The following is a 112,472-nucleotide window of genomic DNA, read 5'->3' on the forward strand; positions in this document are numbered from 1 at the left end:
CGGCGGGTCGCATTCGTGGTTCGCCGGCTACCGCGGCGACATGGCCTTCGCGGCGCTGATCGTCGGCGGCGGGAGCTCGGAGTACGCGGTGCGGATGACCAAGGTGATGTTCGACTCGCTGCCGGACAACTTCCTGCTCTGACCGCACTCTGACGCACGCGCCGGCCCGCGGCGGTAAATTGAGAAGCCATGACCGATCTCGATGACGTGGCCTTGCGTATTTCCGATGCGGACCGCAACGGCACGCTGCGTCGCCTGCACAACGCCGTCTCCCTCGGGCTGATCGACATCGGCGAATTCGAGGAGCGTGCCGCCCAGGTGTCGCAGGCGCGGATGCGCTCGGAACTCGACACCCTGATCGGAGACCTGCCGGGGCCGCGGGCGATCGTCAGCTCGGCGGCCGACCGGGTCGAACTGCGCGGCTGGGCCGGCTCGCTCAAGCGGCACGGGGAGTGGATCGTGCCGACTCGGCTGGCCCTGGTGCGGCGCTTGGGCTCGGTGGACCTCGATCTCACCAAGGCGCGGTTCGCCGGGCCGGTGGTCGTCATCGAACTCGACATGCGGTGCGGCTCGGTCGCCATCCGGTTGCCCGACGGCGCCAGCGCCTCCATCGACGACGTCGAGGTCTACTTCGGCAGCGCCAAGGACCATCGCAGGGACGCCCCCGCCGAGGGCACTCCGCATGTGGTGCTGGCCGGACGCGTGGTGTGCGGGTCAGTGGACATCAAGGGCCCCCAGCGCAAGCTGCGCTGGCGGCGCTGAACAGCTCCGCGGTGTCGATGGCGGTGACCCTCCCCCGCAAGCGGGAGGTGTCCCCATTCGCCCGGCTCCGCCGGCCTTGCGATCACCGCTAGGCTGGCGTGATGGCCGTCCGTACCCCGCTTTCCCCCGGTGTGGTGTCTCCGACGCTGCCGGTGCCCAAGTCGATCCCGCGGCCGGAATACGTCGGCAGATCCACCGCCGCCGAGGGCAGCGAGCCGTGGGTGCAGACACCCGAGGTGATCGAGAAGATGCGGGTGGCGGGCCGGATCGCCGCGGGCGCGCTGGCCGCGGCGGGCAGCGCCGTCGCCCCCGGGGTGACCACCGACGCGCTGGACCGCATCGCCCACGACTACATGGTCGACCACGGCGCCTACCCCTCCACGCTGGGCTACAAGGGCTTTCCCAAGTCGTGCTGCACCTCGCTCAACGAGGTCATCTGCCACGGCATCCCGGACTCGACGGTGATCGCCGACGGGGACATCGTCAACATCGACGTCACCGCTTATATCGACGGTGTGCACGGCGATACCAACGCCACCTTTCTGGCCGGGGAGGTCTCCGAGGAGCACCGCCTGCTGGTCGAGCGCACCCGGGAGGCCACGATGCGCGCGATCAAGGCGGTCAAACCGGGCCGGGCGCTGTCGGTGATCGGCCGGGTCATCGAGGCGTACGCGAATCGGTTCGGTTACAACGTGGTCCGCGACTTCACCGGCCATGGGATCGGCACCACCTTCCACAACGGACTGGTGGTGCTGCATTACGACCAGCCCGAGGTGGACACCGTCATCGAGCCGGGCATGACGTTCACCATCGAACCGATGATCAATCTCGGGACGTTGGACTACGAGATCTGGGATGACGACTGGACGGTCGTCACCAGCGACGGGCAGTGGACTGCGCAGTTCGAGCACACCTTGGTGGTCACCGATGACGGGGCCGAGATCCTGACACTTCCGTGACGTCACCGCCGTTTCTGTTGAGCTGCTGAGGGCCTGTCAAAACCGCCCAATGCGGCCCCGCTGGCGGTAGCGTTGCGAAAATGCCGGGCACGATGATGACCATCGACGGGTTTCCGATCCCGATCGATGTCGCCGGCCCGCACAACGGGCCGGTCGTGGTCATGCTCGCGGCGGCCCAACACCCGCTGACCGCCTACGAGGCGGTCTGTCAACGGCTGCACACTGCGTCGTTGCGAACCATCGTGATCGGCGCCGACTCGCGACTGACACCCAAGGCCGTGGTGGGCATCCTGGATTCGCTGGGAGTCCAATGCGGGGTACTGGTGGGCGACCGCAGCGGTGGTGACAACGCCTGGGAGCTCGCGGCCACCCGCCCGGACCGGTTCACCGGCCTGGTGGTACTCGACCGCGGACATCCGCGGGCACCGGATCTGGGCGGGGCGATCCGCGACGAACGCTGCCCGCCGGTGGAGATCAACACCACCGTGCTGGTCAGTTCCCGCGCCGCCGCTTCGGTGGCCGAAGCCAGCCAGCGGTTCGTCTACGGCGAACACCGGCTGGTGATGCTTCCCGGGCGCCGCAGCGCGAGTGAGTTCACCGCGCAACTCGCGATGGAGATCGTGTTGCGGGCCAGTACCTGGTAGAGGCTGGCGTCAAGAGTAAGTTCGGCATCGCCGTGCGGCATCGGGGGCCGCCGCGTTCGGAAAAATCGAATAGCACAAATCTGGGGGTAAGAAGTGTTGTCGTGGGGGCATTCGATACCGGCACTGCTGCGTGAACGGGCTCAGCAATGGCCGGACCGGCCGGCGTTCACCTTCATCGACTACGACGTCGATCAAGCGGGCTACGCAGAGACCCTGACGTGGCCGCAGATCCTGCGGCGCACGGAGTCGGTCGCCGTCGAGGTGGCCGCGGTGGCTTCGCCGGGCGACCGCGTCGCGTTACTGGCGCCGCAGGGCCTGGAATACATCGCCGCCTTCTTCGGCGCGATGGAGGCCGGCTGCATCGTGGTCCCGCTACCGGTGCCGGCGTTCGGCAGCCGCGACGAACGCGTCACCGCGGCGCTGAAGGACTGCGCCCCAGCCGCGGTGCTGACCACATCGGCCGTGGCCGGTGACATCAACGCCTGCGTGAGCGCCGTCGGGGGCAACCCGCCGGCGATCATCGAGGTGGATCTGCTCGACCTCGACTCGCCCGCCGGCTGGAACGGTGCCGGCGCGCTCACCACCAAGACCGCGCTGCTGCAGTACACCTCGGGCTCGACCGGTTCGCCGCGAGGCGTGGTGGTCTCGCACCGGAACGTGTTCGCCAACATCGAGCAGGTCCTGGCCGACTACTTCGGCGACGACGGGGGAGTGGCACCGGCCGACACCACCCTGGTGTCGTGGCTGCCGTTCTACCACGACATGGGGCTGCTGCTCGGCGTCATGGGCGCCGTCACGCTGGGCCGCCACTCGGTGATCATGAGTCCGATCGCCTTCCTGCAGAAGCCGGCCCGGTGGATGCAGCAGCTCGCCGGCAACCCCTGTTCGTTCACCGCCGGGCCGAACTTCGCGTTCGAGCTGGCCTCGCGACGCACGACCGACGACGACATGGCCGGACTCGACCTCGGCGGGGTGCACACCATCTTGAGCGGCAGCGAGCGCATCCACGCGGCGACGATCCGCCGCTTCACCGAGCGATTCGCCCGCTTCAACCTGCCGGCCAACGCCCTGGCACCCTCCTACGGGCTGGCCGAGGCGATGGTCTACGTGGCATCGGCGCCGCGCACGCATCGGCCGGTGACGGTCCGGCTCGACTACGAGAAACTGGTGGTCGGCACCGCCGAGGTCAGCCCCGCGGGCGCCGACCTGGTCAGCATCGGTGCCCCGCGCGCCTGCACGGTGCGGATCGTCGACCCCGACAGCCGTACCGAGAACCCCGCGGGCAAGGTGGGCGAGATCTGGATCCACGGGCCCAACGTCGCCAGCGGCTACTGGCACAACCCGGAGGCGACCGAACGCACCTTCGGGGGGCGGCTCGACGTTCCGACCCCGGGCACCCCTACGGGACCCTGGTTGCGCACCGGGGATCTGGGCGTCATCCACGACGGTGAGCTGTTGGTCGTCGGCCGTATCAAGGATCTGTTGATCGTTGATGGCCGCAACCACTACCCCGACGACATCGAGGCCACGGTGCAGGAGCTCACCGGCGGCCGGGTGGCTGCCGTCCCGGTCAGCCGGGACGGCCGCGAGCAGCTGGTCGTCATCGCCGAAGTCAAGAGCCGGGGCAATCCCGACGAGGAATCTCAGCGGATGCAGACCCTGAAACGGGAAGTGGCGGCGGAGGTTTCGCGATTGCACGGGGTCCGGGTGGCCGATCTGGTGCTGGTGGCGCCCGGCTCGTTACCGATCACCACCAGCGGCAAGATCCGCCGGTCGACCTGTGCCGACTGCTACCGGTCCCAGCAATTCCGTCGGCTGGAGGCCATCGGCTGACGGCGGGCGGGTAGCCTGACAGCACTCAACTGTCAGGGGGACCGTCGTCGGCGAAGGAGCACTATGACCCGGCCAACGATGCTGTCCCAGATCGAACTGCAGCAACTGGTCGGGTCCGGCGATATCGACACCGTCGTGGTGGCATTCACCGACATGCAGGGCCGGCTGGTCGGGAAGCGGGTCGCGGCGCAGCACTTCCTCGACGAGGTCGCCGGCCACGGCGTGGAATGCTGCAGCTACCTGCTCGCCGTCGACGTCGAGATGAACACCGTCCCCGGCTACCCGATCGCCGACTGGGGAACCGGCTACGGCGATCTGGTGCTGCGACCCGACTTCGCCACGCTGCGACGCATCCCGTGGCTGCCCGGCACCGCCCACGTTCTCGCCGATGCCCGCTGGCCCGATGGCAGCCAGGTCGCGGTGTCGCCCCGCCAGATCCTGACCGCTCAGCTCGCACGGTTGGCCGAACGCGGGCTGGTCGCCTACGCCGCAACGGAACTGGAGTTCCTGGTCTTCGACGACAGCTACCGGCAGGCATGGGCCGCAGGTTATCGCGGCTTGACAGCGGCGACCGACTACAACGCGGACTACGGTCTGGTCGCCGGTGCCCGGCTGGAACCGCTGCTGCGTGACATCCGGTTGGGCATGGCCGGCGCCGGCATGCGTTGCGAGGGCGTCAAGGGGGAGTGCCACACCGGCCAGCAGGAGATCACCTTCCGCTACGAGGAGGCGCTGGTCGCCTGCGACAACCACAGCGTCTACAAGAGCGGCGCCAAGGAGATCGCCGACCAACACGGCAAGAGCCTGACGTTCATGGCCAAATTCGACGAACGCGAAGGCAACAGCTGCCATGTGCACCTGTCGCTGCGCAGCGCCGACGGCGAGGCGGTGTTCGCCGACCCGGCGGCACCGCACGGCATGTCGGGGTTGTTTCGCAGCTTCCTGGCCGGCCAGCTCGCCACCCTGGCTGAGCTGACGCTGTGTTACGCGCCGAACATCAATTCCTACAAACGGTTCGTCGGCGGCAGCTTCGCGCCGACCGTGATCGGGTGGGGCCTGGACAATCGCACCTGCGCCCTGCGGGTCATCGGCGGCGGTGACTCGCTGCGGGTGGAGTGCCGGGTGCCCGGCGGTGACGTCAACCCCTACCTGGCGGTGGCGGCGCTGATCGCGGCCGGCCTGCACGGGATCGACAACGATCTGGAACTTCCGGACCCGGTCGATGGTGACGCCTATCGCGCCGGACTGCCACAGTTGCCCACCACGCTCGCCGAGGCAGCCGCGGCGTTCGCCGAATCGGCGGTGGCGCGCAAGGCGTTCGGTGACGACGTGGTCGAGCATTACCTGCACGGCGCCCGGGTGGAGATGGACGCCTTCAACACCGCGGTGACCGACTGGGAAAGGGTTCGGGGCTTTGAGAGGTTCTGAACCGCGTGAACCGGTCGGCCCGGTGATCGGACTGACCAGCTACCTGGACCGGGCGCGGTTCGGGGTGTGGGATGCGCGGGCGGGGCTGTTGCCCGCCGCCTACCTCGAGGGCGTCACCGCCGCCGGTGGTATCGCGGTGCTGCTGCCGCCGCAGCCGGTGACACCCCAGATCGCCGCTCGGGTGCTCGACGGCATCTGCGGTCTGGTGATCACCGGGGGCCGAGACCTCGACCCGGCCGGCTACGGCCAGCCGCCGCACGCCGAGACCGATCAGCCCGACGCCACGCGTGACGCCTGGGAGTTCGCGCTGCTCGCCGAGGCGCTTCGGCGCCGGCTGCCGGTGCTGGGCATCTGCCGCGGCGCCCAGGTGCTCAATGTCGCACTCGGCGGGACGTTGCATCAGCATCTACCCGACGTGCTCGGCAGTGGCGGCCACCGGGCCGGCAACGGCGTGTTCACCCCGATGCCGGCGCGCACCGTGGCGGGCACCCGACTGGCCGACTTGCTGGGCGAGACCTGCCAGGTGCAGTGCTACCACCACCAGGCGATCGCCGAGCTGGGGGACAAGCTGGTGGTCAGTGCGCGCGATGACGACGGTGTCATCGAGGCGATCGAGCTTCCCGGAGAGGACTTCGTGCTCGCGGTCCAGTGGCATCCGGAGGCGTCGCTGGACGATCTGCGGCTGTTCACCGCGATCGTGGACGCGGCGCGCGACTATGTGGCGGCGCGGGTGAACCGATGACGACACACGACCTCATCAACCCGGCCACCGGGGCGGCGTTCGGCTCCGTCGAGCACGTCGACGCCGCCGCGGTCGACGATGCGGTGGGCCGCGCGCAGGCCGCGCAGCGGCGGTGGGTGCGGTCGGCGCCGGCCGCGCGGGCGTCGGCGTTGCGGGACTTCGCCGCGGCAGTCGACGCCCACGTCGACGAGCTGGCCGCCCTCGAGGTGAGCAACGCCGGTCATCCGGTGTCGGCCGCCGAATGGGAGGCCGGGCATGTCCGCGACGTGCTGCAGTTCTACGCGGCCAGCCCGGAACGGTTGTCCGGTCAGCAGATACCGGTGGCCGGCGGGCTGGACGTCACCTTCCACGAGCCGCTCGGCGTGGTCGGCATCATCACCCCGTGGAACTTTCCGATGCCGATCGCAGCGTGGGGGTTCGCCCCGGCGCTGGCCGCCGGCAACGCGGTGCTGATCAAGCCGGCCGAGTGGACCCCGCTGACCACGATCAGGTTGGCGGAGTTGGCCGTTCACGCCGGCTTGGACCCTGATCTGCTGCAGGTGCTACCGGGACCCGGCGCCGAGGTGGGGGAGCGCCTGGTCACCCACCCGGGTGTGGCCAAGGTCGTGTTCACCGGTTCCACCGTCACCGGCACCCGGGTGCTGGCGGCCGCGGCGCCCGGCGTCAAACGGGTCACGCTGGAGTTGGGCGGCAAGAGCGCCAACATCGTGTTCGCCGACTGCGACCTGGAGCAGGCGGCGGCCACCGCACCCTACGGGGTGTTCGACAACGCCGGGCAGGACTGCTGCGCCCGCAGCCGGATCCTGGTGCAGGCAAGTGTTTACGACCGTTTCATGGAGCTGCTCGAGCCCGCGGTCGCCGGTGTCGTGGTTGGCGACCCCGCCTCGCGTGACACCGAGATGGGCCCGCTGGTCTCACGACCGCACTGGGAGAAGGTGGCCTCCTACGTTCCCGACGACGCGCCGGTCGCCTTCCGCGGCCGGGCGCCCGACGGCCCGGGATTCTGGTTCCCGCCGACGGTGCTGACCCCGGCACGTGATGACCGCTGCGTCACCGAGGAGATCTTCGGCCCGGTGGTGACGGTACTGCCGTTCGAGGATGAGGCCGACGCGGTGGCGCTGGCCAACGACACCGTCTACGGGCTGTCGGGTTCGATCTGGACCGACGACCTGTCGAGGGCGCTGCGGATGTCGCGCGCGGTGGAAGCCGGCAATCTGTCGGTGAATTCGCACTCGTCGGTGCGCTTCAACACACCGTTCGGCGGCTTCAAACAATCGGGGCTGGGCCGTGAGCTGGGGCCGGATGCCCCGCTGGCCTTCACCGACACCAAGAACGTGTTCATCGCAGTGAAGGAGAAGTGAGTGACCGACCTGACCCAACGCCTGGCCGGGCGCGTCGCCGTGGTGACCGGTGCCGGTGGCGGAATCGGCCTCGCGGCCGCCCGGCGCATGCGCTCCGAGGGTGCCCGCATCGTGGTCGGTGACCTCGACCCCTCGGCGGGCGCCGCGGTCGCCGAAGAACTGGACGGTCTGTTCCTCCCGGTCGACGTCTCCGACCAGGAGCAGGTCGACGCGCTGTTCGACACCGCGGCGCAGACCTTCGGCGCGGTCGACATCGCCTTCAACAACGCCGGCATCTCGCCGCCCGACGACGACCTGATCGAAACCACCGAATTGCCGGCCTGGCAACGTGTTCAGGACGTCAACCTGAAGTCGGTCTACCTGTGCTGCCGGGCTGCGCTGCGACACATGGCGCCGGCCGGACGCGGCTCGATCATCAATACCGCATCGTTCGTGGCGGTGATGGGTTCGGCCACCTCACAGATCTCCTACACGGCTTCCAAGGGCGGCGTGCTGGCCATGTCGCGCGAGCTCGGCGTGCAGTACGCCCGCCAGGGCATCCGGGTCAACGCCCTGTGCCCCGGACCGGTGAACACTCCACTGCTGCAGGAGTTGTTCGCCGCCGACCCGGAGCGCGCGGCGCGCCGGCTGGTGCACGTACCGGTGGGCCGGTTCGCCGAGCCGGAGGAGATCGCGGCCGCGGTGGCGTTCCTGGCCAGCGACGACGCCTCGTTCATCACCGGCTCGACGTTTCTGGTCGACGGCGGGATCAGCTCGGCGTATGTGACGCCGCTGTAATCCGCTGATTAGGGGCCATCGTCGTCGTTGGCGCTGTCGCGTAGCAGTTTCTCGGGGTGGTGGTAGCTGTTGGTGCGGGGTTGGCCGCGGTCGAGGTGGGCGGGGGGCAGCGTCTCGGTTACCCCGTCGGCGCGTTTGCGGGTGCGCCAGCCGTTGGACAGCAGTCGGTGGTGGGGGCCGCAGCGCAGGGTGAGGTCGTCGATGTCGGTGCGGGGGTGCTGGGCGTAGTCGTGGTTGTGGTGGACCTCGGTGAGTTGGGCGGGCACGGTGCAGCCGGGGTGGGTGCAGCCGCGTTCGGTGTCGTAGAGCACCAAGCGTTGCCCGGGGGTGGCGAGTCGTTTGGTGTGAAACAGCGCGATCTGTTTGGCGCCGTCGTAGATGCGGAGGTAGTGGTGCGCGTGGGAGGCCAGTGCGATCACGTCGTGCAGGGGCAGCCAGGTGCCGCCGGCGGTGGTGGCTTTGCCGGCGGCGGCTTCGAGTTCGGCCAGGCTCAGCGACACGACGATGGTGGCGGGCAGCCCGTGGTGGCTGCCCAGTTCAGCGGAGGCCAGCAGGTTGGTGGCCATGGCTGCCAGGGCGTCGTGGTTGCGTTGCGCCGCTGAGCGGCGGTCGTTGTCGATATGGGCTTGTGAGGGGGTGCCGGATCGGCACGGGGTCTCATCGGCGGGGTTGCACCTGCCCGGGGCGGCCCAGTGGGCCAGCACGGCATCGAGGGCGGCGCGGGCGTGGGGGTCGAGGTGGCCTTTGATGGCGGTCATGCCGTCGCGGTCTTGGGGGCCCAGGGTGATGCCGCGTCGTTTGGCGCGTTGCTCGTTGTCGGTGTGGTTGCCGTCGGGGCGCAGGTAGTCGGCGACGCGTTGGGCGAGTTTGGCAAGTTCGTCGGGCCGATGGTGGGCGGCCAGATCGGCGAGATGTTGTTCGGCTTGGGCCAGTGTGCCCGCATCGATGCTGTCGGGCAGGTAGTCGAACAGGGCGCGGATCACCGCGATGTGCTCGGCCCCGAGTCGCCCTTTGCGTTGGGCGGTGGCCACCGCGGGCAGCACCGCAGCCAGGGGTTGTCCGGTCAGGGTGCGTCGCGGTCCCAGGTCGGCGGCCTCGTCGATGCGGCGCCCGGCCTCCCCGCGGGTGATGCCGAGTTCGTCGGCGAGCACCCAGCGAGGTTTGCCGCCCAGTTCCTCGGGGTCGGTGGCGGCGACGTGGTTGACCATCGGATGCTCCACCGCCGGTAGCCGGCGGCGCAGTGTCTCGCAGCGCTGTAGCAGTGCCAGGCATTCGCGTGGGGTCAGTGCCGAGAAGTCCAGCTCCAGGGCCTTATCCAGATCGGCCGAAAGAGCGTCGAACGCCTCGACGATTTCTTCCCGATCACTCGAACGCATGTGCTAATTCTAGCGATCCGCACCGACACTCCGCAGAAACCATCCACAACCAAAACCACAGTGGCACAAGTGAACACAGTGACACACGAGGCCGACGGCGGTTAGGTCAGTCGGCTGGCGACCACCGACCACATCGGCAGGTGGACGCGGTGGTTGTCCAGTGGCGGTTCCAACGCCCCCAACTGATCCGGCAGCCCCTTCATCTGCGGTGCGACACCATCGTCGGAGTCCAGCCGCGAAAGGAATGCCAACGCTCGCGGGCCGAAAGCGCCGACGTAGGTGGAGGTCCCGAGGTAATCGAGACGCCAACCGTTCTCGCCGAGCAGCCGGCCGAAGTTATTCGCCGGCAGGCCGTCGAACTGCAAGCCGTTGAGGTTGTGTCGTCCGAGTTCGAACATGAACAACCGCGCGCCGGGAGCGGTAGCGAAGTGCAGCGCCCGGATGTAGCGCGCCTGCAACTCCTCGTCGTGCGCGAACACGTGATAGAACGCGCTGTCGACGACGGTGTCGAACCGGCCTTCGAAGTCGGCCAGCCGGGTCGCGTCGGCGACCCGGAAGTCCACGGTCACTCCCGCGCGCTCGGCATTGCGCCGGGCGTGCTCGACCGCTGCCGGCGAGGCGTCGACACCGGTGGCTGTGTATCCCCGCGCGGCGAAATGGATTGCGTGATGGCCGGGGCCGGTGCCCGGATCCAGCACTTCGCCGCGCAACGCGCCGTGGGCTACGAGTTCCTGCACCGCCGGCTGAGGGCCGCCGATATCCCAGGGAACCGTTCCGGCGTCGGTCTGCTCATCGCGGTACATGGCATCAAAGGTCGGGTCGGCCGGCACGGACCTCTCCTCTCTATCGCTGACCAAGAAATACAACTCCCTTGTATACTTGGTCAGTGACCAAGAATCAAGGTGTCGTCCGGGCGCGGGCCGGCCTCGGTGTTCACGATGTGGTGCGGGCGGCGTTCGTCGTCCTGGACGGACAGGGAATCGCGAAGCTCTCGACGCGCGCGATAGCAACGGAACTCGACGTCAGCATGAACACCGTGATGTGGCACATCGGCACCAAAGGGCGGCTGCTCGAACTGATGGCCGACGCAATCGTGGGGGAGGCGGAGGCGGACCAGTTACACGGCGACTGGCGCAGGCGGGCGGCTCAGTTGCTGGGTCGGCTCCGCCAGGCGATGCTGCGACACCGTGACGGTGCGGTTGTCGTTGCCGGGACCTTCCCGGCCCTACCGGCGACGTTGGCCTTCGGCGACCGGTTGGTCGCGGTGCTGCGGAGCGGTGGAGTCGCGGCCAAGCCGGCGGCCTGGACCGCGTGGAGCCTCTTCTACTTCACCCTGGGCCTGGTCCAGGAGGAGCAGCGGGCGCCCGATGCCTTGCCGAGCGGTCTACCGGATGTCGTGACCGAGAAGGATTTCCCCAATCTGCATGCGGTACTGGATGATTTCCTCTCAGCAGACTACGAGGCCCGGTTTCGATTCGGCATCGGCCAGATCCTCGCGTCTCTCGGCTAGCGCGTCAGAACCACTCTGGGCGCATCTGCAAGGTGGTGCGGTCCAGGCTCTCCAGCAGGTCGAGCTGGGGTCCGGTCTTGGGCAGTTCGTAGCGGAAGAAATACCGGGCCGCCTGGCGTTTGCCCTCGAAGAAGTCCCCGGCGCGGCCCGCAGCGGCCCGCAGCTGCTCCAGCCACATCCAGGCGATCGCCACATGGCCGAAGGCCTCCAGGTAGATCGCGCTGTTGGCCAGTGCGGCATCGAGGTCGCCGGCGGCGAACATGCTCCCGGTGACCGCGACCAGCCGCTGAACGACGGCGTCGAGCTGCGCTGCGAGATGGGCTGATTCGCCACCGGCCTGCCGAGCGGCGGTGATGGTGTCGGTCATGGCCCGGTGCAGGGCGGACAGGCTGGCACCGTTGTGCTGTACCACCTTGCGTCCCAACAGGTCCAGGCTCTGGATGCCGTGGGTGCCCTCGTGGATCGGGTTGAGCCGGTTGTCCCGGTAGTGCTGTTCGACGTCGTACTCGCGGGTGTAGCCGTAGCCGCCGTGCACCTGGATGGCCAGGTCATTGGCGGCCAGACACCACTGCGACGGCCAGCTCTTGGCGATCGGGGTGAGGATGTCCAGCAGCGCGGTGGCGTGCTCGAGCTCCTGATCGGATTCTGCGGTGTGGGAGATGTCGACCAGCCGTGCGCAGTACAGCGCCAACGCCAACGCGCCCTCGACATAGGACTTCTGCGCCAGCAGCATCCGCTTGACATCGGCGTGCTCGACGATCGGAATCTGCGGCGCCGCCGGATCTTTCGCCGTCACCGGACGTCCCTGCGGTCGGCTGCGGGCGTAGTCGAGCGACTTCAGGTAGCCGGTGTAGCCGAGCGCGATCGCGCCCATACCCACCCCCAGCCTGGCCTCGTTCATCATGTGGAACATGTAGCTCAACCCGCGGTGCTCGGACCCGACCAGGTAGCCGACCGCGCCCGGCTCGCCACCGGGCCGATGGCCGCCCTCCCCGAAGTTGAGCACGGTGTTGGTGATTCCGCGATAACCCATCTTGTGGTTGAGCCCGGCCAGGACGACGTCGTTGCGCTCACCCAGTGCGCCGTCGCGCTCCACCAGATACTTCGGCACGATGAACAGCGAGATCCCCTTGGTGCCGGCCGGACCGCCCGGGATCTTGGCCAACACCAGGTGGACGATGTTTTCGCTCAGTTCGTGTTCTCCACCGGAGATCCACATCTTCGACCCGAACAGCCGAAATGTGCCATCGGCGCGCGGTTCCGCGCGGGTGGTGATGTCGGCCAGCGATGATCCGGCTTGGGTCTCCGACAAGCACATGGTCCCGAAGAAGCGGCCGGCGAGCATGGGTTTGACGAAGGCGGCGATCTGTTCTTCGCTGCCGAACCTGGCGAGCAGGTTTGCGTTCGCCATGGTCAGCATCGGATAGCCCGCGGTGCTGACGTTGGCGGCGAATAACCAGGCGAACCCGGCCTGGGCCACTGTTGCCGGCAGTTGCGCACCGCCGAGGTCATAATCCATGGCCATGCCGATCAACTCAGCGTCGGCGCAGGCCGCCAGTGCCTCCTTGACCTCGCCGATGATGGTGACTTTCGTCCCGTCGAAGGTGGGTTCGTGGGCGTCGCTCTGCTTGTTGTGCGGGGCGAAATAGCGTGTCGCCAACTGTTCGCACAGATCCAGCGTGTCGGAGAACGTCTCTCGGGAGTGCTCGGCGAACCGGCCACGGCGGGTCAGCTCATCGATCCGCAGCCAGTCGAAGAGCAGAAAATCCAGGTCGCGCCGGGACAGCAGGGTGGACTTCATCGCTCTCTCCTATCGGCACACCGGCCTCATTCCAGGCCGAGCAGCGCGTTCTCGACGACCTCCGGCAGTGCCGGGTGGATCCAGTATTGGCCGCGGGCCATATCTGCCGCGGTCAGCCCGAAGCTCATGGCCTGGATCAACGGCTGGACGATCGACGACGCCTGATAACCCATGATGTGCGCACCGAGTAGCCGCCCGGTGCCGCGTTCGGCGATCAGTTTGACGAACCCGGTGGTGTCCTCCATGGCCCAGCCGTAGGCGACGTCGCCGTAGTCCTGGATCTTCACCGAGATGTCGAGTCCCTTTGCCCGCGCCTGGTTCTCGGTCAATCCGACCGCGGCGATCTGTGGGTCGGTGAACACCGCGAACGGCACGTAACGGTGATCGGTGATCCGCATCGCGTCGACGTCATCCCAGTCGCACAGCAGGTTGTGCTGTACCACCCGGGCCTCGTGGTTGGCGACGTGTTTGAGCTCATAGGGGGAGGAGACATCGCCGAGCGCGAAAACACCGCGCGCCGTGGTTCGTTGATACTTGTCAACCACCACCCGGCCGCCGGCGATGTCGATGCCGGCCTGCCCGGCCTCCAACAGATCGCCGTTGGGAACCCGGCCGGTTGCCACCAGCAACGCATCGGCCCGCAGGATCGACCCGTCGTCGAGTTCCAGAATGACGCCGGTGTGGGCGGGTGTTTCCTGGCGGGCGGCGACCACGTTGCGCTGCGAGCGCAACTCCCACTTGCCCGCGGCGATCCGGGTGAACCGCTCGGCGACGGTCTCATCGCAGTGTCGCAGCAATGTCGAGCCGCGGATCACCACCGTGACCCGGACACCCAAGGCGGAGAAGACGTGCGCGAATTCGGCGGCGATGAAACCACCGCCGATGATCACCAGATGCTCGGGCAACTCGGCCATCCGCATCACGTCATCGCTGGTGTAGTAGTGCACCCCGCTGTCGGCGATCACCGGCGGAATCCAGGACCGCGCTCCGGCGGCGATCACCACCTGCGCGGCGCTGAACTGCTCGCCGCCGGCGGTGCGCAGCACGTATCCGCCATCGGAACCGACCGGGGCGAACCTGGTGTGCTGGTCGTAGACGTCGACGTTCGGCAGGCTGCGGCGATACTCCTCGCCGCCGGTGGCGATCGGGTCGATGCGGCCGAAGACGCGCGAGACGATGTCGTTCCAGCGGACCTTCTCGATGCGGGCGTCCACCCCGTAGCGCGCCGCTCGGGTCACCGTCGCGGCCACCTCGGCGGCGTAGACGAACATCTTCGTCGGGATGCACCCCACGTTCAGGCAGGTGCCGCCGAAGGTGCCCTGCTCGCAGATCGCCACCCGCTTGTCGGCGTAACGCTCGTCGAGAATGCTGTTGCCCGAACCGGTTCCGATGATCGCCAGATCGTAGCTTTCCATGGCGTCAGCCTAAACGGTGGGCGAGCCGAGCCGGGCGCAAGTGCGCCCGCAACCGGGCGCCGCGGTTCACCGCCATCGTGGCTAGGCTGCCTAACGTGTCCAAACCGCTTCAGACGGATATGGCGCTGATCGGTGCGGGCATCATGAGTGCCACGCTGGGGGCGATACTGCGCCGGCTGGAGCCGGGCGCCTCGATCACCGTGATCGAGCGGCTGGACACCGCCGCTGCCGAGAGCAGCGACCCCTGGAACAACGCCGGCACCGGCCATGCGGGCCTGTGCGAGCTGTTCTACGCGCCGGAGAAGGCGATCCGTGTCAACGAGCAATTTCAGGTGACCCGCCAGTTCTGGGCCTACGCGGTGCAACATGGGCTGCTCGGCCGGCCGCGTGACTTCGTGCACCCGGTCCCGCACGTCAGCTTCGCCCACGGCGCCGACGGTGTCGATCAGCTGCGTCGCCGCCACCGCGCGCTGGCCGGAAACCCGTTGTTTGCCGGAGCCGAGTTCATCACCGACTTCGATGAGTTCGCGGCGCGGCTGCCGCTGATGGCGGCCGGCCGGAGTCCCGGCGAGCCGGTGGCGCTGGACTGGTCGCCCGACGGCACCGACGTCGATTTCGGCGCGCTGGCACGGCAACTGATCGGCTACGGCGTGCGCCACGGCACCGAGACGCTGTTCGGCCACGAGGTGCGCACAATCCGCCGAGAGTCCGACGGTGGCTGGACGCTGGGCCTCACCGACCGCCACACCGGCGAAAGACACAGGCTGCGAGCCAAATTCGTCTTCGCCGGGGCGGGCGGAGCCACGCTGGGACTGCTTCAGCGCTCGGGCATCTCCGAGATCCGTGGCTTCGGCGGATTCCCGATCGGCGGGGTGTTCCTGCGCAGCGAGGTCCCGGAGCTGGTCGCCGCCCACCGCGCCAAGGTGTACGGCGCCCCGGCGGCCGGCGCCCCCGCGACGACGGCCCCGCACCTGGACGCCAGGGTGGTCGACGGTGCCCCGTGGCTGCTGTTCGGGCCGTTCGCGGGCTGGTCGCCGAGATTCCTCAAGCACGGCCGGGCCACGGAGCTGCCCCGATCGCTGCGCTTCGACAACGCTGCGTCACTGCTGGGTGCGGGGATCCGGGAGCGGAAACTGGTCGGCTACCTCCTCGGTCAACTGCGGCGAGGCCCCGCCGCGCGGCCGGCTGCGCTGCGCGACTTCGTGCCGGATGCGCTCGACGGGGACTGGTCACCGATCCGGGCCGGCCAGCGGGTGCAGGTGATCCGCCGTGGCCGCCTGGAGTTCGACACCACGATCGTGCATGCCGCCGACGGCAGCATCGCGGGCCTGCTGGGCGCCTCGCCGGGAGCGTCGACCGCGGTGCCGGCCATGCTGGACGTGTTGGCGCGCTGCTTCCCGAGCCGGTTCGCGGGCTGGCTGCCGACGCTGAAGGAGATGGTCCCGTCGCTGGGTGTGCGGCTCGCCGAGGAGCCCGCCCTCTTCGAGCAGGTGTGGGAGTGGGGGACCCGACAGCTTGCGCTGCGTCCGGCGTCCGACGGCCAGCCTTAGAGTTATCGCGTGACCGAGAACCCATATCTGGTCGGGCTGCGGCTGGCCGGACGCAAGGTCGTGGTGGTGGGCGCGGGAGGCGTCGCACAGCGGCGGCTGCCGTTGTTGGTGGACAGCGGCGCCCAGGTGGTGGTGATCGCGCCCGGCGCGACCCCGTCGGTCGAGGCGTTGGGGGAGCGCAAGCCCGGCATCACGCTGGTGTCGCGCGCGTACCGGGATGGAGATCTCACCGATGCCTGGTACGCGATTGCGGCCACCGATGACCCGGATGTCAACGCCGCCGTGGTCGCCGAGGCCGACCGTCGCCGAATCTTCTGTGTGCGCGCTGATCTCGCCGTCGAGGGATCGGCGGTCACCCCGGCCAGCTTCAGTTACGCCGGCCTGTCGGTGGGGGTGCTGGCCGGCGGCGAGCACAGTCGGTCGGCGGCGATCCGTTCGGCGATCCGGGAGGCGTTGCAGTCCGGTCTGATCGCTATGGACGTCGAGGCGACCTCCGACGTGGTCCGCGGGGGCGTGGCCCTGGTCGGCGGTGGCCCCGGCGATCCGGAACTGATCACGGTGCGCGGCCGGCGCATGCTGTCGCACGCCGACGTCGTGGTGGCCGACCGGCTCGCGCCGCCCGAACTGCTCGCCGAACTGCCGCCGCACGTCGAAGTCATCGACGCTGCCAAGATCCCCTACGGCCGGGCGATGGCCCAAGACGCCATCAACGCGCTGATGATCGAACGTGCCGCGGCTGGCAAGTTCGTGGTGCGACTCAAGGGCGGCGACCCGTTCGTGTTCGCGCGCGGGTACGAAGAAGTCCTGGCCTGCACCGACGCCGGGATTCCGGTGACGGTGGTACCGGGTGTGACCAGTGCCATAGCGGTGCCGGCGCAGGCCGGCGTCCCGGTCACGCACCGGGCGGTGAACCACGAATTCGTGGTGGTCAGCGGCCATATCGCCCCCGATGACCCGGAATCGTTAGTGAATTGGGATGCACTGGCCGCGATGCGTGGCACCATCGTGTTGCTGATGGCCGTCGAACGTATCGAGCAGTTCAGCGCGGTACTGCAAAAAGGCGGCCGACCTGCCGATACTCCGGTGCTGGTGGTTCAGCACGGGACCACCCCCGCGCAGCACACGCTCCGAGCCACGCTGGCCGACGCGCCCGAAAAGATCCGCGCGGAGGGCATCCGACCTCCTGCGATCGTCGTTATCGGGGCAGTCGCGGGCTTCGGGGTTTAAACATCTCTTAATATTACTGTAGGGTAGCCCGTTATGACTGCTCTCGACGATGCAGGACGGGCGACCACGCAGTGGCCGGCAGACGCCGCCGGGGCCGCTTCCCCGACTCGTCAGGAATCGGACATCGTTAGCCGCACGAGCAGGTATATCTCATCCATGCTGCCCTCTCGTCGTTTCATCTACGCCGTGATTGCCATCGGGGGCATGCAACTGCTGGCCACGATGGACAGCACCATTGCGATCGTCGCGCTTCCCAAGATCCAGAACGACCTCGGTCTGTCCGATGCCGGCCGCGGCTGGGTGATCAGTGCCTACGTGCTGACCTTCGGCGGGCTGATGCTGCTCGGTGGTCGCCTCGGCGACACCATCGGCCGCAAACGCACCTTCATCAGCGGCGTCGCGCTGTTCACCATCGCCTCGGTGCTGTGCGCGGCCGCCTGGGATGCCCCCACGCTGGTGATCGCCCGGCTGCTGCAGGGCGTCGGTTCGGCCATCGCCTCGCCCACCGCGCTGGCGCTGATCGCCACCACGTTCCCGAAGGGGCCGGCCCGCAACGCTGCCACCGCGGTGTTCGGCGCCATGACCGCCGTCGGCTCGGTGATGGGTCTGGTGGCCGGCGGTGCACTGACCGAGGTGTCGTGGCGGCTGGCGTTCGGGATCAACGTGCCGATCGGCGTGCTGATGATCTACCTGGCCCGGACCGCGCTGACCGAGACCCAGCGCGAGCGCATGAAGCTGGATGCCGCCGGGGCGCTGCTGGCGACGCTGGGCTGCACCGCCGCGGTGTTCGCGTTCACGATCGGTCCCGAGAAGGGCTGGATCTCGGTGATCACCATCGGCTCGGGGGTGGTGGCGGTAGTCGCGCTGTTGGCCTTTGCGCTGGTGGAACGTACCGCGGAGAACCCGGTGGTGCCGTTCAGCCTGTTCCGGGACCGCAACCGGTTGCTCACCTTCGCGGCCATTTTCCTGGCGGGCGGGGTGTTGTTCACCTTGACCGTGACCATCGGGCTGTACGTGCAGGATCTGATGGGCTATTCGGCGTTGCGCGCCGGCGTCGGGTTCATCCCGTTCGTCATCGGGCTGGGCGTCGGTCTCGGGGTGTCGTCGCAGCTGGTCCGGTTGTTCCCGCCCCGGGTGCTGGTGATCTCCGGTGGCGTCGTGTTGCTGGGCGCGATGATCTACGGATCGACGATCGACCGGGACATTGCGTACTTCCCGAACTTCGTGACGTTGATCGTGCTCGGTGGACTCGGGATCGGTGTCATCGTGGTGCCGTTGACCCTGTCGGCGATCGCCGGCGTGGGCTTCGACCAGATCGGGCCGACCTCGGCGATCGCGCTGATGCTGCAGAACCTCGGCGGCCCGATCGTGCTGGCGGTCGTCCAGGCCGTCATCACCTCGCGCACGCTGTATCTGGGCGGCACCAACATGCCGGTCAAGACCATGAGCCCCACCCAGATCGCCGCGTTGGACGCTGGCTACACTTACGGGCTGCTGTGGGTGGCCGGGGTGGCGGTGCTGGTCGGTGCCATCTCGCTGCTGATCGGCTACTCGGCCAAGCAGGTCGCGCATGCCCAGGAGGCCCAGGACGCGTTCGGCGCCGGCAACCTCTGACTGCCGACGGGCCGCCGCGAACAGGGTGGCTTCCCGGAGCGCCCGCAACGGAGAAGTTAGGCTCTCGGCCTGTGATCACCCGGATGTCCGAACTGTTCCTGCGCACGCTGCGCGACGACCCCGCCGATGCCGAAGTCCCCAGCCACAAGCTGCTGATCCGGGCCGGCTACATCCGGCCGATCGCACCGGGTCTCTACAGCTGGCTGCCGCTGGGGTTGCGGGTACTGCGCAACATCGAGAAGGTGGTGCGCGAGGAGATGAACGCCATCGGCGGTCAAGAGATCCTGTTCCCGGCGCTGTTGCCGCGCGCACCGTATGAGACCACCAACCGCTGGACCGAGTACGGCGAGGGCCTGTTCCGGCTGAAGGACCGCCGCGACAACGACTACCTGCTCGGCCCCACCCACGAGGAACTGTTCACCCTGACGGTCAAGGGGGAGTACAGCTCCTACAAGGATTTCCCGGTGGTGCTCTACCAGATCCAGACCAAGTACCGCGACGAGGCGCGGCCGCGGGCGGGCATCCTGCGCGGCCGCGAGTTCGTGATGAAGGACTCCTACTCCTTCGACGTGGACGACGCCGGACTGCAGGCCGCCTATGGCGCGCACCGGGTCGCCTACCAGCGCATCTTCGACCGGCTGGGCGTGCGCTACGTGATCGTCTCGGCGGTCTCGGGCGCGATGGGCGGATCGGCCTCCGAGGAGTTCCTGGCCGAAAGCGAAGTCGGCGAGGACACCTTCGTTCGCTGCCCGGAGTCCGGCTACGCCGCCAACGTCGAGGCGGTGATCACCGCCCGCCCGCAGCCGCAGCCGATCGAGGGCCTGCCGGAGCCGAAAGTGCACGACACCGGCAACACCCCGACCATCGCCACCCTGGTGGACTGGGCCAACGGCGCCGGCCTGGGCCGCAGCGTCACGGCCGCCGACACCCTCAAGAACGTGCTGCTCAAGGTGCGGCTACCGGGCGGGGAGTGGCATCTGCTGGGCATCGGACTGCCCGGCGACCGCGAGGTCGATGAGAAACGACTGGGCGCGGCGCTCGACCCCGCCGAATACGCCCTGCTGTCCGACGACGACTTCGCCGAGCACCCGTTCCTGGTGAAGGGCTACATCGGCCCGAAAGCTCTGCAAGACAACGGTATCCGCTATCTGGTCGACCCCCGCGTGGTGGACGGCACCAGCTGGATCACCGGTGCCGACGCTCCCGGGAAGCACGTCGTCGGGTTGGTCGCCGGGCGTGACTTCACCGCCGACGGCACCATCGAAGCCGCCGAGGTCCGCGACGGTGACCCGTCTCCGGACGGGGCGGGCACGCTGGTCAGTGCCCGCGGCATCGAGATCGCCCACATCTTTCAGCTCGGCCGCAAATACACCGACGCGTTCGCCGCCGACGTGCTCGGCGAGGACGGCCGGCCGGTGCGGCTGACGATGGGCTCCTACGGGGTCGGGGTGTCGCGGCTGGTCGCCGTCATCGCCGAACAACAGCACGATGAGCTGGGCCTGCGCTGGCCGGCGCAGGTCGCGCCGTTCGACGTGCACCTGGTGATCGCCAACAAGGACGACGCCGCCCGCGCCGGCGCCACCGAGCTGGCCGCCGAGCTGGACCGGCTCGGTCTGGAGGTGCTCTTCGATGACCGGCAGGCCTCGCCGGGGGTGAAGTTCAAGGACGCCGAACTGCTCGGTGTGCCGTGGATCGTGGTGCTGGGACGCGGCTGGGCCGACGGGGTCGTCGAACTGCGGGACCGCTTCTCCGGGCAGACCCGCGAGCTGTCGATCGACGCCGACCTGGCCGGACAGGTCCTCGCGGCCGTCCGCGCCGAGGCCGGCTGACCCGGCGGTCGCCATCGGAAAGGTCGCGCTCAGTCCTGGCCGCCGGGGAACGCCCGGGTGATCGGCCAGTTCCCCAAGGCCCGGTTCCAGTGCGCGGCCAATACCGCACTTTGGCCGAGCGCGGTCGCGGCGAACTCGCGATCCGCGGGTTCGCGGGCCTGCTCGACGACCGCGCGCCAGGCGGTCGCGGTGTCGTTCTCCATCCGGACTGCCAGCCGCAGCGCGTCGTCAGACGTGGTCAGCGGCATGGGCAACTGGTAGCCGGCGGCGGGTTGCGGGACCGGAACGGAGCGAGCGGTCAGCATGGCGATGGTGCGATCCCGGCGCTCGCGGTGCTGACGGATCGTGGGAACCACCAGGTCGTTGAGCTCCGGCAGGGAGTACGCCGACACCATCCCGTAGCCGTAGACGACGCCGTACTCGGTGGCCAGCGCATCGCACAGGGCGGCGTCGGGCGCGCTGAGCGGACTGGGTTCGGCCGAGGTCATGACTGCACCACCAATGCGACAGCGTAGGAGGCCGTGCAGGCCGCCGCGACCGAGGCAAGCAGCCCGGCTCGGTATCCCGTGGCGGTGGTGGCCAAGCGGCCGGCACTGTCGGCCGCCGCACGCAGTGCGCTGACCACCTCGGATACCGTCGGAGCCGGCCCGTCCGGCACGTCGGCCGGTGTGCTGCTCGCGGTGGCTTCCGGCGCCGGCCGCCGCGCGGCCCGGGCGATCTCGGCGGCCAGCGCACGGGCGTGTTCGGCCCGCTCGAGCGACACCTGGTCCAGCGCCGCGGCCAGCGCCTTGGCGTCGGGGTCGGGTGCTCGGGTCAGTGCCGCCGCCGCCGCGGTGGCCAGCTCACTGTCGTGCTGCGCCAGTTGCCGTTGCGCCTCCAGATCATCGACAGCCGGCGGGGCCGGAGCCGAGCCGCACGCCGGCGCCGCCAAGGCGATCAGCGCGACCATCCCGGCTCCGCTCAGCAGGCGCCGCCGGTCGATGGCGGTCAGTGGGCCGGACACCTGAGACATCCTGCCACCCCGGTGCCGCCGGACGGACGCGACGTGGCCGGTGGCGGGGCGACAGGGCACGGCCGGTGCTTTTGCCGGTTTGCTGTGGGTGTGCACACCACGGCGTATCGTTGGTGGCTGGTTCCCGGTGCGCCTGGCGCGCGGGAACGCGACGACCGGACAACTCAAGATGAGGAGCTCGCCGTGGCCACCGGGCTACCATCGCAAACACAGGTGATCGAGCTGCTCGATGCTGAGTTCAGCCGTGCCGGATACGAGATCGAAGACGTCGTGGTCGACGACCGTGCCCCGCTGCCGCGGATCACCGTGGTCGCCGATGGCGACACCCCACTGGACCTTGACACTGCCGCGGCGTTGTCGCGCTCGGCGTCGGATTTGCTCGACGGCCTGTCCTTCGACGGCCGATACGTGCTCGAGGTCAGCTCACCCGGCGTGCAGCGGCCGCTCACCGCCCCCAAGCATTTCCGGCGTGCGCACGGCCGCAAGGTCGAGGTGACCTTGTCCGATGAGACCGGCGTGACCGGCCGGGTGGCCGACGTCGACGACGACGTCGTGACCCTGGTGGTGCGGGGCGGGCGGGACTGGGAGCGGCGCCGGCTGCCGCTCAGCGACATCAAGCGCGCGGTGGTGCAGGTCGAGTTCGCCGCGCCGAGTGCACGTGAGTTGGAGTTGACGGGCCGGCAGGCCCCCGATGCGGGAACGGAGGCCGACCGATGAATATCGATATGGCGGCGCTGCACGCGATCGAGGCCGACAAGGGCATTCCGGTCGAGGTGGTGGTGGAGACCATCAAGTCGGCGCTGCTCACCGCCTACCGGCATACCGAAGGGCACCAAGCCGACGCGGTCATCGACGTCGACCGCAAGTCCGGCATGGTTCGCGTGCTGGCCCGCGAGACCGACGCCGACGGCAATATAATCAGCGAATACGACGACACGCCCGAGGGGTTCGGGCGTATCGCGGCGACCACCGCCCGTCAGGTGATCCTGCAGCGGCTGCGTGACGCCGAGAACGAGAAGGCTTACGGCGAATTCTCGGCGCGCGAGGGCGACATCGTCGCCGGCGTCGTCCAGCGCGACGCCCGGGAGAACGCCCGCGGCGTCGTCGTGGTGCGGCTGGGCACCGAGGCCAAAGGTTTCGACGGCGTCATCAGGCCCTCCGAGCAGGCGCCCGGCGAGGCCTACGAGCACGGCGACCGGCTGCGCTGTTATGTGATCGGTGTGACCCGCGGGCTGCGCGAACCGCGCATCGAACTGTCGCGCACCCACCCGAACCTGGTACGCAAGCTGTTCGCCCTGGAAGTGCCCGAGATCGCCGACGGGTCGGTGGAGATCGTCGCGGTCGCCCGGGAGCCCGGGCACCGCTCCAAGATCGCGGTGGCTTCGGGAGTCCCCGGGCTCAACGCCAAGGGCGCCTGCATCGGCCCGATGGGCCAGCGGGTCCGCAACGTGATGAGCGAGCTGGCCGGCGAGAAGATCGACATCATCGACTACGACGAGGACCCGGCCCGTTTCGTCGGCAACGCGTTGTCGCCGGCCAAGGTGATGTCGGTGACGGTGATCGACCAGACGGCCCGAGCCGCCCGGGTGGTGGTTCCCGACTTCCAGTTGTCGCTGGCCATCGGCAAGGAGGGTCAGAACGCGCGGTTGGCGGCCCGGCTCACCGGGTGGCGAATCGACATCCGCAGTGACACCCCCGAGCCCGGCGCCAACGGTGCCGAGCAGGAGGTCGGAGGAGGCGTGGCCCAGGAACATTAGGGGCGGCGCCCGGGCTTGAATCGGGTGGTTCGGGCGACCGCTGGTGTATGGGTAGACTGAGCCGTGATCCAGCGCGAGACTTCGACAACCGCCTCGCGGACGCACCGCTCCCCGAAGGGACCGGTGCGCACGTGTGTCGGATGCCGGAAACGCGAGTTGGCCGTCGAGTTGCTTCGGGTGGTCGCTGTGTCAGGGAACGGCAACGAGGCCGTGACCGTTGACCGGGCGGGCAACCTGCCGGGACGGGGAGCATGGCTGCATCCCGCACCGGCGTGCCTGCAAGCGGCGACCCGGCGACGAGCGTTCGTGCGCGCGCTGCGGATCAGCGGTTCCCCGGATGTGTCCGGGGTGGAGGAGTACTTCGATCAGCAGATCGGGCTCACCGCCCCGGCCAACAGAACAGGTAGCGAAGAACATGAGCACACCGTGAAGTCCCGATGACCATGCGTCATAGCTAAACCCGAGGCGCGGCCCACCACCGCTGTCGCCTCATAGACAGGAGATGTAGTGGCAAAGGCCCGCGTACACGAGTTGGCCAAGCAACTCGGTGTCACCAGTAAGGAAGTTCTCGCTCGGCTGAGCGAGCAGGGCGAATTCGTCAAGTCGGCCTCGTCGACCGTGGAAGCCCCCGTCGCGCGGCGCCTGCGCGAGTCGTTCGGCGGTGGCAAAGCCGCCGCGAAGAGCGAAGAGCCGGCCAAGGCGCCCGCCAAGTCCGCCGCTTCGGCACCGCCGAAGGCTGCACCGGCGGCCGCCGACGGCGTGGCCGTCGAGGCCGTCAAAGCCCCGACTCCGGCAGCCCCCGCGGCCAAGCCGTCTGCTCCGCCGGCGCCCGCCGCCGAGGCCCCCGCCCCCGCGGCGCCGCCACCGGCCCCGCCGCAACCCGGGCCGCCGCCGGCTCCCGGCCCTCGGCCCGCCACGCCCGGACCCAAGCCCGGCGCCCGGACCCCGCGCGTCGGGAACAACCCGTTCTCGTCGGCGCAGCCGGCGGAACGCGCCATCCCGCGTCCGCACCCGCAGGCGCCGCGGCCGGGTGCACCCCGGCCCGGCATGCCGCGTCCCGGCGGCGGCGCAACACCGGGCAATATGCCCGGCCGTACCAGTAACTTCGGCGCGCAGGGCCGCCCGGCGCGCCCCGGCGGCCCGCCGCGCCCCGGCGGCGGTGGCCGTCCCGGTGGCCCCGGCGGCCGTCCGGGCGGCCCCGGCGGCGGTCCCGGCGGTAACTACCGCGGCGGACCCGGTGGCGGTGGAGGTGCCCCAGCAGGCGCCGGCGCCGGAGGCTTTCGGGGCCGCCCCGGCGGCGGTGGCCGTCCCGGCCAGCGCGGTGGCGCGGCCGGCGCGTTCGGGCGTCCGGGCGGTGCACCCAAGCGGGGACGCAAGTCGAAGCGGGCGAAACGCGCCGAATACGAGAACATGCAGGCGCCGGTCGTCGGCGGCGTGCGGTTGCCGCACGGCAACGGCGAGACCATCCGGCTGGCCCGCGGCGCGTCGCTGAGCGATTTCGCCGAGAAGATCGACGCCAACCCGGCTGCGCTGGTGCAGGCGCTGTTCAACCTCGGTGAGATGGTCACCGCCACCCAGTCGGTCGGCGACGAGACCCTCGAGCTGCTCGGCAGCGAGATGAACTTCGTGGTGCAGGTCGTCTCGCCCGAGGACGAGGACCGCGAACTGCTGGAGTCCTTTGACCTCTCCTACGGCGAAGACTCAGGCGACGAGGAGGACCTGCAGAGCCGCCCGCCGGTGGTGACCGTGATGGGTCACGTCGACCACGGCAAGACGCGACTGCTGGACACCATCCGCAAGGCCAACGTGCGCGAAGCCGAGGCCGGCGGCATCACCCAGCACATCGGCGCCTACCAGGTGGGCGTCGACTTCGACGGCTCCGAGCGGTTGATCACCTTCATCGACACCCCGGGCCACGAAGCGTTCACCGCCATGCGTGCCCGCGGTGCCAAGGCCACCGACATCGCCATCCTGGTGGTGGCCGCCGACGACGGTGTGATGCCGCAGACGGTGGAGGCGATCAACCACGCCCAGGCCGCCGATGTGCCGATCGTGGTGGCGGTCAACAAGATCGACAAGGAGGGCGCCGACCCGTCCAAGATCCGTGGCCAGCTCACCGAATACGGTTTGGTGCCAGAGGAGTTCGGCGGCGAGACGCTGTTCGTCGACATCTCCGCCAAGCAGGGCACCAACATCGAGGCCCTGGAGGAGGCGGTGCTGCTGACCGCCGACGCCGCCCTGGACCTGCGGGCCAACCCCGACATGGAAGCCCAGGGTGTGGCGATTGAGGCGCACCTGGACCGCGGTCGCGGTCCGGTCGCCACCGTGCTGATCCAACGCGGCACGCTGCGGGTCGGCGACTCGATCGTCGCCGGCGACGCCTACGGCCGGGTCCGGCGGATGGTCGACGAGCACGGCGACGACGTCGAGGCGGCGCTGCCCTCGCGGCCCGTCCAGGTCATCGGGTTCACCTCGGTGCCCGGCGCCGGTGACAACCTGCTCGTCGTCGACGAGGACCGCATCGCCCGCCAGATCGCCGATAAGCGCAATGCCCGCAAGCGCAACGCCCTGGCGGCCCGGTCGCGCAAGCGGATCTCGCTGGAGGACCTGGACTCGGCGCTGAAGGAGACCAGCCAGCTGAACCTGATCCTCAAGGGCGACAACGCCGGTACCGTCGAGGCGCTGGAAGAGGCCCTGATGGGCATCCAGATCGACGACGAGGTGCAGCTGCGGGTCATCGACCGCGGTGTCGGTGGCATCACCGAGACCAACGTCAACCTGGCATCGGCGTCGGACGCGATCATCATCGGGTTCAACGTGCGCGCCGAGGGCAAGGCCACCGAGCTGGCCAACCGCGACGGTGTGGAGATCCGGTACTACTCGATCATCTACCAGGCGATCGAGGAGATCGAGAGCGCGCTCAAGGGCATGCTCAAGCCCGTCTTCGAGGAGAAGGAGCTGGGGCGCGCCGAGATCCGCGCGATCTTCCGATCCTCGAAGGTCGGCAACATCGCCGGTTGCCTGGTCACCTCCGGCATCATGCGCCGCAACGCCAAGGCCCGGCTGCTGCGCGATTCGGTCGTGGTCGCCGAGAACCTCACGGTCTCCTCGCTGCGCCGGGAGAAGGACGACGTCACCGAGGTCCGCGACGGTTACGAATGTGGTCTGACGCTGACCTACAACGACATCAAGGAAGGCGACGTCGTCGAGACCTACGAGCTGGTGGAGAAGGCACGTGTGTAGGCGCGGTCACCATGGCTGACCCGGCCCGGGCGCGCCGGCTGGCCAAGCGGATCTCCACGATCGTCGCCTCGGCGATCGAGTACGAGATCAAGGACCCGCGGCTGGCCGGGGTGACGATCACCGACGCCAAGGTGACCGCCGACCTGCACGACGCCACCCTCTACTACACGGTGATGGGCCGGTCCCTGGAGGACGACCCCGACTACGGTGGCGCGGCCGCCGCATTGGACGGGGCCAAGGGCGTGCTGCGCTCCAAGGTCGGCGCCGGAACCGGGGTGCGGTTCACCCCGACCCTGACCTTCGTCCGCGACACCGTGCCCGACGCCGCACACCGGATGTCGGAATTGCTGGCCGCGGCCCAGGCCGCCGATGCGGACCTGGCCCGGATACGGGAAGGCAAGCAGCCGGTCGGGGACCCCAACCCCTACCGGGAGGCGCCCGGTCAATCCGGTGCCGAAGACAGCGGTCACGGTGAGCGATCCGGCGACTGAGCCGCCGGTGAGGGGTCGGCGTGTCGACGCCGCCCGAGCCGTGGAGCTGCTGGCGGGCGCGAACACGCTGGCGGTGATCTGCCATGTGCATCCCGATGCCGACACGATCGGTGCCGGGCTGGCGCTCGCGATGGTCCTCCGACGGCGCGGCAAGCAGGTCCAGGTCTGTTTCGCTCGTCCCGCTTGTCCGTCGGAGCTGCCGCAGTCGCTGCAATCGCTGCCGGGCGGCGAGCTGCTGGTCAGCCCGGAGGCGCTACGCGCCGACGCCGACCTGGTGGTGACGGTGGACGTCTCGAGCGCCGATCGGCTCGGCGCGCTGCAACAGCTGGCAGCCGCTTGCCCCGAGCTGCTGGTGGTCGACCATCATGCCTCCAATGAACTGTTCGGGACGGCGAATTTCGTTGACCCGTCAGCGGATTCGACGACGATGCTGGTGGCTGAGCTGATCGACGCCTGGGGTGAGCCGATCGACGCCGACGTGGCGCATTGCCTCTATGCCGGGCTGGCCACCGACACCGGCTCGTTTCGGTGGGCCACTGCCCGCGCCTACCGGCTGGCGGCGCGGCTGGTGGGCGCCGGGGTGGACAACGCGGCGATCACCCGCACCGTCATGGACACCCACCCGTTCGACTGGTTGACGTTGCTGTCGCGGGTGTTGGCCGACGCCCGGCTGCTGCCCGACGCGGTGCGTGGGCGCGGGCTGGTCTATGCCGTGGTCGACAACGCCGAGTGGACCGCCGCGCGGCCCGAAGAGGTGGAGAGCATCGTCGACATCGTGCGGACCACCCAGCAGGCCGAGGTGGCCGCGGTGTTCAAGGAGGTCGAGCCGGGCTGCTGGGCGGTGTCGATGCGCGCCAAGTCGGCGGTCGACCTGAGCGCCGTGGCCGTTTCGTTCGGCGGCGGGGGGCATCGGCTGGCCGCCGGGTATACGGCCACCGGCGGAGCGCAGGACGTGGTCGCCGCCCTGGTCGCCGCGCTCGCCTGATGCTTGTGCCCTCCCCCCACTCCCCGGCGCGAGCGTGCATGTCCCCGGTTGACACGCCGCGCGGCGAACCGTTTCCGCGCACGCTCGCCGAAGAATGTGCCCGTGAGTGAAGCCGGTGCGCCGGCGGGCGCTCGCCAGATCGCGGCGCTGGCGCTGCCGGCGCTGGTGGTGCTGGCCGCCGAGCCGCTGTATCTGCTCTTCGACACCGCGGTGGTCGGCCGGCTCGGAGCGCTGGGCCTGGCCGGGCTGGCCATCGGCGGGCTGATCCTGGGGCTGGTGGCCTCGCAGGCCACCTTCTTGTCCTACGGAACCACCGCGCGCTCGGCACGTCACTACGGTGCCGGCGACCGCGCCGCAGCGGTCGCCGAGGGGGTCCAGGCGACCTGGCTGGCACTGGGTCTGGGAGCGTTGATCGTGGTCGTGGTGCAGGCCGCGGCGGTGCCGCTGGTATCGGCCATCGCCGGCCGCGACGACATCGCCGCGGCCGCTTGCGGGTGGCTGCGGATCGCGATCCTGGGCGCCCCGGCGATCCTGGTGTCGCTGGCCGGCAACGGCTGGCTGCGCGGAGTGCAGGACACCGTGCGACCGCCACGCTATGTGGTTGCCGGGTTTGCGCTTTCAGCGTTGTTGTGCCCGCTGCTGGTCTACGGCGGCCTCGGGATGCCGCGCTGGGGACTGCCCGGGTCGGCGGTGGCCAACTGTGCCGGCCAGTGGCTCGCCGCGCTGCTGTTCCTGCGAGCACTGCGCTCCGAGCGGATCCCACTGCGGATCGACGGCCCGGTGCTGCGGGCGCAGGTGTCGATGGGCCGCGACCTCATCGTGCGCTCGCTGGCCTTCCAGGCATGCTTCGTCTCGGCGGCCGCGGTCGCGGCGCGATTCGGGGCCGCGGCGCTGGCCGCCCATCAGATCGTGCTGCAGCTGTGGACGTTTCTGGCGTTGGTGCTCGATTCGCTGGCCATCGCCGCGCAGGCCCTGGTGGGCGCGGCCCTCGGCGCCGGTGCGGCCGGCCGCGCCAGGACGGTGGCCGCCCGGGTGACGGTGTTCTCGGCGGTCGCCGCCGCGGTGCTGGCCGCGTTGCTCGCCGCCGGGTCCACGGTGCTACCGGGAGTGTTCACCGATGATGCCGCGGTACTGGCGTCGGTCGCGGTGCCATGGTGGTTCCTGGTAGCCCAGTTACCCATCGCCGGAGTCGTTTTCGCGCTCGACGGGGTGTTGCTGGGGGCCGGGGACGCCGCGTTCATGCGCACGGCCACCGTGATCAGCGCGCTGGCCGGCTTCCTGCCGCTGACCTGGCTTTCACTGATACTGGATTGGGGCTTGGCCGGGATCTGGTCGGGGCTGACCACGTTCATCGTGCTGCGACTGGTGTTCGTCGGGTGGCGGGCGCTTTCCGGACGATGGACGCGGGCCGGCCGGCCGTAGGATCGGCGGGCATGAGCGGTGAACGGGATCGGATGCTCAGCGGGGAGCTGTACCGCCCGGACGACCCCGGCCTGGTCGCCGACCGGCAGGTGTGTCAGCGCTTGGTGATCGCGTTCAACGACACTGGCCCCGATGAGGAGGACCGCCGCCGGGAACTGTTGAGCGAACTGCTCGGATCATTCGGGGAAGCGTCGGTCATCATGCCGCGATTCTGTTGCGACTACGGCAGTCACATCAACATCGGGGTCAACTGCTTCATCAACTACGACGCGATCCTGCTCGACTGCGCGCCCATCACCATCGGTGACCACGTGTCCATCGGCCCGCGCGTCCAACTGGTGACCGCGCTGCACCCGATCGACGACGTCGACGCCCGGCGGGCCGGCTGGGAATCAGCGGCGCCGATCACCATCGGCGATAACGTCTGGTTGGCAGCCGGCGTCATCGTCTGCCCGGGCGTGACGATCGGGGCCGACTCCGTCATCGGCGCCGGCAGCGTGGTGACCCGCGACATCCCGGCGGGGGTGGTCGCGGTGGGGCAGCCCTGCCGGGTCGTTCGACCGGTCTGAGCGCACCTGGGCGCGTCCCCGTTCCAGCACCGCCGCCCGGTTGGCGGCGACGTCGGCGGAGCTCAGGGTGTGCAGCCACTGCTTGGCGGCCATCGCCTCGATCCACAGCCCGGTGGCGGTCTGCGACTCGTCGATGCGGTGGTAGGAGGCCAGCAACGCGCGCACCGCGGCCTGGTTGTTGCCGACGATCGATGCCGCCACCTCGCGCGCCGTCGCCAGCAGCTCGGCGTGCGGCACCACCTGGGTGACCAAGCCGGCCCGTAGCGCATCGGCGGCGTTCAGGTAATCGCCGGTCAGGCTCATCCGGCGGGCCAGTCCCACCCCGACGCGTTGCGGCAGCCGCACACTCAGCCCCCAGGACGGCATCAGCCCGACCCGGGCGTGGGTATCGGCGAAGCGAGCCTGCTCCGAGGCGATCAGGAGGTCACAGTACAGCGCCAACTCCAGCCCGCCCGTCACCGCGGCGCCGTTGATCGCCCCGATCACCGGTTTGGTCAGCGGTGGCCACTGCGGTGAGATATCCGGCAGCGCAGTCGAATCGGAATCGCCGAACTCCTTAAGATCCAGGCCGGCGCAGAACACCGGATCAGCGCCGGTCAGGATCATCACGTCCACGTCGGCGTCGGCGTCGGCCTCGGCCAGGGCGCTGAAGACCGCGTCACGCAACGCGCGGGAGAGCGCATTGCGGGCTTGCGGACGGTTGAGTGTCAGGGTACGGACGCGGTCTTGCGTCTGAACCAGCAGAATGTCGTCGCTCACCGGTTCACCGTAGCCCCGACTACGCTGAGCGGAATGCAGGCCCTGAAGGAGTGGAGTGCCGTCGTCGCGGCGCTGCTAGGCGGCCGGCAACGAATCCTGCTGCGCAAGGGCGGTATTCACGAGAAGCGATTCGAGGTCGCCGCGGACGAATTCCTGTTGTTCCCGACGGCGGTGCACAGTCACGCCGAGCGGGTCCGCCCCGAACACCGTGACCTGTTGACCGCGGCGGTCGGCGACTCCACCGGCGACCACGTGCTGGTGCGGGCCGCGGCGAAAGTGGTCGCGAGATTGTCCGTTGAGCGCCCGGAGGCCCTCGAGGACATCGCCGACCTGCATATCTGGACCGCCGAGTCGGTGCGCGCCGACCGGCTGGACTTTCGGCCCAGACACCGGCTGACTGCGCTGGTCGTCCAGGCCACCCCGCTGACCCGTCCGGTGCGGTTGCCGCGAACCCCCGACTACGCGGGGTGCTCCAGCTGGGTGCAGCTGCCGATCGCAACTCCTGAGCTGGGCGCACCGGTGTGCAGCGCAGCAGAGCTGGCGGCGATCACGGTCCGGGTTCGGGAAACGGTCGGCTGAGCAGCAGAACGGCTGACTAGCGCCGGGACCGCAGGGTGCGGATGATCTGCGCCGACAAGTCCGGGTCGGCGAGCAGTTGGTCGATGAGGGCGGTCATGACCTCCTGGCCGGTGATCCGGGCACACCCCACCCGATCGGCGGCCTCACGTTGCCAGACGTCGAGGCCGCGGTGCTGGGCCGGCGACAGGTCGACGGTGCGACGGGTGCGGGTTTGGCGCAGCGGGATCGGCTCGGTCGGCTTCATGCCGGTCTCGCGTGCCGGCGACCAGTCGGGTGCCTGGACGCCGAGACCGTGATTGTCGAGGGGGTCGCTGGCAGTGCTCATCATGTGGACCTTCGGTCTCTGGTAGGGCCTCACTCTGATACTGACGCCAGCCTAGCCCGCCTGCCGCGCGAGCGTCCGGGGAGTGGTCGGATCGGTGGTTGCCCTGGTTTATCCCGGCGCGAATTCAGTCGCCATCGATACCGATCAGGAGACAATTAGCAGTGGTCAATATAGAGCGCGATCAGATGCCGATAGCGGGCGTGATTTCATTAAATACGGAGATGCGTGAATCAGGGGTTCAGTAGATCAGTAAATCAGCCGCTACCTGCGCGGAAGACGTTTTATCTCATGCGCCAGTGCGGACCAAAATTTATCTATCGCGGACGTAGAAAATATATTCTTGCCATTGTTTGGAGGCCCGACGCGGTGCTAGCGTCGCAATATAAGGGAAAGTAAGCCGGAGAGGCCTCGAACGAGGAGGGTGAAATGTCGGTATCCATGAATTCATGCCGCCGTCTGGCGGCCGGCGTTATCGGTGCCGGCACGGTCGCCGGCGCACTGCTCGTCGGCGGTGCAGCGTCGGCGCAGGCCGCCCCGGGTATGGTCGGCGACCCGCCCGCCGCGGTCCAGGTCGAGCTCGGGAATCCGATCACGGCCGGAAGCGAGTTGGCCACTGATCGTGTGCCGACCGACTTCGCCGCCGGTCGGCAAACCGGGTCGATGCCGCAGTGGTGGGGCCACCACTGGTGGCATCACCATCACCACTGGTGGCATCGCTGGTGGTGGTGGTGACCGCGAAATCGGCCGCGCCGAATGCTGACGGCGGGCGGCGGGGCTCCGCCCGTCACGGCGTGGCGTTGATGACGGTGCTCGGCGTGGCGGCGATTCTCGCCGGATGCGACCGCAGCGTGGAGTCCGCTCCGGCGGGTTCGGCTGCGCCGCGGCCTGCCGCAGCGCAGTCGACGCAGGACGCGGCAGCGTATGACATCTCGCGGGTCGATGCCGTCAAGGACGACTTTCCGGAGGGCTTCACGGCGCAAGCGCACCCGGCCAAGACGCTGGGGCAGCAGGACATCGCCGGATCGGGTGTCGTCGCGTTCACCGACGCCCAGTTCGATCCGCCGCAGTGCCGTTCAGTGGTCATCCCGCCGTATGTCGATCCCACGGTGGGTACTGAGGCTGCCGGGGTGATCGGGCAGGGCGACCAGGGCAACATGTACGTCGTCGCCATGCGGTCGCCGAAACCAGTTGCAACTGCGGATGATCCGGTCGGTTGCGATCGGATCTCGCTGTCCGGCTCACCGCAGGCGACGGGGACCGTCGAGCGCATTCCCGCGCCGGCCATCCCCGGGGTCAGCACCACAGGCGTCAAGCTGACCGTCGCCGATCCCGAGGAGGATCCCGACTACCTCTACACGGCGGCGCTCAACGATCGGACGTCGATCGTCGTCATGGGCAGCGCGGATCAGCAGCTGGATCCGCAGCGGTTGATGTCGGACCTGTTGGTCAAAGCCGTCGCCGCGGTCCGCGGCCAGTGATAACAGTCGGTCCGCGGGTGTCGAACTGCATCAGGTCGCGCCGTCGCGCCAACCGGCGGGAAGCATCGGCATGGTGGGGCTGCGGAACGGCGGCCGCCAGCAGTTGCGGAAAGTTGTAGACCAGCTGCAATAGATCGAAGATCCGGTGCGTGACGAGTTGCACTGCGGCAAGTGCAAACGCGGCGATCCACTGCACCGGATTCTGGGCGAATGCGAGCGTCTGCGGATCGTAGAGGAACAAGCCCTGGGTGAAGCTGGTCCAGATATCGGAGAACGCGCCACCAAGATCGGTTCCGGGCGGGTAAGCGGTGAAGGGGTTCCCGGGCCAGATGAGCTCGAGCGGATTGCTCGCGCCCTCGAACCGCTGCAGCTTGGACAGCAGCGCCTCCAGACCGAACGGATCGTTCGGATCGGTTGTGCCATCGGACTTCGCAATCGGCGGTGGCGATCCCGACGTCGGCGACGCCGCCAGCGCCGCACCGGCGGTCGTGTGGTAGCCGGCCATGACGGTGGCGGCTTGCACCCATATACGGGCGTAGTCGGCTTCGTTGAGCGCGATCGGAATGGTGTTGATCCCGAAGAAGTTCGTGGCGACCAGCGTTCCGTGTGCGACATGGTCCGCGGTGAGTTCCGGGATCGTCGGCATGACCGCCAGCGCCGAATCGTATGCGCCCCCGACGATCTGCTGCGCGGCGGCCCGGATGCCGACCGCCGAACGGACCTGCCGGAGCCAGGCCAGGAAGGGCGGATGCGCGGTCAGGTACCGATCGGCGGTCGGTCCCTGCCACGAGGCTGTCGATACCGTCTCCACGATGGTGTCGAGTTCGTCGGCGACTCCGGCGTATTCGGCGCTCAGGTGATGCCACGCGGCTGCGGCGGCCAGCAGCGGGTATACCCGCGGACAAGAGCCGCAAACTGGCCGTCTCAGGGGTCGCGGGGCAGCAGCAACCGTGAGTCGCCGAACCGCACCGTGTGCGTCGCCGGCTGCACCCGAACGCCGCTGATCGGCGCTTCTCCGGTACCGAGGTTCGCCGCGTACCGCGGGTGGCTGCCGCCGGCGATCAGCACCCGGATCCGGGAGCCGGCGGCGAAACGGTGCGCGATGGCGTCCAACTCGATACACACGCGGCCGGTGTGGTGCTGCAACCGGCGGTAGCCGTCGGTGACGTTGACCGAGCGGCCTTTCCGGTCGACTTCGCTGACCCGCACGAACAGGTCGACGTCCGGTACGTCGGAGCTGTGGTCCAACTCCAGCACCGGGACCCCGGACACGTCCAGGTCCTCGGTCAATGCCTCGCCGGTGAAGCCGAGCACGTCGTCGCGACGGTGTAGCCGGCTGTCGTTGCGGTAGCCGGCGGCGGGGGACAGCAGGCGGCCCCCGATCGTGGGCGGCGGGTCGGCGGGGTCGAACCGGAACGAGACCGCCGGAGCCGCCGGGCTCATGCGGCGCGGGGCGAGCCGGCCGCCGGGCTGCAGGTACCAGGCATCGGTGGCATCGGCCGACTCCCAATCCGGTCGGTCCTCCCAGCCCTTACCGGTGCGAAAGATCCGGACCCGGCTCGGCCGTACCGATGTGGTCGAGCCCCGCAGATGGGTCTCCAGCCACTGCAACGACTCGGCGGTGACCCGGCCCAGACCGGAGGTCAGCATCTGGGTGTGTGTCCACGGGCCGATCGTCATCGCCACATCGACGTTCCGGTCGCGCAACGCCCGGTACTGGGCCAGGGTCTGATCCAGGAACAGATCCTGCCAGCCGCCCAGCAGCAGTACCGGGACCCGCGAGTTCTCCAGTGCCGCCGGGTGGCGCAACCGATCCCAGAACGGGTCGTCGCGCTCGGGGTGCTCGACCCAGGATTCGTACCAGGGTGACCCGTTGCCCAGCAGCGCCCGCCCCGCGGCACCCAACGGCAGTCGGGCCGCGGCGCGCCGCACCTTCCGCTGGGCGGTGAGCTGGTTGATACCGGCCCGGATCCGCGGCCGGTCCTCCTGGTGGGCCATCATGTGGCTCCAGCCCAGGAAGTCGTTGAGCGCGAATGACCCGGCGCCCCAGGTCGACTGGTACAGATCGTGTGGCCCGACGGTGATGACGGCCGCAGCCAATTCCGGCGGCGGATCGGCCAGCAGCGCCCATTGGGTGAATCCCAGATACGACAACCCGATGGTGCCGAACGTGCCGGTGAACCACGGTTGGGTGCGCAGCCAGGCCACGGTGTCGGCGCCGTCGGCGGCCTCGTTGACCATCGGCTCGAACACGCCGCCCGAGCCGAACGTGCCGCGCACACTCTGCAGGATCACCCGATAGCCGCGGGCGGCATACATCCGGGCGAACACCAGCGAGAACGGGAAGCCCCGTCCGTAGGGGCAGCGCACCAGCAGGGTGCCGACCGCGTCGCCGGTCGGCTGGTAGCGCTCGGCTCGCAGCAACACGCCATCGCGCATCGGGATCGCCTCCCGGTGCACGGTGTAGCCGGTGGTGGGCGCCGGTAGCCGCCGCAGCGCCGCCCGGTTCAGCACGACATCGGTGAAGCGGGGGCCGGTGAGGCGGCGGGCCGTCGTCACCCTGATCAGTATTTGTAGTGCGGCGCCAGCTGGTGGGCGCGCATCAGGTTCTCGGTCTGACAGTCGGTGTCGGGGTTGGAGTACACCGGCGAGTAGTACAGCGACTGCTGGATCAAGCCGTAGCTGGTCTTGAACGCCACCATGCAGGAGAACCACCAGCGGTTGTTCCACTCGGTGGGCTTCATCACCCAGTACTGCGCCGCGCGGTGGCCGTTGATGTCCATCTCGATCGCGTCGGCCGGGATCGACTCGTCGTAGCTGCGCCACACGAACGTCTCGACGGCCATCTGGTAGTTACCGGCGTCGAATTCGCAGCGTACGCCCTCCACCGGCTTGGGCGGGGTGAAGGCCAGCCCCAGCTGGGCGATCACGTCGAGCGGGATGTCCTCGCAGGCGTCGAACGGGCGGGGATTGGTGAGGTTGACCGGCTTGCTGGAGGTGGGCGGCGGCGCCAGCGGCGCTGCCGTGGAGCGCAACTGCACCCCGTGCGCCCCGGCTGCGTCTGCGCCGTCGCCGGTCGGCGTCTGCTGCCAGACCATCACGATGGCCATCGCCAGCGCGCTGAACGCCGTGGCGAGGCGCAGTTTGGTGAGCATGCCACTCCTCGCTTCCGCCGGACTTTCCCCGGGAGTGTACAAGTTGCGGCTCGGGCTACTGCAGCAAAAGCGAGAACACGTTCCAATTCGCCCTCGGCGGTCTGGCCGGAGGGGATCGCTAGGCTGGACGATCGTGACCATCCCCGAGCCGCGGACCTCGCACGGGCCGACCCTGTGGGCGATCTCCGACCTGCACACCGGCCATATGGGAAACAAGCCGGTCACCGAGTCGCTGCACCCGGCGACGCCCGACGACTGGCTGATCGTGGCCGGTGACGTCGCAGAACGCACCGATGAGATCCGTTGGTCGCTGGACCTGCTGCGGAAGCGGTTCGCCAAGGTGATCTGGGTGCCCGGCAACCACGAGCTGTGGACCACCACCAAGGACCCGATGCAGGTGTTCGGCCGGTCGCGCTATGACTACCTGGTCGACATGTGCGACCAGATGGGGGTCATCACCCCCGAGCACCCGTTCCCGCTCTGGACCGAGGAGGGTGGCCCGGCCACCATCGTTCCGATGTTCTTGCTGTACGACTACTCGTTCCTGCCGGCGGGCGCGACCACCAAGGCCGAAGGTCTGGCCGTAGCGCGGGAGAACAACGTGGTGGCCACCGACGAGTTCCTGTTGTCTCCGGAGCCGTACGGCACCCGGGACGCCTGGTGCCGGGACCGGGTCGCCGTGACCCGCAAGCGGCTCGAGGACCTGGACTGGATGACACCGACCGTGCTGGTCAACCATTTCCCGATGGTGCGCCAGCCCTGCGATGCGCTGTTCTATCCGGAGTTCTCGTTGTGGTGCGGCACCGTCGAAACCGCCGACTGGCACACCCGCTACAACGCGACCTGTTCGGTCTACGGCCACCTACACATCCCGCGCACCACCTTCTACGACGGGGTGCGCTTCGAGGAGGTCTCGGTGGGCTACCCGCGGGAGTGGCGGGTCCGCAGGCCACACCGGTGGCTGCGGCAGGTCTTGCCCGACCCGCAGTATCCGCCGGGATACCTCAACGAGTTCGGTGGCCACTTCGTCATCACCGACGAGATGCGGGCGGCCAGGGCGAAGTTCGCCGAACGGCTACGGCAGCGGCAGTCCCGATGAGCAGACTGCTGAACACGGTGCTCGAACCCGCACCGTCGCTGGCCTGGGCCGAACGCTACGACGACCCGCCCGGGCTGGCTCCGCTGCCCGAGGAGGAGCCGCTGGTCGCGCGTTCGGTCGCCAAGCGCCGCAATGAATTCGTCACGGTGCGCTACTGCGCCCGGCTCGCATTGGAAGAGCTCGGTCAGCCGTCGGCGCCGATCCTCAAGGGGGAGAAGGGCGAGCCTTGCTGGCCCGACGGTGTGGTCGGCAGCCTGACGCACTGCGCGGGCTTCCGCGGTGCGGTGGTGGGTCGCGACGCCGAGGTGCGGTCGGTGGGTATCGACGCCGAACCGCACGATGTGCTGCCCGACGGTGTGCTCGAGGCCGTCAGTCTGCCCGCCGAACGTGCCGAACTGGCCGGCCTGCCGACCGGTCAGCACTGGGACCGGATCCTGTTCTGCGCCAAGGAAGCCACCTACAAGGTGTGGTTTCCACTGACCAGACGGTGGCTGGGCTTCGAGGACGCCCACATCACCTTCGACCCCGATGGCAGCTTCGTCTCCCGCATCCTTATCGACCCCGCGGCGCTGTCCGGCCCGCCGCTGACCGAGCTGCGCGGGCGGTGGTCGGTCACCGGCGGGCTGGTGCTGACCGCGATCGTGCTGTGAGCGTGCAACCCGGCCTGGTGGTCGTCGACAAGCCCGCCGGAATCACCAGCCACGACGTGGTGGCCCGGTGCCGCAGATTCTTCGGCACCCGCAAGGTCGGCCACGCCGGCACCCTGGACCCGATGGCCACCGGGGTGCTGGTGGTCGGCATCGAACGGGCCACCAAGATCCTGGGGCTGCTCACCACGTCGTCGAAGTCGTACGCCGCCACCATCCGGTTGGGTCAGACCACCTCCACCGAAGACGCCGAAGGCGAAGTGCTGCAGACGGTTTCAGCCGACCACCTCACCGATTCACAGATCGCCGAAGCGATCGCCGGCCTGCGCGGTGATATCGCGCAGGTGCCTTCGGCGGTCAGCGCCATCAAGATCGCCGGTAAGCGGTCCTATCAGCTGGCGCGGGAGGGCAACGCGGTGGAGCTGCCGGCCCGGCCGGTGCGCATCGAGCGATTCGAGTTGCTGGACGCCGGGCGCGCGGGCGACTTCATAGATCTCGACGTCGAGGTGGACTGTTCGGCGGGCACCTACATCCGGGCGCTGGCCCGCGACCTCGGCGACGAACTGGGGGTGGGTGGGCACCTGACGGCGCTGCGGCGTACCCGCGCCGGCAGCTTCGGTCTCGATCAGGCCCGCACCCTCGAGGAGCTGGGGGAGAACCCGCGGCTGAGCTACAGCCTGGATGAGGCCTGCCTGCAGACGTTTCCACGCCGCGCCCTGTCCGCCGACGAGGCACTCGACGTCAGCCACGGCCGGCCGCTGACGCCGGCCGGAATCGACGGCATCTACGCCGCCGCCGCGCCCGACGGGCGGGTGATCGCGCTGCTGGAAGACTCCGGCAAGCGAACCAAGTCGGTGGTCGTCATCCGGCCGGCGACGCTATAGTTCGCCGATGGTCGCCCAGGAGCATGAGATCACCGAGACGGTCGATCTGTGCGACGCGTTCGGCTCACTCAACCCCGCTGCCGTGGGCTGGACCCGAACTCCGTTGCACCGCTGCAACTTACGCGGCTGGGGCCGCACCAAGCGGTGGGAGTATTGGTGTGTCACCACACCCACCCACCTGGTCGCCGTAACCGTCGCCAACCTCGACTACCTCGGCGTGAGCAATGTCTACCTGTTGGACTATTCGGGACGCGAAGTCAGCCGGAGTTGTCTGCACCCGGGCGGCTGGCGGATAAGCCTGCCCGCCAGCCTCGGCGACGGCCCGGCCACCGCCCGCGGCACGGTGGCGATCGAGCTGCGCACCGAGCCCGAAGGCGCCCGGATCAGGTTCTCCTGCAAGACCTCGGCCGGACCGATGACCGGTGACCTGTTCGTGGCCCTGCCGCCCGGACACGAGACGCTGGCCGTGGTGGTGCCGTGGAGCCGGCACCGGTTTCAGTACACCGCCAAGCACACCGCCCGGCCGGCGTCGGGCCCGGTGCGGGTCGGCGACACGACGTACGACTTCGCCGACGGCTGGGGTGTACTCGACCACGGGCGGGGACGCTGGCCGGCCAACACGCTGTGGAACTGGGGCGCGGCCTCCGGCCACACCGACGGCCGCACCGTCGGCCTCCAGCTGGGCGGCAAGTGGACGGTCGGCACCGGAAGCACCGAAAACGCGCTCTGCGTAGACGGCCGGCTGACCAAGATCAGCGCCGAACTGGACTGGCACTACCCGCAATACACCGGGCCGTGGACCATCCGCACGCCCGACTCGGACCAGGTGGAGCTGACGTTCACCCCGTTCCATCACCGGTCGCCGCTGCCCGGCACCCATCAGTGCTTCGGGCATTACACCGGCCGGATCCGCACCGACGACGGGTCGAGTGTCGCTGTCGACGGTCTGCTCGGCTGGGCCGAACAGGTGCACATGCTCTGGTGAGCGGATGCGGCCATCCACAAAGTTGCATACCCATGAGAACGTATGTAAACGCGTCCCTGCGACGCTATGCTGACGCGCGAGTCGGGCAGGAAACCGAATGGCGGAGGTGACGGATGGCTGCGAGCGGTAGTGCACCTGCGGTGCGGCGCACCCAGGCCGAGCGCAGTGCCGCCATGCGTGAACGACTTCTCGACGCCACCATCGAATGCCTGGTGGCCTACGGCTATGCCGGCACCACCACGCCACGTATCGCCGAACTGGCCGGCGTCACCCGGGGAGCGCAGATCCACCACTTCAAGTCGAAAGAAGACCTCGTCGTCGCCGCCGTCGAGCACTTGGCCCAGCAGCGCACCCGCGCCGCCATCCGCGAACTCGGCCAGGTCCGATCGATTCCTGACCCGGTGGCGACGGCTCTTGATTTCTTGTGGGAGGCCCACCAGGGGCCGATGTTCATTGCCACAGTAGAACTCTGGGTCGCCGCCCGCACAGATCGAGTGCTCGCTCAGCACATCGAGAGAGTGGAAGCCGTCGTCAACGGGACCCTGGTCGCCGCAATCGCTCAGCTGATGCCCGAGCACCCCGCGCAGAAGGAGATCCGCAACGTCGTCTACACCGCGATGGACGTGCTGCGCGGCATCCTGGTGTCGAACTTCGTCGACGACGACCCGCAGCGCGCTCGGCGGCGCTGGGAGCGGGCCTGCGTGCACCTGCGTCAAGTCGCTGCCGGCGTATTGCCGCAGCCCGACTGATCTCGCCGAGACGTCGGTTTCGCGACTCTCTTCGGGGCGCGGCGTCGTCAGGTAACCCGTCGATATCCAGCGGTTCCGTCGGCCTCCTTGTAAAGATGCAATCAGGTCTGTATGTTTCTAGGCGCTGGCCGGGATGCGAAGGAGAATGATGGCGAACAAGGTGTATGTGATCGGCGTCGGCATGACGAAGTTCGAGAAGCCGGGTCGCCGGCAGAACGACGACGGCTCGGCGTGGGACTACCCCGACATGGCACGGGAGTCCGGCACCAAGGCGCTGGCCGACGCCGGCATCGATTACCGCGAGGTGCAGCAGGGCTACGTCGGCTACGTCTACGGGGAGTCCACCTCGGGGCAGCGGGCGCTCTATGAACTGGGTTTGACCGGCATCCCGATCGTCAACGTCAACAACAACTGCTCGACCGGGTCGACCGCGCTCTACCTTGCCGCGCAGGCGATCCGCGGGGGGCTGGCCGACTGCACCATCGCGTTGGGCTTCGAGAAGATGAAGCCGGGCTCGCTGGAGGCGTCCTACGACGACCGCGCGCAGCCGATGGAGCGCCACATCCTGGCCCTGGCCGAGATCTCCGAGGTGCTGTTCCCGCCCGCGCCGTGGATGTTCGGTGCCGCCGGCCGCGAGCACATCAAGCAACACGGTTCCACCGCCGAGCATTTCGCCAAAATCGGGTACAAGAACCACAAGCATTCGGTGAACAACCCCTACGCGCAGTTCCAGGACGAATATTCCCTTGAGGACATCCTGGGCTCACGGATGATCTACGACCCGCTGACCAAGCTGCAGTGCTCACCGACCTCAGACGGCTCGGGCGCGGCGATCCTGGCCAGCGAGGCCTTCGTCGACAAGCACGGACTGGCAGCACAGGCGGTTGAGATCGTCGGGCAGGCCATGACCACCGACTTCGCCTCCACCTTCAACGAGACAGCCAAGAACCTCATTGGCTACGACATGAACGTGCAGGCCGCCAGGCAGGTCTATGACCAGTCCGGCCTGGGCCCGCAAGACTTTCAGGTGATCGAACTGCATGACTGCTTCTCCGCCAACGAGTTGCTGCTCTATGAGGCGCTCGGCCTGTGCGGCGAGGGCGAGGCGCCCACGCTGATCGACAACGGCGACACCACCTACGGCGGGCGCTGGGTGGTCAACCCCTCCGGCGGGCTGATCTCCAAGGGGCACCCGCTGGGCGCGACCGGTCTGGCGCAATGCGCCGAGCTGACCTGGCAGTTGCGCGGCACCGCCGACAAGCGCCAGGTCGACGGCGTCACCGCGGCCCTGCAGCACAACATCGGCCTCGGCGGCGCCGCCGTTGTCACGGCTTACCAGCGCGCTGAGCGCTGAAATCCCAGCCACGTCAACACGGAAACAAAGGAGCGCCAAACCATGGGACACATCGAGGCCACCAAGCAACTGTCGGTCAGCCCGGACGCGCTGTGGGCAACCGTCGCCGACCCGTCGACCTGGGACCAGTGGTTCACCATTCACGAGAAGTGGCTGCAGGAGCCGCCGGCCACGCTCACTGAGGGCACCACGCTGGTCGCCAAGATCGTGATGCTGGGCATGGCCAACAAGGTCGAATGGAAAGTCGACCACGTCGACGCCCCGACCAGCTTGACCATGTCCGGGACCGGTATGGCCGGCGTGAAGTGCCAGTTCCAGTTCTCGGTGACCCCGTCCGGCGACGGCTCGGAGTTCAAGGTGGCCGGCGACTTCGAGGGCGCGCTGATCAAGGGCGCATTGGGCAAGGCGGTCGAGAAGGATGGCGCCAAGCAACTTGACAAGACGCTCACACAGCTCGAGGCACTGGCGTCGGCGGCCGCCTGACATGGCCGGACAGGTAACCGAATTCGACGACGCGGGCCTGAACATCTGGGCCGATCCAGAGACCTTCGAGGTCACCCGGGAGCGGATCGCCGAGTACGCGGCGGCGACCAACGATCCGATCGAAGCGCACCGCAGCGGTGACGTCGCCCCGCCGGTGTTCGCGATCGTGCCGGCCTTCGACGCACTGATGGCACCGGTGCTCGATGTCGTACCGATCGAGATCTTCGGCCGGATCGTGCACGGCGAACAGGATTTCCACTTTCATCGACCGATCCGTCCGGGGGACAAGCTGACTTCGCGGGCACGGGTGATCGGCTACGACACGGTGGACTCTGGTGCCCGGGTGTCGATTCACCTCGAGACCCGCGCCGCAGACGACGAACTGGTCAACGAGCAGTACCTGATCGGCTTCTTCCGCGGCATCGACGCCGGCGACGCGGTAGGTGAGCAGGTGCCGAACCACAAGTTCGACGCGGTACTGCGCGATGCGGCGCCGCTGGTCAAAGTCACCCAGCACGTCGATGACGACCAGACGTTCCGCTACTCACCGGCCGCTGGCGACCCGATGCCGATCCACCTCGACGAGGAGGTCGCCCGCGATGCCGGCTTGCCCGGCATCATTGCCCACGGGCTGTGCACCATGGCGTTCGCCTCATGGGCAGTGCTCACCGAAGTCGGCGGTTCGGATGTGAACCGGCTCAAGCGACTTGCGGTGCGGTTCTCCAAGATGGTGCGGCCCGGCGACGACCTGGAGACCCGGATCTGGCAGACCGGACGCAACGGCGACACGACGACGTATGCGTTCGAGACCGCCCGCAATGGGGACGCCGGCGAGGAATTCGCCATCACCGACGGCCTGGCCGTCATCGCAGACTGATCAAGGGAGCAATACCAATGGCAGCTTTGGAGGGACGGGTCGCCGTCATCACCGGCGCAGGTCGCGGCATTGGCCGCGAGCACGCGCTGCTGTTCGCCGCCGAGGGCGCCAGTGTCGTTGTCAATGACCTGGGCGGCAGCAATGCCGGGGAGGGTTCCGACGCCGGGCCGGCGCAGCAGGTCGTCGAGGAGATCACTGCCGCCGGCGGCAAGGCGGTGGCCAACACCGAGAACATCTCCAGCTGGGATGGAGCGAAAGGCCTGGTGCAGCAGGCGATCGACGAGTTCGGCCGGCTCGATGTGCTGGTCAACAACGCGGGCATCCTGCGGGACGCCTTCATCCCCGGCATGGCGGAATCCCAGTGGGACGCGGTGATCAATGTGCACCTCAAGGGCCACTTCGCGATGCTGCACCACGCCGCGGCGTACTGGAAGGCGCAGAGCAAGGCCGGCGATCAGCCCAACGCCGCGGTGATCAACACCGCATCGGGCTCCGGGGTGACCCTGCCGAACGCCGGGCAGGCCAACTACGGTGCGGCCAAAGCGGGGATCGCCGCGCTGACCCTGATCGCCGCCGAAGAGTTGGATCGTTACGGGGTGCGGGTCAACGCGATCGCGCCGATCGCCCGCACCCGGCTCACCCTGGCCACCCCCGGGATGGGTGCACTGATGGCCGAACCGGAGGAGGGCGAGGTCGACCTGTTCAGTCCGGCCAACATCTCCCCGCTGGTGGCCTACCTGGCGACCGACAAATGCCCGGTCACCGGGAAGGTTTACGCGGTCCAGGGTGGTGCCATCTCGGCGCTGGCCGGATGGCATGACACCGAGACCATCGAGACCGACGGGGTGTGGCAGATCGACGACATCGCAGCAAGGTTGCCGCAATGATCGAATGGTCCGACACCGACGAGCTCATCCGGGACAGCGTCCGAGAATTCATCGACCGCGAAGTACGGCCGAACCTCGACGCACTGGAAAGCGGGGAGCTGCCGCCGTATCCGATCCTGCGGAAGTTGTTCGCCGACTTCGGGATCGATGTGATCGCGGCCGAAGCCATCAAAAGCCGCTTGGAGAAAGCGCACGCGAAGCAGGCAGGCGAGTCCGGGACCGAGACGGCCGCGGCGTCCGACGGTGGCTTGGGTGATTTGGGCGCCCAGGCCTCGATGGGGTTGATCCTGGTCAGCGAACTCGCCGGCGTCAGCTTGGGATTGGTCGCCGCGGTCGGTGTCAGTCTCGGCCTGGGGGCCGCCACGATCCTGTCGCGCGGCACCCTGGCTCAGCAGGAGCGCTGGTTGCCGGAGCTGGTCACCCTGGAGAAGATCGCCGCCTGGGCGATCACCGAGCCGGATGCCGGCTCCGACGCGTTCGGCGGGATGAAGACCTACGTCCGGCGGGACGGTGACGACTACATCCTCAACGGCCAGAAGACGTTCATCACCAACGGTCCCTACGCCGACACCCTCATCGTCTACGCCAAGCTGGACGAACAAGACGGCGCCGACCCGCGCAACCGCAAGGTGCTCACCTTCGTTCTCGACGCCGGCATGCCGGGCCTGACCCAGGGCAAGCCGTTCAAGAAGATGGGCATGCACTCCTCGCCGACCGGTGAGTTGTTCTTCGACGACGTGCGGCTGGGGCGCGACCGGCTGCTGGGTGAGACCGAAGAGCACACCGGCGGCGACGGGCGCGACAGTGCCCGGGCCAACTTCGTCGCCGAACGGGTCGGGGTTGCCGCACTGGCGCTGGGAATCATCAACGAGTGCCATCGACTCTGCGTCGACTACGCCAAGAGCCGCACCCTGTGGGGCCAGAACATCGGCCAGTTCCAGCTGATCCAGCTCAAGCTGGCCAAGATGGAGGTCGCCCGGATCAACGTGCAGAACATGGTGTTCCAGACGCTGGAGAAGGCCAAGCACGGCAAGATCCCGACGCTGGCCGAGGCGTCGGCGATCAAGCTGTACTCCTCGGAGGCGGCCACCGAGGTCGCGATGGAGGCAGTGCAGTTGTTCGGCGGCAATGGCTACATGACCGAGTACCGGGTGGAGCAGTTGGCCCGGGATGCCAAGTCGCTGATGATCTACGCCGGCAGCAACGAGGTCCAGGTCACCCACATCGCCAAGGGGCTGCTGTCTTAGGTGATCGAGACGAGCCGGGCGCGCTTCGACGGTGCCGGCACCTGACGGCTTCAGGCGTACAGCGTCTCGAACTGCTTGATCGACCGCTCGATATCGCCCTTCACCGCGCGTACGGCGGTGGCCCCGATCGGCCCGAACAGTGGCCGGCCACCCATATCGAGCCGCAGCGTGAACCGGGAGCCGGAGGCTGCGGGAGCGATCGCCAACGCCAACCCGTACTTGGTGCCGCCTACACCCTCGCCACTGATTTCCAGCAACGCCGGGGGCTCGTATTTGCGGACCGTCCAGCTGACCCGGTTGCGCATCCCCTTGGCTCCGGCCACCCCGACCAGCGTCGTGCCGACGGCCAATTCGTCGGGCAGCGCGGACCGCCAGCCCTGATGCAGGGACAGCCAGTCGCCGAGTTCGGCCAGGTTGGACACGTGGGCCCACGCCTGTCCCGGAGACAGCGTCAGGTCGCGGGAGAGCTCAAGTTTGGCCATCCGTCGATGCTAAGCGAGGCTGCGCAACCCGATGTGGAAGGGCTTCTATTCCGCGATGAGTCCGTTCAAGAAGGCCGGTTTCCATCCCGACCAGATCGACACCACCGAGCTGGAAACCACCTGGCGCCGTGTGCTGTTCGGCGAGCAGGGACAGCTCGTCGGTCACCTCAAGTAGGGGCTACACCACCCAGATCGCCTGTGCAGCAGGGCTTCCCAGGTCAATCGTGGCCTGCTCGCCGTCTGGCGCCCCGGGCGCCTCGATGGCCACCGAGGTGATTCCGGCGAACTCCCGACGGGTCAGCACCCGCACCCGGGCATCCAAGCTGATGCCAACCTGGGCGAAGTAGCGCAGCATCTCCGGGTCGTCGTCGGAGATGCGCGCCACCGTTCCGGAATCACCGTCTTCGCACTCCCACAGCTGTCGGGCAGGGGGAGTGGGCACCTGCCCGTCGGGACCCGGGATCGGGTCGCCGTGGGGGTCGCGCTGCGGGAACCCCAGCTTGGCGTCGATCCGCGCGATCATCTGGTCGGACACCGCGTGCTCGAGCACCTCGGCCTCATCGTGCACCTCGTCCCAGCCGTAGCCCAGTTCGCGCACCAGGAACGTCTCGATCAAACGGTGCCGGCGCACCATGGCCAGCGCCGCCCGGCGACCGTCTTCGGTGAGGCTCACCGCGCCGTACTTCTCGTGGTCCACCAGGCCGGCGTCGGCGAGTTTGCGGATCGACTCCGAGGCGGTGCTCGCCGAGACACCGATCTTCTCCGCCAGCATCTTGGTGCTGACCTTGTCGGGTGACCATTCCTGCGCGGTCCAGATGACCTTCAGGTAGTCCTGGGCGACGGTAGTCAGCCCGTCCGACTGCTCCCAAGGGCTCACGGCACACAGTTTAGGCTTGCGGTTGTGCAACGGTGGCGGGGGCAGGACGAGATCCCCACAGACTGGGGCAGGTGCGTGCTCACCATCGGAGTGTTCGACGGTGTGCACCGTGGCCATGCCGAACTGATCGCGCACGCGGTGAAGGCCGGCAAGGCCCGCGGGGTGCCGACAGTGTTGATGACCTTCGATCCGCATCCGATGGAGGTTGTCTACCCGGGCAACCACCCGGCTCAGCTCACCACCTTGGCGCGCCGCGCCGAGCTGGTCGAGCAGGCCGGCGTGGACGTGTTCCTGGTCATTCCGTTCACCACCGACTTCATGAAGCTCACCCCGGACCGCTACATCCACGAACTGCTGGTCGAGCACCTGCACGTGGTGGAGGTGGTGGTCGGGGAGAACTTCACCTTCGGCCGCAAGGCGGCGGGCAACGTCGAGACGCTGCGCCGCGCCGGCGAACAGTTCGGGTTCGGTGTGCAATCGGTGTCGCTGGTGGCCGAGCGCGCCGACTCGGACGTGACGCAGCCGGTCACCTTCTCCTCGACCTATATCCGGTCATGCGTGGACGCCGGCGACGTCGTTGCGGCGGCCGAGGCTCTCGGGCGGCCGCACCGCGTCGAGGGACTGGTGGTGCGCGGCGACGGCCGCGGACGCGACCTGGGCTTCCCGACGGCCAACGTGGCGCCCTCGGCATATGCGGCCATTCCCGCCGACGGGGTGTATGCCGCGTGGTTCACCGTGCTGGGACACGGCCCGGTGCCGGGCACCGTCGTCGCCGGTCAGCGTTGCCGGGCCGCGGTGTCGGTGGGCACCAATCCGACCTTTTCCGGGCGGGCGCGCACCGTTGAGGCATTCGTGCTCGACCAAACCGCCGACCTGTACGGACAGCGGGTGGCCGTCGACTTCGTCAGCCGGATCCGCGGGCAGGAGAAGTTCGACGCCGTGGCGGATCTGGTGGCGGTGATGAACACCGACGTCGAGAAGACCCGCGACCTGCTCACCGGTGACTGACCGGTCGCCTGGCCCGAACGCGGATTGGGCTCAGCCGCCGCGCCGCTGCTAGACTCCCGGGTCGGCGAGCTGCAGTCCGCGGTGGCCGCCGTCATTTCATTCGCGGGACGATATTGATGGAGATGTTTTCGTGGCGCTGACCGCCGAGCAGAAAAAAGAGATCCTGGGCAGCTACGGCCTGCACGAGACCGACACCGGATCGCCGGAGGCGCAGGTCGCGTTGCTGACCAAGCGGATCACCGATCTCACCGAGCACCTCAAGACCCACAAGCACGACCACCACTCCCGTCGTGGGCTGCTGCTGCTGGTCGGCCGGCGTCGTCGTCTGCTCAAGTACCTGGCCCAGGTCGATGTGGCCCGTTACCGCTCGCTCATCGAGCGCCTCGGTCTGCGTCGCTGACCTTCGGGGCGGCCACAACGCCGCCGTGTAGAGTGAGACCGTTCCGGGTTCCGCCCGGGCATCGGTGTGGCCCGCGCAGTCCGCGCGCGTCGCTCCGGCACGTCACGACGGGACACGTTCCCGCGATCAGCCAGACCTGAGTCGGGCGGTCTTCGGTAGTGGCAGCCGGGTCTGAACGTTCGTGCAGGATCCGGCCGCTTCGATCGACGACCGTAGCCGCATCCAGGTTCTTCGCTGGTCCATGTCTGGCGTCGCGAAACAACTGAACGAACCAGGAAGGCCGCACGGGCGTCCATGTCTGCAATTGAAATTGAAGAAGGCGTTTTCGAGTCCACCGCCACCCTCGACAACGGGAGCTTCGGCACCCGCACCATTCGCTTCGAGACCGGCCGGCTGGCCCAGCAGGCCGCCGGGAGCGTCGTCGCCTACCTCGACGACGAGACCATGCTGTTGTCGGCGACCACCGCCAGCAAGGCTCCCAAAGACCACTTCGACTTCTTCCCGCTCACCGTCGACGTCGAGGAGCGGATGTATGCCGCCGGGCGGATCCCGGGGTCGTTCTTCCGCCGCGAGGGCCGGCCGTCCACCGACGCCATCCTGACCTGCCGGCTCACCGACCGCCCGCTGCGCCCCTCGTTCGTCGAGGGCCTGCGCAACGAGGTCCAGGTCGTGGTGACCGTACTGAGCCTGGACCCCAAGGACCTCTACGACGTGGTGGCGATCAACGCCGCGTCGGCCTCCACCCAGCTTGCCGGCCTGCCGTTCTCCGGCCCGGTCGGCGCGGCACGGGTGGCGCTCATCGACGGCAGCTGGGTGGCGTTCCCCACGATCGAGCAGCTGGAGCGCGCGACCTTCGACATGGTGCTGGCCGGGCGTGCCGTCGAGGCCACCGGCGGGGGCACGGACGTCGCGATCATGATGGTCGAGGCGGAGGCCACCGACAACGTCATCGAGCTCATCGAAGCCGGCGCGCAGGCGCCCACCGAGGCCGTCGTGGCCGAGGGCCTGGAGGCGGCCAAGCCGTTCATCGCGGCGCTGTGCAAGGCCCAGCAGGAGCTGGCCGATGCTGCCGCCCGCCCGACCGCCGAGTACCCGCTGTTCCCGCCGTACGGTGACGACGTCTACTACTCGGTGGCGTCGGTTGCCACCGACGAGCTGGCCAAGGCGTTGACCATCGCCGGCAAGGCCGAGCGTGACGAGCGCACCGAGGAGATCAAGGCCGAGGTGGTCGCGCGGCTCGCCGAAACCTACGAGGGCCGCGAGAAGGAGATCAGCGCGGCCTACCGCAGCCTGACCAAGAAGCTGGTTCGGCAGCGGATTCTGACCGACCACTTCCGCATCGACGGCCGTGGCATCACCGACATCCGGGCGCTGTCGGCCGAGGTCGCGGTGATCCCGCGGGCGCACGGCAGCGCGCTGTTCGAGCGGGGCGAGACCCAGATCATGGGCGTGACCACGCTGGACATGATGAAGATGGCGCAGCAGATCGACTCGCTGGGGCCGGAGACCTCCAAGCGGTACATGCACCACTACAACTTCCCGCCGTACTCCACCGGTGAGACCGGCCGGGTCGGCTCGCCCAAGCGCCGCGAGATCGGCCACGGCGCGCTGGCGGAGCGGGCGCTGGTTCCGGTGCTGCCCAGCGTCGAGGAGTTCCCCTACGCCATCCGACAGGTGTCGGAAGCCTTGAGCTCCAACGGATCCACCTCGATGGGCTCGGTGTGCGCCTCCACGCTGGCGCTGCTCAACGCCGGGGTGCCGCTGAAGGCTCCGGTCGCCGGTATCGCGATGGGCCTGGTTTCCGATGATGTCGAGGTCGATGGGAAGACCGAGCGTCGCTTCGTCGCGCTCACCGACATCCTGGGCGCCGAGGACGCGTTCGGCGACATGGACTTCAAGGTGGCCGGCACCAAGGACTTCGTCACCGCACTGCAGCTCGACACCAAGCTCGACGGGATTCCGTCCCAGGTGCTGGCGGGTGCGCTGGCGCAAGCCAAAGATGCCCGGCTGACCATCCTGGAGGTGATGGCCGAGGCCATCGACGCCCCCGACGAGATGAGCCCCTACGCGCCGCGGGTCACCACCATCAAGGTTCCGGTGGACAAGATCGGCGAGGTGATCGGGCCCAAGGGCAAGATGATCAACTCGATCACCGAGGAGACCGGCGCCCAGATCTCCATCGAGGACGACGGCACCGTGTTCGTCGGCGCCACCGACGGTCCGTCGGCGCAGGCCGCGATCGACAAGATCAACGCGATCGCCAACCCGCAGCTGCCGAAGATCGGCGAGCGGTTCCTGGGCACCGTGGTCAAGACCACCGACTTCGGCGCATTCGTGTCGCTGCTGCCGGGCCGCGATGGGCTGGTGCACATCTCCAAGCTCGGCAAGGGCAAGCGGGTCGCCAAGGTCGAGGATGTCGTCAAGGTCGGCGACAAGCTGCGGGTGGAGATCGCCGACATCGACAACCGCGGCAAGATCTCGCTGGTGCCCGTGGAAGATTCGGCTGAGTCGGCCGACTCAGGCCAGGGGTCCGCTCAGCCTGTCGATGCCGCGGCAACCGAGAGCTGACATCGCGCGCGCCACACTGCGACGCACCACCCTGCCGGGCGGGCTGCGGGTGGTCACCGAGTACCTCCCGGCGGTCCGTTCGGCATCGGTGGGCGTCTGGGTCGGTGTGGGGTCGCGCGATGAGGGCGCCACGGTGGCCGGGGCGGCCCACTTCCTGGAACACTTGCTGTTCAAGGCCACCCCGTCGCGCACCGCGGCCGGTATAGCCCAGGCGATGGATGCCGTCGGCGGAGAGCTCAATGCCTTCACCGGCAAGGAGCAAACCTGCTACTACGCCCACGTGCTCGACACCGACCTGGAGATGGCCGTCGCGCTGGTGAGCGACGTGGTGCTCAACGGATCCTGTGCGGCCGCCGACGTCGACCTCGAGCGCGACGTGGTGCTCGAGGAACTCGCGATGCGCGACGACGATCCCGAGGACGCGCTCGGTGATGTGTTCTTGTCGACGCTGTTCGGCGACCACCCGATCGGACGGCCGGTGATCGGCAATGTCGAGTCGGTGTCGATGATGACGGCCAAACAGCTGCGCTCGTTTCACCAGCGCCGCTACACACCCGAGCGGATGGTGGTGGCGGTGGCGGGCAATATCGACCACGACACGGTGGTGGCACTGGTGCGAGAACACTTCGGGCACCGGCTGATTCGTGGCCAGCGGCCCGCCGAACCGCGACGTGGCACCGCCCGGGTGCCCGGTGCCCCCGGGTTGACCTTGATCAATCGCGACGCCGATCAGACCCACATGTCGCTGGGTGTGCGGGTCCCGGGGCGCTACTGGCAGCACCGCCAAGCGCTGGCCGTGTTGAACACTGCTCTCGGTGGGGGCCTCAGTTCCCGGCTGTTCCAAGAGGTTCGGGAGTCCCGGGGGCTGGCGTACTCGATTTACTCGTCGGTGGACACCTTCGCCGACGCGGGTGCGCTGTCGGTCTACACCGCCTGCCAGCCGGAGCGGTTCGCCGAGGTGGCGGCCGTGACCGCCGAGGTGCTCGACTCGGTTGCTCGCGACGGGATCACCGCCGAGGAATGCCGGATCGCGAAGGGATCGCTGCGCGGCGGGCTGGTGCTCGGTCTGGAGGACTCGGGTTCGCGGATGAACCGGTTGGGCCGTACCGAACTGAACTACGGCCGGCACCGGCCCATCTCCCGCACGCTGCGGGAACTGTCCGCGGTCACCGTCGAGGAGGTCAACGCGGTGGCGAAGCGACTGTTGCACCGGCCCTACGGTGTCGCGGTTCTCGGTCCGTACCGGTCGAAAAGCTTGTTGCCGCGGCGACTGCGGGCGCTGGCCGGTTAATGGCAGGCTAGAGGGATGGTGTTCAGCTTCTCCGAACTCGCGATCCCGTTGGTCGGTGCTCCCATGGCCGGCGGTCCCAGCACGCCGGCGCTGGCCGCGGCGGTGTCTGCGGCCGGTGGCCTGGGATTCGTCGCCGGCGGGTACCGCACTCCGCAACAGTTGGCCGACGAGATCACCGCCGCACGCGACGCCACCACCGGACCGATCGGCGCCAATCTCCTTGTGCCCCAACCCAGCGGCGCCGACGTGGTGCTGCTCGACGACTACGCCGATCTGTTGGACCCACTGGCCGAACACTACGGTGTCGAGCTGGGCCGGCCCCGCTTCGGCGACGACGACTGCTGGCCGGAGAAGCTCGAGGTGATCGCCGACCTGCGGCCCACCGCGGTGTCGTTCACGTTCGGGACGCCTTCGCCCGACCAGCTGGAGAGACTGCGTGCGTTACGCATCCTGACCATGGTCACGGTGACGTCGGCCTACGAGGCCGGCATCGCGGTGGCACACGGCGCCGAGGTGCTCGTGGTGCAGGGCCCCGATGCCGGTGGCCACCGCGGCACGTTCGCGCCCGACATGCAGCCGGGCAATGACAGCCTGGAGGATCTACTGGCCGAGATCGGCCATGCCCACAGCGATGTCCCGCTGGTGGCGGCCGGCGGTCTGGGCACCGCTGCCGCTGTGGCCGGGGTGTTGGGCCGCGGGGCGGTCGCCGCTCAAATCGGCACCGCACTGTTGCTGGCCGATGAGGCGGGCACCAACCCCACGCATCGTGCGGCGCTGACGAACCCGGAGTTCGGCAACACCACGGTGACGTGTGCGTTCTCCGGGCGTTACGCGCGGAGCCTGGAGAACGACTTCACTCGGGCCTTCGACAACGTGGCGCCGGTGGGATACCCCGAGATCAACCACATGACCACTCCCATCCGGGCGGCGGCGGTGGCGATGGACGACCCGCACGGCACCAGCCTGTGGGCCGGGACCGCATATCGCGCCGCCCGTTCGGGTCCGGCAGCCGACATCGTGGCCGGGTTGGCGTCGGGCTGACCTGGTCACCACATGGTCGACCGTCTTCCCTTGACGGCCTTGCGTTTGGCGTCCTCCTCGGATGCCTTGTGGTTTCGGGACCCGGCGCCGCCGCGCCCGTCCATCGCCATCAGCGGTGCGCCACCGAATAGCGGCATGCCGCTGAACATCCCGCCGGCGCGTTCGCCAGCGACGACGTTCGCGGTCGAGAACTCGGCTGCGGCCAGCCGCATTTCCGGGGCGGCTGTAGCCCAAGCCTTGGGAACCGACAAACCGCTGACCGAGGCCGCATTGCCGAGCCCCGCCGACAGCGGCGCCGATGACAGGGTGGCGGTGGCGCCCTCTACCGGTATCAGGCCCAATGGCAGACCCGCCGCAAAGGAGGTGGCCGACAACGCCTCCAAGCCGAACGGTGCCGGGAGCCCGGCAGCGCCAAGGATGTACTCCGGTATGAATGCGCCGATGATAGCGGCGAGCATGAAGGTCGAAACCGGAGCGGCACCCAACAGCCCGAGATCGGACAACAGGTCACCGATGACAGGAGGAAATACCGACTGCGCTGCGCCAGGCATCGCCTGCATCGCCTGGTTGACGGTGGCCTGCGCAGCACCCTGCCCCAACGCCTGGGCGGCCGCGGTGCCCTGCGTTGCCACGCCGGACGGGTTTGCGGTCTGCGGCGGCGCGGTGAACGGGACCATCTCCGATGCGACCTCCGCGGCCGCGGCATAGCCGTACATCGCGGCCGCGTCTTGCGCCCACATCTCGCCGTAGAGGGCCTCGGTGGCGGCGATGGCCGGGGCGTTCTGACCGAAGAAGTTCGTCGCGACCAGTGTGGCCAACTGCGCTCGGTTGGCGGCGATCGCCGGCGGGGGAACGGTCATGGCGAACGCACTCGAATGGGCCGTGGCCGCGGCCATCGCCTGGGCGCCGGTCAGTTCCGCCTGCTCGGCGGTGGCAGTGAGCCAGGTGGCATACGGTGCGGCCGCCGCCGCCATCTTCGTCGACGACACACCCAGCCATGCGCCGCTGGTTAGCTCGGTCACCACTGCCCGGTAGCTCGCGGCAGCGGTGTGCAGTTCGGCGGCCAGCTCGGTCCAGGCCGCCGAGGCAGCCACCAGCGACCCTGAACCGGGGCCGGCGTACATCCGTCCGGAGTTGACCTCCGGCGGTAGCGCTGCGAAATCCATTGGTGCGCCTCCTGCTCTACCCGGCCGCGACCGCGTTGGCGGCTTCAGCGGCGGCATAGGTGCTCGCGCTGCCATTGAGGGTCGCCACGAACATCTCGTGAATGGCGGCGGCTTGAGCACTGACCTGTTGATAGTGCTGTGCCTGGGTGGTGAAGCGTGCAGCCAGCATCGCCGAGATCTCGTCGGCGGCCGGGGGCAGCACGCCGGTAGTGGGAACTTGCGCTGCGGTGTTCTGGGAGGCGAGTGCGCCCCCGGTGCTCGACAAGCAGTCGGCGGCGGCCCGCAACGCTTCGGGATCTGCGGTGAGGAACGACAAGGGGCTCTCCTTAAAACAATGGCAGACAAGGCAAACGACCGGCTCGGAGCTGGACAGGTTGTGCCTCAACGTTTCCTGGCAACATCCGACACGTTTCCTGACGGTGTGGCTGAACTCCAAGCGGGTTAACAACCTCTTAACGTTCGCCGCGAGATATTTACAGAGCTGTCAATATCCCGGGTCTCGAGTAACGCGCCGGACACCTCCGCGGCGTTCTACGCGCTGACCGGTACCGGCGGTACCGCTATGATCGGGCCCACGCAACGAGCCATGAGAACCGGCAACCTCTTAGACGTTTGCGGGGATCTTGTCGAGGACGACGACATCGAATATGGTTTTGTAAACGCGTCGGTGAAGGAGTTGCCATGCTTTCGGTTGATGACCGAGCCGCAGGCCCGCACGGTTCTGGGGCGCAGGACCACGAGCGCATCGTGCTACAGGCCCGCGACGTCGCATTCGACTGGTCGGACCTGCCGGTGCACTATGTGCCCGGCGAGCCGTTCGCCACCCACTTCTGCAATGTGCTGCACCTGTTGTTGCCCGCCGGCGAGGAGTTCTTCGTCGAGGTGTTCAAGCAGGCCCTGCCGCTGATCAAAGACGACCAACTGCGCCTCGACGTCCAGGGATTCATCGGGCAGGAGGCCACCCATTCCCAGGCGCACGCCGGTGTTGTCGACCATCTCGCCGCCCGCGGCGTCGACATGGCCCCGTTCACCGCCCAGATCAAGTGGCTGTTCGACAAGTTGCTCGGTGACCGCCCGCACTGGAGCAAGCGCCGCCAGCAGCGCTGGCTGCTGGAACGCGTGTCGCTGATCGCCGCGGTCGAGCATTACACGGCGATTCTGGGCGAGTGGGTCCTCGACAGCCCGGCTCTGGATGAGTCCGGGGCGCACCCGGCGATGCTGGACATGCTTCGCTGGCACGGCGCCGAAGAAGTCGAGCACAAGGCCGTCGCCTTCGATGTGATGAAGCACCTGCGCGCCGGATACCTCCGGCAGGTCCGCACCCAGCTGATCGTCACGCCGCTGATGCTGTGGCTGTGGGTGCGCGGGCTGCGGTTCATGTACAAGGTGGACCCGGAATTGCCGGCGGGAGTCAAACCGCGCTGGCGGGACTGGTTTGTGGTGGCGCGCCGCGGGCTGGTTCCCGCACCGTTCGAGTTCATGCCCGCCATCGCCTCCTACTACCGGCCGGGCTTCCATCCGTCGCAGCTCGGCGGGGTAGAGAAGGCGGTCAACTACCTGGCGGTCTCACCCGCCGCTCGCGCCACGCACTGACCGGTGTCGAGCCGGAAAGGACTGCAGTCGATGGACTCTACGACCACTGTGACGGCAACCGACGGGGTGGCCCTGGCGGTGCACGCCTACACCGACGTCGACCCGCGGCGCCCCACCATCCTGGCCATCCACGGCTATCCAGACAACCACCACGTCTGGGACGGGGTGGCGCACAAGCTACTGGAGAACCACCCGGGCAAATACAACGTCGTCGCCTACGACGTGCGCGGTGCGGGGGCGTCGTCGCCGCCGGCGGACCGTTCCGGCTATCGGCTTCCCCAGCTGATCGCCGACGTCGGTGCGGTCATCGCGCATCTCGGGGTCGACGACGTCCATCTGCTGGGCCACGACTGGGGTTCGATCCAGGGCTGGGCGGCGGTCACGGATCCCGTCGTCGGACCCAAAGTTGCTTCCTACACCTCGATTTCGGGGCCGCACCTGGATTACGCGGGCAAGTTCCTGCGATCGCCCCGCAACCCCCGGACGCTTCTCGCCGTCGCCCGGCAGGTGTTGGAGTCGGCTTACATCTGGCTGTTTTTGACCCCCCGGTTGCCGGAGGCGATCTTCCGGTCCGGTTTCGGCGGCAGACTCATCGCGGCGTTGGAGCGCATCGGCCGCTCCGGTGCCAGCCCGTGGGAAACGCTGCGGGGCCAGAACGACTACCTCAACGGACTCAATCTCTACCGGGCGAACATGCCCAGGCCGCTGTTCAAACCGGCCACCCCGCTGCCCACCACCGACGTCGCCGTACAGGTGCTCGCGCCACGCCTGGATCTTTTCGTCAGCCCTGCCGTGCAGCGATTCACCGGCGCGATCCCGCCCCGGCACCGGGTGCTCGACATCGACGGCGGGCACTGGGTGGTGACCGACCGCCCCGAGATCGTCGCCCGGCTCACCGACGAATGGGTGGAGCAGAACATGACGGGCAGCGCGGACACCCCCGACAGCGACATGCGGCAAAGCTGAGATGGCGCAGGAGATCTGGCGATCCCGCCCCGCTGACCTGTACGGCCGGCGTAAGCACGACCGGTTCTTCAACATGCTCTGGGGAGCGGTGACGATCTTCAGCGGGGTGTCCGCGCTGTCGCGCTGGAAGCCGTCGCGGGTGGTGCCCGTCTCGCGGACGATCGAGGCCGTCGTCACCAAGCGCGAGATGCTGACCCCGGACGTGGTGGCGCTGACCCTTGCCCAACCCGACGGCGGGCTGCTGCCGTCCTGGACCCCGGGCGGTCACATCGACGTGCAGTTGCCGTCGGGCCGTCGCCGGCAGTACTCGCTGTGCGGGGTGCCCGGCCGGCGCACCGAGTACCGCATCGCGGTGCGCCGACTCGACGACGGCGGCGGCGGGTCGGTCGAGATGCACGAGGCCTACGCGGTGGGCGACACGCTGGTTTTCGAGGGCCCCCGCAATGCGTTCTATCTCGGCACCGACGAGAGCGACGTGCTGTTCGTCATCGGCGGGATCGGGGTGACTCCGATGCTGCCGATGCTGCGCGAGGCAGCCCAGCGTCGGATCGACTGGCGCGCAGTGTATGCCGGCCGCAGTCGGGCCGACATGCCGTTGCTCGACGAGGTGCTGGCGGTAGACCCGGAGCGGGTCACGGTGTGGGCCGACGACGAGCGCGGCCGGTTCGCCAGCACCGCGGAACTGCTCGCCGGCGCCGGTCCGCGAACCGCGGTGTATGTGTGTGGCCCGACCGCGATGCTCGAAGCGGTGCGGGTCGCCCGAGACGAGCATGGCGCGGCTGTTCCAGCGCCGCTGCACTACGAGCGGTTCAGCCCGCCGCCGGTGGTCGACGGGGTGCCCTTCGAGCTGGAGTTGGCCCGGTCTGGCCGGCTGCTGCTGATCCCCGCGGACCGCTCGGCACTGGACCTGATGCTCGACGCTGACCCGACGACGCCATGCTCGTGCCGGCAGGGGTTCTGCGGAACCTGCAAGGTAAAGGTGGTCTCCGGTGACGTCGACCGGCGCGGCCGCACCGCCGAGGAGGCCGACGAGATGCTGGTCTGCGTATCGAGGGCCCGCGGCGGCCGGATCGTGATCGACGCTTGAGCGTCGGCGGCCCTAATACGCAGGCGGTTCGGGTCAAACCGCGGCGCTCGTCGCCGATCAGCCCCTAGACTGCCCGGATGTCCGGAGCCGGTCCGATCCATTCCGCAAGTCTGCCCGCCAAGCTCATTTTCGCGGTCGCGAACGCCGTCACGCCGCGCCTGGTGCGGCGACTGGTGTTGCACGCCGGCAGCGGGACGGTGGCCGGCCGGATGACGAAAATGGGCCGACGGACCAACACCATCGCCAAACTGCAACGGGTGCGGCCGTTCTTCGGTGTCGGCTTCACCCGCGGCGCCGGCGCAGACGTCCCCGTCGAGGTCGTTCGCCGAGTCGAGCGCTCCCGGCCGCTGGGCCAGGCGTTCACCGGCGGCGCGATCCTGTACTTCCATGGTGGTGGCTTCATCACCGGCGGCCTGGACACCCATCTGCATGTGGTGGCCAAACTCGCCCGCCGCACCCGGCTGCCGGTCGTACACGCCGACTATCGGCAATTCCCGCAGGTCACCGTCGACGGTTCGGTCGACGACTGCGTCGGCGCCTACCGCTGGCTGCTGAGCCAGGGCGCCGACCCGGCCAAGACGGTGCTCGCCGGGGACTCCGCCGGGGGATTTCTGGCGTTCGCGACGGCGCTGACCGGTCAACAGCGTGGCCTGCCCGCCCCGGCCGGGGTGATCGGGATCTCGGCGCTGCTGGAATTGGACGGCGTGGCGCGCGATACCCACACGAACCAGAGCGCCGACGCATTCGGGATACCGGCGGTGCTGCCCGACCTCATCGACCTGGTGTGCCCCTCGGCGAAGCTGCGCCACGAACTGTCGCCGATCAACGGCCGGCTCGACACGATGCCACCGGCCCTGCTGATCGCGGCCGAGTCGGAGATCCTGCGCTGCGACGCCGAACGGCTGCACACCGCGCTGCAGCAACTGGGCCGGTCCAGCCGACTGGAGCTGTGGGCGCGGCAACTGCACGCATTCCCGGCGCTGTTCCCGTTCCTGCCGGACAGCCGGGCGGCGTTTGACCTGATGTGCCGCTTCGTGGCCGAACGTCTCGCGGAGGCCGACCGGCCCGGCGAGACCCGCCGGGAGGTGTCCTGAGGCCCACTGCCGCTAGGGTGGCAGCCATGCGGGTAGCAGTGCTGGGCGCCAGGGGCAAAGTCGGCGCCACCATGGTTGCGGCGGTGCGTGACGCCGATGATCTGACCCTGTCCGCCGAGGTCGACGCCGGTGACTCGCTGAGCCTGCTGACCGACGGTGACACCGAGGTCGTGATCGACTTCACCCACCCCGACGTCGTGATGGACAACCTGAAGTTCTTGATCGACAACGGCATCCACGCCGTAGTCGGCACCACGGGATTCACCGCGGAGCGGCTCGCGCAGGTGCGGTCCTGGCTGGAGGCCAAACCCGGTGCGGCGGTGCTGATCGCACCCAACTTCGCCATCGGTGCGGTGCTGTCGATGCACTTCGCGGTCCAGGCCGCCAAGTTCTTCGAATCGGTTGAGGTCATCGAACTGCACCATCCACACAAGGCCGACGCACCGTCGGGTACCGCGACCCGCACCGCGGCGTTGATCGCCGAAGCCCGAAAAGGCCTACCGGCCAACCCCGATGCCACCAGCACCGGCATCCCGGGAGCCCGCGGCGCCGACGTGGACGGCGTCCCGGTGCATTCGGTACGGCTGGCCGGGCTGGTCGCCCACCAGGAAGTGCTGTTCGGCACCACGGGGGAGACGCTGACCATCCGGCACGACAGCATCGACCGGACGTCGTTCGTTCCCGGGGTGCTGCTGGCGGTGCGCCGCGTCGCCGGCTTTCCCGGGCTGACGATCGGCATCGAACCCCTCCTCGACCTGAACTAGCCGTGGTCAAGGTGTCGGCGGCCGCGCGAACGAAGGCGCTCATCGCCTTCATGTGCCTGGCGTTGCTGATGTATCTGGTGTTTCTGGGCCGGACCGCGGTGCTGCTCATCGCTTCCGGCTCGGCGCCGGCGATCGGGATGGGGCTGGCGCTGCTGATCATGCCGTTCATCGGCCTGTGGGCAATGATCGCCACATTGCGCGACGGCTTCACCCACCAGCGGTTGGCGCGGCTGATCGCCGCCGACGGGATGGAACTCGACGCCGGCGCGCTGCCGCGCCGCCCGTCCGGCCGTATCGAACGCGACGCGGCCGATGCGCTGTTCCGGACGGTTCGCGACGAACTCGATGCCGAGCCCGACGACTGGCGGCGCTGGTACCGGCTGGCCCGCGCCTACGAGTTCGCCGGGGACCGCCGCCGGGCGCGGGAGGCGATGAAGACGGCGGTCCGACTGCAGGAGAGCCGATGAGCAAGACGCTGCTGGTGGTCCACCACACACCTTCGCCCTACTGTCAGGCGATGTTCGAGGCCGTCGTGTCGGGTGCGAGCGATCCGGAGATCGAAGGCGTGGAGGTGATACGGCGGGCGGCGCTGTCGGTGTCGCCGACCGACATGCTCTCCGCCGACGGCTACCTGCTGGGCAGCCCGGCCAACCTGGGTTATCTCAGCGGCGCCCTCAAGCACGCGTTCGACGTGTGTTACTACCCGATTCTGGATTCCACCCGCGGCCGGCCCTTCGGTCTCTATCTGCACGGCAACGAAGGCACCGAGGGAGCCGAACGCGCCGTCGACTCCATCACGACGGGCCTGGGATGGCTCAAAGCCGCCGACTACGTCGTCGTCTCCGGCAAGCCCGGCAAGGACGAACTGGAAGCGTGCTGGGAGCTCGGCGCGACAGTGGCCGCGATGTTGATGGACTGAGCACCGCTACGGGCCGATGTGGGTCTCCGGTTGGTAGAACGAATGGAACGGATACTGCCGGCCCAGCGGCCCCATCTGGTGGCAGTCCTGCTGCGACGGCGGTGATTTCGGCGGTTCGTAGTAGTAGATCACGCACCGTTGCCAACTGCCGTCGGGCTGAATCGGTCCATCGCACTTCTGGGCGGTGGAGAAGAACAGCAGTGGGTTGTCTTGACAACCGGCATGGGCGTGCGGCGCCGAGCCGATCCCCAACCCGGCCATCATGCCGGTGGCTACCATCATGGCGGCCAGAACCCCGGTGAGGTATCGCGTCACGGCCGTCTCCTTCCCGCCCGGCGTGCTGCGGAGAGATTAGCCCGGATGGCGCCGGAGTTTGCCCGGTTTGTGGTCGCGGTTTGCACGCCGTTTTCAGGGTCGGAGGATAAGCTGCGATGCCGTGACTCAACCAAACGACACCGCGTCCACTACGGACCTGCTGGCGCGCACCCTGGAGTCAGTGCGCACCGCCTACGAGGACATCGCGGAACTGGCCAAGCACCACAGCGGCATTCATGCCGTGGCGCAGACGGCGAGGGGCACCGCGCTGATCCACGACCTGCGCAAGCAACTCGACGAGCTCGACAAGGTGCTGCCCTTCAAGAGCTGAGGCATCTCCGGCCGTCGCTAGGGCGGCGGTTTATCGAGTTGGCCGAGGTTGCGGGCGCGTTCGGCCTGGATGCAGCCCAGCCGGTCCCGGGCACGGGTGCGCCGGCGGAACAGTCCTCAAAACCCCGCGGCCCGGCCAGTTCGGCGGGGTGTTCCACGCCCACGTGCAAGACCCCAACGGACTGATCTGGGAGATCGCCCATAACCCGGCCTGGCGAATCGGCCCGGACGGCACCGTGCAACTGGGCCAGACGTCGTAGGGTGACCCGGGGGGGAGACAGCGCGAAAGGAAACGCCACGACGATGCCCTCTCTGTTGAGCATGACGCTGGGCGCGGCACCGGTCTTCGGTGGCGCACTGCTGACCGCGGCGGCCGGGCAGCTGCGGGGCCCGGACCCGCGCAACCTCATCAAACAGGATCTCGACCTGCTCGACCGCATTCCGGCCGAACAGGCCGAACGGCGGGCCGACCTGCAACGCACCATCGACGAGCGCATCGACGACCTGGTCGCCGCGTTCGACCGGAGCCGGGCGCTGCGGGCCGCGGCGATCTCCTATCAGGGCAACTGGCGCGACGTGGTGCTGTTCGTGTGCTCGGTGCTGTTCACCTATGTCTGGTGGCACATCGACCATGAGCGCGGCAATTGGTTGCCGTTGTTCGTCGTGCTGATCCTGGCGTGCGTCATGACGGCGGTCTACGCGCTGCGCGGCACGATGCGAGCCCTGGCGAGCGCACGACGGCGCCGGTCATGACCGGCATCGTCGAGATTTCGCGGCGGCGCAACCCCTTTCCGGCGACCGGGGTCATCCGCGACGGCCACGGCGTCGCGCACTACCAGCAGCTGCCCACCACTCTGCTCGACGTGCTGGCCGAGCAGGCCCAGCGCCGGCCGGACACCGAGGCCGTCGTCGAACTGGGAGCCGGCGCGTTGACCTACCGGCAGGTGTGGCAGCGCGCGGCGCGGGTCGCCGGCGGGCTGCGCGCTGACGGGCTGGTACGCGGCGACCGGGTGGGGCTGCGTTATCCGGCGGGGCTGAACTGGGTGCTGGCGTTCTGGGGAACCCTGCTGGCCGGTGGCATCCCGGTGGCAGTCAACACCCGTTCGGCCGCACCGGAGGTCGACTTCGTGCTCACCGACGCCGGGGTCCGGGTGGACCTGGCGCCGGGCACCGCGCTGCCCGACGGCCAACCGTACGTGGTGGACGGTGTCGAGGCGGGCGACATCGCGGCGCTGTTCTACACCTCGGGCACCACCGGGCGTCCCAAGGGGGTGCCGACCACCCACGAGGCATTCTTGACCAACGCCGAGAACATGGTGCGTTCCATGGGGCAGTCGCGGCAGTTGGGCGAGGAACTGCGCACCTTGATCTCGGTCCCGCTGTTCCATGTGACCGGCTGCAATTCGCAGCTGCTGGTCGCCGCCTACGCCGGGGGAGCGGCGGTGATCATGCCGGCGCTGAGCCTACCCGAGCTGATCGCTGCGCTTCCCGCACAACGGATTTCATCGATGGTAACGGTTCCAGCGGTCTATTCGCTGCTGCTGCGGCACCCGGACTTCGCCGGCGTGGACGTCAGCGGGGTGCGCTGGGTCGGCTACGGTGGTGCGCCGACCGCCCCCGCCCTGGTGCGGTCGCTGCGCGACGCGTTCGGCGCGGCAACGGTGTTCAACGGCTACGGGATGACCGAGACGGCCTCGCTGATGACGGTGTTGCCCGACTCCGACGCCGTCGCCCACGCCGACTCGGTCGGCTACGCGGTGCCCTCGGGAGACCTCGGCGTCGCACCGCTGGACAGTAATCCCGGCGACCCGACCACCGGCGAGCTGGTGGTGCGGGGCGCGAATGTGATGCGCGGGTACTGGAACCGGCCCGATGCCACCGACGCCACCATCGTCGACGGCTGGCTGCACACCGGCGACGTGGTCCGCGTCGACGACGCCGGCCGGGTGCATATCATCGACCGGCTCAAAGACATCATCATCCGTGGCGGCGAGAATGTCTCCAGCGTCGAGGTGGAGGCGGCGTTGTTGTCGGCGCCCGGGGTCGCCGACGCCTGTGTGCTGGGGGTGCCCGACGACGTGATGGGGGAGAAGGTGGGCGCGCTGCTGCTCGGCGCAGGCCAGCAGGATTTAGACGTGGCAGCGGTGCTCGATCACTGTCGTGGTCAGCTGGCGGACTATAAAGTGCCGCAGTACATCACGGTCGTCGCCGAGGAACTGCCACGCACCGCCAGCGGCAAGCTGCTCAAGGGGCGGCTGCGCGAGCGGGTGCAGTGGGGCGACCCGCTGCGGTGAGCGCCAGCCACGCCCCGCCGAAGGCGGTGTTGATCGCCAACCGCGGCGAGATCGCCCTGCGGATCATCCGCACCGCCGCCGAATCCGGCTATCGCACCGTTGCGGTCTATGCCCCCGACGACGCCGACAGTCCGCACGTGCGCGCCGCCGACGACGCCATCGCACTGCCGGGCACCGGCCCCGCCGGTTACCTTGATCAGGGTGCCATCCTGGCCGCGGCGGAGAAATCCGGCGCGGTGCTGATTCATCCCGGCTACGGGTTCCTCTCGGAGAACCCGGCATTCGCCCGAGCGGTGGCGGCCGCCGGGCGACGCTTCGTCGGGCCGGATCCGGATCTGCTCGATACCTTCGGCGACAAGTCGGTGGCCCGCGGTGCCGCCATCGCCGCGGGCCTGCCGGTGCCGGCGGCCACCGACGGCGCCGGCGATCTGGAACAGATCCGCGGCTTCCTGCAAGCCCACCCCGGCGGAATCATGCTCAAGGCGCTCGCCGGCGGTGGCGGCCGCGGGATACGCACGGTACGCGAAGCCGGTCAACTCGAGGACACCTACCGCTGGTGCACCGAGGAGGCCAGGCTCGGCTTCGGCGCGGCAGCGGTGTTCGCCGAAGAGTTCGTCGCCGACGCCCGCCACATCGAGGTACAGATCGTCGGCGACGGCGTGCGCGCCCTGGCGGTCGGTGATCGCGACTGCAGCATCCAGCGCCGCTATCAGAAGCTGATCGAGATCGCGCCCGCCCCGGCGGTCTCCGCCGGGCTGCGTACCGCATTGCACCGGGCGGCAGCCCGACTGTGCGCAGCGGTCCGGTACCGGGGCCTGGCAACCGTGGAATTCCTGGTCACCGGAGACGATTTCGTCTTCCTGGAGGTCAATCCGCGCATTCAGGTGGAACACCCGGTCACCGAGGCGGTGAGCGGGCTGGATCTGGTGGCGGTGCAGTTCCGGATTGCCGAGGGCGCCGCGCTGGGCGAGCTGGATCTGCCGGCCGGCGTCGTCGCCGCTGATGGTCGCGAAACCGGGGAACCGGCGCGCTCCCACGGGATCGCGGTCGAATGCCGCGTCAACGCCGAAACGGTGGCCGCCGACGGGGCAGTGCAACCGTGCGTGGGCACGCTGACGGCGTTCACGCCGCCAACCGGCCCGGGGATCCGGGTCGACACCTATGCCCGCCCGGGCCTGACCATCAGCCCCCGTTACGACTCGCTGCTGGCCAAGGTGATCACCCACGTGCACGGCACCTCGCTGGCCGCCGCGCTCCACAAAGCCCGCACGGCGTTGTCGGAGTTGATCATCGCCGGGGTCGGCACCAACGCCGGGCTGCTCGCCGCGGTGTTGTCGGAGGCGGAGCCGGCGACCGGGGCTGTCACGACCGGCTGGCTGGGCCGGCGACTGCCCGCCCTGGTGGGGGCCGCGTCGCCGACTAGCGCCGGGCATCGGTTACCCACAACGGATCTGGGCCCGGGCGAACACGTGCTGTACGCACCGATGGCGGGCACGGTCGCCGAAGTGGAGCCCGGCGGTGTGGTGCTGGAGGCGATGAAGATGCAGCACGTGCTCGCCGCTCCCGGCGCGATGGTGCGCGCACTGGTCGCCGTCGGGCAGGTCGTCGCCGCCGGGGAACCGCTGTTGGTGTTCGCCGGAACCGGCGACGAGACCGGCGAGGGGCCCGACGGCGGCCCAGACCTGGATTCGCCACGGGCCGACCTCGACGAGGTCGCCCACCGCCACCGGCTCACTCGCGACGACGGCCGGCCCGAGGCTGTCGCCAGACGGCACCGGCAGGGGCGACGCACCGCCCGGGAGAACATCGCCGATCTGGTCGACCCGGGCAGCTTCGTCGAATACGGGGCGCTGGCGCTGGCCGCGCAACGCAGTCGGCGCTCCGAGGAGGACCTGATCGCCAACACGCCGGCCGACGGCCTGGTCGCCGGCCTGGCTACCATCGATTCTGCGCAGGTGGCGGTGGCCTCCTACGACTACACCGTGCTGGCCGGAACGCAGGGCATGCGCAACCACGCCAAGACCGATCGGCTCTTCGAGCTGGCAGCCCGTCGGCGAATTCCGTTGGTGCTGTTCGCCGAGGGCGGCGGCGGCCGACCCGGTGACACCGACGTCGCAGGCATGGCAGGGCTCGACCTCATGACGTTTCGCGCACTGGCCGCACTCAACGGCCAGGTGCCGCTGGTGGCCGTGGTGTCCGGCCGCTGTTTCGCCGGCAATGCGGCCTTGGCCGGCGTGTGCGACGTGATCATCGCGACGCCCGACGCCAATATCGGGATGGGCGGCCCTGCCATGATCGAGGGCGGCGGACTCGGGGTGTACCGGCCCGAGGAGATCGGCCCGATCGAGGTGCAGCGCCGCAACGGGGTGGTGGCGCTGGCCGCCACCGACGAGGCGCACGCGGTGGTGCTGGCCAAGCGCTATCTGTCCTACTTCGGCGGCGGGGTCACCGAATGGCGGGAACCCGATCCGAGACTGGCGCGGCATGTGGTGCCGCAGAACCGGTTGCGGGCCTATGACGTGCGCCGGGCGATCGAGGCGATCGTCGACGTCGATTCGGCGCTGGAACTGCGACCGGATTACGGGATCGGGATCGTGACCGCCCTGGTGCGCGTGCGCGGCGTGGCGTACGGGCTGCTGGCCAACAACAGCCACCACCTCGGCGGTGCCATCGACGCCGAGGCGGCCGATAAGACCGCCGACTTCTTCGCGCTGTGCGAGTCGTTTCGGCTGCCGGTGGTGACGTTGTGCGACACGCCGGGATTCATGGTCGGCCCGGACGCCGAACGGGAAGCCACCGTGCGCCGGTTCAGCCGGATGTTCATCGCCGGCGCCCGCCTGAGCGTGCCGATGGGGATGATCGTGCTGCGCAAAGGTTACGGGTTGGGGGCGATGGCGATGGCGGGCGGCTCTTTTCACGCCCCGCAGTTCACCGTTGCCTGGCCGACCGGCGAGATCGGCGGGATGGGTTTGGAAGGGGCGGTGCGGCTCGGGTTCCGCAAGGAACTCGCCGAGGCCGCCGACGCCGATCAGCGTCAACAGCTGTTCGAGCAGCTGGTGGCGGCGGCCTACCGGCGCGGGCGGGCGCTGAGCGCGGCGACCACCTTCGAACTCGACGACGTCATCGACCCGGCGGAATCCCGACGGTGGATCGCGGGGCTGTCGAGCGGCTAGTTGTCGGTATCCCGCGCTACCTTGCCGGGTATGGACACCGCCCTGCTGATCCTGCTCACGTCACTGGCGTTGCTGGCGGTGATCCTCCAGGTGGTGGTGCTGCTGCGGCCGGGCGACGGAGCGCTCTCACCCGAACAACTCGCCGCGCTGCGCGGTGACAGCGAGCGGGTGGAGCGAACGCTGCGCGAAGAGCAGCGCACCGGGCGTGCCGAACTCGCGCAGGCGTTTCACCAATGGCAGCTGACGCTGCACCGCTTCGGGTCGACCCTGCAGGGCACCCAGGACAAACTGGGCGCCACGCTGGATCGCCAACTCAAGAGCCTGCAGACCGAGAACACCGAGCAATTGGAGAAGATGCGCGCCACGGTCGACGAGAAGCTGCAGGCGACGCTGGAAACCCGGCTGGCCCAGTCTTTCACGCAGATCTCCGAGCGGCTGGAGGCCGTGCAGCGGGGACTGGGTGAGATGCAGACGCTGGCCACCGGGGTGGGCGACTTGAAGCGGGTGCTGACCAACGTCAAGACCCGCGGCATCTTCGGTGAGGCGCAACTGGCCGCGCTGCTGGCCGAGACGCTCACGCCCGAGCAGTACGCCACCAACGTGGCCACCGTGCCGGGATCGGCTGCCCGTGTGGAATTCGCGATCCGGTTGCCCGGCGGATCCGGCGCCGGTGAAGTGCTGCTGCCGATCGACGCCAAGTTTCCGCGGGAGGACTTCGAGCGCCTGCTCGACGCCCAGGAGAGCGCCGACACCGCGGGGGAGGCCGCCGCGCGGCAGGCGTTGATCCGGCGGATCGAAGCCGAAGCCGGCGACATCTGTGACAAGTACCTCTCACCGCCGCACACCACCGACTTCGCGATCCTGTTCCTGGCGACCGAGAGCCTCTACGCCGAGGTGCTGCGCCAACCGGGGCTGTTCGAACAGATCCAGGCCAAGTACAAGGTCACCCTCGCCGGCCCGACGACACTGGCGGCGCTGCTCAACAGCCTGCGGATGGGCTTTCGTACGCTGGCGATCGAGCAGCGCAGCAGCGAAGTCTGGCAGGTGCTCGGTGCGGTCAAAACCGAGTTCGGAAAATTCGCGGCGGTCCTGGAGAAGACCCGCAAGCAACTCGACACCGCCCGCAACACCATCGACACCGCCGGGGTCCGCACCCGCGCCATCGAACGCAAACTGCGCGGGGTGGAGTCACTGCCCGAACCGGAGGCCGAAGCCATGCTGGGCGGACTCGCCGACGGCGCCGCGACAATGGATGAACTTGACGTCGGATTCAGCTAAGCTGCCCGGATGGAAGCCGTGCCGGCCGCCCCGACCCGCCAACCGCCGGCGACGGTGCGCGGCGCACGGACCCGGGCCGCGCTGGTCGCCGCCGCCCGCAAGGTGTTCGAGCGGGACGGTTATCTCGACGCCAAGCTGACCGACATCACCAAGGCGGCCGGTTGCGCCACCGGGTCGTTCTACACCTACTTCGCGAACAAAGAGGAGATCTTCGCCGCCGTTCTCGAACAAGCACAGCAGGACATGATGCACCCGGGCATGGGCCGGGTGGGCGGCACCGACGATCCCTATGCGGTACTGGAGGCGAGCAATCGTGCCTACCTGGAGGCATATCGGCGCAATGCCAAGCTGATGGGCCTGCTCGAACAGGTGGCCCAGATCGATCCCACGTTCCGGGCTTTCCGATCGCAGCGCGCCGATGCGTTCGTCCAGCGCAATGCCGCCGGAATCGCCGATCTGCAGGCACGTGGGATCGCCGGCGCGGACGTCGATCCACTGCTGGCATCCCTGGCGCTCTCGGGGATGGTCAGCCGACTGGCCTACGGCGCGTTCGTGCTCGGCGAGGCGGTCGACATCGACTTCGAGGCGCTGGTGGGCACGGTGACCCGGCTGTGGGCCAACGCGCTGCGCTTTCCGGAAGGCCAATAGTTGAAGGTGAAATCGGTTTCAATTACGGTGACGGACGACCGAAGTGAGGGAAGGTGCCCATGAAGGTTGCCGAGCGGGTCGCCATCGTCACCGGGGGCGGCGGTGGCATCGGCGGCGCACTGGCCACAGCGTTGGCCCGGGCCGGGGCGACGGTGGTGGTGGCCGACCTCGACACGCAGGCCGCGGCGGCGGTGGCCGACGCTATCAACGCCGAACGTCCGGGCGTGGCGACCAGCAGCGGCGGCGACGTCTCCGACACCGAGGTGATCCGGGAGCTCATCGCGCTCGCCGAGCACCACTACGGTCCGGTCGACATGTACTTCGCCAACGCCGGCATCACCGGCGCCCCCGGCCTGGAAGCCGACGACGGCGACTGGGACCAGGCGATCGACATCAACCTGCGGGCACACATCCGCGCCGCGCAGCTGTTGGTCCCCGACTGGGTGCGCCGCGGCGAGGGCTATTTCGTGGCCACTGCGTCAGCGGCCGGCCTGCTCACCCAACTCGGTGGCGCCACCTACGCCGTCACCAAACATGCCGCCGTCGGATTCGCCGAATGGCTCAACATCAGCTACGGCGATCAGGGCGTGCGGGTCAGCTGCCTGTGCCCGATGGGCGTCAACACCAAACTGCTCTACGCCGGCGAACAATCCGGCGACCCGCTGGGAGATCTCGCCACCCGGGCAGTCACCGCAGCCGGCGAGGTGCTCGAACCGGCCGCCGTCGCCGAGGAGGTGCTCGCCGCCATCGCCGACGAACGCTTCCTGATCCTGCCGCATCCGGCCGTGCTGGAGATGTACCGGTTCAAGGGAGCCGATTACGACCGCTGGCTGCGTGGAATGCGTCGCTACCAGCGCGGCCTGCTCAATCCGGAAGTGTCCTAGAAGAGGAGTCTGCATGTCACTGTTCGAGATGTCGGAGCGCGCGGCGAAATACCGGTCCGACCTGCTGGAGTTCATGGACGCCCTGGTGTACCCGGCGGAGCCGGTCTACGAGACGCAGATGGCCGAATCCGGCAACCCACATTTTCAGCCCCCGATCCTGGAGGAGCTCAAGACCGAGGCGCGAAACCGCGGTCTGTGGAACCTGTTTCACCCTCATCCGGACGTCGGCCCCGGCCTGAGCAACCTCGAATACGCGCCGCTGGCCGAGATCATGGGCCGCAGCCCGCACCTGGCGCCGGAGGCGACCAACTGCAGCGCGCCCGACACCGGCAACATGGAGGTGTTCACGCTGTTCGGCAGCGATGAGCACAAGGAGAAGTACCTCAAGCCGCTGCTGGAGGGGAAGATCCGCTCGGCGTTCGCGATGACCGAGCCGGCGGTGGCCAGCTCCGACGCCACCAACGTGCAGCTGTCGATGGTCAAAGATGGCGGCGAATACGTCCTCAACGGACGGAAATGGTTTGCCTCCAATGCTTTACACCAGAACTGCCGGGTGATGATCGTGATGGGCAAGACCGATCCCGACGCCGCCACCCACCGGCAGCAATCGATGATGGTGGTTCCCATCGACGCGCCGGGCGTCACCGTCATGCGCGGAGTCTCGGTCTTCGGCTACCAGGACCGCGAGGGCCACGCCGAGATCGACTTCAACGATGTCCGGGTGCCGGCCAAGGACGTGCTCAAAGGCGAGGGGGAGGGCTTCGCGATCGCCCAGGCCCGGCTCGGGCCGGGCCGCATCCACCACTGCATGCGCTGCATCGGCATGGCCGAGCGTGCGCTGGAACTGCTGTGCCGGCGTGCGCAATCCCGGGTCACCTTCGGCAAGCCGGTCTCCGACAACGCCAACATCCGCGACTGGATCGCCGAGGCGCGCATCGACATCGAGATGATCCGGCTGCTCACCCTCAAAGCCGCCTACCTGATGGACACCGTCGGCAACAAGGCTGCGCAGGTCGAGATCGCGGCGATCAAGGTCGCCGCACCCGAGATCGCGCTGAAGATCGTCGACCGGGCCATCCAGGTGCATGGCGCCGGCGGCGTCACCGAGGACTTCCCGCTGGCCGGGTTCTGGGCGCACCTGCGCACGCTGCGGCTCGCCGACGGTCCCGACGAGGTCCACAAGCGCGCCATCGCCCGGCAAGAATTGAAGAAGTACCGGGAGGCCGCCCAGTGACAACGGAGCTGACCGGGCGCACCGCGATCATCACCGGCGCCTCCCGCGGCATCGGGCTGGCGATCGGACAGCGACTGGCCCAGGCGGGCGCCAACGTGGTGCTCACCTCGCGCGACCAGCAGAGCGCCGATGCCGCGGCCGCACAGATCGATGGCGATGCGCTGGGTGTGGCCGCCCACGTCGCCGAGGACGACGCCGCCCAGCGCTGTGTCGATCTCACGCTGGAACGGTTCGGCAGCATCGACATCCTGGTCAACAATGCCGGCACCAATCCGGCGTTCGGTCCGCTGATCGACCAGGACCACGGCCGGTTCGCGAAGATCTTCGACGTCAACCTGTGGGGTCCGCTGTTGTGGACGTCCTGCGCGGTCAAGTCGTGGATGGGCGAGCACGGCGGCGCGGTGGTGAACACCGCCTCGATCGGCGGGATGAGCTCCGCGCCGCTGATGGGCATGTACAACGCCACCAAGGCCGCGCTGATCCACGTCACCAAGCAGTTGGCCCTGGAGCTCTCACCGGGCGTGCGGGTCAACGCCATCTGCCCCGGCGTGGTGCGCACCAAGCTGGCCGAGGTGCTGTGGCAGGAACACGAGCAGGCGTTGTCGACGACGATGCCGCTGGGACGGATCGGGGAACCGGTCGATGTGGCCGACGCGGTCGCGTTCCTGGTATCCGATGCGGCGAGCTGGATCACCGGTCAGACGCTGGTGGTCGACGGTGGCCAGATCCTCGGTGACGCAACCGGTTTCCGGGCAGGTCATGGTGGCTGAGGTGCTCGGCGTCGACCCGCCGATGATCGCGCGCTGGATTGCGCAGCTGGGCATTCCCGTCAGCCGCCCGGTGAAGTTCGAGCGGATCGGGATCGGGCAGTCGAACCTGACCTACCTGGTCTCCGACGCCGCCGATCACCGGTGGGTGCTGCGCCGCCCGCCGCTGGGTGAGTTGCTGGCGTCGGCCCACGACGTCGCGCGGGAAGCACGGATTCTTGCCGCCTTGGAGGACACCGAGGTGCCCACCCCGCGGGTGTACGGGATGACCCGCGACTCGGAGGGCACGCCGCTGCTGTTGATGGAGTACGTCGACGGGGTGGTGGCGGACCGGATGTCGGTTGCCGAATCGCTGACACCGCAGCGGCGCCGGCAGATCGGGCTGTCAATGCCCAAGACGCTGGCCAAGATTCACGCCGTCGACATCAAAGCCGTCGGCCTCGACGATCTGGCCAGCCACAAACCGTACGCGCAGCGTCAGCTCAAACGCTGGGCCGGTCAATGGGAGAAGTCCAAGACCCGCGAGTTGCCCGCGCTTGATGACCTGACCCGGCGGCTGGTCGCGGCGGCACCGCCGCAGCAGGAACTCACCTTGGTGCACGGTGACTTTCACCTGCGCAACGTGATCACCTCACCGCAGAACGGGCAGGTGGTGGCCGTGCTGGACTGGGAGCTGTCCACCCTCGGCGATCCGCTGGCCGACATGGGCAGCCTGCTGGCGTACTGGCCGGAGCCCGGCGAGGAGGACATCGCCGGAGAGTTCGTCCTCAGCACGCTGGAGGGCTTCCCCGACCGGGCCGAACTGGCCCGGGTCTACCTCGAGCAGACCGGACGCGACGCGGCGACGCTGCAGTACTGGCATGCGCTGGGGCTCTGGAAGGTTGCGATCATCGCCGAGGGGATCGTGCGGCGGGTGCTGGACAACCCGGCGAACAAGGCCGCTGCCGGGACCCCGATCACCGGGTGGATCGACGCGCTCGTGCGCAAGGCCCGCGAGGTTGCCGATGAAGCGGGGATCTGAGGGGAGGCGGTGACCCACACCAGGGAACCGGATCTCGCCGACGGGGTTCCGCGCAGGCGAATAGCGGTGGCGTCGCTGATCGGCACCACGATCGAGTTCTACGACTTCTACGTCTATGCGGCCGCGGCGGTCACCGTCTTTCCGCACCTGTTCTTCCCCCCGGGAAACCCAACCGCAGCACTGTTGGCGTCATTGGCGACGTTCGGTCTGGCGTTCGTGGCCCGGCCGTTGGGGTCGGTGCTGTTCGGCCACTTCGGCGACCGGGTGGGCCGCAAGGCCACGCTCGTCGCCTCATTGCTGGTCATGGGTGTGGCGACGTTCCTGATCGGGCTGCTGCCGACCTACCACCACATCGGCCTGGCCGCACCGGTCCTGCTGGCCGTCCTGCGGTTCAGCCAGGGCCTGGCGCTGGGCGGCGAATGGAGCGGTGCGGCGCTGCTGGCCACCGAGACCGCCAAACCGGGCCGGCGGGCGTCGGCGGGGATATGGCCGCAGCTGGGCGCACCGCTGGGTTTTCTGTTCGCCACCGCGCTGTTCCTGCTGCTGCTGAAGCTGCTGGGGCCGGCCACCGCCGGCGGCGACGACTCCGGGGCGTTTCTGAGCTGGGGCTGGCGCATTCCGTTTCTGCTGAGCGCCGCGATGGTCGGCGTCGGGCTCTATGTCCGGCTGCGGCTCACCGAGACACCGGTGTTCACCCAGGCGATCGAGGGCGGTGAACGCCTCACCGCGCCGATCGCCCAGGTGTTCCGGGACAGCTGGCGCGAGCTGGTCATCGGCACGCTGGTGATGGTGGCGACCTACACGCTGTTCTATACCGTGACGACGTGGACGCTGAGCCACGCCACCACCCAGCGGCCACCGCAGGGCACCGGGCTGGGTTACAGCTACGCCGACTTCCTCGGGCTGCAGTTGATCGGGGTGCTGTTCTTCATAGCGGTGCTGCCGCTGTCCGGCGTGCTGGCCGATCGATTCGGCCGCCGGCCGGTGCTGCTGGTCTTCATCGCCGGAATCATGGTGTACGGGACCACTTTCGGTCTCTTCCTGAGTCCGGACAGATCGCCCGCGGCGATACTGGTCTTCCTGATCATCGGGATGACGTTGATGGGCTTGGCATTCGGGCCGATGAGCGCGGTGCTGCCCGAGCTGTTCCCGACCAATGTCCGCTACACCGGCTCGGGTGTGTCCTACAACGCGGCGAGCATCCTGGGGGCGGCGGTGGCGCCGTTCATCGCCACCTGGCTGGCCACCGGGTACGGCGTGCGCTGGGTGGGCATCTACCTGTCGCTCGCGGCAGCGCTGTCCTTCGCCGCGGTGCTGGTGATGCGCGAAACCCGCGACACCGAGCTCGATGAAGTCAGCATCGCCGACCACCTCGGTGACGCCCTGCATCCCGGCTAGGCCGGAAGCACGGCTATCCGGTCAGCGCGGCGGCGAACACCTCCCGCATCGCCGCCCAGTGCCGGGCCGCGGCGTCGGCGTCGTACGGCGGGTTGTCGGGGACCGCGAAGCCGTGGGCGGCCGGGTAGAACTCGACGGTGTGCTCGACGCCGGCGGCGGCCAGTGCCTGCTCCAGCGTCGCTGCCTGCGCCTTGGTGAAGGACGCGTCGTTGGCGGCACCGGCGACATACACCGTGGCGCTCATCTGCTCGGCCAGCAGGTGCGGACTGTCGGCCGCGTCGGTGACCAGGCCGCCGCCGTGGAACGACGCCGCCGCTGCCACCCGATCGGGAACACGGCCGGCCACGACCACCGAGATACGCCCGCCCATGCAGTAGCCGCAGACCCCGAACTTCTCCCCGCGGACTTCGGGGCGGCCCGCCAGATAGTCGAAGAACGCCTCGGCGTCGGTCGTCATACGGTCGAAGGTGACGCTGCCCAGCATTGACATGATCCGGCCCCGCTCCTTGGCGTCGCTGAACGCGGTGGCCATGTCGAAGGGCGCCCAGCCGGGGTGCCGGTAGTACACGTCGGGCAGCAACACGGCGTAACCCGAACCGGCCAGTTCGGCGGCCATCTCGACAAAGGTCTGCCGCACTCCGCCGGCATCGGGATACATGACGACGCCCGGCCAGGGACCAGCTCCGTCCGGGGTGAACAGCCGGACCGGGCAGTCGCCGTCGGCAGTGGTGATGGTGTCGGTGATCGTCGGCATGGCTTCCGTTCTACCCCGACGCCGGGCAAGTAAGCTGGACGACGTGCCGATCGCCACGCCGTACGAGGATCTGCTGGCCCTGGTGCTCGAGCGCGGAACCCCCAAGGCCGACCGGACCGGCACCGGCACCCGCAGCCTGTTCGGCCACCAGCTGCGCTACGACCTGGCCGCCGGCTTCCCGCTCATCACCACCAAGAAAGTGCACGTCAAATCGGTGGTCTATGAGCTGCTGTGGTTTCTGCGCGGGGACTCCAACATCGCCTGGCTCAAGGAACACGGCGTCAGCATCTGGGACGAATGGGCCTCCGACACCGGTGATCTCGGGCCGGTGTACGGCGTGCAGTGGCGCTCCTGGCCGACACCGAGCGGGCAGCACATCGACCAGATCGAACGCGCGGTGGAGTTGTTGCGCACCGACCCGGATTCACGCCGCATCATCGTCTCGGCGTGGAACGTCGGCGAACTGGACCAGATGGCGCTGGCGCCGTGTCACGCACTCTTCCAGTTCTACGTCGCCGGCGGGCGGCTGTCCTGCCAGCTCTACCAGCGCAGCGCCGACCTGTTCCTCGGCGTGCCGTTCAACATCGCCAGCTATGCGCTGCTCACCCACATGATGGCCGCGCAGGCCGGGCTGGACGTCGGAGAGTTCGTCTGGACCGGCGGGGACTGCCACATCTACGACAACCACGTCGAGCAGGTGCGGGAGCAACTGTCCCGTCAGCCCCGCGGCTACCCGAAACTGGCTCTGGCGCCACGGGATTCGATCTTCGGCTACACCTTCGACGACATCGAGATCCTGGGCTACGACCCACACCCGGCGATCAAGGCGCCCGTGGCGGTATGACGGCGCTCGGGCTGATCTGGGCCCAGTCGACGTCCGGGGTGATCGGGCGTGACGGCGGCATCCCGTGGCGGCTGCCCGAAGACCAGGCGCGTTTCAAGGAACTCACCCTGGGACACCGGGTGGTGATGGGCCGGTTGACCTGGGAATCGCTGCCGGCCGGCGTGCGTCCGCTGCCCGGCCGGGCCAACGTGGTGGTCAGCCGCCGGAGCGACTACCGCGCCGTCGGGGCCGAGGTGGTTCCGACCCTCGACGCGGCGCTGACCGATGCCGAGACCTGGGTGATCGGCGGGGCGCAGATCTACGCGCTGGCGCTGCCGCTGGCCGACCGGTGCGAGGTGACCGAGGTGGAGATCGACCTGCCCCGGCAAGACGAGGACGCCGTCGCACCGGTGCTCGACGAAAGCTGGCGGGGCACCGCGGGGCCGTGGCTCACCAGCGCGCGCGGCCTGCGGTACCGGTTCTGCAGCTACCACCGCTGATGGCGTCGTTGACGCCGGCGCAGGCGCGCCGGATCGCGGTCGCCGCACAGGGATTCGCTGTCGCCAAACCACGCGCCGCCATCACCCGGGCGCACCTGAAGCGGTTGATCTCCCGCATCCAGGTGTTGCAACTGGACTCGGTGTCCGTGGCGGTGCGCGCCCACTACGCCCCGGTGTTCAGCCGACTGGGCTGCTACGACCGCACCGTGCTGGACCGCGCCGCCTGGAGCCACAGCAGCCGCTCGCCGCGGCTGCTGGTCGAATACTGGGCGCACGAGGCGGCACTGATGGCCGTCGATGACTGGCCGTTGCTGCGCTGGCGGATGCGACAGTGGCCGCACGGCCGCTGGGGCGCCCACATCGTGCGGGCCAATCCGCAGCTCGTCGAGGACGTCACCGCCGCAGTCGCCGAGATCGGCCCGGCCACCGCCGGCCAACTCAAGGCGCACCTGGCCGCCACGTGGTCGGCAGCCGGCCGGGCGGGCAAGGGCCCGTGGTGGAATCGCAGCGACACCAAGTGGGTGGCCGAGGCGCTGTTCGCCGCCGGGGTGCTGACCACCGCCACCCGGGTGGGATTCGCCCGGCATTACGACCTGGTGGAGAACGTGCTGCCGGCCCACGTGCTGGCGCGCCACGTCGACGACGCCGAGGCCGTGCGGGAACTGGTGCTGCGGGCGGCGACCGCCCTGGGGGTCGGTACCGAGGCCGATCTACGTGATTACTTCCGGCTGTCGGCCGGCCAGGCCAAACCGGCGATCGCGGCGCTGGTGGCCGCCGGCGACCTGGAGCCGGTGACGGTGGCCGGCTGGGACGGGCCGGCATACCTGCGGGCCGGTCAGCCGATTCCCCGGGGTGATCGGGGCACCGCGCTGCTGTGCCCGTTCGACCCGCTGATCTTCTTCCGTCCCCGGGTGGAGCGGCTGTTCGATTTCCACTACCGGCTCGAGATCTACACCCCGGCGGCCCAGCGACGATACGGCTACTACGTGTGGCCGTTCCTGCTGGACGGGCAGCTGGTCGGCCGGGTGGACCTGAAGGCCGACCGCCGAGCCGGGGCGCTGCACGTCGTCGGGGCGTTCGCCGAAGCGGGCCATGCCCGTCAGCGGGTGGCGCAGGCGCTGCTCCCCGAGCTGGAGACCATGGCGCGCTGGCTGGGATTGAGCCAGGTCAGTGTGGGGGAGCGCGGCGATCTGGCGGCCGAGCTGCGCCGAGAGCGGCCACGCCGATGAATCACCGGCCGCGGTGATTGTCCGGTCGGTGAAGGTGCCGGCGCGCGCTCTCGGCGAGGGTGCTCGCGCTTTCGCGGGCCGCCTGCGCCAACTCGGTGCCGCGGTCGGCGGCGACCTCGGCGAACTGTGCGCCCCGTTCACCGGCCGCCTCGAGCAGTGGCCCGGCCCGCTCACCCACCAGTTCGGCGAGCTCTCGGCCGTGTTCGGCGCCGGCCTGCAGGCCCGCGCTCAGCCTGTCGCCGACCGTCTCGAGCACCGCATCACCGGAAGTGGTGTGCATGGCCGGCATAGCCGTGGCCGCGCGCTGATAGGCGTGCCGGGCGGCACGCCGGGCCCGCCAGCCCAGCGACGGTCGTCCCTCGGTGTCGGCCGCCGCGATCATCAACCCGCCGATCAGGCTGACGTCGGTCAGGAACGCTTGGCGCTGTTGGGCCCTGCGCCCGATGTCAGGCTCCATCCAGAACATGTGCCCGCCTGCGCTGCCCGGAATGACCGTGCATGCCAGCGCCGCAGCGGCAACCCGCGGCAGTCTGCCGCTGGCCAGTAGCAGGCCGCCGCCGATCTGGACCAGCGCGTTGGCTTTGGCGAACGTCTCCACATCGGACGGCACCTTCGCCGATATCTCGTCCGGGAGGTGTTGCAGCCCGTCGAACGCCGGACGGGCCGTCTGGCCGGCCTGCTGCGGCCGGCGCAACGCCTCCACTCCCTGACCGATGAACGCCGCCGCCAGCAGCGGACGTGCGATCCTGCGCATCAACACGCGGTCCCCTCACTACTGTTCGGCACGCTCGCGCGCCTCGTCTGCCTCGGCCTTGGCGCGGGCTTTCTCGGCCTCTGCCTCTTTGGCCGCAACCTCGCGTTGCGCGTCGGCCTTGTCCTGCTGCGCCTGGCCTTCCCGCTTGAGCGAGTCGTCTCCGGTCACCGTGCCGACAGCCTCCTTGGCCTTGCCCTTGACGCCTTCCACGACGCCTTTGATGCCGGCTTCGGGGCCACTGTCCTTGTCGTCACTCATGTGGTGTGCCTCTCTTGATCGGATCAAGACCGGACGGACGGACCGCGCCGGTGCGGGGCCGTCCACCCAGCAGGCGACCGGGTGGCCGCCGATGTGCCGGGATACCCGGTGGGATTACAACGTAAACCTGCGGAGTCGCGGGCTCGGGCCCGCCGGTAACCAAAAGGGTTCGGCATCAACGCGGTTGGGTGGATCCGTCCTGACCTCGGGCGGCACTGCCCGGTTTTCGCTACTGTGGCCGAATAGCTGATCGGTGACGCCTTTGACTGGCGTGCGGATCCACAAGCCTGATCGGAAACACGGGGTGTGATCGCGTGCGGGGTTCGGTTTCCTACGGTTTCGTCGTGGTGGGCTGCCTGGCGGTCGCCGGCTGCGGCGGCAGCGGCGGCGCGGCGAAAACCACCACCACCGTCGCGGCGACGCCGACCACGACGACGGTCGCCGTCGCCCCGGTCGGCGAGGACGGGCTGCGGGCACTGCTGCTCACCCCTGAGGAGATCAACCCGATCATGGGCGTGGCCGACATGAAGGCGCACGCCCCCCACGATGTGCTGCCCGACGACAGCGCCACGATGCAGCCGAGGGAGTGCCTGGCCGTCGACGGAGTCGCCCAGGAGCAGGTCTATGCGCGCAGCGGTTTCAGCGCGGTGCGAGAGCAGAGTGTCAGCGACGGCGAAGACAACGCCCACTTCGTCGATCAGGCCGTGGTGCTGTTTCCGACCGCCGAGCAAGCCGAGGCGTTCTTCGAGGCGTCCGCCAAGCAATGGCCGGAATGCCACGAGTACACCCACACCCAGAGCGGTTCGGAGTGGACCGCCGGGCGCATATCGAACATCGAGGGCGTGTTGAGCACCGTCGCGACCCAGCAGAACGCCGGCGAGTCGGCCTGGCAGGCCTGCGGGCGGGCGCTGACCGTGGCCAACAACGTCGTCGTCGACGTCAACACCTGCAGCACCGACCCGAAGGACTCCGCGGTCGTCATCGCCCGGCAAATCGCCGCGAAAGTGCCGAAGGGCTGACCCCGGGCCGGCACGTCTTAAGGTGGGTGCCGTGGCCGAGACGGCGCCGTTGGGCGTGCAACTGATTGCCAAGACCGAGTTCTTACCACCGCCGGACGTTGCGTGGAGCACCGACGCCGAGGGCGGTCAGGCGCTGGTCGAGTTCGCCGGCCGAGCCTGCTATCAGAGCTGGTCCAAGCCCAACCCGCGCACCGCCACCAACGCCGCTTACCTGAAGCACATCATCGACGTCGGACACTTCTCGGTCCTCGAGCACGCCGGCGTGAGCTTTTACATCACCGGAATCTCCCGGTCGGCCACCCACGAACTGATCCGGCACCGGCACTTCTCGTTCTCCCAGCTCTCCCAGCGCTACGTCCCCGAACCGGACTCCCGGATCGTGGTGCCGCCGGGGATGGACGACGACCCGGAGTTGCAGCAGATCCTGGCCGAGGCCGCCGATGCCAGCCGGGCCGCCTACGCCGAACTGCTGGCCAGGCTGGAGGCCAAATTCACCGCCGATCAGCCCGGCGAGAAGATGGCCGTGCTGCGGCGCAAGCAGGCCCGCCAGGCCGCCCGCGCCGTGCTGCCCAACGCCACCGAGACCCGCATCGTGGTGACCGGCAACTATCGGGCCTGGCGGCACTTCATCGCGATGCGTGCCAGCGAGCATGCCGATGTCGAGATCCGCCGGCTGGCCGTCGAATGCCTGCGGCAGCTCATCGGGCTCGCCCCGGCGGCGTTCGGCGATTTCGAGATCACCGCGCTGGCCGACGGCACCGAAGTAGCGACCAGTCCGCTCGCCACCGAGGTCTGAGCAACGGCGCGGCGCCAGGTACTCTTGGGCTCGTGAGCAGCACCGTATTCGACGCCAAGGCGCAGTTGGGCACCGTTCTGACCGCGATGGTGACCCCGTTCGGTGCGGACGGCTCCGTGGACACCGACGCCGCCGTACGGCTGGCGAACCGGCTCGTCGACGCCGGCTGTGACGGCCTGGTGCTCTCCGGGACCACCGGCGAGTCGCCGACCACCGCCGACTACGAGAAGCTCACGCTGCTTCGTGCCGTGGTCGAGGCCGTGGGCGACCGCGCCCGCATCATCGCCGGCGCCGGCAGCAACGACACCGAACACAGCGTCCGGCTGGCCGAGGCCTGCGCCGGGGTCGGCGCCCACGGCCTGCTGGTGGTGACGCCCTACTATTCGCGGCCGTCGCAGGCCGGGCTGCTGGCGCACTTCACCGCGGTCGCCGACGCCAGCGGGCTGCCGGTGATGCTGTATGACATCCCGGCCCGTTCGGCGGTGCCGATCGCCCCGGACACGATCTTCGAGCTCGCCGAGCACCCGAACATCGTCGCGATCAAGGACGCCAAGGGCGACCTGCATGCCGCCGCGCAGATCATGGCCGAAACCGACGTGGCCTACTACTCCGGCGACGACGCCCTGAACCTGCCGTGGCTGGCGATGGGCGCCACCGGGTTCGTCAGCGTGATCGGGCACTTCGCGGCGGGCCAGCTGCGCGACATGCTGGCTGCGTATGAATCCGGTGACGTCGAGACCGCCCGCAAGATCAACGTCTCGATTGCGCCGCTGTCCAACGCCATGGGCCGCACCGGCGGGGTCACCTTCGCCAAAGCCGGGCTGCGGTTGCAGGGGTTCGATGCGGGCGAGCCACGGCTGCCGATGGTGCCCGCGACCGGGGCCGAGGTCGACGAACTGGCCATCGACATGCGCGCCGCGTCGGTCCTCGAGTGAGTGCGGGTGAGTGAGGACCTCAAGCCGCCGGGTCCGCTGACCGCCGGCGGATTACGCGTCACGGCGCTCGGCGGTATCAGCGAGATCGGCCGCAACATGACCGTTTTCGAGCATCTCGGCCGGCTGCTGATCATCGACTGCGGGGTGCTGTTCCCGGGCCACGACGAGCCCGGCGTCGACCTGATCCTGCCGGACATCCGGCACATCACCGACCGCCTCGACGACATCGAGGCGCTGGTGCTGACCCACGCCCACGAGGACCACATCGGCGCCATCCCTTTCCTGCTCAAACTGCGCCCCGACATCCCGGTGGTCGGCTCGAAGTTCACGCTGGCGCTGGTCGCCGCCAAATGCCGCGAACACCGCATCAAACCGGTGTTCGTCCAGGTCGCCGAAGGTCAGCGCAGCACCCACGGCGTGTTCGAATGCGAATACTTCGCGGTCAACCACTCCATCCCGGACGCGCTGGCGATCGCGGTGCACACTGGCGCGGGCACCGTGCTGCACACCGGCGACATCAAGCTCGACCAATTGCCGCCGGATGGGCGTCCCACGGATCTGCCCGGCATGTCCCGGCTGGGCGACAAGGGTGTGGACCTGTTCCTGTGCGACTCGACCAACGCCGAGATCCCGGGTGTCGGACCCAGTGAGAGCGAGGTCGGCCCCACCCTGCACCGGTTGATCCGCGGCGCCGAGGGACGGGTGATCGTGGCCTGCTTCGCCTCGAACGTCGACCGGGTGCAGCAGATCGTCGACGCGGCGGTCGCACTGGGCCGCCGGGTGTCGTTCGTCGGCCGGTCGATGGTCCGCAACATGGGCATCGCCAAGGAGCTGGGCTTTTTGCGGGTGGCGGACTCCGATCTGGTCGACATCGGCGCCGCCGAGATGATGCCGCCGGAGCAGGTGGTGCTGGTCACCACCGGGACCCAGGGCGAGCCGTTGTCGGCGCTGTCGCGGATGTCGCGCGGCGAGCACCGGTCCATCACGCTGACCGCGGGTGATCTGGTGGTGTTGTCGTCGTCGCTGATCCCCGGCAATGAGGAGGCGGTCTACGGCGTGATGGACGCGCTGGCCAAGATCGGCGCGCGGGTGGTGACCAACGCCGCGGCGCGGGTGCATGTCTCCGGGCACGCCTACGCCGGCGAGCTGCTGTTCCTCTACAACGGGATCCGGCCGCGCAACGTGATGCCGGTGCACGGCACCTGGCGGATGCTGCGCGCCAACGCCGCGCTGGCCGCCCGCACCGGGGTGCCGCCCGAAGCGATCCTGTTGGCCGAGAACGGTGTCAGCGTCGATCTGGTCGCCGGGCAGGCGAGCATCGCCGGGGCGGTCCCGGTCGGCAAGGTGTACATCGACGGACTGGTGGACGGCGACGTCGGCGATGCGACGCTGGGGGAGCGGCTGATCCTGTCATCGGGATTCATTGCGATCACCGTGGTGCTGCGTCGCGGGACCGGCAAGGCGGTGGCGCCGCCCCAGCTGCATTCGCGTGGCTTCTCCGAAGACCCCAAGGCGCTGGAGCCGGCGGCCCGCAAGGTGGAGGCGGAGCTGGAATCCCTTGCCGCCGAACGCGTCACCGACCCGGCCCGGATCGCGCAGGCGGTGCGCCGCACGGTCGGCAAGTGGGTCGGCGAGAGCTACCGCCGCCAGCCGATGATCGTGCCGACAGTCATCGAGATCTGAGCTACCTCTTATTGACGTAGCCGGCGTCCACCGGCAGCGTCACACCGGTGATGTAGCGGGCCGCATCGGAGACCAGCCAGAATACGGCGTTGGCGACATCCTCCGGTTGCAGCACTTGCACCGGCAACGCGTTGCCCATGTCCGGTCCGCCTTGGGTGTCCGTGTCCTCCAGGCCCTCCAGCCACTTCCGGGTGAACTCGTTGTCGATCATGGGCGTCTGCACGCCGGCGGGATGCACGGAGTTGACCCGGATGCTGTGTGGCGCCAGCAGGTTGGCGTATACCCGCATCAGCCCGACGATGCCGTGCTTGGCGGCGGCGTAACCCAGGGAGCCCGCCGCAGGAGCGGCCAGCCCGACCAGCCCGGCCACCGAGCTGACCAGAATGATCGACCCGCCGTCACCCTGGGCGATCATCGGCTTCATCGCCACATCGACGGTGTGGTAGATACCGGTGAGGTTGACGTCGATCACGTCCTGCCAGGCGTCCTCGCCCGCCATCGGAGCAATTCCGGCGTTGGCGATCACGAAGTCGAGCCGCCCGAGTTCGTCAATGCCGGCCTGCAAGGCGGTGCCCAGTGCGGTGCGATCGCGGACGTCGGCTGCCCTGGCCACGATGCGCGCACCGGTCTCTTCGACCAGCTTGACCGTCTCCGCCAGATCGTCGGCGGTGGCCAGCGGATACGGCACGCTGGAGATCTGTTGGCACAGGTCGACCGCGATGATGTCGGCGCCCTCGCCGGCCAACCGCAGTGCGTGGGCGCGCCCCTGGCCGCGTGCGGCGCCGGTGATGAAGGCGACCTTGCCGTCCAGGGCTCCCATCACTGGGCCCGGAGCTGGCCCTTGGCCGGGTCGCCGGCCGGCAGCGGCTGCAGCATCTTGATATCGGGCGCGCCGTCGAGGTGCTCCGTGAGGTTGCCGAACAGCTCGGCGACCGCCGGGGCCGTCGAGTGTGCCCGCAGCGCATCGGCGTCGGCCCACTGCTCGATGAATACGAAGGCGCCGTCGGTTTCGTGCACCGCGTAGAGCTGGCAGCCGGGCTCCTGGTGCACCTGTGCCGCCGACTTGGCGCAGATGTCGCGGACGGCTTCGACCGATTCCGGCTTGACGGCGAAGGTGGCGACGACGACCACGGGCATGCGGATCTCCTTCGTGAGGGATGGCGGGGAAAGTCAGGCCCTGTCACCGTACGCAGCCGCACTGTGACCGGTGCCACGCGGGTGAGCTCGGGCAACCCGGGCCGTGGCCAGTGTGGCAGATGGTCCTAATGAGGGTATTGCGGTTAGGCTTGCGGCTATGGCTAGTAAGACGGCTAGTGGCACCAAGGCTCGATCGGGAACGCGAACTAGCAGGTCAAAGGCCGGTTCGCGAGCCAATGCCCGACCGGCCCGCGCGGCGGCGGCACGCCGCAAGCCCGCGCCGCGCCGGCAGCATTCGGGGCTGGCCGGGGCGGGAATGGCCTGCGGGCGGGCCGCCCGGGCGGCGTGGTTGATGGTCGCCAAGGCGGCCGGCGGCACCGCGCGGTCCGTCGGCCGCGCCCATGACATCGACCCGGGTCATCGCCGCGACGGTATCGCGCTGGCGCTGCTGGGCCTGGCCGTCGTGACGGCCGCCAGTTGCTGGCTGGACGCTGCGCGGCCGGTTGGAGCATGGATCGACACCGGGCTGCGCGCCGTGATCGGTGGCGCGGTGGTGCTGCTTCCGGTGCTGGCCGGCGTCGGCGCCGTCGCGCTGATGCGTACCGAACCCGCCCCGGAGAACCGGCCCCGGCTGATCCTCGGTTCGGCGATGGTGGCGCTGCCGATCCTGGGCCTGTGGCATCTGTGGGCCGGCTCACCGCCGACCCCCGAGGGGCGCCTGCACGGCGCCGGTTTCGTCGGGTTCGCCATCGGCGGCCCGCTCGCCGACGGCCTGACCGCCTGGATCGCCGCTCCGCTGCTGTGCATCGGGGTGCTGTTCGGGGTGTTGTTGCTGACCGGGACGACGCTGCGCGAGGCGCCTGAAGCACTACGGACCATGTTCGTCGCGCGGGACTACGACGACGGCTATGACGACGGCTATTACGACGACGACTACGCCGGCGAGGACGACTACTACGACGAGGAGGACGGCGGCGGCTTCGAAGGCGGCGCGGCGGCCGATGGCGCCGAGGACACCCCGGATTGGCAGTCGCGCACGCCGCTGGACAACTACCCGCTCTCCGAGACGGACGTAGCGCCCGCCGAGCCCCCGGCGCCGACGCCCAAGCCCGCTCGCCGCAAGGCCCCCAAGACGGCCAAACCCACCGACACCACCGTCGTGTTGGACCGGGTGGTGGAGGGCCCCTACACGCTGCCGCCGCTTAGCCTGCTGACCGCCGGCGATCCCCCCAAGACCCGCACCGCCGCCAACGAGGCGATGACCAACGCGATCACCTCGGTGCTCGAGCAGTTCAAGGTCGACGCCGCCGTCACCGGCTGCACCCGCGGCCCCACCGTCACCCGCTATGAGGTGGAACTGGGCCCCGGGGTCAAGGTCGAGAAGATCACCGCTCTGCAGCGCAACATCGCCTACGCGGTGGCGACCGAGAGTGTACGGATGCTCGCACCGATCCCGGGCAAGTCCGCGGTCGGCATCGAGGTGCCCAACACCGACCGGGAGATGGTGCGACTGGCCGACGTGCTGACCGCGCCGAGCACCCGCCGCGATCATCACCCGCTGGTGATCGGGCTGGGCAAGGACATCGAGGGCGACTTCATCAGCGCCAACCTGGCCAAGATGCCGCACCTGCTGGTGGCCGGCTCCACCGGCTCGGGTAAGTCCAGCTTCGTCAACTCGATGCTGGTGTCGCTGCTGGCACGGGCCACCCCGGAAGAGGTCAGGATGATCCTGATCGACCCGAAGATGGTGGAACTCACGCCGTACGAAGGCATTCCGCACCTGATCACCCCGATCATCACCTCACCGAAGAAGGCGGCGGCCGCGCTGGCCTGGCTGGTCGAGGAGATGGAGCAGCGCTACCAGGACATGCAGGCCTCCCGGGTGCGCCACATCGACGTCTTCAACGAGAAGGTCCGTTCCGGGGAGATCACCACACCGCTGGGCAGCGAACGGGAGTACCGGCCCTACCCCTACATCCTCGCGATCGTCGACGAGCTCGCCGACCTGATGATGACCGCGCCGCGCGACGTCGAGGACGCCATCGTGCGGATCACCCAGAAGGCCCGCGCCGCCGGCATTCACCTGGTGCTGGCCACCCAGCGGCCGTCGGTGGACGTCGTCACCGGTCTGATCAAGACCAACGTGCCGTCCCGGTTGGCGTTCGCCACCTCGTCGCTGACCGACTCTCGGGTGATCCTGGACCAGGCCGGCGCCGAGAAGCTGATCGGGATGGGCGACGGGTTGTTCCTGCCGATGGGCGCCAACAAGCCGGTCCGGCTGCAGGGCGCGTTCATCACCGACGAGGAGATCCACGCCGTCGTCACCGCCTGCAAGGACCAGGCCGAGCCCGAGTACACCGACGGCGTCACCACCGCCAAACCGACCGGCGAGCGCACCGACGTCGACCCCGACATCGGCGACGACATGGAGGTCTTCCTGCAGGCCGTGGAATTGGTGGTGTCCAGCCAGTTCGGCTCCACCTCGATGTTGCAGCGCAAGCTGCGGGTCGGCTTCGCCAAGGCCGGCCGGTTGATGGACCTGATGGAGACCCGCAGCATCGTGGGTCCCTCCGAGGGCTCCAAGGCCCGCCAAGTGCTGGTCAAGCCCGACGAGCTGGCCGCGACGCTGATGGCCATCCGCGGCGGCGCGGATACCGACGCCGCGGATGACGACGACGGGTAGGCGCCGACGATCAGACGTTGACCACCAGGGACAACCCGTGCCGATCCCGGCCGGCCCGGCGCCGCCTGCTGCGAACCAGCAACCGGGCCACCGCCGCCTCGACGCCGCGCGCCAGCTCGTCCGCGTCGCGGACGGTGCCGTAGTCGGAGACGATGCCGAAGAACAGGCTGTCGGCGTAGCGCAGGATCGCCGCGCCGGTACGCAACTGCATCGCGATCGGCGGGACTGGCAACACCGCGGAGACCGGGCGTCCCATGATCGCCAGCGGCCGGCCGGGGCCGGGCACACTGGCCGCCAGCGCCACCACGCTGCGCTGCGGCAGCCGGGACAGCAGATTGGTCGCCCAGGCGGTGACCGGCACCGGGATCGCCCGTGCCACCGCCGCCACCGCGCTGGCGGGGCCGCGGTCGGCGTCGGCTCTGGCCTGCGCCAGCCGCGCGTGCACCAGGCGTAGCCGAACCACCGGGTTGTCTTCGTCGACCGGCAGCCGGGGCAGCAGCACCGCCTGCCGAAGCGGTACCAGGGTACGCAGCGAATCGGACTTCGGCTGCTCGCCGCGGCGGACCATCATGTTGCGGTAGCTCTCGGTGAGGGCAGCCAGCGCGACATCGTCGACGGTGACGTCGAAGGTCTGGCAAATCCGGTCGACCTCGGCGGCGCTGACCCGGGCCGAGACGTACCGGCGCCGCCGGCTGGTCAGTGGACCGTTCAGCGGTGTCGCCGGCCGCCGTAGGCCGGCCGCGAACTCCGCGGCGTCGCGCAACGCCTGGTCGGTCCGCATCACCCCGGCCACCGTGGAGGTCGCGATCGAGGAGGCGAGCCGCAGCGCACCGCGCCACCCGCCGGCGGCGGCAGCAGCGACCGCGCCGGGCATGGTGCCGTGAGCCGGACCCTCATCGGACAGCCCGGCGAGGATGTGGACGGTGGCGACGGCGTCGGCGATACAGGGGTGGACCTTGACAAGCATCGCCCAGCGGTCATCGGACAGGCCCCCGATCACCCAGATCTCCCACAGCGGCCTGTCCCGCTCCAGCCGCCAGGACATCACCTCGGCCACCACCGAGAACAAGTCGTCGTCGCTACCGGCGCCGGGGACCGCGATACCGCAGACGTGGTTGGCAAGCTTGAAGTTGCGGTCCTCGACCCATTCGGGAGAGCCGAGGTCGAAGAGGCGACGCCGCAGCCGCTGGGCGAACCGTGGGCAGGCCGCGATCCGCTCGCCCAGCACCGACATCAGCGTGTGGTGATCGGGCATCGGGCCGTCGAGCACCGCCAGGGCGCCCATGCCCAGGTTGGTGTGCCGATCGGCGTCCTCGACGTTCAGAAAACTCGCATCCAGGGGGGTCAGGTGCTCGGCCACGGCTACCTCCAGTTGTCTGCAACTGTCAGTACCACTATCTCGTGTTCGCGTCGCCGGCGGCAGGGCCGGAAGTCCCTGGTTCGGCGCCCCCGGTACGCACCGGACACGTGCCGGACACGGACCGGACACGGACCAGACACCGGCGGTTTTCCCGGGTCCGGCGGGCGCGTAATCTCGCCTCGTGGACTGGGCTCGACTTTTTGCTTTCGACACACCGCCTTCGGAGATCATTGTCCGCGGGACCGTCATCTACATCGCGATTTATGCGTTGCTGCGGGTGGTGTTGAAACGGGAGGCGGGCACCAACGGCATCACGGATCTGATCGTCGTGGTGTTGATCGCCGACGCCGCCCAGAACGGGATGGCGGGCGGTTACCGGTCGATCAGCGACGGGATCCTGCTGGTCGGAGTGATCATCGGCTGGTCCTACCTGCTGAACTGGATGGCCCACCGCTGGCCGACCGTGGCACGGCTGCTGCGGCCCGGGCCATTGCTGGTGATTCACGAGGGCGAACTCCTGCACGGCAACATGCGCAAGGAGATGATCACCGAGCAGCACGTCCGCGAGCAGGCCCGCAAGCAGGGGATCGCGGACCTCGCCATGGTGCGGGAGGGCCGCATGGAATCCGACGGTCAGTTCAGCTTCCTCGTCGGCTCGACGCGCCGGACCGCCGGCCTGGTGATGGACTAGAGCAGGACTAAAGCGGACTAGAGCACCAGCAGCATCCGGGTGTTGCCCAGCGTGTTGGGCTTGACGTAGCTCAGGTCCAGGAATTCGGCCACCCCGACGTCGTAGGATCGCTGCATTTCCGCGAAAACCTCTGCGGTGACCGGTGTTCCGTCGATCTCGGTGAAGCCGTGCCGGGCGAAGAAGGCGGTCTCGAAAGTCAACACGAACAGTCGCTGCAACTGCAGTTCCCGGGCGACCTGCAACAGCCGGTCGACGAGCGCGTGGCCGATGCCGCGGCCCGTCAGCGCCGGGTCCACCGCGATGGTGCGCACCTCGCCGAGATCAGACCACAGCACGTGCAGGGCGCCGCAGCCCACCACCTGCTGTTCGGAATCCTCGGCGACCCAGAACTCCTGGACCGCCTCGTACAGCGTCACCAGGTTCTTTTCCAGCAGGATCTTGCCGGCGTAAGTGTCCACCAGCCGCTTGATCGCCGGGACGTCGGATGTCCGCGCGCGCCGGATCAGGGGCTGTGGGGCCGGCGAATCAGCCGCGAGGTGCACAGGTGCACAGTAACGGTTTCTCATTTCGGGCTTGGTAACCGATATTCTGTCTGCCGTGTCGCGGCAACCTCAAACCGGCCCGGCGGTGACGCACGTCCCGGTGGTCAATCTCGCCAACGCGGTCACCGTCATGCGGTTGCTGTTGGTGCCGGTCTTCCTGCTGGCGTTGTTCGCCGCGGACGGCCACGACGCCAAGACCCGCATCGCGGCGTTCGTCATCTTCGCGGTGGCGATCATCACCGACCGGCTCGACGGAGCGCTGGCCCGCAACTACGGGTTGGTGACCGAATTCGGCACCCTGGCCGACCCCATAGCCGACAAGGCACTGATCGGCGCGGCCTTGATCGGCCTGTCGATGCTCGGCGATCTGTGGTGGTGGGTGACGGTGCTGGTGCTGGTCCGAGAGATCGGGATCACCGTGCTGCGGTTCGCCGTGCTGCACCGCGGCGTGATCCCGGCCAGCCGCGGCGGGAAACTCAAGACACTGGTGCAGGCGGTCGGTATCGGGCTGCTCATCCTGCCGCTGAGCGGTCCGTGGCTGGTGACGGCCTGGGCGGTGATGGCCGCCGCGGTGGTGCTGACCGTGGTGACCGGCGTGGATTACGTGATGTCGGCGATCGCCGATCTCCGCGACCGGAGTTGATCGAGCGATCCGGGAACCCTGACGGGCGTGGCGCGCGTTGACCTTGGTGACTGTCGGTTTTCCAGGTTGGCCCTAAGGGGGAGTACACGATGACGGCATTGCTGCGGGAATCGGTCGGCGAGGTATTGCGCCAGGCCCGGACGGCGCAGGGTCGCACGCTGCGTGAGGTGTCCGACTCGGCGCGGGTCAGCCTGGGCTATCTCTCGGAGGTCGAGCGGGGCCGTAAGGAGGCGTCCAGCGAGTTGCTCAACGCGATCTGCTCGGCATTGCAGGTCCCGTTGTCGGACGTGCTCTTCGATGCCGGCAGCCGGTTGGCGCGGGCCGAGCGGGCCGAGCGGGCCGAACGGGCCGTCCGGAACCCGGGGGTCACCCGCATCGACGCCGGAACCAAGGTCGTGATCCCGCCGCCGCGGGCGATGGCCTCGGCATGACAGACCGGCCCGGCGCGCCCGGGCGGAAGGCAGCCTGAAGCCGCACCCACCGACCGGCGAACCGATAAATTGTCAGCGGTAAGCGGCAGACTGACAACATCCGAACAATCAGACGGAGCTGACTGATGGCCAACCCGTTCGTCAAGGCGTGGAAGTACCTGATGGCGCTGTTCAACTCGAAGATCGACGAGCACGCCGATCCCAAGGTGCAGATCCAGCAGGCGATCGAAGAGGCGCAGCGTCAGCACCAGGCCTTGACCCAGCAGGCCGCCCAGGTGATCGGCAACCAGCGGCAACTGGAGATGCGGCTGAATCGGCAGCTGGCCGACATCGAGAAGCTCCAGGTCAACGTGCGCCAGGCGCTCACGCTGGCCGACCAGGCGGAGGCGGCGGGTGACGCCGCCAAGAAAACCGAGTACGAGAACGCTGCCGAGGCGTTCGCGGCTCAACTGGTCACCGCCGAGCAGAGCGTGGAAGACCTCAAGGCGCTGCACGACCAGGCGCTGACCGCTGCCGGTCAGGCCAAGAAGGCCGTCGAGCAGAACGCCATGATGTTGCAGCAGAAGATCGCCGAGCGCACCAAGCTGCTCAGCCAGCTCGAGCAGGCCAAGATGCAGGAGCAGGTCAGTGCCTCGCTGCGCTCGATGAGCGAGATCGCCGCGCCGGGAACCACTCCCAGCCTCGATGAGGTGCGCGACAAGATCGAACGGCGCTACGCCAACGCACTCGGCGAAGCGGAACTGGCGAAAGGCTCGGTGCAGGGCCGGATGATCGAGGTCGAACAGGCCGGCGTGCAGATGGCCGGCCATTCCCGGTTGGAGCAGATCCGCGCCTCGATGCGCGGCGAGTCGCTGCCGGCCGGCGGCGCCACACCGCCGGTCACACCGGCGGCGCCGCAATCGGGCGCCGATCCCAATCCCGAGAATCCGCTGGGCCGGTAGTAGATGGCCATGTCAGTCGGAGGTCGCTCCCGGCGCGCGCTGCTGCAGCGGGCCGTCGACCGTGCCAGTGAGGCCGCCGACGTACTGGCCGACAAGCTCGGTGCGATCGCCGACCCGCGGGCCAGGCTGCTGCGCAAGCGCCGCTGGGCGCTACGGCTGGGCCTGTTCTTCGGCGCGGCATGCGGATTCTGGTTGCTGGTGACGGCGGTGCTGGCCTCGTGGGCCACACCGGTGTGGGTGTTGCTGATCACCGGGCTGATCGCCGCCGGGGCGGCCGCGCCGGCCACGTTGCTGTTGCTGCGGTTCCGTTGGCTGCGTTCGGTGCCGCTGCCGGCCGCGCGGACCGTCACCGCGCGCCGCCTGCCGCCGCCCGGTTCGGCGGCGCGGCCGGCGATGTATGCGCTGGGCGCCTCCGAGCGCGGCATGGTGTCGCTGCTGGGCGTGCTGGAACGCGGCCGGTTGCTACCCGGCGATGAGATCGCCGAACTGACCGCAGCGGCGGGCGGCGCCGCGTCGACGATGGCGGCCACCGCCGGCCAGGTGGTGTCGATGGAGCGCACCGTGCAGCACAACGCGCAGGCGGGGCAGTACCTGGTGCCGACGATCAACGCGTTCACCGCCCAGTTGAGCGCCGGGGTCCGCCAGTACAACGAAATGGTCACCGCTGCCGCGCAATTGGTGGCCGCAGCCAATGATGGTTCGACGATATCTCCTGGTACTTACCGCGAAGAGTTGGCCGGCGCGACCGACCGAATGCTGGGCTGGGCCCAGGCATTCGAAGAACTCGCCCAATCACCCAGGCTTTAGTAGGCCGGGATCCGCTGAAAAACCAGCAGCGCGTCGGCGATCAGATCGTGCGGGTACCGATCCCACACCACCTCTGTCGTCCCTAGCCGGGTGAGGTGGTGTTCGAGAACGCGTGCACAATCGGAGATCAAGTGCGTGGTGGAACTCAAGTGGTGGATGTCCGCCACGTTCCACACGGCGAAGCCCGCGGGCGCCAGCAGCCGCGCGCACTGGGCGGCGACGGCGCCGAGTTCGGCCAGGTAACGGCCGTAGTCCCCGTTGTTCTCTTCGTAACCGGTGAGCGGATCGGCCTCGTGATGCTGCCGGGTCATGTACGGCGGAGATGTGAGGACGAGGTCGACACTCGCGTCGGGAAGGTGCCGTCCGCTCCCGCGGATTACTTCCAGCAGCTCCCGTGCATCGCCCTGGAGAACATGCGCACCGGGCACGCGTCTCCGCAGGTAGTCGACACGCTCAGGCAGCAACTCGATACCAAGCGCTGCTCGCCCGAGAGCCACAGCCCGATCGAGGGTGGTGCCGAACCCGGCGAACGGATCGAACACCAGGTCGCCGGGCGCAGTGCACCGTTCGATCACATGGTCGACTGTTGCGGAAAGCATGTGCACGTCTTCGTCGGAGGCCGGCGGGCGCTCCGCCAGAAACGCGCCGTGCGCCGCGAACAGCCGTATATCCAGCGGGGAAGTCCCAGGCCTAGATCTCATCAACCACCTCCCGACTCATAATCGCGTCGCGCGGCGCAGCTACTCCGCTCGCCTAACTTGCAATATTGTGACTCGCTAGAAAATCCTCCGGCAACGGCGCCGTCAACCGTCCGACCAGCGCGTAGTAAAATAGCTGCCTGCCTTCCATTGATAGTCGATGCCGGTATAACTCGAGGTGGTAGACGTCAAAATATCTTGAAAAGACAAGCGCGCGAACCAGGCGTGAAAAGCCGGTCTGATCGTCGTCGTCCAGGAATGAATGCTTGATGTTGAATGCCAGCCAACCGGTCGGTTTGATCAGCCGGACCGCGTTGATGAAAGCACGCGGTGGAATATCTCCGAAACCGAGCGCCGCCACACACGTCAAGCAATCGAAATTCCACTCGGTGAGCTCGCCGCGCAAGCGCGCGTCCACGTCGCTCAGATCCGTGATGTAGTACGCGTCGTAAACGGTGGGCCGATCACGATAAGCGGCATCACGTGCCTCTGGGATGATGTCGACGCCGACGAGTCGGGCTACTCCATCGCGCTTGAGGACTTCGCCCATCATGCCGTTGCCTGCTCCCAGATCCAGGATCCGCAACTCGGTCAGCGGCTCCCGTTCGGTCTGTAACGCCCGTTGAAGCAATTCCAACACCTTGTCCGGGGATTTACACCTCAGTCGACCATAGAAAAGTTCCTCGTAAAGGCCTGGCCGTTTATATATTTCGGCGTAGTCGTGAAAGCGTAGCATTTGAACTTTGCCGTTATCGACGAGTCCGAACTCAACTTCGTCTTGAGTCAGGCGTTCCGAATTAACCGGCGGAAACTCAATTCTATATAGCTGCGAAGTCATATCGTGATAATACAGCTACCGGCTGCTGCGCTTCTACCGGGCTGCGCGCCGTTCTGATCACCGAGTCTCCTCGTGTCCTAAAAACGCAAATAACGGATTGAATATGGTAGGGTCCACTGTTCGGCGTTGGATCCATAGGGGCGCGGGTAAGTTATGCGGCGTAAGAGTGCCGACTCCGCGTATTCGGCCAGACACCAGACTCAGATATCGTCGCTTCGCTGATCGGCGGATTCGGGCCGCGGTCCATAGCGTTCGATGTAGGCCCGGTGGAGGTGGGCATCACGCTGGCGCTTTTGTGCGTCGGCCAGGTCCGGGTCGAGACCGTGCATCCGCAGCATGTGTTTGCGCCACACCTTGTTGAGGGCGTGCGAGAACAGGATCGCCATGAACCAGATGGGAAACGTCATCGACACATGCGTCATGAAGTCTGTCGGCAGAAACCAGAACGGGATCAGGATCAATGTCGTCGGCACGACGGCGCGCATGATTATCCGAGTCGTTGCGCCGGGTCCGGCCAGGTCGTTGCGCACCCAGTCCTGCATGGACGGCGGCAGCGGTCGCCCGATGCAGTACCGCAGATATTGGATCGGGTTGGGGCGTCGGCGTGTGCTCAATGCGGTCTACAACGTCGGGCGCAGTGCCGGGAAGACAGTCGCCGCCACCGCGCGCAACGTCGCCTTGAACATATCCAGAAAGTCAAAGTAGTCGCGCCACAACGTAATACGCCCGTTGTGCACCTCGAACACCCCGCACACCCAGAACTGCAGCCGCAGCGGGCCGAAGGTCAGGGCGTCGGTGCGCTCGGTGAGCACCGCCGAGCCGTCGGCGGCGATGCGGTGGACCTTCACCTCGAAGCCCGCGCGGCCGGACATCCGGCGGAACACCCCGACGGTGGCGCTGCGGCCGTAGATGGTCGGCAGCCCGACGTTGTGGTACACCACGTCCTCGGCCAGGGCGTCGGCCGCCGTGTCGAGATCGTCGTCGGCGAGGGCGTCGAGGAAGGTCTCCACGGTTCGGATGTTGTCGACGGCGCTGTCGTGGACACTCGGGTCGGTCATACCTGTCAGCCTAGGCCCGCAGGGCTGTGGCACGGTAGGCCGATGCGCATCGTGGTGGTCGCCGGGCCTGATCCCGGTCACGCGTTCCCGGCGATGGCGTTGTGCCGACGCTTCGCCGCGGCCGGGGACGCGCCGACGCTGCTGACCGGGGTGCAGTGGCTGGACACCGCGCGGGTCGCCGGGGTGGACGCCGCCGAGCTGATCGGATTGGATCCCGCCGCCGGCGACGACGACGGCGATGCCGGTGCCAAGATTCATCGGCGGGCGGCGCGCATGGCGCGCCAGAACCTCGACCAGCTCCGGGAGCTGGCGCCGGACCTGGTGGTCTCCGACGTCATCACCGCCTGCGGCGGCATGGCCGCCGAACTGCTCGGTGTCCCGTGGGTCGAACTGAGTCCGCATCCGCTGTACTTGCCGTCGAAGGGGCTGCCGCCGATCGGCAGCGGCCTGGCGCCCGGCACCGGGTTGCGGGGCCGGCTGCGCGACGTGGTGATGCGGTCGCTGACCGCGCGGTCGGTGCGAACCGGGCTGCGCCAGCGGGCCGAGGCCCGGGCGGGCATCGGTTTGCCGGAGCGCGACCCGGGCCCGCTGCGGCGCCTGATCGCCACGTTGCCTGCCCTGGAGGTGCCCAGGCCCGACTGGCCCGCCGAGGCGGTCGTGGTCGGGCCGTTGCACTTCGAGCCCACCGACGAGCTGCTGGCAGTACCGCCGGGCTCCGGCCCGCTGATCGTGGTGGCGCCGTCCACGGCGTTGACCGGGGCCGCCGGGTTGACCGAGCTGGTGCTGGAGCAGCTGGTGCCGGGCGTCGGGCTGCCGGCGGGCGCCCGGGTGGCGGTGTCGCGGCTGAACGGCCCCGAGTTGACGCTGCCGGAATGGGCCGTCGCCGGCCTCGGACGCCAGGATGAACTGCTGACGCGCGCTGATCTGGTCATCTGCGGCGGCGGACACGGCATGGTGGCCAAGTCCCTGCTGGCTGGGCTGCCGCTGGTGGTGGTTCCCGGCGGAGGCGACCAATGGGAGATCGCCAATCGCGTTGTGCGCCAAGGTAGTGGACGGCTGGTCCGTCCGCTGAGCCCCGCGGCGCTGACCGAGGCGGTGAGCGCGGTGCTGGCGTCGCCGAGCTACCGTGCCGCCGCGCGACGGGCCGCCGACGGGGCCGCCCAGGTGGCCGACCCGGTGCGGGTGTGTCACGAGGCACTGTCGGGTGGCTGAGTAGGTTGGGGCGCGTGCGCCTGACCGAATTCCACGAGCGGGTCACGCACCGCTTCGGTGCGGCCTACGGCGCCACCGTGCTGACCGATCATGTGCTGGCCGCGGTGGGCGGGCGTACCGCGGCCCAGGCCATCGAGGACGGGGTGGAACCGCGCGACGTGTGGCGCGCGTTGTGCGTGGACTTCGACGTGCCGCGTGATCAGTGGTGAGCGTGATCGGGCGTAGCCATGATGCTGCGGACCAGGGCGACGGCGAGGTCCGAGCAGGTGGCGGCCAGCTCAGCCGGGGTCTCGGTGGGATCGTCGAGCCAGGCTTCGATGATCTGGTTGACGCCGCCGACGATGAACAGGGCGCCGCGGCGTAAGTCGGCCGGCGCCGGCAGCTCGCCCTCGATGACACCGGGTGCCTGCTCGACGACCGCGTCGGTGATCATGTCGAGGATGCGCGCCCGGTGCTCGCTGAGCCCGGGGACGGCGGACAGGTCGCAGGTGGCGATGCGGTGGATGTACGGGTCGACGGCGATCAGCTCGAGGAAGGCCGTCAGCGCCGAGCGCAGTTTGTCGCTGAGCGTCCCGGGATCGCCGACGCCGGCGGTGACCATGGCCTCGAGCAGCTGGTCGCGCACATCATCGGAGACGGCGAACAGCAGCGCGTCGCGGTTGGCGAACTGCTCGTAGAAGTAGCGCGGGATCAGCCCCGCGGCCGTGCAGACACCGCGGACGGTGACCTCGCCGAGCCCCGATTCACCCCAGATCCGGCGCCCGGCGGACAGCAGTTTGCCCCGGCGTTCGGCGCGGCGGTCAACCGCGCTGATACCGCCGTAGTCGCGCACCACGCCCGGGCGTTTCATTGACATCACCCTACCCGCGGCCTAAATTTGGAACACGGCTGTTATCCAAAGTCTGCGCTGGAGGGAGGGGCCTCGAATGAACTCGCCCGTCGTGGCCATCCCGACCCGCCATCCGGACTCGCCTCGCGCGACACCGGCCAGCATCCGGATGCTGGCCGGAGTGTTGGCGATCGCCAAGCCGTCGCCGCAGCGGTGGCGCCAGATCGGTGCGGACCTGACCGTCGGCGACGAGCCGATGCAGCGGCTGGTGGAGTGGATGTCCGGTGTCAAGGAGGCACGGCCGCTCTTTGAGCGGATCCTCGCCGACGGGCTGGCGGCGGTGCCCGACGCGCCGGAACCGCTCCGCGAGTTCTTCGCTGAGTTCGAGCCGATCCCGGACTGGGTCGACATGGACCGGGTGCGCCGCGGGCAGCGGGCGCTGCGCCGCAGCGGAGCCGATGGCACCTACATCGCCCGCGATGTGTCCTTCCTGGGCGGCTACCAGTTCTCCTCGTTCAACAAGACCCTGCTGCGCACCGGCGTGCTGGAAAAGGGCTCGAACAAGCGGTTCGCCGAGACGCTGCAGTGGGCGATGGACGTCACCGGCGATGGGGGACTGGAGCCGCTCGGTCTCGGCTATCAGGCCACCATCCGGGTCCGGCTGATCCACGAGTACGTGCGCCGGCACGTGGCCGCGCTGCCGGACTGGCGCGGCGAAGAGTGGGGCTTGCCGGTCAACCAGACCGACATGGCCGCCACCCTGGTGGGGGCGCTGATCGCGCCGCCCGCCGCCGGAATCGGGTTGGGAATCGTGCTGTCGCCGGGCGAACTCGAGGACATCGCGCATATGACCCGCTACGTCGGCTGGCTGATGGGCATCCGCGAGGACTGGCTGCCGGCCAGCTTCCGTGACGGCGTCCGCATCCTCTATCAGACCCTCGGTGCGCTGTCTGAGCCCGACGAGTCGACCAAGCAGCTGGCCGGGCCGATGGCCGACGATCCGCTGCAATGGCACTATGCCGCGCTGACCGGCGTGCGGCGCCGCATCGCGCGGTCGGCACACCTGTCGGTGACCGGCAGCTTTCTGGGGCCGCGCACGATGCGCAAGCTGGGCCTGCCGGCGTTCGTGCTGCCGTGGTATCCGCTGGTGCGGATGCCGGTGAACCTGCTGCGCAGCGCCGCCGCGCTGGCGCTGCCCGGCGGACTGGACCGCGCGGCGGCCCGCGGGCGGCGCGAGCAGGAAGAGTTCATGCGCACCATGATGGGCGACGAGGACACCGCCATCGGGGCCTCGGCGCACGTGATGCAGGTGGCTTAGGCCTGGAAAATACGACACGCCGCCGCGCCGCGTGTCGCACTTGATTCGAACATCCGTTCGCCTACTGTGGAGAGAGTTCGCCGGGTTGTCGGACCCTGTGGCTAGCGTCACGGCCAACCGACCGGGAACCGGTCAACCGAACACCGAACCACAGGAGAGACATCATGGCGCAAGCCCCCGACCGCGAAAAAGCACTCGAACTGGCGATGGCCCAGATCGACAAGAATTACGGCAAAGGCTCGGTGATGCGCCTCGGCGACGAGGTGCGTCAGCCGATCTCGGTCATCCCGACCGGATCCATCGCCCTGGACGTGGCGCTGGGCATCGGCGGCCTGCCCCGCGGTCGGGTCGTCGAGGTCTACGGCCCGGAATCCTCGGGTAAGACCACCGTGGCGCTGCACGCGGTGGCCAACGCCCAGGCCGCCGGCGGGATCGCGGCGTTCATCGACGCCGAGCACGCGCTGGACCCCGAATATGCCAAGAAGCTCGGCGTGGACACCGATTCGCTGCTGGTGTCTCAGCCCGACACCGGTGAACAGGCGCTCGAGATCGCCGACACGCTGATCCGCTCCGGTGCGCTGGACATCCTGGTCATCGACTCGGTGGCCGCGCTGGTTCCGCGTGCCGAGATCGAGGGCGAGATGGGGGACAGCCACGTCGGCCTGCAGGCCCGGCTGATGAGCCAGGCGCTGCGGAAGATGACCGGCGCGCTGAACAATTCGGGCACCACCGCGATCTTCATCAACCAGCTGCGGGAGAAGATCGGTGTGATGTTCGGATGCATGAACTACAGCACCCGAGTGACCCTCGCCGACGGAACCACCGAGAAGATCGGCAAGATCGTCAACAACAAGATGGACGTCGAAGTGCTGTCCTACGACGTCGACACCGATCAGTTGGTGCCGCGCAAGGTGGTCAACTGGTTCGACAACGGACCCACCGAGAAGTTTCTGCAGTTCACCGTTGAGAAATCCGGCGGCAACGGTAAATCCCAGTTCGCCGCGACGCCCAACCACCTCATTCGCACCCCGGGCGGCTGGACTGAAGCCGGTGAACTGATCGCCGGCGATCGGGTTCTCACCGCGGAGCCACACCTGCTCAGCGGCCAGCAGTTCCAGATCGTACTCGGTTCGTTGATGGGCGATGGGAACCTCTCGCCTAATCGGCGTGACCGCAATGGCGCGCGGTTCCGGCTCGGGCACGGCGCAAAACAGGTGGAGTACCTGCAGTGGAAGACAGCGCTGATGGGCAACATCGGCCACTCGGTGCGGGAGAACGCGCAGGGCGCGACTTTCGTCGACTTCACTCCGTTGCCCGAGCTGGGGGAGCTGCAGCGCGCGGTGTACCTCGGGGACGGTAAGAAGTTCCTCTCCGAGGACTACCTCAAGGCGCTTACTCCACTGGCGCTGGCCATCTGGTACATGGATGAAGGCTCATTCACCTTACGCTCCAAGGGATTGCAAGAACGTACCGCCGGTGGCAGTGGGCGCATCGAAATCTGCGTCGAGGCGATGACGGACGGTACCCGGGCTCGGTTGCGTGATTACCTGCGCGACACTCACGGCCTGGATGTGCGCCTACGGTCGTCCGGCTTGGCAGGCAAGGCGGTGTTGACGTTCTCAACCGCGGCGACTGCGCAGTTCCAGGAAATGGTGGCGCCCTACATGGCGCCGTCGATGGAGTACAAGCTGCTGCCGCGATTCCGTGGTCAAAGCACCGTGACACCGCAGTTCGTCGAGCCCACCCAGCGGCTGGTGCCCTCCCGGGTACTCGATGTACACGTCAAACCGCGCACTCGCTCAATGCATCGCTTCGACATCGAAGTGGAGGGCAACCACAATTACTTCGTCGACGGAGTGATGGTGCACAACTCGCCCGAAACAACCACGGGCGGAAAGGCTTTGAAGTTCTATGCCTCGGTGCGCCTGGACGTGCGGCGGATCGAGACGCTCAAGGACGGCACCGACGCAGTCGGCAACCGCACCCGGGTCAAGGTGGTTAAGAACAAAGTTTCGCCGCCGTTCAAACAAGCCGAGTTTGACATCCTGTATGGCCGGGGCATCAGCCGTGAGGGCTCGCTGATCGACATGGGTGTGGACCAGGGCTTCATCCGCAAGTCCGGTTCCTGGTTCACCTACGACGGCGAACAGCTCGGGCAGGGTAAAGAGAACGCCCGTAACTATCTGCTGACCAACGTCGACGTGGCCAACGAGATCGAGAAGAAGATCAAGGAGAAGCTCGGCATCGGCGCCGTGCTGACCGATGGCTTGGCTGATGACGTCCTTCCCGCCCCCGTCGACTTCTGAGCCCACCGAGGTCAATCCGGCCAAGCGTGAGGAGCAGGCGAAGGCACTGTGCCTTCGCCTGCTCACCGCGCGGGCCCGCACCCGGGCAGAGCTTGCCGGGCAGCTGAGCAAACGGGGCTATCCCGACGACGTCAGCACCCGGGTGCTCGATCGGCTGGCCACCGCCGGATTGATCGACGACGCTGATTTCGCCGCGCAGTGGGTGCGGTCGCGGCGCGAACGCGCGGGCAAGGGCCGCAAAGTGCTCGCCGCCGAACTGCGCACCAAGGGCGTCGACGAAGACGTCATTGCCGGAGCGCTGGCCGGTATCGACGCGGGCGCCGAGCGGGGCCGGGCCGAACAGCTGGTGCAGAGCAAACTTCGTCGCGAAACCCTCGGGGAGGACGATCTGCGTGTCACCCGGCGGCTGGTGGCCATGCTGGCGCGGCGGGGCTATAGCCCCTCGCTCGCCTATGACGTGGTCAGTGCCGAACTGGCCGCCGAACGGGAGCGCCGCCGGGTCTGAACTCAGACCTCGTCGACCTCGTCGGCCCCGTCGCGGTCGGTGAAGACCTCCTTGGTCCGCTCGACGGCGTGAGTGGCGATCTCCATGGAGTCCTGGACGATCGCATTGACACCGCCGGAGACGTCGCCGCGGATGATGTCGCCGGCGTCCTCGACGATGTCGGAAGCCTTCTCCACGGCGTGGGTGGCGATGTCGCGGGCAGCGTTGAAAGCGTCCTTGGGAGTGATGGCCATGAGGGTCTCCTGTCGCTGGCTGGTGGCTCCGACTCTAGACGCCGGGCCGGGCCTGCGCAGACCTATACGACCTGGGCTCCCGGAGTACCCTCCGGTTCGATCGGGGCCGCCTCCAACGGGGTCCGACGGGAGCGGCGCAGCCGGCGCTCGAGCGCGGTGGCGCCTGCCGACAGCGCCAGGTTTCCGCTGATCATCAGCGCCGCGATTACCAGCAGGGCGGGCAGGTAATTGCTGTACTGGGACCCGACCACCGTGCCCTGGCGCACCATCTCCACGAAGGTGATCTGGTAGCCGATCGCGGTGTCCTTCAGCGCCACCACCAGTTGTGACACCAGCACCGGCAGCATCGCGGTGACGGCCTGCGGCAGGAGCACCAGTCGCATCGAGCCGCCCCAGCTCAGCCCCAGTGCGGCGGCCGCCTCGGACTGCCCGCGGGGCAGGGCGTGCACACCGGCTCGAACGATCTCGGCGATGACGGCACCGTTGTACAGCGTCAGGCCGGTCACCACCCCGGCCAACGCGAGCTGCTGTGGCGGAAACGCGTTGAGCACGCCGTAGACGAAGTAGGCGAAGATCATCATGATCAGCACCGGGATCGCCCGGAAGAACTCCACCAGCACCGCGCAACACCAGCGGACCGGCCGGATGCTCGACAGCCGGCCGACGCCGAGGCTCACACCGAGTACCAGGGCCAGCCCGATGGCCCAGGCCGCCGCGGTCAGGGTGCCCGTCACCCCGGGCAGCACGTAGGTCCGCCACAGGTCGGCGGTCAAAAACGGTGTCCACTTCTCCGCGGCCAGCTGGCCCTTGGCCGACAGCCGTGAATACACCAGCCAGCCCAGCAACGCCACGGTCAGCACGGTCGCCACCGATATGGCGTGGTGGCGGACGCGGGCCCGCGGCCCGGGTGCATCGAACAGTACGGTCGCGTGTGCCGCCGACCTCATCGCGACACCGCCCAGCGCCGGCCCAGATACCCGAACAACAGCCCCAGCGGCAGGGTGAGCACCACGAAGCCGGCCGCGAAGATGCCACCCACCGCCATCAGCGCCGCGGTGTTCTCGGTCATCGACTTCATCAGCAGCGCCGCCTCGGCGACCCCGATCGCCGACGCCAGCGTGGTGTTCTTCGTCAACGCGATCAGCACCGAGCCCAGCGGGATGATCACCGCCCGAAAAGCCTGGGGTAACAGGATGATCCGCAGATTCTGGCTGAAGCTCAGCCCCAGTGACCGGGCGGCCTCGGCCTGGCCGATCCCCACCGTGTTGACGCCGGAACGCAACGCCTCACACACGAACGACGCCGTGTACACGCCCAATCCGAGCACCGCCAGCCGGAAATTGCTGTCGTCGACCGACGTCGGCGAATGCGGATCGGTCAGCGTCACCCCCAGCGTCTGGGCCAGGCCGAATGAGCACAGCAGCAACAGCAGGGTCAGCGGCGTGTTGCGCAGCAGATGAACGTAAGCCGCACCCAGCCACCGCAGCGCCGGAACCGGAGCCAGCCGCATCGCCGCCAACCCGGTGCCCAGCAGCAGCGCCAAGCCGCCCGACAGCAACGCCAACTCGACCGTGACGGTGAACGCCTCGACAATCTGTCCCCGGTACTCGGCGAATATCATCGCGCGACCGGCGGGGGGTCGGGCACCGCGAAGCCGGCGGCGCCGAAGTTGTCGATGAACGCCGCCCGCCACGAGCCGTCGCGCTCCATCTGCTCGATGGCGTCGTTGATCCGGTGTCGCAGGCCGTCGTTGCCCTTGCGCACGCCGATCCCGTACTCCTCCCGCGAAAACCGTTCGCCGACCAGCTTGAACGCACCGGGGCTCTGGGCGGCATAGCCGGCCAGGATCACGTCATCGGTGGTCACCGCGTCGATGGCGTCGTTTCGCAAGGCTTCCACGCACGCCGAGTAGGTGTCGTAGCGCTGCAACTGCACCCCCGGATAGCGGTCCTTGATGCGTTGGGCAGGAGTGGATCCCGACACCGAACACAACTTCTTGTGGCGTTGCAGCGACGCCGTGCCGGTGATGTCGCTGTTGTCGGCCCGCACCAACAGCGACTGCCCGGCCAGCAGGTAGGGCCCGGCGAAGTCGACCTTCTCCAGTCGCGAATCGGTGATCGAATAGGTGGCCACCACATAGTCCACCTGACCGTTGCGCAGCAGCATCTCGCGTTGGCCGGACGGCGCTTCGAGCCAGGTGATGCGCTCAGTCGGGTAGCCCAACCGCCCGGCGACGTAGCGGGCCACGTCGACGTCGAACCCGCTGAGCGTGCCGTCGGGTCTTTTGACGCTCAACCCGGGCTGGTCGAACTTGACACCGATGGTGATCTTGTCGCTGTCGTGGGCAGTGCACGCCGCGGCGAGCACAGCCAGGGCGGACCCCGCCGCCGTCACGGCACAAAGCTGTGCCAGCCGGTGCAACAGCCGCCTGACCAGCATCAGTGGTCGAGGACCCGGGCGAGAAAGTCTTTTGCGCGCGCGGACTTCGGCTCACCGAAGAACTCCGCCGGCGGGGCGTCCTCGACGATCGTCCCGTCGGCCATGAAGACCACCCGGTCGGCGGCGCGGCGAGCGAAGCCCATCTCGTGGGTCACCACCACCATGGTCATCCCGTCGTCGGCCAGTGAACTCATCACCGCCAGCACCTCGTTGATCATCTCCGGGTCGAGCGCACTGGTCGGCTCGTCGAACAGCATCACCTTCGGGTTCATCGCCAGCGAACGGGCGATCGCCACCCGCTGCTGCTGCCCGCCGGACAACTGAGCGGGGTGTTTGCGGGCCTGATCGGCCACCCCGACCCGTTCCAGCAGTGCCATCGCCCGACGCTGAGCCTGCGCCCGCGGGGTCTTGTGCACCTTCATCGGTGCCAGTGTGACGTTGTCGAGGACCGTCTTGTGGGGAAACAGGTTGAACGACTGGAACACCATCCCGACCTGCGCCCGCAACCGGGCCAGTGACGCACCCTCGGCCGGTAACGGCTCGCCGTCGACGGTGATGGTGCCCGAGTCGATGGTCTCGAGTCGGTTGATGGTGCGGCACAGGGTGGACTTGCCCGAGCCCGACGGACCGAGGATCGCCACCACCTCGCCGCGGGCGACGTCGAGGTTGATGTCGCACAGCACATGCAGGTCGCCGAAGTACTTGTTGACGTCCCGGATGGCGATCATCGGCACGGGATCCGGCCCGCCGCTGGTCATGGCATCCGACCCTACCGATGCGGTGTTGGCGGTTGTATCCCCGTCCGCGGGTCAATCCGATCGGTCCGGCCGAGGCCGGCCGCCGTACCATAGGCCGGGTGAGTTCGCCGGTGATTTCCGAACAGCTGCGCACCTATGAGGTGCGCACCTACGGCTGCCAGATGAATGTTCACGACTCCGAACGCATCGCCGGCATGCTGGAGGCGGCCGGTTACCGCCGCGCCGCCGCGGGCACCGACGCCGACCTGGTGGTCTTCAACACCTGCGCGGTGCGGGAGAACGCCGACAACAAGCTCTACGGCAACCTGAGCCACCTGGCGCCGAACAAGCGCAGCAACCCGGACATGCAGATCGCCGTCGGCGGCTGCCTGGCCCAGAAAGACAAGGACGGTGTGCTGAGCCGGGCACCGTGGGTGGACGTCGTGTTCGGCACCCATAACCTGGGGTCGCTGCCGGTGCTGCTGGAACGGGCCCGTCACAACCGCCGGGCGCAGGTCGAGATCGTCGAGTCGCTGCGGGAGTTCCCGTCATCGTTGCCGGCCGCGCGGGAATCGGCCTACGCGGCCTGGGTTTCCATCTCCGTCGGCTGCAACAACAGCTGCACGTTCTGCATCGTGCCGTCGCTGCGGGGCCGCGAGGTCGACCGCAGCCCCGACGACATCCTCGCCGAAGTGCGGGCGCTTGCCGATCAGGGCGTTCTCGAGGTGACGCTGCTGGGCCAGAACGTCAACGCCTACGGCGTCTCGTTCGCCGACCCGGAACTGCCGCGCGACCGGGGGGCGTTCGCATCGCTGCTGCGGGCCTGCGGGGACATCGACGGGCTGGAGCGGGTCCGGTTCACCTCACCGCACCCGGCCGAGTTCACCGACGACGTCATCGAGGCGATGGCGCAGACCCGCAACGTCTGTCCCACGCTGCACATGCCGCTGCAATCCGGCTCCGATGTGGTGCTGCGGGCGATGCGCCGCTCCTACCGGGCCGAGCGCTACCTGGGGATCCTCGACCGGGTGCGGGCCGCCATCCCGGACGCGGCGATCACCACCGACCTGATCGTCGGGTTCCCGGGCGAGACCGAACGGGATTTCGACGACACCCTCGAGATGGTACGGGCCGCCCGATTCGCTGCCGCGTTCACCTTCCAATACTCCAAGCGTCCCGGAACGCCGGCCGCGGAGCTGCCCGACCAGCTGCCCAAAGAGGTTGTCCAGCAACGCTATGACCGCTTGGTGGACCTCCAGGAGGAGATCTCATTGGTCGAGAACCGGGCACAGGTCGGGCGCACCGTCGAGGTGCTCGTCGCGGTCGGGGAGGGGCGCAAGGACGCCCAGACGGCGCGGATGAGCGGTCGGGCCCGCGACGGCCGGTTGGTGCACTTCGTGCCCGGCGGAGCCGAGGTGCGTCCCGGTGACGTGGTGACTACGACGGTGACCGGCGCCGCACCGCACCACCTGCTGGCCGACGGGCCGCTGCACAGTCATCGCCGCACCCGGGCGGGCGACCGCCACGCCGGCCCCCCACCCGGTGTCGGGCTGGGCATGCCGAAGATGCCGGGGGCGGTGCGATGAGCGGTCACGGCGGCAACCCGGACGACTTCGAGGCCTATCGGGCCGACATCGAGGCCGCGGAGCGGCGCGTCGCCAGCGAAATCGACCCCGGCGGCAGGGGACTGGTCGTCTCGATCGCTGTCTTCGTGCTGCTGGCGTCGTTTCTGCTGCCGCATACCGGAACCGTGCGGGGCTGGGATGTGTTGTTCGCGTCCAACGGTTCCGACGAAGCGCTCGTGACGCTGCCGTCGCGGCTGTTCATGTGGCTGGCGCTGGTGTTCGGTGTCGGGTTCTCGATGCTGGCGCTGATGACCCGGCGCTGGACGGTGGCCTGGGTGGCGCTGGCCGGCTCGGCGGTGGCCAGCGTGGCCGGACTGCTGGCCGTATGGTCGCGGCAGACCGTGATGCAAGGCCATCCGGGCCCCGGCTTCGGACTGATCCTGTGCTGGCTCACGGTGATCGTGCTGACGTTTCACTGGGCCCGACTGGTGTGGTCGCGCACCGCGGTGCAACTGGCCGCCGAGGAAGAGCGCCGCCGACGCACCGCGCAGCGCCAGCCCCGCGGACTGCTGGACGACATCAAGCGTCCGGACGACCGGCCGCCCGGCGAGTGACCGGCGGCGCACCCCGGCCGTCGCGGCTTCCCCGATAGGCCTGGGCGCGCAGTGCCGCCAGCCACCGGGGACGCAGGACCACCCCCGGCGCGGTGTTCACGATCGGGTCGAACGACACGTCGTGGCACGCCCCGTGGCACTGATCCAGGCCGGTGAGCACCAGATCGGCCAACGGACGAAAGTCCCCCGTGCCGTGGGCCTGGTCGAGTTCGAAGCAGACCCGGCCCCGCTCGATCTCGCGCCGCATGCTGCCCAGCGCCAAGCCGTAGCCGTGCACCGACGTGACCAACCGGGCGCGTAGCCACCACGTGGCTTCCCGATAGCCCAGCGGCATGAGCGTGGTCATGGTCAGGCCCGCCCATGACAGCACCGGGCGCAGCCCCAGCGCGCGGCCGAACACCCCCGAACCCGCCGACACCAGCAGAATGTCCCAGCAGTCCGGATCGTGCTGCGAGAAGGGCACCCGCAGGGCCAATCCGACGGCATCGGGCGCCGCGCCGGGAGTGCCTACACCCTTGGAAACACGAGCGACGACGGCCGACGACCCCACCGGCAGACCCTCGTCGGCCGGTGCGACCCGGTCCAGGAAGCCGGTCGCCAGTACGCCCGACGGATGAAACAACCGACGGTGCCGCGCGGCGGCCCCCCAGCGGAACACCCGCGCGGCGGGGCCGGTCAGCGCCGCGGCACGTCTCCGCGCCACGCGCCGGTCTCCGCGGGTTGGTTCTCGATGAAGTCCTTGAACCGCCTGAGATCCGAGTGGACCCGGTGGTCGAGGATGTTGAGTTTGTCGGCGACGTTCTCCACGACGCCTTCCGGGTCGATGTCCATCTGGGTGGTCACCCGGGTGGTGCCCTCATCGATCTTGTGGAAGGTCACCACGCCGCCGTGCCGGGGACCGGTGTCGGATCGCCAGGCCACCCGTTCCTCGGGATGCTGCTCGGTGATGGTGGCGTCGAACTCCCGGGTCGCGGGCCCGACCTTGATCGTCCAGTGCAGGTGGGTGTCGTCGCGCTGTTCGACACGCTCGACGCCCTCCATGAACTGCGGGAACGATTCGAACTGGGTCCACTGGTTGTAGACCGTCCGGATCGGCCGCTCGACGTCGAGAGCTGCGGTGATATTGCTGGCCATACTTCCCCCCAGGTGAGATGGTCGTTGTCACCAAGGGGTTAACCCGGCCTACCCGGCCGCCAAACATCGGTGGGTCAGCGCCGGTTGAGTGCCTGCTCGGCGGCTTGGGCCCATTGCCGCCACTGTTCGGCGCTGGCGCTGGCCTCGGCGGCCTCTTTGTCGCGGCCGGCCGCCTGCGCCTTCTCCGCCTGGCGTTCGAATTGCTCAGCGCGGGTACGGAACTGGGCGGCGCGCGCCTGCGCTTCGGGATCCACGCCGGCGGCGTCGGCGGCCGCGCCGGCGTCGCGGATCTTCTTCTCCACGGCACGCAGCCGCCGCTCCAGGTCGGCGGAGCGCTCGCGGGGGACCTTGCCGATCTCGTCCCACTTGTTCACGATCGAGCGCAGCGCGCTGCGCGCCGCATTCTGATTGGCCGGGTCGATCCGCTCGGCGTCGGCAAGCAGCGCCTCCTTCGCCGTGGCGTTGGCCACCAGTTCGGCGTCGCGTTCGGCGTTGGCGGCGTTGCGAGCGCTGAAGAAGGTGTCCTGGGCGGCCTTGAACCGCTGCCACAGCGCCTCGTCGGCGTCCTTGGTCGTCCGCCCGGCCGCCTTCCAGGTGGTGAGCAACTCCCGGAATGCGGCACTGGTGGCGGCCCAGTCGGTGGAGCCGGCCAGCTCCTCGGCCCGCTTGCACAACCGTTCCTTGTCCTCGCGTGCCCCCGCCCGCCCGCGGTCCAGATCGGCGAAGTGCGAACCGCGCCGCCGGTTGAAGCCGTCCCGGGCCGCGGCATAACGCTTCCACAGCGCGTCGTCGGTCTTGCGGTCCAGGCCGGTGATCGTGCGCCACTCCTCGAGGATGGCCCGCAACCGGTCGCCGGCGGCTTTCCACTGCGTCGAGTTCGCGGCCAGCTCCTCGGCCTCGGCGGCAAGGGCCTCCTTGCGGGCGGTCGCCGCGGCCCGCTGCTCGTCACGCCGCGCCCGATTGGCCGCGGCGACGGCGTCGGCACGCTCGCCGACCGCGCTGACCCGCGCCGCCAGCGCGTCGATGTCGCCGAGCACATTCGCCGTCGGCAACGACTCGGCCAGCGCCGCCGCGGATGCCTTGATCTTGCGCGCGTCGCCGCTCCCGGAGGCCAGTCGTTCCTCGAGCAGGGCGACCTCGGTGCTCAGATCATCGAATCGCCGACCGAAGTGCGCGAACGCGGCCTCGGGGTCACCGGCCTGCCAGGAGCCGATCTGCCGCTCGCCGGCCGCGGTGACCAGCCACACCGTGCCGTCGTCGTCGACCCGCCCGAAGCGGTGCGGGTCGGCGCTGGGAGGACCGGTAACGACCGGGGCGGGCCGGGCTCCGGGCCTGGGGCCGGGGCGGGGCCCAGGTCGCGGGCCCGGGCGGGGGATGGGGGCGGACGAACCGCTGTCGATGGTCATCGCTGTCGTCACCTAACCCTTCGCGGTCAACCCGCGCATCTGCCGCGCACCGCGGCGCCTTCGATCTACCTAGACGTATCCAAGAGTATTCAAGCAGTTAACCGCCGCGCTGTACCGGCAACTCGGCGGCGACCGGGCGGATCGGCGTTTGGCGGGTATTCTTGCGCGGTTGAGGAGGGGCCATGTCGACAGGAAATGTCATCGCGGCGCTGCTCGCGCTGTGCGCCGCGCTGGCGTCCGCGATCGGCGACGTGATCCGTCAGCGGTCCGCCCAGGAGATCACCGACCAGCAGGTCGGGCATCTACAGCTGTTCTGGTTGTCGCTGCGCGACGCGCGCTGGTGGGGCGGCGGGGCCGCGGCGGTGGCCAATTACGCGCTTCAGGCGTTGGCGTTGGCGGTGGGTTCAGTGATCCTGGTGACCGGTCTGCAGGTGACCGCGCTGTTGTTCGCATTGCCGATGTACGCCTGGTTGACCCACCGCCGGGTCACCAACTGGGAGTGGATGTGGGCGGTGCTGCTGGCCGCGGCACTGGCGGTGGTGGTGATCGTCGGCGACCCGACCGAGGGCAAACAGCACGCGCCGGCGCGCACCTGGATCGCGGTGTCGGTGGTGGTGGTCACGTTGTTGCTGGCCTGCGCGGTGGCTGCCCGCAGACTCCGGGGCCGGCCGGCCGCCGCGGTGCTGCTGGCCGTGGTGGCCGGTACCTCGCTGGCGGTGTTCGCATTGCTGACGAAAGTGCTGGTGGAGCTGATCAAAGCCGAGGGTCTGGAAGACGCGCTGGAGTCGCCCGTGGTGGTGCCCTGGCTGGCCGCGACGCTGGCCGGGATGATCTTCCAGCAATCGGCGTTCCGGGCCGGCGCCTTGACGGCATCGATGCCGACGATGATCGTGGCCAAACCCCTGGTGGCCAGTGCGCTGGGCGTGCTGCTGCTCAACGAGCACATTCAGGCCGGCGGGGTCGAGGACGCCGCGGTGATCATCGGGGTGGTGCTGATCGTCATCGCGACGGCGGCCTTGGCCCGGGGCGAGGCCGCCACCATCGTCGCTGAAGCCGGAGGCGCAGACCGGGAAACGCCGGTGGCGTCACCGACGACCTAGCCGGGGTCTCGTGCTGGGACCGATCGCGATCATCCCGTCGGCGCCGGTTCTGGTGCCCGAACTGGCCGGTAGCGCCCCCGAGGCCGCCGAATTGCGGGCCGCGGCGCTGGCGGCCGCCGAGGTGTTGCCGCCGCGCTGGGTGGCCCTGGGCGCCGGTGCCGAGGGGACATGGGGGCCCGACAGCGCCGGCAGTTTCGCCGGATACGGGACCGAGGTCTCCGTAGGGCTGTCGCCCGGTGCCACTCGGTCGGCCGACCTGCCGCTGTGCGCCCTGGTCGCAGGGTGGATCAGCGCCCAGCTGCGCCCGGACGGCGAGGTGGCGGTGCATGCCCACACCGACCCGGATGCGGCGTTGGCCGCCGGGAGGCGGCTGCGCGCCGACATCGAGCAGTCGGGCGAGCCGATCGGGGTGCTGGTGCTGGCCGACGGGGCCAACACCTTGACCGCGGCGGCCCCCGGCGGACATCACCCCGCCGACGTCGACGTCCAGCGTGCCCTCGACGACGCGCTGGCCGGCGGCGATGTAGCCGGCCTGGTGGGGTTGCCGCCGCAGGTCGTCGGCCGGGCGGCGTTCGCGGCACTGGCCGGGCTGGTCGGGCACCGGCCGCGTTCCGCCACGCAGCTCTACCGCGACGCCCCCTACGGGGTGGGCTACTTCGTCGGGGTCTGGGAGCCGTGAGGCCGATCGCGGTTGTCGGGCCGACCGGCACCGGCAAGTCGCAGCTCGCGCTGGAACTGGCCGAAGGTCTGGAAAAGTCGGGGAGATCAGCTGAAATCGTGAACGCCGACGCCATGCAGCTCTACCGGGGCATGGACATCGGCACCGCCAAGCTGTCGCCGGGGGAGCGACGCGGCATCCCGCACCACCAGCTCGACGTCCTCGACGTCACCGCGACCGCGACGGTCGCCCGCTACCAGCAGGCGGCCGCCGCGGATGTCGAGGCGATCATGAACCGCGGCGCGGTACCGATCATCGTCGGGGGATCGATGCTCTACCTGCAGGCGCTGCTCGACGACTGGTCCTTTCCCGCCACCGACCCCGCGGTGCGGGCGCGCTACGAGCAGCGGCTCGCCGACATCGGAGTGGCCGCGCTGCATGCCGAACTGGCCGCCGCCGACCCGGCTGCGGCGACGGCGATCCTGCCCACCGACGGCCGGCGCATCGTGCGGGCACTCGAAGTCGTGGCGCTGACCGGCCGGCCATTCGCCGCGTCTGCGCCCACCATCGGCGTCCCCCGCTGGGACACCGCGATCATCGGATTGGACTGCGACACCGTGCTTCTCGACGAACGGCTGGCCGCCCGGACCGCGACGATGTTCGACTGCGGCCTGGTGGCCGAGGTGGTGGGGCTGCTGAAGACCGGGTTGCGCGACGGGGTCACCGCCGCCCGGGCGCTGGGCTACGCCCAGGTGATCGCCGACCTCGATGCGGGCGGCAACGGTGACGGCGCCCGCGAGCCGACCTTCATCGGGACCCGCCGCTACGTGCGCCGACAGCGGTCCTGGTTCCGCCGCGACCACCGCATCGAATGGTTGGACGGCGCCGGCGGCGGACTGCTCGACGCGGCACTGGCCGCGTGGCGGCACGTATCCTGAGCACATGCTTTTCGCCAAGGGCCACGGCACCCAGAACGACTTCGTCGTATTGCCGGACCTAGGGGTGGAACTGGACCTGACGGCCGCCGCGGTGAGCGCGCTGTGTGACCGGCGCCGCGGCCTGGGCGCCGACGGAGTGCTGCGCGTCACCACGGCCGGGGCCGCGGTCACCGCCGGCGTGCTCGACCAGCTGCCCGAGGGGGTGTCGGCCGGCGACTGGTTCATGGACTACCGCAACGCCGACGGCTCGGTGGCCGAGATGTGCGGCAACGGGGTCCGGGTCTTCGCCCACTACCTGCGCGCCGCCGGCCTGGAATCGGCCGATGAGTTCGTCGTCGGCTCGCTGGCCGGGCCGCGGCCGATCACCGTGCACCACGCCGACGACGTGCGGGCCGAAGTCACCGTCGACATGGGCAAGGCCAACACGCTGGGTCCGGGCGAGGCGGTGGTGGGCGGGCGGCGATTCGCCGGGCTCGCCGTCGACG

Annotated in this window: 117 protein-coding genes and 2 pseudogenes (2 of these 119 cut by a window edge); 83 read left to right on the forward strand and 36 right to left on the reverse strand. The window is 68.8% G+C overall.

From position 1 onward, the window contains the following. The 9 genes from G6N19_RS17205 to G6N19_RS17245 form a co-directional block, all read left to right on the forward strand. Positions 1-142 carry the end of a penicillin-binding transpeptidase domain-containing protein gene (locus G6N19_RS17205; RefSeq protein WP_041318229.1) on the forward strand. The gene continues 1,679 nt to the left of window position 1, outside the view, so the window shows 142 of its 1,821 coding nt (coding positions 1,680-1,821); the start codon falls outside the window, past its left edge; its stop codon occupies positions 140-142. Between the two features lie 47 nt (positions 143-189). After that, complete coding sequence (locus tag G6N19_RS17210; RefSeq protein ID WP_193465347.1) at positions 190-762, forward strand: DUF1707 SHOCT-like domain-containing protein; 573 nt, start codon at positions 190-192, stop codon at positions 760-762. A 101-nt stretch (positions 763-863) separates the two neighbouring features. Then, positions 864-1,721, forward strand: a complete 858-nt coding sequence (gene map, locus G6N19_RS17215) for a type I methionyl aminopeptidase (RefSeq protein WP_013829514.1) — start codon at positions 864-866, stop codon at positions 1,719-1,721. 80 nt (positions 1,722-1,801) lie between these two features. Next, on the forward strand, positions 1,802-2,365 hold the full coding sequence (locus G6N19_RS17220; protein WP_013829513.1) for an alpha/beta fold hydrolase: 564 nt from the start codon (positions 1,802-1,804) through the stop codon (positions 2,363-2,365). A 93-nt stretch (positions 2,366-2,458) separates the two neighbouring features. Further along, positions 2,459-4,198: an AMP-binding protein gene (locus tag G6N19_RS17225; protein ID WP_193465348.1), complete on the forward strand. Its 1,740-nt coding sequence runs from the start codon at positions 2,459-2,461 to the stop codon at positions 4,196-4,198. 63 nt (positions 4,199-4,261) lie between these two features. Continuing rightward, on the forward strand, positions 4,262-5,626 hold the full coding sequence (locus tag G6N19_RS17230) for a glutamine synthetase family protein (RefSeq protein WP_193465349.1): 1,365 nt from the start codon (positions 4,262-4,264) through the stop codon (positions 5,624-5,626). A 22-nt stretch (positions 5,627-5,648) separates the two neighbouring features. Beyond that, entirely contained in the window at positions 5,649-6,368 is a 720-nt protein-coding gene (locus G6N19_RS17235; protein WP_013829510.1) for a gamma-glutamyl-gamma-aminobutyrate hydrolase family protein, read from the forward strand. Next, complete coding sequence (locus G6N19_RS17240; protein WP_193465350.1) at positions 6,365-7,729, forward strand: aldehyde dehydrogenase family protein; 1,365 nt, start codon at positions 6,365-6,367, stop codon at positions 7,727-7,729. The genes G6N19_RS17235 and G6N19_RS17240 overlap by 4 nt, the downstream gene beginning before the upstream one ends. Further along, positions 7,730-8,506, forward strand: a complete 777-nt coding sequence (locus G6N19_RS17245; protein ID WP_013829508.1) for a 3-oxoacyl-ACP reductase — start codon at positions 7,730-7,732, stop codon at positions 8,504-8,506. Positions 8,507-8,514: 8 nt separating this feature from the next. Here the strand turns inward: G6N19_RS17245 and G6N19_RS17250 are convergent, their stop codons facing one another. Both G6N19_RS17250 and G6N19_RS17255 read right to left on the reverse strand, forming a co-directional pair. Then, positions 8,515-9,882 (reverse strand): HNH endonuclease signature motif containing protein, encoded by a 1,368-nt coding sequence (locus tag G6N19_RS17250; protein ID WP_193465351.1) that lies wholly within the window; start codon positions 9,880-9,882, stop codon positions 8,515-8,517. A gap of 101 nt (positions 9,883-9,983) precedes the next feature. Further along, positions 9,984-10,685 (reverse strand): class I SAM-dependent methyltransferase, encoded by a 702-nt coding sequence (locus tag G6N19_RS17255; protein ID WP_193466429.1) that lies wholly within the window; start codon positions 10,683-10,685, stop codon positions 9,984-9,986. An 83-nt stretch (positions 10,686-10,768) separates the two neighbouring features. Here G6N19_RS17255 and G6N19_RS17260 point away from each other — a divergent pair, with 83 nt between their 5' ends. Then, positions 10,769-11,392, forward strand: a complete 624-nt coding sequence (locus G6N19_RS17260) for a TetR/AcrR family transcriptional regulator C-terminal domain-containing protein (protein WP_013829505.1) — start codon at positions 10,769-10,771, stop codon at positions 11,390-11,392. Between the two features lie 4 nt (positions 11,393-11,396). Here G6N19_RS17260 and G6N19_RS17265 read toward each other — a convergent pair whose 3' ends face one another. Next, complete coding sequence (locus G6N19_RS17265) at positions 11,397-13,193, reverse strand: acyl-CoA dehydrogenase (protein WP_013829504.1); 1,797 nt, start codon at positions 13,191-13,193, stop codon at positions 11,397-11,399. 26 nt (positions 13,194-13,219) lie between these two features. Beyond that, positions 13,220-14,608, reverse strand: coding sequence for a mycothione reductase (gene mtr, locus G6N19_RS17270; protein WP_013829503.1), 1,389 nt, complete (start codon positions 14,606-14,608; stop codon positions 13,220-13,222). A gap of 95 nt (positions 14,609-14,703) precedes the next feature. On the opposite strand from mtr, the gene mqo reads away from it, so the two are divergent. From mqo to G6N19_RS17290, 4 genes are all read left to right on the forward strand, one after another. Further along, on the forward strand, positions 14,704-16,158 hold the full coding sequence (mqo, locus tag G6N19_RS17275) for a malate dehydrogenase (quinone) (protein WP_041318223.1): 1,455 nt from the start codon (positions 14,704-14,706) through the stop codon (positions 16,156-16,158). 9 nt (positions 16,159-16,167) lie between these two features. Continuing rightward, positions 16,168-17,385 carry a uroporphyrinogen-III C-methyltransferase gene (gene cobA / locus G6N19_RS17280; RefSeq protein WP_013829501.1) on the forward strand — a complete coding sequence of 406 codons (1,218 nt, stop codon included), beginning with the start codon at positions 16,168-16,170 and terminating at the stop codon, positions 17,383-17,385. Positions 17,386-17,418: 33 nt separating this feature from the next. Then, positions 17,419-18,999, forward strand: a complete 1,581-nt coding sequence (locus G6N19_RS17285; protein ID WP_041318220.1) for an MFS transporter — start codon at positions 17,419-17,421, stop codon at positions 18,997-18,999. A gap of 71 nt (positions 19,000-19,070) precedes the next feature. Further along, positions 19,071-20,828: a proline--tRNA ligase gene (locus G6N19_RS17290; protein WP_013829499.1), complete on the forward strand. Its 1,758-nt coding sequence runs from the start codon at positions 19,071-19,073 to the stop codon at positions 20,826-20,828. A 29-nt stretch (positions 20,829-20,857) separates the two neighbouring features. On the opposite strand, the gene G6N19_RS17295 is transcribed toward G6N19_RS17290, so the two are convergent. Further along, a complete protein-coding gene (locus G6N19_RS17295) occupies positions 20,858-21,316 on the reverse strand; it encodes a ferritin-like domain-containing protein (RefSeq protein ID WP_013829498.1) in 459 nt (152 codons plus the stop codon). Beyond that, positions 21,313-21,840, reverse strand: coding sequence for a hypothetical protein (locus tag G6N19_RS17300; RefSeq protein ID WP_041318217.1), 528 nt, complete (start codon positions 21,838-21,840; stop codon positions 21,313-21,315). Before G6N19_RS17300 ends, G6N19_RS17295 begins: the two co-directional genes overlap by 4 nt. A gap of 183 nt (positions 21,841-22,023) precedes the next feature. On the opposite strand from G6N19_RS17300, the gene rimP reads away from it, so the two are divergent. The 8 genes from rimP to G6N19_RS21425 all read left to right on the forward strand — a co-directional run bounded on the left by rimP (position 22,024) and on the right by G6N19_RS21425 (position 30,307). Continuing rightward, complete coding sequence (gene rimP, locus G6N19_RS17305) at positions 22,024-22,557, forward strand: ribosome maturation factor RimP (RefSeq protein WP_013829496.1); 534 nt, start codon at positions 22,024-22,026, stop codon at positions 22,555-22,557. Then, positions 22,554-23,597, forward strand: a complete 1,044-nt coding sequence (nusA, locus tag G6N19_RS17310) for a transcription termination factor NusA (protein WP_013829495.1) — start codon at positions 22,554-22,556, stop codon at positions 23,595-23,597. The genes rimP and nusA overlap by 4 nt, the downstream gene beginning before the upstream one ends. Positions 23,598-23,774: 177 nt before the next feature. Next, positions 23,775-24,038 carry a YlxR family protein gene (locus G6N19_RS17315; protein WP_408632447.1) on the forward strand — a complete coding sequence of 88 codons (264 nt, stop codon included), beginning with the start codon at positions 23,775-23,777 and terminating at the stop codon, positions 24,036-24,038. 66 nt (positions 24,039-24,104) lie between these two features. Continuing rightward, the gene (infB, locus tag G6N19_RS17320) at positions 24,105-26,840 is read left to right on the forward strand and encodes a translation initiation factor IF-2 (RefSeq protein ID WP_013829493.1); all 2,736 of its coding nucleotides are present in this window, start codon (positions 24,105-24,107) and stop codon (positions 26,838-26,840) included. 11 nt (positions 26,841-26,851) lie between these two features. Beyond that, positions 26,852-27,331, forward strand: a complete 480-nt coding sequence (gene rbfA, locus G6N19_RS17325) for a 30S ribosome-binding factor RbfA (protein ID WP_013829492.1) — start codon at positions 26,852-26,854, stop codon at positions 27,329-27,331. A 7-nt stretch (positions 27,332-27,338) separates the two neighbouring features. Then, positions 27,339-28,316 (forward strand): DHH family phosphoesterase, encoded by a 978-nt coding sequence (locus tag G6N19_RS17330; RefSeq protein ID WP_041319974.1) that lies wholly within the window; start codon positions 27,339-27,341, stop codon positions 28,314-28,316. Between the two features lie 102 nt (positions 28,317-28,418). Next, positions 28,419-29,738 carry an MATE family efflux transporter gene (locus G6N19_RS17335; protein ID WP_013829490.1) on the forward strand — a complete coding sequence of 440 codons (1,320 nt, stop codon included), beginning with the start codon at positions 28,419-28,421 and terminating at the stop codon, positions 29,736-29,738. A gap of 11 nt (positions 29,739-29,749) precedes the next feature. Next, positions 29,750-30,307 carry a sugar O-acetyltransferase gene (locus G6N19_RS21425; protein WP_162097228.1) on the forward strand — a complete coding sequence of 186 codons (558 nt, stop codon included), beginning with the start codon at positions 29,750-29,752 and terminating at the stop codon, positions 30,305-30,307. Here the strand turns inward: G6N19_RS21425 and G6N19_RS17340 are convergent. Then, positions 30,308-31,066: pseudogene (locus tag G6N19_RS17340) on the reverse strand (enoyl-CoA hydratase); the annotation flags it as partial. A gap of 33 nt (positions 31,067-31,099) precedes the next feature. Between G6N19_RS17340 and G6N19_RS17345 the strand changes: the two are divergent. Next, positions 31,100-31,645, forward strand: coding sequence for a DUF1802 family protein (locus G6N19_RS17345; RefSeq protein WP_193465352.1), 546 nt, complete (start codon positions 31,100-31,102; stop codon positions 31,643-31,645). A gap of 16 nt (positions 31,646-31,661) precedes the next feature. On the opposite strand, the gene G6N19_RS17350 is transcribed toward G6N19_RS17345, so the two are convergent. Next, complete coding sequence (locus G6N19_RS17350) at positions 31,662-31,970, reverse strand: hypothetical protein (RefSeq protein ID WP_408632448.1); 309 nt, start codon at positions 31,968-31,970, stop codon at positions 31,662-31,664. A 426-nt stretch (positions 31,971-32,396) separates the two neighbouring features. On the opposite strand from G6N19_RS17350, the gene G6N19_RS17355 reads away from it, so the two are divergent. After that, positions 32,397-32,702 (forward strand): hypothetical protein, encoded by a 306-nt coding sequence (locus G6N19_RS17355; protein WP_158019478.1) that lies wholly within the window; start codon positions 32,397-32,399, stop codon positions 32,700-32,702. After that, positions 32,678-33,448: a DUF5642 family protein gene (locus G6N19_RS17360; protein ID WP_013829485.1), complete on the forward strand. Its 771-nt coding sequence runs from the start codon at positions 32,678-32,680 to the stop codon at positions 33,446-33,448. The genes G6N19_RS17355 and G6N19_RS17360 overlap by 25 nt, the downstream gene beginning before the upstream one ends. On the opposite strand, the gene G6N19_RS17365 is transcribed toward G6N19_RS17360, so the two are convergent. The 3 genes from G6N19_RS17365 to G6N19_RS17375 are packed head-to-tail and all read right to left on the reverse strand — an operon-like array spanning position 33,417 to position 36,603. Continuing rightward, entirely contained in the window at positions 33,417-34,376 is a 960-nt protein-coding gene (locus G6N19_RS17365; protein WP_232062716.1) for a PPE family protein, read from the reverse strand. The two genes, G6N19_RS17360 and G6N19_RS17365, sit on opposite strands and share 32 nt — an antisense overlap. Beyond that, positions 34,373-35,962 (reverse strand): CocE/NonD family hydrolase, encoded by a 1,590-nt coding sequence (locus G6N19_RS17370; RefSeq protein ID WP_232062717.1) that lies wholly within the window; start codon positions 35,960-35,962, stop codon positions 34,373-34,375. Before G6N19_RS17370 ends, G6N19_RS17365 begins: the two co-directional genes overlap by 4 nt. Positions 35,963-36,012: 50 nt before the next feature. Next, positions 36,013-36,603 carry a DUF3558 domain-containing protein gene (locus tag G6N19_RS17375; RefSeq protein ID WP_013829482.1) on the reverse strand — a complete coding sequence of 197 codons (591 nt, stop codon included), beginning with the start codon at positions 36,601-36,603 and terminating at the stop codon, positions 36,013-36,015. A gap of 205 nt (positions 36,604-36,808) precedes the next feature. On the opposite strand from G6N19_RS17375, the gene G6N19_RS17380 reads away from it, so the two are divergent. The 10 genes from G6N19_RS17380 (at position 36,809) to G6N19_RS17425 (ending at position 45,815) form a co-directional block, all read left to right on the forward strand. Beyond that, positions 36,809-37,702 (forward strand): metallophosphoesterase family protein, encoded by an 894-nt coding sequence (locus G6N19_RS17380; RefSeq protein WP_232062718.1) that lies wholly within the window; start codon positions 36,809-36,811, stop codon positions 37,700-37,702. Further along, positions 37,699-38,352 carry a 4'-phosphopantetheinyl transferase PptT gene (gene pptT, locus G6N19_RS17385; RefSeq protein WP_193465356.1) on the forward strand — a complete coding sequence of 218 codons (654 nt, stop codon included), beginning with the start codon at positions 37,699-37,701 and terminating at the stop codon, positions 38,350-38,352. Before G6N19_RS17380 ends, pptT begins: the two co-directional genes overlap by 4 nt. Next, positions 38,349-39,233: a tRNA pseudouridine(55) synthase TruB gene (gene truB, locus G6N19_RS17390; protein ID WP_193465357.1), complete on the forward strand. Its 885-nt coding sequence runs from the start codon at positions 38,349-38,351 to the stop codon at positions 39,231-39,233. The genes pptT and truB overlap by 4 nt, the downstream gene beginning before the upstream one ends. A 7-nt stretch (positions 39,234-39,240) precedes the next feature. Then, entirely contained in the window at positions 39,241-40,218 is a 978-nt protein-coding gene (locus G6N19_RS17395) for a DUF2804 domain-containing protein (protein WP_193465358.1), read from the forward strand. A 113-nt stretch (positions 40,219-40,331) separates the two neighbouring features. Next, positions 40,332-40,967, forward strand: a complete 636-nt coding sequence (locus tag G6N19_RS17400; protein ID WP_041318205.1) for a TetR/AcrR family transcriptional regulator — start codon at positions 40,332-40,334, stop codon at positions 40,965-40,967. A gap of 148 nt (positions 40,968-41,115) precedes the next feature. Beyond that, the gene (locus tag G6N19_RS17405) at positions 41,116-42,321 is read left to right on the forward strand and encodes a lipid-transfer protein (protein WP_193465359.1); all 1,206 of its coding nucleotides are present in this window, start codon (positions 41,116-41,118) and stop codon (positions 42,319-42,321) included. A gap of 42 nt (positions 42,322-42,363) precedes the next feature. Beyond that, complete coding sequence (locus G6N19_RS17410; RefSeq protein WP_013829475.1) at positions 42,364-42,804, forward strand: type II toxin-antitoxin system Rv0910 family toxin; 441 nt, start codon at positions 42,364-42,366, stop codon at positions 42,802-42,804. Position 42,805: 1 nt separating this feature from the next. Further along, positions 42,806-43,681: a MaoC/PaaZ C-terminal domain-containing protein gene (locus G6N19_RS17415; RefSeq protein WP_013829474.1), complete on the forward strand. Its 876-nt coding sequence runs from the start codon at positions 42,806-42,808 to the stop codon at positions 43,679-43,681. Between the two features lie 17 nt (positions 43,682-43,698). After that, on the forward strand, positions 43,699-44,568 hold the full coding sequence (locus G6N19_RS17420) for an SDR family oxidoreductase (protein WP_013829473.1): 870 nt from the start codon (positions 43,699-43,701) through the stop codon (positions 44,566-44,568). Then, positions 44,565-45,815, forward strand: a complete 1,251-nt coding sequence (locus G6N19_RS17425) for an acyl-CoA dehydrogenase family protein (RefSeq protein WP_193465360.1) — start codon at positions 44,565-44,567, stop codon at positions 45,813-45,815. The genes G6N19_RS17420 and G6N19_RS17425 overlap by 4 nt, the downstream gene beginning before the upstream one ends. Before the next feature lie 50 nt (positions 45,816-45,865). Here the strand turns inward: G6N19_RS17425 and G6N19_RS17430 are convergent, their stop codons facing one another. Then, a complete protein-coding gene (locus tag G6N19_RS17430) occupies positions 45,866-46,297 on the reverse strand; it encodes a type II toxin-antitoxin system Rv0910 family toxin (RefSeq protein WP_041318203.1) in 432 nt (143 codons plus the stop codon). A gap of 178 nt (positions 46,298-46,475) precedes the next feature. Beyond that, a complete protein-coding gene (gene mntR, locus G6N19_RS17435; protein ID WP_232062419.1) occupies positions 46,476-47,174 on the reverse strand; it encodes a manganese-binding transcriptional regulator MntR in 699 nt (232 codons plus the stop codon). A 24-nt stretch (positions 47,175-47,198) separates the two neighbouring features. Between mntR and G6N19_RS17440 the strand changes: the two genes are divergently transcribed. The 5 genes from G6N19_RS17440 (at position 47,199) to G6N19_RS17460 (ending at position 53,482) form a co-directional block, all read left to right on the forward strand. Next, a complete protein-coding gene (locus G6N19_RS17440; protein ID WP_041318200.1) occupies positions 47,199-48,182 on the forward strand; it encodes a bifunctional riboflavin kinase/FAD synthetase in 984 nt (327 codons plus the stop codon). Positions 48,183-48,312: 130 nt separating this feature from the next. Further along, complete coding sequence (gene rpsO, locus G6N19_RS17445; protein WP_013829467.1) at positions 48,313-48,582, forward strand: 30S ribosomal protein S15; 270 nt, start codon at positions 48,313-48,315, stop codon at positions 48,580-48,582. Positions 48,583-48,876: 294 nt separating this feature from the next. Then, positions 48,877-51,150 (forward strand): polyribonucleotide nucleotidyltransferase, encoded by a 2,274-nt coding sequence (locus G6N19_RS17450; RefSeq protein WP_013829465.1) that lies wholly within the window; start codon positions 48,877-48,879, stop codon positions 51,148-51,150. Beyond that, positions 51,128-52,441 carry a M16 family metallopeptidase gene (locus G6N19_RS17455; protein ID WP_013829464.1) on the forward strand — a complete coding sequence of 438 codons (1,314 nt, stop codon included), beginning with the start codon at positions 51,128-51,130 and terminating at the stop codon, positions 52,439-52,441. Before G6N19_RS17450 ends, G6N19_RS17455 begins: the two co-directional genes overlap by 23 nt. A 15-nt stretch (positions 52,442-52,456) precedes the next feature. Next, a complete protein-coding gene (locus G6N19_RS17460) occupies positions 52,457-53,482 on the forward strand; it encodes a nitronate monooxygenase (RefSeq protein ID WP_013829463.1) in 1,026 nt (341 codons plus the stop codon). A gap of 5 nt (positions 53,483-53,487) precedes the next feature. Here G6N19_RS17460 and G6N19_RS17465 read toward each other — a convergent pair whose 3' ends face one another. Together G6N19_RS17465 and G6N19_RS17470 are read right to left on the reverse strand one after the other, a co-directional pair. Continuing rightward, a complete protein-coding gene (locus G6N19_RS17465) occupies positions 53,488-54,648 on the reverse strand; it encodes a PPE family protein (protein ID WP_013829462.1) in 1,161 nt (386 codons plus the stop codon). A 16-nt stretch (positions 54,649-54,664) separates the two neighbouring features. Continuing rightward, on the reverse strand, positions 54,665-54,964 hold the full coding sequence (locus G6N19_RS17470) for a PE family protein (protein ID WP_013829461.1): 300 nt from the start codon (positions 54,962-54,964) through the stop codon (positions 54,665-54,667). A 365-nt stretch (positions 54,965-55,329) separates the two neighbouring features. Between G6N19_RS17470 and G6N19_RS17475 the strand changes: the two genes are divergently transcribed. From G6N19_RS17475 to G6N19_RS17505, 7 genes are all read left to right on the forward strand, one after another. Next, entirely contained in the window at positions 55,330-56,241 is a 912-nt protein-coding gene (locus G6N19_RS17475; protein ID WP_013829460.1) for a metal-dependent hydrolase, read from the forward strand. A 30-nt stretch (positions 56,242-56,271) separates the two neighbouring features. Next, positions 56,272-57,207, forward strand: coding sequence for an alpha/beta fold hydrolase (locus G6N19_RS17480; RefSeq protein ID WP_041318196.1), 936 nt, complete (start codon positions 56,272-56,274; stop codon positions 57,205-57,207). Between the two features lies 1 nt (position 57,208). Further along, positions 57,209-58,294, forward strand: coding sequence for a PDR/VanB family oxidoreductase (locus G6N19_RS17485; RefSeq protein ID WP_193465362.1), 1,086 nt, complete (start codon positions 57,209-57,211; stop codon positions 58,292-58,294). A gap of 77 nt (positions 58,295-58,371) precedes the next feature. Further along, entirely contained in the window at positions 58,372-59,388 is a 1,017-nt protein-coding gene (locus G6N19_RS17490; RefSeq protein WP_193465363.1) for an alpha/beta hydrolase, read from the forward strand. A gap of 26 nt (positions 59,389-59,414) precedes the next feature. Beyond that, positions 59,415-60,152: a 4-hydroxy-tetrahydrodipicolinate reductase gene (gene dapB / locus G6N19_RS17495; RefSeq protein ID WP_193465364.1), complete on the forward strand. Its 738-nt coding sequence runs from the start codon at positions 59,415-59,417 to the stop codon at positions 60,150-60,152. A 50-nt stretch (positions 60,153-60,202) separates the two neighbouring features. Next, positions 60,203-60,619, forward strand: coding sequence for a hypothetical protein (locus G6N19_RS17500; RefSeq protein WP_408632510.1), 417 nt, complete (start codon positions 60,203-60,205; stop codon positions 60,617-60,619). Beyond that, positions 60,616-61,071 carry a flavodoxin family protein gene (locus tag G6N19_RS17505; RefSeq protein ID WP_193465365.1) on the forward strand — a complete coding sequence of 152 codons (456 nt, stop codon included), beginning with the start codon at positions 60,616-60,618 and terminating at the stop codon, positions 61,069-61,071. Before G6N19_RS17500 ends, G6N19_RS17505 begins: the two co-directional genes overlap by 4 nt. Before the next feature lie 6 nt (positions 61,072-61,077). Here the strand turns inward: G6N19_RS17505 and G6N19_RS17510 are convergent, their stop codons facing one another. Beyond that, positions 61,078-61,386 (reverse strand): CDGP domain-containing protein, encoded by a 309-nt coding sequence (locus G6N19_RS17510; protein WP_013829453.1) that lies wholly within the window; start codon positions 61,384-61,386, stop codon positions 61,078-61,080. Between the two features lie 121 nt (positions 61,387-61,507). On the opposite strand from G6N19_RS17510, the gene G6N19_RS17515 reads away from it, so the two are divergent. The 12 genes and pseudogenes from G6N19_RS17515 (at position 61,508) to G6N19_RS17570 (ending at position 74,413) form a co-directional block, all read left to right on the forward strand. Next, positions 61,508-61,717: a hypothetical protein gene (locus G6N19_RS17515; RefSeq protein WP_083040482.1), complete on the forward strand. Its 210-nt coding sequence runs from the start codon at positions 61,508-61,510 to the stop codon at positions 61,715-61,717. A 100-nt stretch (positions 61,718-61,817) separates the two neighbouring features. Further along, positions 61,818-61,976 (forward strand): annotated as a pseudogene (locus tag G6N19_RS17520) (VOC family protein); the annotation flags it as partial. Between the two features lie 43 nt (positions 61,977-62,019). Then, entirely contained in the window at positions 62,020-62,469 is a 450-nt protein-coding gene (locus G6N19_RS17525; protein WP_083040484.1) for a hypothetical protein, read from the forward strand. After that, on the forward strand, positions 62,466-64,010 hold the full coding sequence (locus tag G6N19_RS17530) for a class I adenylate-forming enzyme family protein (protein WP_193465366.1): 1,545 nt from the start codon (positions 62,466-62,468) through the stop codon (positions 64,008-64,010). The genes G6N19_RS17525 and G6N19_RS17530 overlap by 4 nt, the downstream gene beginning before the upstream one ends. After that, entirely contained in the window at positions 64,007-67,183 is a 3,177-nt protein-coding gene (locus G6N19_RS17535; RefSeq protein WP_193466431.1) for an acetyl-CoA carboxylase family protein, read from the forward strand. Before G6N19_RS17530 ends, G6N19_RS17535 begins: the two co-directional genes overlap by 4 nt. Positions 67,184-67,213: 30 nt before the next feature. Next, positions 67,214-68,461, forward strand: a complete 1,248-nt coding sequence (locus G6N19_RS17540; RefSeq protein ID WP_193465367.1) for a DNA recombination protein RmuC — start codon at positions 67,214-67,216, stop codon at positions 68,459-68,461. Between the two features lie 9 nt (positions 68,462-68,470). Continuing rightward, complete coding sequence (locus G6N19_RS17545) at positions 68,471-69,109, forward strand: TetR/AcrR family transcriptional regulator (RefSeq protein ID WP_013829447.1); 639 nt, start codon at positions 68,471-68,473, stop codon at positions 69,107-69,109. A gap of 59 nt (positions 69,110-69,168) precedes the next feature. Then, positions 69,169-69,993 carry an SDR family oxidoreductase gene (locus G6N19_RS17550; RefSeq protein WP_041318186.1) on the forward strand — a complete coding sequence of 275 codons (825 nt, stop codon included), beginning with the start codon at positions 69,169-69,171 and terminating at the stop codon, positions 69,991-69,993. Positions 69,994-70,006: 13 nt separating this feature from the next. Next, complete coding sequence (locus tag G6N19_RS17555; protein ID WP_013829445.1) at positions 70,007-71,227, forward strand: acyl-CoA dehydrogenase family protein; 1,221 nt, start codon at positions 70,007-70,009, stop codon at positions 71,225-71,227. Continuing rightward, positions 71,224-71,997 carry an SDR family oxidoreductase gene (locus G6N19_RS17560; protein ID WP_013829444.1) on the forward strand — a complete coding sequence of 258 codons (774 nt, stop codon included), beginning with the start codon at positions 71,224-71,226 and terminating at the stop codon, positions 71,995-71,997. Before G6N19_RS17555 ends, G6N19_RS17560 begins: the two co-directional genes overlap by 4 nt. Next, a complete protein-coding gene (locus tag G6N19_RS17565; RefSeq protein WP_013829443.1) occupies positions 71,987-73,015 on the forward strand; it encodes a phosphotransferase family protein in 1,029 nt (342 codons plus the stop codon). The genes G6N19_RS17560 and G6N19_RS17565 overlap by 11 nt, the downstream gene beginning before the upstream one ends. A 9-nt stretch (positions 73,016-73,024) precedes the next feature. Then, complete coding sequence (locus G6N19_RS17570) at positions 73,025-74,413, forward strand: MFS transporter (RefSeq protein WP_193465368.1); 1,389 nt, start codon at positions 73,025-73,027, stop codon at positions 74,411-74,413. 13 nt (positions 74,414-74,426) lie between these two features. On the opposite strand, the gene G6N19_RS17575 is transcribed toward G6N19_RS17570, so the two are convergent. Next, positions 74,427-75,167 (reverse strand): alpha/beta fold hydrolase, encoded by a 741-nt coding sequence (locus G6N19_RS17575; protein WP_013829441.1) that lies wholly within the window; start codon positions 75,165-75,167, stop codon positions 74,427-74,429. A 43-nt stretch (positions 75,168-75,210) separates the two neighbouring features. Between G6N19_RS17575 and G6N19_RS17580 the strand changes: the two genes are divergently transcribed. The 3 genes from G6N19_RS17580 to G6N19_RS17590 are packed head-to-tail and all read left to right on the forward strand — an operon-like array spanning position 75,211 to position 77,719. After that, positions 75,211-76,011 (forward strand): thymidylate synthase, encoded by an 801-nt coding sequence (locus G6N19_RS17580; protein ID WP_013829440.1) that lies wholly within the window; start codon positions 75,211-75,213, stop codon positions 76,009-76,011. After that, positions 76,008-76,490 carry a dihydrofolate reductase gene (locus tag G6N19_RS17585; RefSeq protein WP_013829439.1) on the forward strand — a complete coding sequence of 161 codons (483 nt, stop codon included), beginning with the start codon at positions 76,008-76,010 and terminating at the stop codon, positions 76,488-76,490. Before G6N19_RS17580 ends, G6N19_RS17585 begins: the two co-directional genes overlap by 4 nt. Further along, positions 76,490-77,719 carry a winged helix-turn-helix domain-containing protein gene (locus G6N19_RS17590; protein ID WP_193465369.1) on the forward strand — a complete coding sequence of 410 codons (1,230 nt, stop codon included), beginning with the start codon at positions 76,490-76,492 and terminating at the stop codon, positions 77,717-77,719. The genes G6N19_RS17585 and G6N19_RS17590 overlap by 1 nt, the downstream gene beginning before the upstream one ends. A 1-nt stretch (position 77,720) precedes the next feature. On the opposite strand, the gene G6N19_RS17595 is transcribed toward G6N19_RS17590, so the two are convergent. Together G6N19_RS17595 and mbp1 are read right to left on the reverse strand one after the other, a co-directional pair. Then, positions 77,721-78,473 carry a DoxX family protein gene (locus tag G6N19_RS17595; protein ID WP_049793030.1) on the reverse strand — a complete coding sequence of 251 codons (753 nt, stop codon included), beginning with the start codon at positions 78,471-78,473 and terminating at the stop codon, positions 77,721-77,723. A gap of 18 nt (positions 78,474-78,491) precedes the next feature. Next, on the reverse strand, positions 78,492-78,731 hold the full coding sequence (gene mbp1 / locus G6N19_RS17600) for a microaggregate-binding protein 1 (protein WP_013829436.1): 240 nt from the start codon (positions 78,729-78,731) through the stop codon (positions 78,492-78,494). A gap of 314 nt (positions 78,732-79,045) precedes the next feature. Here mbp1 and G6N19_RS17605 point away from each other — a divergent pair, with 314 nt between their 5' ends. From G6N19_RS17605 to G6N19_RS17620, 4 genes are all read left to right on the forward strand, one after another. Next, on the forward strand, positions 79,046-79,750 hold the full coding sequence (locus G6N19_RS17605) for a sensor domain-containing protein (RefSeq protein WP_013829435.1): 705 nt from the start codon (positions 79,046-79,048) through the stop codon (positions 79,748-79,750). Between the two features lie 31 nt (positions 79,751-79,781). Continuing rightward, complete coding sequence (gene thyX, locus G6N19_RS17610) at positions 79,782-80,546, forward strand: FAD-dependent thymidylate synthase (protein WP_013829434.1); 765 nt, start codon at positions 79,782-79,784, stop codon at positions 80,544-80,546. A gap of 86 nt (positions 80,547-80,632) precedes the next feature. Next, positions 80,633-81,481, forward strand: a complete 849-nt coding sequence (gene dapA / locus G6N19_RS17615; protein ID WP_408632511.1) for a 4-hydroxy-tetrahydrodipicolinate synthase — start codon at positions 80,633-80,635, stop codon at positions 81,479-81,481. A 6-nt stretch (positions 81,482-81,487) separates the two neighbouring features. Next, positions 81,488-83,164 carry a ribonuclease J gene (locus G6N19_RS17620; protein WP_041319959.1) on the forward strand — a complete coding sequence of 559 codons (1,677 nt, stop codon included), beginning with the start codon at positions 81,488-81,490 and terminating at the stop codon, positions 83,162-83,164. Between the two features lies 1 nt (position 83,165). On the opposite strand, the gene G6N19_RS17625 is transcribed toward G6N19_RS17620, so the two are convergent. Together G6N19_RS17625 and G6N19_RS17630 are read right to left on the reverse strand one after the other, a co-directional pair. Then, positions 83,166-83,984, reverse strand: a complete 819-nt coding sequence (locus G6N19_RS17625) for a mycofactocin-coupled SDR family oxidoreductase (RefSeq protein WP_013829431.1) — start codon at positions 83,982-83,984, stop codon at positions 83,166-83,168. Further along, complete coding sequence (locus G6N19_RS17630) at positions 83,984-84,301, reverse strand: putative quinol monooxygenase (RefSeq protein ID WP_013829430.1); 318 nt, start codon at positions 84,299-84,301, stop codon at positions 83,984-83,986. Before G6N19_RS17630 ends, G6N19_RS17625 begins: the two co-directional genes overlap by 1 nt. A 157-nt stretch (positions 84,302-84,458) precedes the next feature. Here G6N19_RS17630 and G6N19_RS17635 point away from each other — a divergent pair, with 157 nt between their 5' ends. Next, positions 84,459-86,984: an FtsK/SpoIIIE family DNA translocase gene (locus G6N19_RS17635; protein ID WP_193465370.1), complete on the forward strand. Its 2,526-nt coding sequence runs from the start codon at positions 84,459-84,461 to the stop codon at positions 86,982-86,984. 10 nt (positions 86,985-86,994) lie between these two features. Here the strand turns inward: G6N19_RS17635 and G6N19_RS17640 are convergent, their stop codons facing one another. Continuing rightward, positions 86,995-88,344, reverse strand: coding sequence for a wax ester/triacylglycerol synthase family O-acyltransferase (locus G6N19_RS17640; RefSeq protein WP_193465371.1), 1,350 nt, complete (start codon positions 88,342-88,344; stop codon positions 86,995-86,997). Positions 88,345-88,525: 181 nt separating this feature from the next. Here G6N19_RS17640 and G6N19_RS17645 point away from each other — a divergent pair, with 181 nt between their 5' ends. Continuing rightward, positions 88,526-89,035, forward strand: coding sequence for a DUF421 domain-containing protein (locus G6N19_RS17645; protein WP_013829427.1), 510 nt, complete (start codon positions 88,526-88,528; stop codon positions 89,033-89,035). A 17-nt stretch (positions 89,036-89,052) separates the two neighbouring features. Here the strand turns inward: G6N19_RS17645 and G6N19_RS17650 are convergent, their stop codons facing one another. Further along, a complete protein-coding gene (locus G6N19_RS17650) occupies positions 89,053-89,577 on the reverse strand; it encodes an amino-acid N-acetyltransferase (RefSeq protein WP_041318178.1) in 525 nt (174 codons plus the stop codon). Positions 89,578-89,632: 55 nt separating this feature from the next. On the opposite strand from G6N19_RS17650, the gene pgsA reads away from it, so the two are divergent. The 4 genes from pgsA (at position 89,633) to pspM (ending at position 92,399) form a co-directional block, all read left to right on the forward strand. Then, complete coding sequence (gene pgsA / locus G6N19_RS17655) at positions 89,633-90,220, forward strand: CDP-diacylglycerol--glycerol-3-phosphate 3-phosphatidyltransferase (protein WP_049792890.1); 588 nt, start codon at positions 89,633-89,635, stop codon at positions 90,218-90,220. Between the two features lie 89 nt (positions 90,221-90,309). Further along, positions 90,310-90,651 carry a transcriptional regulator ClgR gene (gene clgR, locus G6N19_RS17660; protein WP_013829424.1) on the forward strand — a complete coding sequence of 114 codons (342 nt, stop codon included), beginning with the start codon at positions 90,310-90,312 and terminating at the stop codon, positions 90,649-90,651. A 125-nt stretch (positions 90,652-90,776) separates the two neighbouring features. Further along, the gene (pspA, locus tag G6N19_RS17665; RefSeq protein ID WP_013829423.1) at positions 90,777-91,592 is read left to right on the forward strand and encodes a phage shock protein PspA; all 816 of its coding nucleotides are present in this window, start codon (positions 90,777-90,779) and stop codon (positions 91,590-91,592) included. 3 nt (positions 91,593-91,595) lie between these two features. Further along, complete coding sequence (pspM, locus tag G6N19_RS17670) at positions 91,596-92,399, forward strand: phage shock envelope stress response protein PspM (RefSeq protein WP_013829422.1); 804 nt, start codon at positions 91,596-91,598, stop codon at positions 92,397-92,399. Here pspM and G6N19_RS17675 read toward each other — a convergent pair. From G6N19_RS17675 to G6N19_RS17690, 4 genes are all read right to left on the reverse strand, one after another. Continuing rightward, complete coding sequence (locus tag G6N19_RS17675; protein WP_232062421.1) at positions 92,396-92,974, reverse strand: TRM11 family SAM-dependent methyltransferase; 579 nt, start codon at positions 92,972-92,974, stop codon at positions 92,396-92,398. The two genes, pspM and G6N19_RS17675, sit on opposite strands and share 4 nt — an antisense overlap. Positions 92,975-93,152: 178 nt before the next feature. Then, a complete protein-coding gene (locus G6N19_RS17680) occupies positions 93,153-93,935 on the reverse strand; it encodes a class I SAM-dependent DNA methyltransferase (protein ID WP_041318173.1) in 783 nt (260 codons plus the stop codon). Between the two features lie 200 nt (positions 93,936-94,135). Further along, on the reverse strand, positions 94,136-94,477 hold the full coding sequence (locus tag G6N19_RS17685) for a DUF5313 family protein (RefSeq protein ID WP_013829419.1): 342 nt from the start codon (positions 94,475-94,477) through the stop codon (positions 94,136-94,138). Positions 94,478-94,555: 78 nt separating this feature from the next. After that, entirely contained in the window at positions 94,556-94,993 is a 438-nt protein-coding gene (locus tag G6N19_RS17690) for a limonene-1,2-epoxide hydrolase family protein (protein WP_013829418.1), read from the reverse strand. Positions 94,994-95,035: 42 nt separating this feature from the next. On the opposite strand from G6N19_RS17690, the gene G6N19_RS17695 reads away from it, so the two are divergent. Together G6N19_RS17695 and G6N19_RS17700 are read left to right on the forward strand one after the other, a co-directional pair. Beyond that, on the forward strand, positions 95,036-96,205 hold the full coding sequence (locus G6N19_RS17695) for a glycosyltransferase (RefSeq protein WP_013829417.1): 1,170 nt from the start codon (positions 95,036-95,038) through the stop codon (positions 96,203-96,205). Positions 96,206-96,219: 14 nt separating this feature from the next. After that, positions 96,220-96,414 (forward strand): DUF3046 domain-containing protein, encoded by a 195-nt coding sequence (locus G6N19_RS17700; RefSeq protein WP_013829416.1) that lies wholly within the window; start codon positions 96,220-96,222, stop codon positions 96,412-96,414. On the opposite strand, the gene G6N19_RS17705 is transcribed toward G6N19_RS17700, so the two are convergent. Continuing rightward, a complete protein-coding gene (locus G6N19_RS17705; protein ID WP_041318165.1) occupies positions 96,405-97,055 on the reverse strand; it encodes a TetR/AcrR family transcriptional regulator in 651 nt (216 codons plus the stop codon). The two genes, G6N19_RS17700 and G6N19_RS17705, sit on opposite strands and share 10 nt — an antisense overlap. A gap of 76 nt (positions 97,056-97,131) precedes the next feature. On the opposite strand from G6N19_RS17705, the gene G6N19_RS17710 reads away from it, so the two are divergent. The 3 genes from G6N19_RS17710 to recX all read left to right on the forward strand — a co-directional run bounded on the left by G6N19_RS17710 (position 97,132) and on the right by recX (position 101,163). Then, entirely contained in the window at positions 97,132-98,352 is a 1,221-nt protein-coding gene (locus G6N19_RS17710; protein WP_013829414.1) for an oxygenase MpaB family protein, read from the forward strand. 164 nt (positions 98,353-98,516) lie between these two features. After that, positions 98,517-100,658 (forward strand): intein-containing recombinase RecA, encoded by a 2,142-nt coding sequence (recA, locus tag G6N19_RS17715; RefSeq protein WP_193465372.1) that lies wholly within the window; start codon positions 98,517-98,519, stop codon positions 100,656-100,658. Next, entirely contained in the window at positions 100,624-101,163 is a 540-nt protein-coding gene (recX, locus tag G6N19_RS17720; protein ID WP_085975772.1) for a recombination regulator RecX, read from the forward strand. Before recA ends, recX begins: the two co-directional genes overlap by 35 nt. A 2-nt stretch (positions 101,164-101,165) precedes the next feature. On the opposite strand, the gene G6N19_RS17725 is transcribed toward recX, so the two are convergent. The 5 genes from G6N19_RS17725 to G6N19_RS17745 form a co-directional block, all read right to left on the reverse strand. Further along, positions 101,166-101,396 carry an Rv1893 family protein gene (locus G6N19_RS17725; RefSeq protein ID WP_013829411.1) on the reverse strand — a complete coding sequence of 77 codons (231 nt, stop codon included), beginning with the start codon at positions 101,394-101,396 and terminating at the stop codon, positions 101,166-101,168. A gap of 62 nt (positions 101,397-101,458) precedes the next feature. Continuing rightward, positions 101,459-102,343 carry an amino acid ABC transporter permease gene (locus G6N19_RS17730; RefSeq protein WP_013829410.1) on the reverse strand — a complete coding sequence of 295 codons (885 nt, stop codon included), beginning with the start codon at positions 102,341-102,343 and terminating at the stop codon, positions 101,459-101,461. Continuing rightward, positions 102,340-103,017 (reverse strand): ABC transporter permease subunit, encoded by a 678-nt coding sequence (locus tag G6N19_RS17735; protein WP_083039671.1) that lies wholly within the window; start codon positions 103,015-103,017, stop codon positions 102,340-102,342. The genes G6N19_RS17730 and G6N19_RS17735 overlap by 4 nt, the downstream gene beginning before the upstream one ends. Next, complete coding sequence (locus tag G6N19_RS17740) at positions 103,014-103,835, reverse strand: glutamate ABC transporter substrate-binding protein (RefSeq protein ID WP_081465531.1); 822 nt, start codon at positions 103,833-103,835, stop codon at positions 103,014-103,016. Before G6N19_RS17740 ends, G6N19_RS17735 begins: the two co-directional genes overlap by 4 nt. After that, the gene (locus G6N19_RS17745; RefSeq protein WP_165757211.1) at positions 103,835-104,563 is read right to left on the reverse strand and encodes an amino acid ABC transporter ATP-binding protein; all 729 of its coding nucleotides are present in this window, start codon (positions 104,561-104,563) and stop codon (positions 103,835-103,837) included. The genes G6N19_RS17740 and G6N19_RS17745 overlap by 1 nt, the downstream gene beginning before the upstream one ends. Before the next feature lie 191 nt (positions 104,564-104,754). Here G6N19_RS17745 and miaB point away from each other — a divergent pair, with 191 nt between their 5' ends. Next, complete coding sequence (gene miaB, locus G6N19_RS17750) at positions 104,755-106,158, forward strand: tRNA (N6-isopentenyl adenosine(37)-C2)-methylthiotransferase MiaB (RefSeq protein ID WP_232062720.1); 1,404 nt, start codon at positions 104,755-104,757, stop codon at positions 106,156-106,158. Then, a complete protein-coding gene (locus tag G6N19_RS17755; RefSeq protein ID WP_193465373.1) occupies positions 106,155-106,751 on the forward strand; it encodes an Rv2732c family membrane protein in 597 nt (198 codons plus the stop codon). The genes miaB and G6N19_RS17755 overlap by 4 nt, the downstream gene beginning before the upstream one ends. On the opposite strand, the gene G6N19_RS17760 is transcribed toward G6N19_RS17755, so the two are convergent. From G6N19_RS17760 to G6N19_RS17770, 3 genes are all read right to left on the reverse strand, one after another. After that, on the reverse strand, positions 106,717-107,454 hold the full coding sequence (locus G6N19_RS17760) for a hypothetical protein (protein WP_013829404.1): 738 nt from the start codon (positions 107,452-107,454) through the stop codon (positions 106,717-106,719). The two genes, G6N19_RS17755 and G6N19_RS17760, sit on opposite strands and share 35 nt — an antisense overlap. After that, positions 107,427-107,885 carry an SRPBCC family protein gene (locus G6N19_RS17765; protein WP_013829403.1) on the reverse strand — a complete coding sequence of 153 codons (459 nt, stop codon included), beginning with the start codon at positions 107,883-107,885 and terminating at the stop codon, positions 107,427-107,429. The genes G6N19_RS17760 and G6N19_RS17765 overlap by 28 nt, the downstream gene beginning before the upstream one ends. Before the next feature lie 74 nt (positions 107,886-107,959). Then, positions 107,960-109,291, reverse strand: coding sequence for a DUF349 domain-containing protein (locus tag G6N19_RS17770; RefSeq protein ID WP_193465374.1), 1,332 nt, complete (start codon positions 109,289-109,291; stop codon positions 107,960-107,962). A 182-nt stretch (positions 109,292-109,473) separates the two neighbouring features. On the opposite strand from G6N19_RS17770, the gene G6N19_RS17775 reads away from it, so the two are divergent. The 4 genes in view from G6N19_RS17775 to dapF are tightly spaced (at most 10 nt apart) and all read left to right on the forward strand, a layout consistent with a single transcriptional unit that may run on beyond the window. Beyond that, a complete protein-coding gene (locus G6N19_RS17775) occupies positions 109,474-110,391 on the forward strand; it encodes a DMT family transporter (RefSeq protein WP_013829401.1) in 918 nt (305 codons plus the stop codon). A 10-nt stretch (positions 110,392-110,401) separates the two neighbouring features. Continuing rightward, on the forward strand, positions 110,402-111,070 hold the full coding sequence (locus G6N19_RS17780) for a class III extradiol ring-cleavage dioxygenase family protein (RefSeq protein ID WP_013829400.1): 669 nt from the start codon (positions 110,402-110,404) through the stop codon (positions 111,068-111,070). Beyond that, on the forward strand, positions 111,067-111,987 hold the full coding sequence (gene miaA / locus G6N19_RS17785) for a tRNA (adenosine(37)-N6)-dimethylallyltransferase MiaA (protein ID WP_013829399.1): 921 nt from the start codon (positions 111,067-111,069) through the stop codon (positions 111,985-111,987). Before G6N19_RS17780 ends, miaA begins: the two co-directional genes overlap by 4 nt. A 4-nt stretch (positions 111,988-111,991) precedes the next feature. Further along, positions 111,992-112,472 carry the 5' portion of a diaminopimelate epimerase gene (gene dapF / locus G6N19_RS17790; protein WP_013829398.1) on the forward strand. 386 nt of this gene lie beyond the right edge of the window, so 481 of the gene's 867 nt are visible here — the first part of the coding sequence; the start codon lies at positions 111,992-111,994; its stop codon lies beyond the right edge, outside the window.

This window comes from Mycobacterium novum (genome assembly GCF_010726505.1).
In the GTDB taxonomy this organism is placed as follows: Bacteria; Actinomycetota; Actinomycetes; order Mycobacteriales; family Mycobacteriaceae; genus Mycobacterium; species Mycobacterium algericum.

Excerpts from the sequence above, each read along its gene's own strand:
- G6N19_RS17210 (WP_193465347.1), top strand. The coding sequence starts at position 190 with ATGACCGATCTCGATGACGTGGCCTTGCGTATTTCCGATGCGGACCGC.
- map (WP_013829514.1), top strand. The coding sequence starts at position 864 with ATGGCCGTCCGTACCCCGCTTTCCCCCGGTGTGGTGTCTCCGACGCTG.
- G6N19_RS17220 (WP_013829513.1), top strand. The coding sequence starts at position 1,802 with ATGCCGGGCACGATGATGACCATCGACGGGTTTCCGATCCCGATCGAT.
- G6N19_RS17230 (WP_193465349.1), top strand. The coding sequence starts at position 4,262 with ATGACCCGGCCAACGATGCTGTCCCAGATCGAACTGCAGCAACTGGTC.
- G6N19_RS17240 (WP_193465350.1), top strand. The coding sequence starts at position 6,365 with ATGACGACACACGACCTCATCAACCCGGCCACCGGGGCGGCGTTCGGC.
- G6N19_RS17250 (WP_193465351.1), bottom strand. The coding sequence starts at position 9,882 with ATGCGTTCGAGTGATCGGGAAGAAATCGTCGAGGCGTTCGACGCTCTT.
- G6N19_RS17255 (WP_193466429.1), bottom strand. The coding sequence starts at position 10,685 with ATGTACCGCGATGAGCAGACCGACGCCGGAACGGTTCCCTGGGATATC.
- G6N19_RS17265 (WP_013829504.1), bottom strand. The coding sequence starts at position 13,193 with ATGAAGTCCACCCTGCTGTCCCGGCGCGACCTGGATTTTCTGCTCTTC.
- mtr (WP_013829503.1), bottom strand. The coding sequence starts at position 14,608 with ATGGAAAGCTACGATCTGGCGATCATCGGAACCGGTTCGGGCAACAGC.
- G6N19_RS17285 (WP_041318220.1), top strand. The coding sequence starts at position 17,419 with ATGACTGCTCTCGACGATGCAGGACGGGCGACCACGCAGTGGCCGGCA.
- G6N19_RS17295 (WP_013829498.1), bottom strand. The coding sequence starts at position 21,316 with ATGACCTCGGCCGAACCCAGTCCGCTCAGCGCGCCCGACGCCGCCCTG.
- G6N19_RS17300 (WP_041318217.1), bottom strand. The coding sequence starts at position 21,840 with ATGTCTCAGGTGTCCGGCCCACTGACCGCCATCGACCGGCGGCGCCTG.
- nusA (WP_013829495.1), top strand. The coding sequence starts at position 22,554 with ATGAATATCGATATGGCGGCGCTGCACGCGATCGAGGCCGACAAGGGC.
- rbfA (WP_013829492.1), top strand. The coding sequence starts at position 26,852 with ATGGCTGACCCGGCCCGGGCGCGCCGGCTGGCCAAGCGGATCTCCACG.
- G6N19_RS21425 (WP_162097228.1), top strand. The coding sequence starts at position 29,750 with ATGAGCGGTGAACGGGATCGGATGCTCAGCGGGGAGCTGTACCGCCCG.
- G6N19_RS17345 (WP_193465352.1), top strand. The coding sequence starts at position 31,100 with ATGCAGGCCCTGAAGGAGTGGAGTGCCGTCGTCGCGGCGCTGCTAGGC.
- G6N19_RS17350 (WP_408632448.1), bottom strand. The coding sequence starts at position 31,970 with ATGAGCACTGCCAGCGACCCCCTCGACAATCACGGTCTCGGCGTCCAG.
- G6N19_RS17355 (WP_158019478.1), top strand. The coding sequence starts at position 32,397 with ATGTCGGTATCCATGAATTCATGCCGCCGTCTGGCGGCCGGCGTTATC.
- G6N19_RS17375 (WP_013829482.1), bottom strand. The coding sequence starts at position 36,603 with ATGCTCACCAAACTGCGCCTCGCCACGGCGTTCAGCGCGCTGGCGATG.
- G6N19_RS17380 (WP_232062718.1), top strand. The coding sequence starts at position 36,809 with ATGGGAAACAAGCCGGTCACCGAGTCGCTGCACCCGGCGACGCCCGAC.
- pptT (WP_193465356.1), top strand. The coding sequence starts at position 37,699 with ATGAGCAGACTGCTGAACACGGTGCTCGAACCCGCACCGTCGCTGGCC.
- G6N19_RS17395 (WP_193465358.1), top strand. The coding sequence starts at position 39,241 with ATGGTCGCCCAGGAGCATGAGATCACCGAGACGGTCGATCTGTGCGAC.
- G6N19_RS17400 (WP_041318205.1), top strand. The coding sequence starts at position 40,332 with ATGGCTGCGAGCGGTAGTGCACCTGCGGTGCGGCGCACCCAGGCCGAG.
- G6N19_RS17405 (WP_193465359.1), top strand. The coding sequence starts at position 41,116 with ATGGCGAACAAGGTGTATGTGATCGGCGTCGGCATGACGAAGTTCGAG.
- G6N19_RS17410 (WP_013829475.1), top strand. The coding sequence starts at position 42,364 with ATGGGACACATCGAGGCCACCAAGCAACTGTCGGTCAGCCCGGACGCG.
- G6N19_RS17415 (WP_013829474.1), top strand. The coding sequence starts at position 42,806 with ATGGCCGGACAGGTAACCGAATTCGACGACGCGGGCCTGAACATCTGG.
- G6N19_RS17420 (WP_013829473.1), top strand. The coding sequence starts at position 43,699 with ATGGCAGCTTTGGAGGGACGGGTCGCCGTCATCACCGGCGCAGGTCGC.
- G6N19_RS17425 (WP_193465360.1), top strand. The coding sequence starts at position 44,565 with ATGATCGAATGGTCCGACACCGACGAGCTCATCCGGGACAGCGTCCGA.
- G6N19_RS17430 (WP_041318203.1), bottom strand. The coding sequence starts at position 46,297 with ATGGCCAAACTTGAGCTCTCCCGCGACCTGACGCTGTCTCCGGGACAG.
- G6N19_RS17450 (WP_013829465.1), top strand. The coding sequence starts at position 48,877 with ATGTCTGCAATTGAAATTGAAGAAGGCGTTTTCGAGTCCACCGCCACC.
- G6N19_RS17455 (WP_013829464.1), top strand. The coding sequence starts at position 51,128 with ATGCCGCGGCAACCGAGAGCTGACATCGCGCGCGCCACACTGCGACGC.
- G6N19_RS17460 (WP_013829463.1), top strand. The coding sequence starts at position 52,457 with ATGGTGTTCAGCTTCTCCGAACTCGCGATCCCGTTGGTCGGTGCTCCC.
- G6N19_RS17465 (WP_013829462.1), bottom strand. The coding sequence starts at position 54,648 with ATGGATTTCGCAGCGCTACCGCCGGAGGTCAACTCCGGACGGATGTAC.
- G6N19_RS17475 (WP_013829460.1), top strand. The coding sequence starts at position 55,330 with ATGCTTTCGGTTGATGACCGAGCCGCAGGCCCGCACGGTTCTGGGGCG.
- G6N19_RS17480 (WP_041318196.1), top strand. The coding sequence starts at position 56,272 with ATGGACTCTACGACCACTGTGACGGCAACCGACGGGGTGGCCCTGGCG.
- G6N19_RS17485 (WP_193465362.1), top strand. The coding sequence starts at position 57,209 with ATGGCGCAGGAGATCTGGCGATCCCGCCCCGCTGACCTGTACGGCCGG.
- G6N19_RS17490 (WP_193465363.1), top strand. The coding sequence starts at position 58,372 with ATGTCCGGAGCCGGTCCGATCCATTCCGCAAGTCTGCCCGCCAAGCTC.
- dapB (WP_193465364.1), top strand. The coding sequence starts at position 59,415 with ATGCGGGTAGCAGTGCTGGGCGCCAGGGGCAAAGTCGGCGCCACCATG.
- G6N19_RS17500 (WP_408632510.1), top strand. The coding sequence starts at position 60,203 with ATGTGCCTGGCGTTGCTGATGTATCTGGTGTTTCTGGGCCGGACCGCG.
- G6N19_RS17505 (WP_193465365.1), top strand. The coding sequence starts at position 60,616 with ATGAGCAAGACGCTGCTGGTGGTCCACCACACACCTTCGCCCTACTGT.
- G6N19_RS17525 (WP_083040484.1), top strand. The coding sequence starts at position 62,020 with ATGCCCTCTCTGTTGAGCATGACGCTGGGCGCGGCACCGGTCTTCGGT.
- G6N19_RS17530 (WP_193465366.1), top strand. The coding sequence starts at position 62,466 with ATGACCGGCATCGTCGAGATTTCGCGGCGGCGCAACCCCTTTCCGGCG.
- G6N19_RS17540 (WP_193465367.1), top strand. The coding sequence starts at position 67,214 with ATGGACACCGCCCTGCTGATCCTGCTCACGTCACTGGCGTTGCTGGCG.
- G6N19_RS17545 (WP_013829447.1), top strand. The coding sequence starts at position 68,471 with ATGGAAGCCGTGCCGGCCGCCCCGACCCGCCAACCGCCGGCGACGGTG.
- G6N19_RS17550 (WP_041318186.1), top strand. The coding sequence starts at position 69,169 with ATGAAGGTTGCCGAGCGGGTCGCCATCGTCACCGGGGGCGGCGGTGGC.
- G6N19_RS17555 (WP_013829445.1), top strand. The coding sequence starts at position 70,007 with ATGTCACTGTTCGAGATGTCGGAGCGCGCGGCGAAATACCGGTCCGAC.
- G6N19_RS17565 (WP_013829443.1), top strand. The coding sequence starts at position 71,987 with ATGGTGGCTGAGGTGCTCGGCGTCGACCCGCCGATGATCGCGCGCTGG.
- G6N19_RS17575 (WP_013829441.1), bottom strand. The coding sequence starts at position 75,167 with ATGCCGACGATCACCGACACCATCACCACTGCCGACGGCGACTGCCCG.
- G6N19_RS17585 (WP_013829439.1), top strand. The coding sequence starts at position 76,008 with ATGACGGCGCTCGGGCTGATCTGGGCCCAGTCGACGTCCGGGGTGATC.
- G6N19_RS17590 (WP_193465369.1), top strand. The coding sequence starts at position 76,490 with ATGGCGTCGTTGACGCCGGCGCAGGCGCGCCGGATCGCGGTCGCCGCA.
- G6N19_RS17595 (WP_049793030.1), bottom strand. The coding sequence starts at position 78,473 with ATGCGCAGGATCGCACGTCCGCTGCTGGCGGCGGCGTTCATCGGTCAG.
- mbp1 (WP_013829436.1), bottom strand. The coding sequence starts at position 78,731 with ATGAGTGACGACAAGGACAGTGGCCCCGAAGCCGGCATCAAAGGCGTC.
- dapA (WP_408632511.1), top strand. The coding sequence starts at position 80,633 with ATGGTGACCCCGTTCGGTGCGGACGGCTCCGTGGACACCGACGCCGCC.
- G6N19_RS17625 (WP_013829431.1), bottom strand. The coding sequence starts at position 83,984 with ATGGGAGCCCTGGACGGCAAGGTCGCCTTCATCACCGGCGCCGCACGC.
- G6N19_RS17630 (WP_013829430.1), bottom strand. The coding sequence starts at position 84,301 with ATGCCCGTGGTCGTCGTCGCCACCTTCGCCGTCAAGCCGGAATCGGTC.
- G6N19_RS17635 (WP_193465370.1), top strand. The coding sequence starts at position 84,459 with ATGGCTAGTAAGACGGCTAGTGGCACCAAGGCTCGATCGGGAACGCGA.
- clgR (WP_013829424.1), top strand. The coding sequence starts at position 90,310 with ATGACGGCATTGCTGCGGGAATCGGTCGGCGAGGTATTGCGCCAGGCC.
- pspA (WP_013829423.1), top strand. The coding sequence starts at position 90,777 with ATGGCCAACCCGTTCGTCAAGGCGTGGAAGTACCTGATGGCGCTGTTC.
- pspM (WP_013829422.1), top strand. The coding sequence starts at position 91,596 with ATGGCCATGTCAGTCGGAGGTCGCTCCCGGCGCGCGCTGCTGCAGCGG.
- G6N19_RS17680 (WP_041318173.1), bottom strand. The coding sequence starts at position 93,935 with ATGACTTCGCAGCTATATAGAATTGAGTTTCCGCCGGTTAATTCGGAA.
- G6N19_RS17685 (WP_013829419.1), bottom strand. The coding sequence starts at position 94,477 with ATGCAGGACTGGGTGCGCAACGACCTGGCCGGACCCGGCGCAACGACT.
- G6N19_RS17690 (WP_013829418.1), bottom strand. The coding sequence starts at position 94,993 with ATGACCGACCCGAGTGTCCACGACAGCGCCGTCGACAACATCCGAACC.
- G6N19_RS17695 (WP_013829417.1), top strand. The coding sequence starts at position 95,036 with ATGCGCATCGTGGTGGTCGCCGGGCCTGATCCCGGTCACGCGTTCCCG.
- G6N19_RS17705 (WP_041318165.1), bottom strand. The coding sequence starts at position 97,055 with ATGAAACGCCCGGGCGTGGTGCGCGACTACGGCGGTATCAGCGCGGTT.
- G6N19_RS17710 (WP_013829414.1), top strand. The coding sequence starts at position 97,132 with ATGAACTCGCCCGTCGTGGCCATCCCGACCCGCCATCCGGACTCGCCT.
- recA (WP_193465372.1), top strand. The coding sequence starts at position 98,517 with ATGGCGCAAGCCCCCGACCGCGAAAAAGCACTCGAACTGGCGATGGCC.
- G6N19_RS17725 (WP_013829411.1), bottom strand. The coding sequence starts at position 101,396 with ATGGCCATCACTCCCAAGGACGCTTTCAACGCTGCCCGCGACATCGCC.
- G6N19_RS17730 (WP_013829410.1), bottom strand. The coding sequence starts at position 102,343 with ATGAGGTCGGCGGCACACGCGACCGTACTGTTCGATGCACCCGGGCCG.
- G6N19_RS17735 (WP_083039671.1), bottom strand. The coding sequence starts at position 103,017 with ATGATATTCGCCGAGTACCGGGGACAGATTGTCGAGGCGTTCACCGTC.
- G6N19_RS17740 (WP_081465531.1), bottom strand. The coding sequence starts at position 103,835 with ATGCTGGTCAGGCGGCTGTTGCACCGGCTGGCACAGCTTTGTGCCGTG.
- G6N19_RS17745 (WP_165757211.1), bottom strand. The coding sequence starts at position 104,563 with ATGATCGCCATCCGGGACGTCAACAAGTACTTCGGCGACCTGCATGTG.
- miaB (WP_232062720.1), top strand. The coding sequence starts at position 104,755 with ATGAATGTTCACGACTCCGAACGCATCGCCGGCATGCTGGAGGCGGCC.
- G6N19_RS17755 (WP_193465373.1), top strand. The coding sequence starts at position 106,155 with ATGAGCGGTCACGGCGGCAACCCGGACGACTTCGAGGCCTATCGGGCC.
- G6N19_RS17765 (WP_013829403.1), bottom strand. The coding sequence starts at position 107,885 with ATGGCCAGCAATATCACCGCAGCTCTCGACGTCGAGCGGCCGATCCGG.
- G6N19_RS17770 (WP_193465374.1), bottom strand. The coding sequence starts at position 109,291 with ATGACCATCGACAGCGGTTCGTCCGCCCCCATCCCCCGCCCGGGCCCG.
- G6N19_RS17775 (WP_013829401.1), top strand. The coding sequence starts at position 109,474 with ATGTCGACAGGAAATGTCATCGCGGCGCTGCTCGCGCTGTGCGCCGCG.